This is a genomic window from Acinetobacter sp. CIP 102129, assembly GCF_000368305.1.
GTDB classification, from domain to species: Bacteria; Pseudomonadota; Gammaproteobacteria; order Pseudomonadales; family Moraxellaceae; genus Acinetobacter; species Acinetobacter parvus.
The window spans coordinates 641,737-757,079 of the sequence record NZ_KB849341.1 but is presented as its reverse complement, the minus strand read 5'-3'; the positions used below and the strand labels follow the sequence as shown (position 1 = coordinate 757,079).

Genomic DNA, 115,343 nt, shown 5'->3' with positions numbered 1-115,343 from the left:
AAAAATATTTAGGATTATGGGAGCAAAATATTGATGGAACAGCTTATAATGGAACAATTGACATTATAAAAGCAAATCCATCGAGCTACTTGGCTAAGGATATTTTTAGAACGGAAGCGAATGTTAAATCAGGGCAAAACTATATTTTCCCATTATATGCGACATTAACTTTTAAATTCTCTGATGCGACAGTTACGCCAAAAGAAGTCGATATTGGAATTATGATTGATGAATATGGAGATATTCGTACAGATATCAAGAAAGACGCAACAGCAACAGATATGTCAGGAAACTGTGCCAAGACACAAAATGTTAATGATAATGGTACAATAACTGATGAATATGGTGAAACTCAATATCGTATTGGAACAACAGGGGCCACATTGTTTTCCACCAATGACAAATCTATTACTGTACGTATGATTTTATCAAATCCAAAATTTGCATCTGTAGATGGTGCAATGTTTGGACTGAATATTGGTTCTGATTATTCTGGGGCAAAAATTAATATCCATAATTTGTTGGCGGGGCAGATTACTGGTATTAATTTAACAGACTTTTCCAATAATACAGTGGGTTGGTCTAATGACTATGCTTCTTACCAGTTGGTATATAATAGTACATACGATAAATTGTCGACAGAAGATAAAAATAAATATGTTGCCCCAACAGAAGAGGAACGTGAACTTGCAAAACGTTATTCAGGTACAGTGAGTATTAAAATTGCAGATCAAAATATTCCTGCATGTAAGGCAATTAAGATAAAATCTTAATCTATTGTAAAATAAAGAAAGACCGCAAAGAGGTCTTTCTTTATTTTAACCCGTATGATCTAAACGCGTGCCTAGTGTTTCTAAATGACTTGGAAATATTCCTTGTTGACGATCTGAAAAATAATGTCTCAAGGTGTGTTCTACGCTCGGAAAGGCAAGTTCAGTCCAGGGAATTTCATGTTCTTCAAACAGGCGACATTCAAGACTTTCTTCACCAGCACCAAATAAGCCCTGTTTCAAGTGTGCTTTAAAAAGGACATAAATCTGTCCAATACGGGGAATATTGTACATACAATAAAGTTGCTCAATATCAACCTCTGCCTCTGCTTCTTCGCGGGTTTCACGCGCCGCACCCTGTTCCATGGTTTCAAACAGTTCCATATAACCCGCTGGTAAGGTCCATAAACCATAGCGAGGTTCAATTGCTCGGCGACACAGTAATACTTTATCTTCCCATATCGCTAATGCACCACAGATCACTTTGGGATTTTCATAATGAATATTGCCGCAATTTGTGCAAACCAAACGTGATTTATGATCACCTAGTGGAATTTTTGCTTCAGTTTGATGTCCACACGCAACGCAAAAGCTCATAATTATCATCAGTCAAACAGATAACTCAGCATAACTGAATTTTAATCAGTTCGCATCATATCTATACCGACAACTCAAATTTCAGCTATGATGATTTATGAGCAACGTCAAAAGAAGAGATGAGTGATATGGAACAGCCATCGTTAATACAACTTCTAGAACAACGGCTGCGTTTTTCCAAACGAATTCAGCAGGCTGATGCAGCAGTCTTAATTGCAATTACGCAAGAGGTACACCCTAGAGTTTTATTAACACGCCGTTCTATGCAACTGTCACAACATGCAGGAGAGGTGTCTTTTCCTGGTGGCAAGCGTGATCCGAGTGATACCAGCAATATTGTGGTCGCATTGCGTGAAGCACAAGAAGAAACCGCATTGAATCCATTTGATGTCAAATTATTGGGTGATTTACCTGTCTTGCGTGCACGAAGTGGCTTATCTGTTAAACCGATTGTAGGTTTGATTCCCGCACAGGTGGAATTGATTGCACAACCCACCGAAATTGATCGTATTTTCTTTGCGCCATTGCAGCATTTAATAGAAGCGCCGCCTTTGCCTTATGAGGTTCGTTTGGCACGTCAATCACTTTATTTTCCAAGTATGCAGGTGGAAAGTGAAATTGTGTGGGGTTTAACGGCTCGAATGCTGATTTCTTTATTTCAGTATGGCTTGGGGTATCAAAAGCATTGGCCATTCTTGGTGAATCCACCACATTTTGGATTATCCAAGTTTTAAAGCGTATGTGTAGAAGTAGAGTTTTAAACATGATGTATAAATTTCAGGGATTGAGTCCTAAAGCATTATATGAGCCTTGGGATGGCTGGGTTGCGCCAACAGCAACAGTGATTGGCCAGGTTGAGCTGGGCCGTCAGGTCAGCATCTGGTTTGGGGCTGTGGTTCGTGCGGATAATTGTGTGATTCGAATTGGTAATTTTTCCAATATTCAGGAAAATGCAGTTTTGCATACCGATGCAGGCATTGAAATGCATATTGGTGAATATGTAACGGTTGGACATCAGGCAATGTTACATGGCTGTACGATTGGAGATAATTCTTTAATTGGTATCAATGCTGTGGTTCTGAATCATGCCGTGATTGGCAAAAATTGTATTATTGGAGCTAATGCCCTGATACCCGAGGGTAAGGTGATTCCAGACAATTCGGTAGTGATGGGATCACCTGGCAAGGTGGTGAAGACACTGGATGAACAGGGTGCTGCTCGATTAAAGCTAAGTGCATTACATTATGCAGAACATTATAAGAATTTTCTGGAACTGGAAGAATTTAGCTTTTAATGATTTGCTAGTTAAATCTCAATCTTGCCAAGTAGACACTTGGCTTTTTTGTATCTATAAAAAGTGAATAACTCGCTTGGCACGTTAGAGTGGAGTATGATACTCAGCGTTTTTTCTCTTTCTGGTACTCAGGGTTTTTGCATGAAATTGCTTGCACTGGAAACTGCCAATGAGCAGTGTTCTGTTTCATTGGTGGATGATATCCAAGAACTGTTTTTCCAACTGGATGAACAAACCAAGGCGCAAACGCAAACCATTTTGCCATTAACTGAACAGGCCTTGTTGCAAACCAAGACTCAACTTGCTGATTTAACTGCAATCGCCTTTAGTCGTGGCCCAGGTTCATTTAGTGGGGTACGCATCAATGCTGCCGTTGCACAGGCATTGGCCTGGTCGCATGACTTACCTGTAATCCCTGTATCCAGTTTGCAGGCCTTGGCTCAGGCAGCTTATCGTTTAACGGGTTTGCAGCAGGTTAGCGCTGTGTTGGATGCAAGAATGCAGGAAGTGTATATTGCCAACTTTCGTCTGGATCAATATGGCATTATGCAGGCCATAGATGAAGAAAGATTATTAAATTATGAACAGGCAGCCGAATATTGCCAGTTTACTGCGATCGGCTCGGGTTCAGGATTGATTAAGCCAGAGCAAATAGACTCATCCGAGGCTTCTACGCTCAAGATCATGGCGACTGCACAGGACATTGCAACCATAGCGCGTGTATATGCGGCACAACAACAATGGGTTGATGCTGAACATGCATTGCCTGTGTATTCGCGTGATGATGCGTGGAAGAAAATTCCAGAACAAGGCAAAGCAAATTAATACGAATTAAGGTTGAGTATGGATCTTTTATTGCTATTTAAAGCGGCGATTATGGGCTTGGTAGAGGGGATTACTGAATTTCTACCCATCTCAAGTACAGGACATTTAATTTTAGCAGGCCAACTGCTGGATTTCTGGACAGTTGAAAAGCGCGATATGTTCGCGGTTGCTGTGCAGATTGGTGCAATTGCCGCTGTGATCTATGAGTATTGGGGCAAGTTGTGGGGGGCTTTGATTGGTGCGTTCACAGGGCAGGAACAGGGCCGCCGTTTAAGCCTTAACCTGATTATTGCTTCAATTCCAATTGTGATCATTGGGTTGAGCTTTGGTGATGTGGTCAAAGCCTATTTATTTAATGCAATTACCGTTGCAATCGCATTGATTGTGGGTGGTTTTATTATTTTATGGGCGGAACGCCGCCCGCATCAAATTGTAACTCAGGAAGTGGATGATCTAAGCTTTAAGCAGGCAACCTTAATTGGTTTGATTCAGTGTCTTGCCTTGATTCCAGGCACTTCCCGTTCTGGTTCAACCATTATTGGTTCATTGTTCCTCGGCGTTTCACGTAAGGCTGCGGCTGAATTTTCATTCTTCCTGGGCATTCCTGTACTGATGGGCGCAGGTCTGCTAGATATGTACAAGATGCGTCATGAGTTGCATAGCAATGATATGGCAGTCTTGGCTGTTGGAATTATCGTAGCCTTTATTTCAGCGTTGATTGTGATCCGTGCCCTGATTCGTTATGTCTCCAAGCATGATTTTACCGCATTTGCCTACTACCGCATTGTATTTGGACTGTTCATCCTGGCAACTTGGTGGACAGGTTGGGTGCATTGGTAATGCAGATGATCTGTTGGTATCAAGCTGAATATCAACACCAATTTCAGCAACTGCAAACACGTTTGGCTGAATTGCATGTTCAGCTTGATGGGCAAGTGGTTGAGAAAATTAATGCACGTTTTTTACGCCTGAATCCAGACATGGCACTGGTGCTGGATGAGGATGGTTTAAGTCTTGCCGCCAACGGCATGAAAATGCAGCCTGACTGGTGTGCTGAAATACCACGATTAAAGCGAGCCAGTTTAAAATCTGAGATGATTGCCAGAGCGTGTCAGCTTGGAGAGAAGCCAACACTGGTTGATGCGACCGCAGGTCTGGGACATGACAGTTTGCTGATGGCCTATCTAGGGGCGGATGTCTGTCTGGTTGAACGGCATCCGATCCTGTTTGTGTTGTTGGAATATACCAAGGCACAGGCTGAAAAGGATCCATTTTTACAGACTTTTGTGTCACGGATTCAGTTGGTTTTTGCAGACTCCAATGTATATTTACAGCAATTAGCCCAGCAGAATCAGCAGGTGGATGTGGTGTATCTGGACCCGATGTTTCCACAGCGTGACCAGAACCAGCAGGCGATAAAAAAGCAGGCGCAGGTTAAGAAACAAATGCAGTTATTGCACCTGTTGTTGCCTGAAAATGGCGAGATGGATTTGGGTGATCAATTACTCGATTTTGCAAGGAAAATTGCCAAACGTGTGGTGGTCAAGCGTCCACGTCATGCCATTTATCTGGCAGATCAAACACCTGATCATCAATGGCTGGGAGATGCCTGCCGTTTTGATGCATATTTTGCCAAAGTTTAAGTTCAAATCCTCATCGGATTCAGTTGATTGTTTGGCTTGCGTCAATGCACAGTAAAGATTTGTGATATAGTGCAAAAGCATGATTGCTAAAAAATTCTTGTCACGCTTACACTAGAGCTGTGCATCACACTTTTTGAAAAAGTAGATTTTCAGTTTAGTCTTGAAAAGAGAAATACCCAAAGAATTTTATGATAGACCTCAAGCCCTCCATTAATATCTGGCACGATTTTAAAAGTAACCAAATTGCTGGAATGTGGCTGTTTCTGGGGTCACGCCGTTCCTTGCAGATTGTGCATCCCTCCATCACCCAACTGATTCTGTGGGGAATTCTGGGTGGATGTACCAACTCGCTTTATGGCTGGCTGGTTGCTGGGCAAATGGGGGACTTTAATCCACAGGGGTTGATTGGATATGCACTGTGGCCATTTATTGCCTTAATTGTCGGTATTTTCCTTTCCCAGCGCATGAACCAGCCTCGCCTGATGCTGGTGCCTGCATTGCTGTGGTTGGTGCTTGATACCAATATCCTCTTGTTACAATGCCTGATTCAGTATCTTGGATCAAACGGTTACCTGAACTTTATCCCTGACAGTATTTATAATGGTTTTTTACCCCCATTTTTTGTTGGCTTGTTTGTCTGGCAGAGTCTGGCAGTCATCTGGGTTTTTTCCCGTGCATTAAAATGGCCGTGGTGGGAGCGTGTGCTGGTGATTGTGGCAACCATTGCCACAATGGTGGTATGGCAATTATCTGTTAAGGACCAGCCAGTCTGGAAAGTGGAGCAAACACCGCCAAGTTTCAGTGAAGAGGCATTTTATGCGCAGGGCCATTTGCTTGAGACGGCACTGGAACAGATACAATATGGCGATATCGCCCAAAGCCACTGGTATTTTATGGGCGTGGCGGGAGATAGTTATGCTGATGTGTTCAAGTCGGAAATTGAACGGATAAAAGAGCAGTTTGATACCCGTTTTGGAACCTTTGGCCGTTCGCTGATGTTGATCAATAACCCTGCCACACGTCTGGAGGTGCCAATTGCCTCTAAAACCAGTATGGAACTGGCTTTGCGCCGTATTGGCCAGCAAATGAACCGTGATAGTGATGTGCTATTCCTGTATATGACTTCACACGGCGAACGGAATCATTTTGAAATTGAAAATGCGCCGCTAGAGCTTGGGCAGGTTGACCCGAAATGGCTGCGTGAAACACTGGATAAGTCTGGAATTCGCTGGCGTGTGATCGTGATTTCGGCCTGTTATTCGGGCAGCTTTATTCCTGCCTTGCAGTCACCTGAAACATTGATCATTACCGCATCAGCAGCAGATAAAACCTCATTTGGCTGTAATAGTGAGGCCGACTATACCTATTTTGGTCGGGCATTTTTTGATCTGGCAATGCGTGAGCAGTCTTCAATCAAGCAGGCATTTGAGCAGGCCAGACAAACAGTGACCAAATGGGAAACTGCGCAGGGCTTTGAACCATCAGAACCGCAATGGTCAATTGGGCGTAATATGGAATTAATGCTGCCACAACTGGAGCCTTATTTGTTCCCTACACAAAATATGACAACAACAGATACTACAAAAACACAGGATAACAAACATGCAACTACTGCAAAAAAATCGTTGTTTTGAGGGTGAGCAACGGATTTACCAGATTGATTCCCAGCATCTCAAAGGGCTGAGCAAGGTTGGGGTTTATCTGCCACCAGCCGCTTTAGAGGGTAAGCCATGTTCAGTATTATTCTATCTTGCTGGCTTGACCTGTACTGAAGAGACCTTTGCAATCAAGGCACATGCACAACGTATGGCTGCACGTTTAAGCCTGATTTTAATTACACCAGATACCTCACCGCGTGGAGAGGATGTGGCGCAAGGAGATCATTGGGACATTGGGCAGGGTGCAGGTTTCTACATGAATGCGATACAGCAACCGTGGGCTGAACATTATCAAATGGAATCCTATATTGTTGATGAGTTGTATGCGCACATATTGCAGGAGTTTCCAGTGATTGAAAATCAAGTTGGAATCTTTGGTCATTCAATGGGTGGGCATGGTGCATTGACGCTGGCATTTAAATATCCTGAGCAATTTAAGTCGGTTTCAGCCTTTGCGCCCATTTGTGCACCAAGTCTCTGCCCTTGGGGAGAAAAGGCATTTAGCCAATATTTAGGTACTGATCAACAACAGTGGTTAGCACACGATGCGACTGCTTTGGTCCAGCAAAAGGGTGGAGTTTTTGAGGAAATCCTGATTGATCAGGGACTGGATGACCAGTTCTATGCGCAGTTGAATCCTGAGAAATTTAAGCAGGCCTGTCTCGATGCTGGTCAGCCTCTCACCCTACGCCTGCACAAAGGTTATGATCATGGCTATTACTTTATTCAAAGTTTTATTGATGACCACCTACAGTTTCATGCCATTCAGTTAGAAAAGGCATTAAGCTAAATACTGGAAGTTCATATGAGCTTCTTTAAATGATGTTGCCATTCAACTAAAAATTCTTGTTGAGCCATACGGTTTAAATGAGCAAGTACCACCTGCTCCAAATGGGCAACATCTTCCTGCTGGTTTTTAATTGTAAATGAAAATAGTTCTCATGAAACGGGCTGTTGCAAGTTTGCAATGCCAGCAGGCTAACTACAGACGGAAGTGTTATGAATTTGCTATAATTTACCCATCATTTTCTCAGTATTCGTCAGGTTATCCATGTCCAAGCCCTATTTAATTGCACCGTCAATTTTATCTGCTGATTTTGCACGTTTGGGTGAAGAGGTGGAAAAAGTGTTGGCGGCAGGCGCAGATGTTGTGCATTTTGATGTGATGGATAACCACTATGTACCGAACCTGACCTTTGGTGCGGGTATATGCAAGGCACTGAAAAACTATGGTATCAAGGCACCGATTGACGTGCATTTGATGGTTTCGCCTGTGGACCGTATGATTGGCGATTTTCTGGAGGCAGGTGCCGACATTATTACCTTTCACCCAGAAGCATCAGACCATATTGATCGCTCGCTACAATTGATCAAATCGGGTGGAGCAAAAGCTGGCTTGGTATTTAACCCAGCCACGCCGTTGCACTATCTGGATTATGTGCTTGATAAAGTGGATCAAATCCTGTTGATGAGTGTAAACCCTGGCTTTGGTGGACAGAAATTCATTCCAATGACTTTGGAAAAATTACGTCAGGCACGTCAGATTATTGATGCCAGCGGTCGTGATATTCGTCTGGAAGTGGACGGTGGGGTTGGTCCAGCAAATATTGCTGAGATTGCAGCAGCGGGTGCGGATATGTTTGTGGCTGGCTCAGCGATTTTTGGTCAACCAGATTATAAAACAGTGATTGATCAGATGCGGGCGGAGTTGGCAAAAGTGAATCAGGTAGAGATTTAAGATGTGGATAACTTTGTTTATAACTGGGTGGATAACCGTGTTGATAAGCAAGTGGATAAACTGTTGTTAAAATAAACAAAGTGATTTCAGTTGTTTATATTCACAGCAAAATAATGGAAAAAGGACAAATATCTGTCCTTTTTTATGCGCCAACTTATTTATTTTGCTTTATTTTTATCCATTTTTTATTTGTTTGGAAATTAAATGATAAATCAGCAGGTTTCTTTAAACTGACTCTAAATGATCAGAATTGAAACATGAAGCTGATTGTGTATAAGTATGAAAGAAATTATGCTAAGTATATTGACTTAGTTTGATCATTGAAACAGGGAATCTAACGTGCAACTGCGCCAAAAATACAAACATCTGTGGTTTGTATTCCTGATGATATTCTTCATCGGGGGGAGTGGTGTGGCTGTTGCAGCAGTTCAGGCAATTCAATCTCCTCAAAAATCTTATGCAACCGCTCAAACAATGCCTTGCCATGAGCAACCTATGCTGGATCAACCTCATCATATGTCTGGGTCGCATGTTGATACGACCAGTTTGACAAAATGTCATGATGGAAAAAATGCATAGTGATCAGCATTGTCAGGACTGCAATAGTCCCTCACATTGTCAGGCAGTCAATCTTGCACTTGATCAGCAGGCACCCAGTTTATCCTCCTCACCTTTTTTAGAGCCTAATTCCTATCAACATACCGATTATCAGGCTCGACATCTTGCTGGCTATTGGCAGGAAATTTTACGCCCTCCTAGAACCTGATCTATTAAATTCCGTTGAAATTCCTCTCTTTTAAAGAGGGGCTAGCCGATATTTAACAGATTGGGATTATTTTATGTCTTCAAAATTATATGCTGGCGTTGTTGCCAGTTTGAGCCTATTGCTTGCCCCTGATAGTTGGGCTGCAATCAAGGAATATCACCTGAATATCAGTCAGGGCATGGTCAACTTAACAGGGAAACCTGTTAAACGAATGACAGTTAATGGCAAGTTTATTGCTCCGCTTCTGGAGTTTGAAGAGGGTGACGAGGCGGTCATCCATGTGCATAACCAACTCAAGGATCAGGACACCTCCCTGCATTGGCATGGGCTGTTGTTACCTGGATTGATGGATGGTGTACCTGGTTTTAATGGCTTTCAGGGTATTCAGCCAAAGGGTGATTTTACCTATCGTTTCAAGGTGCGCCAAAACGGAACTTACTGGTATCACGCCCATAGTAAAGGGCAGGAACAGGACGGTTTATATGGTCCGCTGGTGATTTATCCAAAAGGAAAACAGCCTGTTGCCACACATGAAAAAGCTGAACGTGATTATGTGGTGATGCTGTCGGATTTTCATGAATCCGATAGTGCCCAGATCATGGCAAACCTGAAAAAGTCCGCCGAGTATTATCAGAATCAGCGTGAAACAGTAGGCGATGTCTGGAAACAGGTCAAACAGCAAGGTTTAAAGGCAAGCTGGCAAGACCGTGCAATGTGGAACCAGATGCGGATGCTTAAAACCGATTTGTCTGATGTTACGGGTTATAGCTTTTTAGTCAATGGTCAGACACCAGAGCAGAACTGGACAGGTACATTTAAAACAGGTGAGAAAGTCCGCCTGCGTTTTATCAATGCTTCAGCCATGTCTTTTTTTGATGTACGTATTCCAGATTTAAAAATGACGGTGCTGAGTGCTGATGGTCAGCCTGTGCAACCTGTACCAGTGGATGAATTTCGGATTGGTGCGGCAGAAACCTATGATGTGATAGTGGAGCCAATGCGGGCATATTATCAACTTCAGGCAGAGTCCATAGACCGTGCTGGTTTTGCGATTGCATCACTGCAAAAGGAAATGTTTCCAAAACAGCAAAAGCTTGAAATGCCGAAAGCCCGTCCGCGTGCACTATTGACCATGGATGATATGGGACATGGACAAATGGATATGGGCAAAATGGATCATGGCTCACATCAGCAAATGAACATGCAACATCATTCACATGACCAGATGCAGATGTCAGCATCGGCAATGTCTGAGCATAGCCAGCATCAAACTATGGCATCTTTTGAAAAAGATCAGCCTGATACTGTACAGGGCTGGGCCAATGCCTCCACACCAGCAGGACATAAAGCGTTGCAGTATGCCGATCTGAAATCATTAACGCCCCAACTTGATACCCGTGCTGCTGAAAGAGAGTTGGTGATCCGTTTAGGGGGCACCATGGAGCGCTATATCTGGACGATTGATGGCAAGAAGTTCAGTGACAAGGACTTTGAGCCCTTAACGGTGCGCTTTGGTGAGCGTATCCGCCTGAAATTTGTCAATAACAGCATGATGGCGCATCCGATGCATCTGCATGGCATGTTTATGCAACTGGAAAATGGCCAGTCTGCACAGGACATACCAAACAAGCACACTATAATTGTACCACCAGGCAAAACAGTGACTGCGATGCTGACTGCGGATGAGGTGGGTGAATGGGCAATTCATTGCCACCTGCTATACCACATGAGTGCAGGCATGATGAGCAAGCTGATCGTAGCAAATGTTGATGGCTCGAAAGCGCCGATTAAAAATAACGTACCTGTCCAGTCAGCTCAGGGAGAAAGCCATGCACATCATTAAGCTAACCCCTGAAATGAAACCCCATGTAACCTTATTGCTGATGGGTGGAATGATGTGCTGCCTGAGTGCCGTGACTTATGCAGATGAAGAACATAATCACATGACAGATGAACAACCCGTTATGCAAATGGATGCATCATCAGCGATGCAGCATCATCAACATCAAAGTGTTCCTGTAAGGGCAGAGCTTGACCATACACCGCATAATCATCACCGTGAACATGGTGGGCAGATGTATCAGGCCACCAGTCTGGAGAATGCGTGGACAGTGGATGATCATGGTCAGGGCAGTGCCAGCAGTAAACTGAAAACTTGGATAGGCACAGATGAAAACAAGATTTTCATCAAGGCGCATGTGGAAAAGGCAGAATCCCAGCAGACAAAAACCGATGCAATGGCTTTATATAGCCGTAGTATTGCTGACTTTTGGGATGTACAGGTGGGTGCTCGCCATCAATATCAACCTGAACAGCAACAGGATAAAAGCCAGTGGAGCGCCGTAGTCGGCGTACATGGTTTGGCTCCCTATTTCTTTGAAACCGAAGCTTATCTCTATGCAGGGCAGGATCAGCGCTGGCAGTTCAGTCTGGAAACCAGCCGTGATGTACTGTTTACCCAGAAATTGATTGCACAGCCTTATTTCAATGCGGATCTGGTTTTAAATGATCAATCAAGATATGCACAAAAATCAGGTGTGTCCAAACTGCAAACAGGCGTGCAGATTCGCTATGAAATCAATAAAAAAATCATGCCATTTATTGACCTTGCTTATGCCTATCATAAAGGTAAAAAGCAAACTGCATGGCAAATGGCTTCAGGGTATGAGCAAGGCGGGCTATATGCTGTGGGGCTTACGTTAAAGTTCTGATACTCTGTCTAAAATGTCATTTCGCTGAGATACTGTTGGTTTATACTGGCAGTATCTTTTTTGAGTCATTCATGGTGCATAAATGGCTTTAGAACAACAAGAGCAGCAAATAACACAACATGCAAATCAAAGGACGCATTCAGGCGAAAAGTCTCAGGCTTCTTTCCAGTCTCAACCAGGATTTATTACAGTAAATGGCAGCATGAATGTCAGTTTTTACTATATTCCCCATATGAGCAGTGTTGTGGAAGCAACACGTGTACGCAAGGCATTAGTTCCATTTGTGGATTTATTGGTTGAGCATAGTATTGACCTGGATGCACGTCATTTAACCCTCTACCATCATCTAGCGATTGATGAGGTTACCGCCGCCTTGCAACGCTTGAGTCTGGGGGCTGAACTACAACAAACCTTGTCACATTATGAGCCTGTGGAAATCAGTACATTTAATAAGCAGGAAAAGACAGATTCATCCAGTCAGAACAAGACCTTTACAGAAAACCAGCTCAATCCTATTCAGCAATTTTTGTATGCCGCTTTAGAAAAACTTAGGCAATGGATCAAGGTATTACAAGGTAAAAAGGATCAATAATATGCCAAGATGGATGTATGGCTTGCTGGGACTGGCTTTGGCATGGCTGGTCTGGACCAATCTGCTTAAACCCGCTCCAAATGTGAGTCAAATTACGACCCAGCAAGGTGTACAGGTGATGGCACTGGAAAACTATGAGGGTTCATTTCGTGTATTGGGACGGGAAGACTACAATCTAGGCCGTGAAGCAGAATTTTCCCCTATGGACATTGCTGTAGGCTGGGGGAAAATGGCAAATCCACAGGTGTATAAGCAAATTGACATTTCCCAGAGTAACCGTTGGTATCACTGGCGTGTTGATCATGAACCAACGATTTCGTTTAGGGAAATTGAAACACACAGTGCCAACATGCATTTGGTTCCAGCAGATGCCTATGTCGCATCGCAAATGAAGAAAATTAAAAAGGATGATTTGGTCTACCTCAAGGGTGCATTAATCGAAATTCAGGCACCCGATGGATGGCGCTGGAAAAGTTCCTTGTCCCGTGAGGATACAGGTAATGGTGCCTGTGAATTGATGCGTGTGGACAGCATCATTTGGCAATAGAATATATAGAATAACAGTCTATGCTTTTCAAAAGCTTAGGTAATATAGGTACATAACAATTCACATAACTGCCCATTTTAAAGTAAACTCCTGAAGCTGGGAGGACGACCTCTCCGTAAAGGAATCACGTTGGGACGACCCAACCATTAAACAAGATGAATGTAAAAATGGCATGGGCAATTTTAATTCTGGCAGGCATTTTTGAAATCATTTGGGCATACTCAATGAAAATGTCTGAGGGCTTCACCCGTCTCACCCCAAGTGTGGTCACGATTGTTTTTATGATTTTAAGTGTGGTTTTGCTCTCCATATCAATGCGTACACTTCCTTTGGGAACAGCCTATACCGTATGGACAGGCATTGGCGCGATGGGTTCCTTTATTTTGGGCATTATGGTGCTGAATGAACCCATGACCGCAATGCGTATGATCGCAGCCGTCTTGATTGTGTCGGGTTTGGTGTTGATGAAGCTTTCATCGAATTAAGAAAAATTCCCCCTCTTTATCAAAGAGGGGCTACGATTGAAGTAGCGTAAAGGAGATTTTTGATGCAACTGGTTTATATGTATATGGAATCTCCTGTAGGCGCATTAAAACTGGTTGCTCATGATCAGGCTTTGGTTGCCGTGATGTGGGACAATGAAGACCATAAACGGGTACGCTTGGCGGAACTGATTGAGAATATCCAGCATCCGATGCTGCTAAAAGTGAAACAACAACTAGAACAATACTTTGCAGGACAACGCCAGCAGTTTAATCTGCCACTGGATTTTCAGGGCACGGATTTTCAGCAACAGGTATGGCGAGCTTTATTGACCATTCCTTACGGAGAAACACGCAGTTATAAAGATATTGCGCTCCAGATTGGCAATGAAAAGGCAGTGCGTGCGGTCGGTGCCGCCAATGGTAGAAATCCAATTTCAATTATTGCACCATGCCATCGCGTGATTGGTTCTGGTGGGGCTTTGGTGGGTTTTGCAGGTGGTCTGGATAAGAAGCAGATTTTATTGAGTTTGGAACAGGGTCAAATTCAATAAACTGTATCGCTGATACTCGATTTTAATTGCCTTTTGGAATAAGCTTAAGTCTTTCATAACAAGTTGAATGGGTATTTAAAAATGGCTGTTGGTGACGTAACGATGCCACTCATGCATGTGGTGCAGGGTGTAAAAATTGGCTCAACTGAGGCGTATGTACGTTATCCAAACCGACGCGATCTGGTCATTTTTGAATTTGCCGAGGGTTCAAATGTTGCGGGTGTGTTTACCCAAAGCGCATTTGCCGCTGCACCTGTTCTACTCAGTAAAAAGCATCTCGCTGAAAGTACTTCACAACAGCAGCCACGCTATCTGATTATTAATACAGGCAATGCCAATGCCGCCACAGGTAAAATCGGTTATAAAAATGCGGAGGCAACCTGTGCCCAACTGGCTGAACTGACAGGTGTGAAAAGCAGTCAAATCCTGCCATTTTCAACAGGTGTAATTGGTGAGCAACTTCCAATCGAACGTTTGCTGCAAGGCATTCAGCCTGCATTGAATGACTTAAATGCGGATCGCTGGGCTGATGCCGCATCAGGCATTATGACCACAGACACTACACCAAAAGGTGCATCTGAACAGTTTGAGCTGGATGGTGTGAGCTATACCATGACAGGGATTAGTAAAGGTGCAGGCATGATTCGCCCGAACATGGCGACTATGCTGAGTTTTGTGGCGACCGATGCGCCGATTAGCCGTGAATTGGTGCAAAGCCTACTTCAAACCACAGTTGAACATTCATTTAACCGCATTACCATTGATGGTGATACCTCCACCAATGACTCCTGTATTTTTGTCGCAACTGGATTAGCAGGCGGCGCGGAAATTGCCACTCAGGATGATCCACGTTACCAACAGGTGCTGGATGTGCTTGCCCGTATTATGAATCGTCTGGCGCAGTTGATTGTCCGTGATGGTGAGGGTGCGACCAAGTTCATTACCGTTCAGGTTGAGGGTGGGGCAAATACTCAGGAATGTTGTGATGTTGCCTATAGTGTGGCTGAGTCACCATTGATCAAAACCGCATTATTTGCCTCCGATCCAAACTGGGGCCGTATTGTGATGGCAATTGGTAAGGCAGGTGTACCGAATCTGGACAGCAGCAAGGTACAGGTCTGGCTGGGTGATGTACAAATCTGCTTAGATGGTGGTGCCAACCCTGACTATACTGAAGAAGCTGGCGCTGCTGTGATGGCTGAGAAAGAAATTACCATCCGTATAGACCTTGGTCGTGGTACAGCCAAAGACACCGTGTATACGTGTGATTTTTCTTACGACTATGTAAAAATTAATGCCGATTATCGCTCGTAAATATGCGGTATAATAAAGCTCCACAGTGGGGCTTTTTTTATATCATCCATTTGTGGACAATATGCTTGATCCTGAAAGATCAGCATAGACCCACGTTATAAGTTTGCAGTAATGCAGGCGCGCAGGATAGAGAAGACGTTTTATGAATGATACGAATTTAATTGCGAACGAAGCCAAAAATATTGTGCAGGCGCATTTAGATCGTTTGGGTGAACCAAAAGACAACAGTCTTAGCCCAGAAGTGAAACAACAGAAGTTTGCCCAGATTGCAGCAGAGCTTAAAAAACGCAATGCTGTGTTGGTGGCACACTATTACTGTGATCCTGAAGTGCAAGAGCTTGCCGAACTGACAGGTGGCTGTGTTTCTGACTCATTAGAAATGGCGCGCTTTGGTCGTGATCATCCTGCAACAACCCTTGTGGTGGCAGGCGTAAAGTTTATGGGCGAAACCTCTAAAATTTTATCACCAGAAAAAACAGTGTTGATGCCAACTTTAGAAGCAACTTGTTCACTTGATTTGGGTTGTCCTGTAGATGAGTTTTCAGCGTTCTGTGATCAGCATCCTGATCATACCGTGGTGGTGTATGCCAATACCTCGGCGGCTGTAAAAGCACGTGCCGATTGGGTGGTGACTTCAAGCTGCGCGGTTGAGATCATTGAGCATTTAGATAGCTTGGGCGAAAAAATTATTTGGGCACCTGATCAACATTTAGGTCGCTATATTCAAAAGAAAACAGGCGCTGAAATGTTGTTGTGGGATGGTGCATGTATCGTGCATGAAGAATTTCGTGCCCGTGGTATTGCGCAAATGAAAGCGCTCTATCCAGATGCAGCGGTATTGGTTCATCCTGAATCACCTGAATCGGTGGTGGAAATTGCCGATGCTGTTGGGAGTACCTCGCAATTGATCAAGGCTGCGCAGACACTTCCACATAAACAAATGATCGTGGCAACTGACCGTGGCATTTTCTATAAAATGCAGCAGGCCGCACCTGATAAGGAATTATTTGAAGCACCGACCGCAGGCGAGGGTGCAACCTGCCGTTCATGTGCACATTGTCCGTGGATGGCAATGAACGAACTGGATGGGATTTTGCATGTGTTACAGCATGGTGATCAGGAAATACACGTTGATCCAGCCCTGGCTGAACGTGCCAAATTACCTTTAGATCGAATGTTGAACTTTAGCGCTTCGCTAAAGCGTTAAAATGCTTGTTAAATATACATTTGATAAGGAAAAATCATTTTTTTTAAAACTAGGTGTTGACGCGATGCAACGTCAAGCCTAGAATGCACACCGTACCGCACGATGTGCGATACAATAAAAGCTGAGAAATCGGAGCATAGCACAGCCTGGTAGTGCACCTGGTTTGGGACCAGGGGGTCGTAGGTTCGAATCCTACTGCTCCGACCATTTAAAAGATGTTGAAAAACATTATTTTAATATCGGCGAAGTATCGCTTGATAATATTATCATCGTTATGCGCCTGTAGCTCAGTTGGATAGAGCATCCGCCTTCTAAGCGGATGGTCACAGGTTCGAATCCTGTCAGGCGCGCCATTTGGCAGCTTGGTATATAGAATCAAAAATATGTTATGGTGGATGTAGCTCAGTTGGTAGAGCCCTGGATTGTGATTCCAGTTGTCGCGGGTTCGAATCCCGTCATTCACCCCACATTCGGAGCATAGCACAGCCTGGTAGTGCACCTGGTTTGGGACCAGGGGGTCGTAGGTTCGAATCCTACTGCTCCGACCATCATCCTAGAGATGAGATAAAATACCGCTAATAAAGCGGTTTTTTTACGTCTGAATTTTATTATAGCTGAATACGTAATTTATCATTACACCTAAAACCATAGGAAATCAGGTTTTACAGATGTTTCCATGTACTAATATTTTTAGAATTTAGCTATACATCGCAGAGCATGACAAGTTTGGTGTAGTGGAAAGTTTGGGAGAGGTGTCGTGAAGTTTGAGTTTATGAGTTATTCGGTGATTGCCATGAGGCTTCAAGCAGACTAAGAAAAATGGCAGAAAACTCAATAGGAATTGATGGTGATATTTTGCTTGAATCCGACCAAAATTAAAAAATAGGCATGGGGTTCAGTGGATGCTTACAATACACTTGTGTTTATTAAACAAGAAAACCGCCACTAATGGCGGTTTTCTTATCAATGACAACTCATGTGTCGCGTGGTGTAGATTAAACTTACCAGCTTAACGCACCACCAGTCTGATAATCCGTTACCCGCGTTTCAAAGAAATTCTTCTCTTTACGCAAGTCCATCATTTCAGACATCCACTGGAACGGGTTATTCACACCAGCAAACTGTTCAGGTAAACCTAACTGAGCTAAACGACGGTTACAGATGAATTTTAAATATTCTTCCATCATTGCAGCATTCATACCCAATACACCACGTGGCATAGTGTCACGTGCATATTCGATCTCAAGCATTGTTCCTTCAAGAATCATTTGAATGATTTCTTCTTGGAATTCAGCAGTCCACAAGCTTGGGTTTTCAATCTTGATTTGGTTAATCATGTCGATACCAAAGTTCAAGTGCATAGATTCATCACGTAAAATATATTGGAATTGCTCAGCAACACCATTCATTTTATTACGACGACCCATAGACAAGATTTGACTGAAACCACAGTAGAAGAAGATCCCTTCAAGCACGCAGTAGAATGCGATCAGGTTACGCAATAAACGCTGGTCGTTTTCAGGTGTGCCTGTGTGGAAATTAGGATCAGTCAATGACTGTGTATATTTCAAGCCCCATGATGCTTTACGTGCAACACTTGGAATCTCACGATACATGTTGAAGACTTCACCTTCGTCCATACCTAAAGATTCGATACAGTATTGGTAGGCATGGGTATGAATCGCTTCTTCAAATGCTTGACGCAAAATGTATTGGCGGCATTCAGGATTTGTAATATGACGATAAATCGCCAAAACTAAGTTGTTCGCAACCAATGAATCTGCTGTTGAGAAGAAACCTAAAGAACGCATAACAATCGTACGCTCATCTTCGGTCAAGCCATTTTCAGACTTCCAAAGTGCGATATCGTGGTTCATGTTCACTTCTTGAGGCATCCAGTGGTTGGCACACCCGTCCAAGTATTTCTGCCAAGCCCACTCATATTTGAATGGCACAAGCTGGTTTAAATCCGCACGGCAGTTGATCATGGCCTTGTCATCAACCTGTACACGCTGTGCGCCCATTTCCAGTTCTTCCAGACCTGGCGCAACGTCAAGATGTTCTAGGGCTTCAGATGCTCTAGCCAGCGAATCGGTTGGATTTGTTGATCTGATGGTACTGGTTCCAGTGGGTTGTGCAACTGCCACGCGCGGCGATGATGGCTCTGCATCAGGTACCACTTGCGTATCAACCGTTTTTTGCGATTCGAGGGACGCAGACTTGTGTTCAGGTGTAGTCGGTTTTTGCGAATCATCTTCGAAATCGTCCCAACTTAGGATAGACATATTTAATCTCACTATAATCTTAATTTATTTACATTGCAGTTTTAAAAAATGAAAATGGCGCATAAGAAACACAGCAAAACAAAAAGGGTAATAATCAATCCCATCATCGCTAAACGTTTGAGATTGATAGTTGCAGGAAGTGAGTTTGGCGTTAATAATTTGCCTGTTTCATCATAAATGGCAATCGCTCTTGCCCCGCTACTTAGCCCTAGCTCTTGTAATGCTCGTATTTCTACTTGTGTTAAACCAAATTCCATTCGCTCCATTGCTTGAATAAACATATAAGGAGCTAAATACTTAAAACCGCCACCACCACGTTTGAGTAACTGCGTTAATGTAGTTTCAGCGATACTAAAATCACCTAATAACGAACGTGGATGTGAAAACTGTGCACATTCAGTTAGATATTCTGTAGAAGATGGATAATGAAGTACTATCCGATCGACATAAATCTGTACTAAAACAGCAGGAGCATTAGCATATCGTTCTAAATCAGTTTGAAGCATAGTTCTACTTCCCAATAAAGCACTTTATTGACCTTGCTTTTGCTGCTGTTTCCGAATGGCTAAAAATGCATACACCATTGGTACATAAAAGAAAATAAAGGCAAAGATTAAAACACCTAGTCCTAACATGTAGTTATGGCTAATATTCAACATAATCTTTGCCTCTTTCCTTTAAATCTTAAATAAACCCTACTTTATTTAAGAAGGGTTTTTCCAGGATCTAATTACTGACAAGCTTCACAATCTGGATTGTCAATTGAACACGCCAATGGTACTGGCGCTGCTTGAGCAAAATCTTCATCAACAGCTGCTGCCGCCTCTGGTGCAGGAGTTGCTACAGGTGCTGCCGTAACAGTTGCAGGTTTTACTGCGTTCAATGCACCTGTGTTAATGGTCGATTTCTCTGCAGAAGTCGCACCCAATGCACGTAGGTAATAAGTCGTTTTCAGACCACGTAACCATGCCATTTTATAGGTGATGTCGAGTTTCTTACCGTTTGCACCTGCAATATACAAGTTCAACGATTGCGCCTGATCAATCCATTTTTGACGGCGTGATGCAGCATCAACGATCCAACGTGTATCTACTTCAAACGCAGTTGCGAAGATTGCTTTCAATTCTTCAGGAATACGGGCAATCTTTTGTACTGAACCTTCGAAGTGTTTCAGGTCATTCACCATCACAGTATCCCACAGACCACGTTCTTTTAATGCACGAACAAGGTAAGGGTTGATTACTGTGAATTCACCTGAAAGGTTAGATTTCACATACAAGTTTTGGAATGTCGGCTCAATCGACTGAGACACACCACAAATGTTTGAAATGGTTGCCGTTGGTGCAATCGCCATTACATTTGAGTTACGCATACCATCTTTTTGAACTTTGGCACGTAAAGTGTTCCAGTCCAGACGTTGGGTACGGTCAACCTCAAACATACGCTCAGGACGAGTTTTACCAACAAGGTCTAAAGAATCAATTGGCAAGATGCCCTGATCCCACAATGAACCTTTAAATGTTGAGTAAGCACCACGCTCAAGCGCAAGATCGCTTGATGTTTGAATTGCGTAGTAACTGATCACTTCCATAGATTCATCGGCAAAGTCAACCGCTTCATCTGAACCGTAGGCGATGCCCATTTCATAAAGTGCATCCTGGAAGCCCATGATACCCATACCGACAGGGCGATGCTTTAAATTCGAGTTTTTCGCTTGTGGTACAGCGTAGTAGTTAATGTCGATTACGTTATCGAGCATGCGTACCGCAGTTTTAATCGTGCGAGCTAATTTCTCACGATCTAACACTCCACCTTGAACGTGTTGTACAAGGTTAATCGAACCCAAGTTACAAACAGCGATTTCATCTTGGCTTGTGTTCAATGTAATTTCAGTACACAAGTTTGATGAGTGCACCACGCCAACATGTTGTTGTGGTGAACGTAAGTTACATACGTCTTTGAATGTGATCCACGGATGGCCTGTTTCAAATAACATCGAAAGCATTTTGCGCCATAAGTCTTTGGCACGTACTTTCTTATGCAGCAAGTTCTGTTCTTTTGCTACTGCTTCGTAGTGTGTGTAGCGCTCAGCAAATTCAGCACCAGTCAGGTCATGCAGGTCTGGCACTTCAGATGGTGTGAACAGTGTCCATTCAGCATCTTCAAACACACGTTGCATGAACAGGTCAGGCACCCAGTTCGCTGTGTTCATGTCGTGAGTACGACGGCGGTCATCCCCTGTGTTTTTACGCAGCTCAAGGAATTCTTCAATGTCTAAGTGCCAGGTTTCTAAGTACGCACAAACCGCACCTTTACGCTTGCCACCCTGATTCACAGCAACAGCGGTATCATTCGCCACTTTCAGGAATGGAACAACACCCTGAGACTTACCATTTGTACCCTTGATATAAGAGTTCAAGGCACGTACAGGTGTCCAGTCATTGCCTAAACCGCCTGCCCATTTAGACAGCATGGCGTTGTCACGCATCGCACCATAAATGTCATATAGGTCATCACCAATTGTTGTTAAATAACAGCTGGATAATTGTGGGCGTAATGTGCCAGAGTTAAATAGCGTTGGCGTAGAGGCCATGTAATCGAAGCTAGATAATAAGTTATAGAACTCGATTGCACGCTCTTCTTTATTTTCTTCATTGAGTGCGAGACCCATTGACACACGCATAAAGAATAATTGTGGTAATTCAAAACGTACGCCATTTGAATGAATGAAGTAACGATCGAATAAAGTTTGTAGACCTAAATAGGTAAACTGGTTTGAACGTTCTGGCTGAATCGCTGCTGACAATTTAGCAAGGTCAAAATTAAGAAGATCAGGAGATAAAAGATCAAGCTCGATCCCTTTCTTCAAGAAAGGTTCTAAAGCATCGCTTTCCAGCGTATCGGTTGCTAAACCTAAAAACTCAAGACCTGTGCTCACCAGTTCATTACACAATAAACGCGCAGTCACATAGGTGTAGTTTGGTTCCTGTTCAATACGGGTACGGGTTGCCATCATCATGGTGGTAGCAATGTCGCTTTCCTTTACGCCGTTATAGAGGTTCTTAACGGTTTCATCGACAATGGCCTGAACATCAATCCCTTCAAGACCCGCACTTGCAGTTTCAATGGTGGCTGTAAGCGCACTCAGGTCCAATGGCTGGAGCTGACCATTGGCATCAGTAATCTGTAGGGTAGGATGATGGTTCGCACCTGCCTGCTGACGGGCGGTGGCACGCTGTTCACGGTAAATCACGTACGCACGTGCAACCTTTTGCTCGCCTGTGCGCATCAACGCCAATTCAACCTGATCCTGAATCTCTTCAATATGAATTGTGCCGCCTGACGGTAAACGGCGGTTAAAGGTATTCAGCACCATTTCTGTGAGTTGCTCAATACGGTCATGGATACGACTTGAGTCGGCTCCCTGCTGACCTTCAACAGCTAAAAAGGCTTTTCCAATCGCAACAGAAATCTTCTCGGCATTAAATGTCGCGATTTCTCCAGTGCGCTTAATAACCTGAATTTGGCCAGGTGCGGAAGTGATGATGCTCATGTCAGCATAGCTCCATTATCATCTATTTTTATGTTCATAGACCGTTTGAACCGTGCACAAAATATGCCACGATGTTTGAGGGATAAACACAATACTTAGTGGTTAAAGTTTATTTTCAACACAAGATACGGGATTTTTAACAGCAGATCAATCTTGACATTTTACTAAAGTTTTTTTCGTGTTTTAACTGCTGTATTCACAGGCACATAGCATAGCAAAGGACTTTAAAAAGACGTATAGATAACTTTGTGGATAACTCAAAAAACAGACACTTAAATTATTTCGGAAGCGCAAAGAAACAAATTGTTTAATACTGGTACAAAATTTATACTCAATATCTATGTTGTTTATAACAAGCATGCAATTCTGAAAAAGACATTAAAATTCATCATATTAATAAAAATATAACAAAACTGGGTGGACGTGTATCAGTTTGGTGAACGACCACTTGTTTACAATGTAAACGTGTGTATATTGCAAATCATAAACCAATGTATCTGTAAAATTATTAGGGGCAAATAAATGAGCCAAGAAGAAAAGTTACCAAAGATTTTGATCGTTGAAGATGACGAACGTTTAGCACGCTTAACCCAGGAGTATTTAATCCGTAACGGTTTGGAAGTTGGGGTTGAAACTGATGGTAATCGTGCCATTCGTCGTATTACCAGTGAGCAGCCTGATTTAGTGGTATTGGATGTGATGTTGCCTGGGGCGGATGGTCTAACCGTTTGTCGTGAAGTGCGTCCACACTATCATCAACCGATCCTGATGCTGACCGCACGTACTGAAGATATGGATCAGGTTCTGGGCCTGGAAATGGGTGCAGATGACTATGTTGCAAAACCTGTGCAGCCGCGCGTGTTGTTGGCGCGTATTCGTGCGTTATTACGCCGTACCGACAAAGTGACTGAAGATGAAGTCGCACAGCGCATTGAATTTGATGGTCTGGTGATTGATAATGGTGGCCGTTCTGTGACTTTAAATGGTGAGTTGGTTGATTTCACTAGCGCGGAATATGACCTGTTGTGGCTGCTGGCTTCAAACGCGGGCCGTATCCTTTCCCGTGAAGATATCTTTGAGCGTTTGCGTGGCATTGAATACGATGGTCAGGACCGTTCAATTGACGTGCGTATCTCCCGTATCCGTCCAAAAATTGGTGATGATCCAGAAAATCCAAAGCGTATCAAGACCGTTCGTAGCAAGGGTTATTTGTTCGTCAAGGAAACCCATGGTATGTAATTCCATTCATCATTGAAACTTGGGTAGGGGCGAACTGTGTTCGCCTAATATTCATTTTGATATTGAGTCAGCGCATTAATTCACTCGGGCTATTTTCTTTATGGTAAGTCGAGTACTGAAAAACAGCATATTCTTGCGTATTTATGCTGGACTGGTGGTTTTGGTCGTTGTGGTGGCGGTATTCTGTTATTTGCTGGTGCAGATCATCAACTACCAACGGGCGCAGGAATATCGTGAATCCCTGACAGATGGTATTTCCTATGTCATCAGTGAGGACGTGGCTCGCCAACCAGAAAAACAGCAAAAGCTGGACTGGATTTCAGATGCTTCGGATTTGCTGGAGCTTCCGATCTACTATGTTGATGCGGCGCGGGTGGAACTTTCCCGTACCGAGCGAAAGCGGATTGCCGAACAAAAGTCTGTGGTTCGTTATGATGCCAATAATGGCATCGGTTATGTGATTATTGGACTGAAAGACGATCCCAAGCATTTTCTCTACATTAAGGTGCATAAAATTAGGGAGCGGCAGATGAGAGCGCTGCCGATTTTTGTGCTGGACTACCTGAGCTTTTATCCAGGTCAAGAGCGCGAATATCTGGAAAAAATTAAAAAGCACTTCTATTATCCCATTGAAATTGCCGATATCCGAGACATTAACCTCGACCCTGAGCAGATTGGCCGTTTGCGTCAGGACCAGAGCGTGCTGCTGTATAAAGACAGTGTCAGCATGCGTAGCACCACCACCATCTCGATTGTATCTCCAATGCCTAACCACCCTGCACAGGTATTGGTTCTAGGCCCAGTGCCCATGTTCAATTGGATGCCTTTTCAGCTTTCAGCAGGTATTACCTTATTTAGCTTATTCTTATTAAGTCTAGGTGTTTACGGTTTAATTCTACCGCTTGAGCGGAAAATTCGTCTGGTTCGTCATGCCCTGAATAAAATGAAATCGGGTGACCTGTCATTACGTGTTCCGATTGAAGGCACAGATGAAATGGCAAATTTGGCATCAAGTTATAACAATATGTCAGACCATATCCAGCGCCTGATTGAGGCACAGCGGGAATTGATGCGCGCGGTTTCGCATGAGCTGAGAACGCCTGTGGCCCGTATCCGTTTTGGTATGGAGATGCTGGCGGAAGAGGATGATTACAGTTACCGTATTCAGCAGGTGGAGATGATTGACAAGGATATTGAGGCGCTCAATACCCTGATTGATGAGATCATGACCTATGCCAAACTGGAGCAGGGCACACCATCGCTTGATTTTGAAGACCTTGTGTTGGTCGAGGTGCTGGATCAGGTGGTAATGGAGACTGAGGCACTCAAAACCCAGAAAGAAATTGAACTGATTGCGCCGCCTTTGACATTGCGTGTTGATGCCGAGCGCCGTTACCTGCACCGTGTGGTACAGAACCTTGTGGGCAATGCAGTGCGCTACTGTGACAACAAGGTGCGTATCAGTGGTGGTGTGCGTGCTGATGGCAAGGCTTATGTGTGTGTGGAGGATGATGGTCTAGGGATTCCAGAGCAGGAGCGCTCTCGCATTTTTGAGGCGTTTGCGCGTCTGGACGATAGCCGTACCCGTGCATCGGGTGGCTATGGTTTAGGCCTTCCGATCGTAAGTCGTATCGCCTACTGGTTTGGTGGTGAGATTCAGGTTGACCAAAGCCCAAACTTGGGTGGGGCGCGTTTTGTCATGACCTGGCCAGCCAAACGTTATAAACAAAGCGGTAAAAATAAAATCTAGATTTCGGGCATTAGGATTTTATAAGAAACCAAAGCCATTATGGCTTTGGTAAAGTGTATGGCTTAAAACTTGGATAGATTGACTTACTCTTTATTCATGCACAGATGGATCAGGTTCAATCAATGGCTGTCCTGAGCGCAAACCATTGAGCGCATCCGTATTAAAGTCAATCAACAGTGAATTGTTCTTAATATCAATTTTATAGCTTTTGATGAGTGCCTGATCTCCATTGAGGGTTTCTACCTTGTAACTATCGGCAATATTGAGAATACTTTCTAGATTGGTTGTGGTCGCCGCAAAATCCTCTCTAAATACTTCGTATATGTCTCTTAAATCAAAAATCGCGTTGTCAGCATCTGGATGTTTTCGAACATAACTTTCTATATGGCGCATCAGTAGTTGTGAAAAAAAGAAATAATCCGAGTCGTGGGTGTATTCTAGATGCATATTTTTCTCCTTGTTTGCTTCTTTTAGAATACCCATCTATTGCGTCGGCTGTGTATAAAGATAATTAAAGTATTTTGCTGAATTGCAACATATTATGTCGAAATGACCACCCAATTTCGGCCCTGTCTTTTTGCCTGATAAAGTGCATCATCCGCTTGATTGAATAAATGCTTCATCGCTTGATGGTTCTTAGGCATGCAAATACACAGGCCAATGCTGAGCTGGATGAAAAATGCCGTTGTTGATCAATTGAAATAGCGGTTTGGCTCTTGTGTTGGCGAATCTGTTCAGCACAGGCGTAGGCAGCCTTAAGGCTGGTGTCTGCCATAAAAATGGTGAGCTCCTCGCCACCCAAACGTCCGAGCAGGTTATTCGGTCTAAGCTGTACCTGAATGGTTTGGGGTTTAAACGCTTTAAGTCGTTGCCTGAACGCTGCAAAGGCGGGTACGCTTAGCCAACAATCGCACCGATAAAGCTGGTGGGGCGTCATGTTTGTGGAGGACGCTTCAGTAACTCTAGCAAAACCGAGTTGGCAGGTTTAAATGAAGCCAGAAAAGTTAAGTGTGGTGTGGCACTATTATATAAAATTTGTTTAAATTTTCACCATAAATTTGTATCAATGCAATGATTTAGTTCATGCTGCCATGTTTTTGGGCATAGGGAATGGAATTCGAATGTTTTTAGAGTACAGATAAAGAAAAAAATGATTGATATGTAATACTTGATTTGATAATTCGATTTTTAAGGGTGAATTAGCAGTGATCTGGTAGAGAAGTGTAAATTTATGGACAAAATCATCCGAAAGACTAAAGCGCATCAACTAGCATGCGAAATTAGAAATCAGGTACAATTGGCGGGATTAATTTTGTGTTTGGTGTATTTGAAGGCCAATACATACATTCTTTGTTAAAAATAGGCCTGCCAGGAGTTATCCCCGCATGAGTGCCATTACTCCATACGATTGGGCGATTATCGCTTTCGTGATCGGCGTTACATTTCTTTGCGTTTTTATGCTTACAGTTCCCTTACTCCTCGGGGGTAAAGCATGGGGGCGTGCGAAGCAAGAGCAGTTTGAATCAGGTGTAGTTGGTGCGGGTGGTGCTCGTATCCGCTTGTCAGCCAAATTCTATTTAGTTGCAATTTTCTTCGTTGTCTTTGACTTGGAAGCTCTTTACCTCTACGCATGGTCGACATCAGTTCGTGAAGTAGGTTGGTTTGGATTTACCACGGTCGTTATTTTTGTTGTGGATCTTTTGATCGCTTTGGTTTATGCAATTTCTGTAGGCGCGCTGAATTGGGCACCTGTAGATCGTCGTAAATCTGCTGGTGTGACAACAAAAATTGGTTCACCGAATATGAATATTGCTGACATTACTCGATTCAATAATATTGAAGAGCTTGTTGTCGATCCTACTGGTCATATTCCAGCACAGTCTTCTGGTCGTGTTAAGTCTAAAACACCGACTACATCATTACTTAAACAGGAGTAAGTCGGGATGAAATATACTTTAACCCGTGCGAATCCAGATGCCGATCAGTATCCATTACACGATCGTCAAATCGTAACTGATCCTCTTGAGGAAGAAGTGAATAAAAGTGTGATGATGACACGTCTTGAAGATGTGTTGCATACCGCAGTGAACTGGGGGCGTAAAAACTCTTTATGGCCTTTTAACTTCGGTACTTCATGCTGCTACGTTGAATATGCGACGACTTTAACTGGTGTACATGACTTGTCTCGTTTTGGTGCTGAGGTTATTCGTGCTTCACCGCGTCAAGCAGATTTAATGATTGTTGCAGGAACCTGTTTTGTCAAAATGGCACCTGTAATTCAACGTTTGTATGAACAAATGCTTGAGCCTAAATGGGTCATCTCTATGGGGGCCTGTGCGAACTCAGGTGGTATGTACGACATCTATTCTGTAGTACAAGGTGTCGATAAAATTATTCCTGTTGATGTGTACATCCCAGGTTGCCCACCTCGTCCAGAAGCATTGATCCAAGCATTGATGTTACTTCAAGACCAAATTCAACTAGAGCGCCGGCCACTTTCAGCGGTGATTGGTGATGATCTTCAGCCTGTGTATAAGCCAAAGATGATGCCAGAACGCGATCGTAAAAATGCGGAACGTATTGCGGTGAAAAACTTACGCTCTATGGATGAAATTAAATAATTTGAACGATGAATTGTGATATGTCTGATATAGATGTGATCATCGGGAAAATTGCCAGAATTTGTATTAAATAGGAAGCCAAGCCAATGGCTGAAACTGACATTGCTATGCCAGAGTCAACGCAAGTTGATTCACGCCCAGCATTTGCAATCGTAGAAGACCTCAAAACCAAATTTGGTGAGAACTTCTATGTGCAGGCGACTTTTGAAGAGTTTCCAACAGTCTGGGTTGAGCGCGCACGCGTGCAAGAAGTCCTTATGTTCCTCCGTAAAGTGGAACGTCCTTATGTGATGTTGTTTGACTTATCTGCAGTTGATGAGCGTTTACGTGTTCATCGTGATGGTTTACCAGCCTCAGACTTTACTGTGTTTTATCACTTGTTATCGCTTGAGCGTAATAGTGATATTCGTATTAAAGTTGCATTAAATGAAAGTGATTTAAGCATCCCAACCGCAACCAATATTTGGCCAAATGCCAACTGGTACGAGCGTGAAGCTTACGATATGTTTGGTATCGATTTCGCAGGGCATCCGATGCTCCGTCGTATCTTGTTACCAACTTATTGGGAAGGTCATCCATTACGTAAAGAATATTCTGCGCGTGCGACAGAATATACGCCGTATATGCAGAATCAAGCGAAACAGGATTTTGAACAAGAACACCTACGCTTTGTGCCTGAAGACTGGGGTCTAAAACGCGGCAATGCTGATGAAGACTTCATGTTCTTGAACTTAGGTCCTAACCATCCATCTGCACACGGTGCGTTCCGTGTCGTATTGCAGTTGGACGGTGAAGAAGTGAAAGACTGTGTACCTGATATTGGTTATCACCACCGTGGTGTGGAAAAGATGGCTGAACGTCAGACATGGCATTCATTTATTCCTTATACCGATCGTGTTGACTACTTAGGTGGTTGTGCGCAAAACATGCCTTATGTGATGGCGGTTGAGCAGCTTGCTGGTATTAAAGTACCTGAGCGTGCGCAAGTGATTCGTGTGATGTTAAACGAATTATTCCGTATCAATAACCACTTGTTATTTTGTGGTACAGCGATTCAGGATGCGGGTGGTATGACCCCTGTATTCTATATGTTCGCAGACCGTCAAAAAGTCTATGACATCGTTGAAGCGATCACGGGTTACCGTATGCATCCAGCATGGTTCCGTATTGGTGGTACGGCACATGACCTTCCAAACAACTGGCAAAAACTTGTTAAAGAATTGCTGGAGTGGATGCCAAAACGTTTGAACGAGTACTACACTGCCGCACTTAAAAACTCAGTATTTATTGGTCGTACCCGCAATGTTGCGCAATACGATGCTAAATCTGCGTTGGCGTGGGGTGTGACGGGTACTGGTTTACGTGCGACGGGTATTGACTTTGATGTTCGAAAATATCGTCCATACAGTGGTTATGAAAACTTCGACTTTGATATTCCAGTGGAATATGAAGGCGATGCATATGCACGTGTCTTGGTTCACTTCCGTGAAATTACTGAGTCGTTGAAAATTATTCAACAGTGCTTGGACAACATGCCATCTGGTCCTTATAAAGCGGATCATCCACTGGCTGTCCCACCACCAAAAGATAAGACATTACAAGATATTGAAACCTTGATTACGCACTTCTTGAGCGTATCTTGGGGTCCTGTCATGCCTGCAGGTGAGTCATCATTTATGACTGAAGTAGTGAAAGGTGCGAGTACTTATTACTTGACTTCAGACAAGTCAACCATGAGTTACCGTACTCGTATTCGTACACCGACTTTCACGCATTTACAGCAAATGCCTTCTGTGATTAATGGCAGTTTGGTTTCTGACTTGATCATTTATTTGGCGACCATTGACGTGGTTATGGCTGACGTGGATCGCTAGAGGTAAACGATTATGATGATTTTGACTGATAAAAAACCTCGTGTGAATGTTGAAGGGATTTTGACCGCTGAAGAAATCCATGACATTGAACATCATATTGATCACTATCCATATCCACGTGCGGCATCATTGGATGCATTAAAATGCGTACAACGTCGTAATGGCTGGGTAGATGACGCTCAAATGAATGCGATTGCGCAATTGTTGACAATCAGTGTGGCGGATTTAGAGGGTGTAGCAACGTTCTATAACCGTATTTATCGCCAACCTGTAGGTCGTCATGTGATTTTGTTATGTGACTCGATTGCATGCTTCTTGATGGGTGCAGAAACTTTAGCAGAAGCATTTCAGCGAGAGTTAGGCATCCAGTATGGACAAACCACTCCAGATGGTCGTTTCACCTTGCTCCCAATTTGCTGTTTAGGCAATTGTGATAAAGGCCCAACGTTAATGATTGATGAAGATACTCACGGTTTAGTGGATGTGTCATCAGTTAAACAGTTATTGGAGAAGTATGTATGAATACTGAACCAAAACCAATTTATGGCGACGGTAATCCAGAAACTCATCCACTCACTTGGCGTTTGAGTAAGCAAGATGCTGTACGCAATGCTGATGAATACGAAGCTTTAGAAGGTTATGCAGGCTTCAAAAAAGCGCTCAGCATGCCACCAAAAGATGTACTTGACGTGATTAAAGCTGCGACGGTTAAAGGTCGTGGTGGTGCAGGTTTCCCAGCTGGAATTAAATGGTCGTTGATGGCGCCAAATGATGGTGGTCCACGCTATTTAATTTGTAATGCTGATGAAATGGAACCAGGTACCTTTAAAGACCGTTTGTTGATGGAAAAACTTCCACATCAATTGATCGAAGGTATGTTGATCGCAGGTTATACCCTTGAAGCAACGCATGGTTATATCTTCATTCGTGGTGAATACATCGAAGCAGCTCAATACTTAAATGAAGCATTAGAGCAAGTTCGTGCCAAAGGTTACTTGGGTGAAAACATCCTCGGTACTGGTTGGAACTTTGAGATGTATGTTCACACGGGTGCAGGGCGTTATATCTGTGGTGAAGAAACTGCATTAATCAACTCGCTTGAAGGCCGTCGTGCCAATCCGCGTACCAAGCCACCATTTCCACAGGTGGCAGGGGCATGGGGTCGTCCAACGATTGTCAACAACGTTGAAACCTACAACAACCTGCCTGCAATTATGCTGCGTGGTCCTGAATGGTACATCAACCTGTCAGCGCACAAGTCCAAAGACCCAGGCACCAAGATTTATGGTGCGTCAGGCAAGGTCAAGTTCCCAGGTCTTTGGGAATTGCCATTTGGTACAACTGCGCGTGAAGTGATTGAAGACCATGCAGGTGGTATGCGTGACGGTCTAACACTGAAAGCATGGTTACCGGGTGGCGCATCAACAGATTTCTTGGCGGCTGAACATATTGACTTGCCAATGGACGCTGAAAGCATCATGAAAGCAGGTTCACGTTTAGGAACATGTTTGTTGATGGTGGTTGATGAAACCCAATGTATGGTCTCTGCAACGCGTAACTTAGAAGAGTTCTTTGCACGTGAATCATGTGGTTTCTGTACACCGTGCCGTGATGGTTTACCTTGGGCAGTCAAAGCGCTGAAAGCACTCGAAACAGGTACAGGTAAGAAAGAAGATATCGATCATTTACAAGAACTGACGCGTAAATTATGGATCGGTAAAACTTTCTGTGCTCACGCACCGGGTGCGATGGAGCCGCTTATGGGCGCATTAAAATATTTCCGCCATGAGTTTGAAGCAAAGGTTAAAACCCATGCTGCTGCTCTTGACGTAGAACAAGCTTAAGGAATTCGACTATGGCTACAATTCATGTCGATGGAAAATCGTATGAAGTCAATGGCTCTGAAAACTTGCTGCAAGCATGTCTCAGCCTTGGTATCGACATCCCGTATTTTTGTTGGCACCCATCCTTAGGTTCTGTTGGTTCTTGTCGTCAATGTGCTGTTACGCAATATAATAATGCGGAAGATACACGTGGGCGCTTAGTCATGTCTTGTATGACACCAGCTGCTGACAATACCTTTATTTCCATTGAAGACAAAGAAGCAACGGATTTTCGTGCATCAATCGTTGAATTCTTGATGACCAATCACCCACATGACTGTCCAGTCTGTGAAGAAGGTGGTCACTGTCATTTACAAGATATGACGGTAATGACGCAACACGATCGTCGTCGCTATCGCTTCACGAAGCGTACCCATCATAACCAAGAGTTGGGTTCGTTTATTGCACATGAAATGAACCGCTGTATCGCGTGCTATCGTTGTGTGCGTTACTATAAAGATTATGCGGGTGGTACAGACTTTGGTGTCTATGCCAATGCATCACGTGTTTATTTCGGTCGTCCAGAATCAGGAACTTTAGAGTCTGAATTTTCTGGTAACTTGACTGAAGTCTGTCCGACTGGTGTATTTACTGATAAGACGCATTCAGCACGTTATAACCGTAAGTGGGATATGCAATATGCACCAAGCATATGCCAAGGCTGTTCTTCAGGCTGTAACATCTCACCGGGTGAGCGTTATGGCGAAATCCGTCGTGTTGAAAACCGTTTCAATGGTTCAGTCAATCAATACTTCTTGTGTGATAAAGGTCGTTTCGGTACAGGTTATGTGAATCGTGCAGATCGTCCACGTCAACCACAGTTCCGTAATGGTGACACTGTTACAACCGTGAGTGTGGATCAAGCACTTGATCAAGTCATTGCTCAACTAAAAGGCAAAAAAGTATTAGGTATTGGTTCACCACGCGCAAGCTTGGAATCAAACTATGTGCTACGTCAATTGGTTGGACAAGACAACTATTCAACTGGATTGTCTCAAAAAGAGCAAAATCTGGTTGAATTGGCTGCTTCAATCATGCAAACACAGGGTATTTACAACCCGAATATGCGTGAAATTGAAAGTTACGATGCGGTGTTGATCTTGGGTGAAGACTTAACTCAAACTGCGCCACGTATGGCTTTATCGGTTCGCCAAGCAGCGAAAAATAAAGCCAAAGAAATGGCTGCTGCTACGCGTACACCAGACTGGTTAGCTGAACCTGTACAACGTATTGGTCAAGAAGCAAAATCTCCAATCTATATTCTTGCTGCAACGCAAACACGTTTAGCGGATGTAGCGACGGGTGAAGTAGTTGCATCGCCAAATGACATTGCTCGTTTAGGTTTCGCGATTGCTGCTGCGCTTAAAGGTGAAGCGCTGACTGGTTTGGCTGATGATGCAAAAGCGTTTGCACAAACCATTGCAGATACCTTGAAAGCAGCGAAAAAGCCTTTGATTATTTCTGGTACGAGTTTACAAGATCCTGCGATCATCGAAGCTGCGGCTCAAGTCGCTTTAAATCTAGGCGAAAATGCAGGTTTATCATTGACTGTTCCTGAAGTGAACTCAATGGGCTTAGCATTATTCGGTGGCTTAAGTTTAGAGCAAGCTTTTGCCCAGGATTATGATGCCGTAGTTGTGGTTGAAAATGATCTAACTCGTCGTTTGCCAGTCGCTCAAGTAAAAGCTGCGCTTGATAAAGCTCAAACTGTGATCGTATTAGATCACAGCGAAACTGAGACTGTGAAGCTTGCAGATATCGTTCTTTCAGCAGCAAGCTTTGCTGAGGGTGATGGCACTGTCGTGAGTCAAGAAGGTCGTGCGCAACGTTTCTATCAAGTGTATGACCCAAGCTACTACAAGCCTGAATATGCGATCAAAGAATCATGGCGTTGGTTACATGCTGTTGAGACAGGTCTTAAAGGTAAAGCAGTCGATTGGACATTGCTTGATAATGTAATTGATGACATCGTGAAGAATGTACCAGTACTTGAAGCGATTCAAGATGTTGCACCAGATGCAAGCTATCGTGTTCATGGTTTGAAAATTGCACGTGAGCCACGTCGTTACTCAGGTCGTACCGCAATGCGTGCGGGAATCTCTGTACACGAACCGAAGCAACCTGTTGATTTAGACTCAGCATTAACATTCTCTATGGAAGGTTATGTGGGTAATCAGACAGCATCGTCTTTAGTACCTTTCGCATGGGCTGCGGGTTGGAACTCGCCACAAGCGTGGAATAAGTACCAAGATGAAGTCGGTGGTCACTTAAAAGGTGGTGATTCGGGTGTGCGTTTATTCGATCGCTTAGCAAAACGTCCTGCACGTAGCTATGTTGCACCGACTGCCGTGGTTGTGAATCCTGAAAGCTTCCGTCTTGTGCCAATGCACCATATCTTTGGTTCTGGTGAATTCACCATTAAAACACCAGCAATGGAATCACGTATTCCTGAAGCGATGTTTGCCGTGGGTGAACATGATGCGACGCGCTTAAATGTTCAAAATGGTCAACGTATTACCGTGAAAGCAGGTGAAACGAGCATCAGCTTACCTGTACAAGTCATCGAATATTTACCAACAGGTTATATTGGTTATCCAATTGGTCTAGCGCCAACCGTTTCATTGGCAGAGCCTGTGTCTGTGGCAGTAGGAGTGTAATTCATGAATCAAGAAATTATACGTCAAACGCCACTTTGGGCTGAGAACTGGCCAATCGCTTATTCAGTGATTCAAGCAGTTGTGATCCTGTTGGTGGTGGTTTTGGTTGCTGCGTTAATGTCATTTATTGAGCGTCGTCTCTTGGCATTATGGCAAGACCGTTATGGTCCAAACCGTGTTGGTCCGGGTGGTATGTTCCAGATCGTTGCCGACATGCTCAAGATCATGTTCAAAGAAGACTGGACACCAAAGTTTGCCGACAAGCTGACTTTTCGTTTAGCACCAGCAGTTGCCATGGCAACTGCGGTACTTTCGTTTATGGTCATCCCAGTAAGTCCTACACTGGGCGTTGCGGATATGAGTATCGGTCTATTGTTTTTTATGGCAATGGCAGGTATCGCAGTTTATGCCGTGTTATTTGGTGGTTGGGCGTCTAACAACAAATACTCATTACTCGGTGGTCTTCGTTCTGCTGCTCAAACTATTTCTTATGAAGTGTTCTTGGGCATCTCATTGATGGGTGTGGTTGCGATTGCAGGCTCATTCAATCTACGTGAAATCGTTGAAGCTCAACGTGATGTTTGGTTTGTTATTCCACAGTTTTTAGGTTTCTTAATCTTTGTGGTTGCAGGCGTTGCGGTGACGCATCGTCACCCGTTTGACCAACCAGAAGCTGAGCAAGAATTGGCTGAGGGTTATCACGTTGAATATGGTGGTATGAAGTGGGGGATGTTCTTCGTTGCGGAATATGTGAACGTGGTTTTAATCTCTGCACTGATCGTAACGTTATTCTTCGGCGGTTGGCTTGCACCATTTAACTTGGAAATTCCATTTGTTCCACCCGTTTTTTGGTTCGTGATTAAAACAGCATTCTTTGTAATGATGTTTGTATTGGCGCGTGGTTCTTTAATGCGTCCACGTTATGACCAAGTGATGAATTTTGGTTGGAAAGTTTGTTTGCCATTGGCGTTGGTCAACTTGTTAGTGACTGGTGCTGTGATTCTGATGAATCAGGCCTAGGACAGCAGGGAGTACAAAATGTATAAAATTCTAGCTGGATTTGGATCGATTGTCCGTTCGTTGTGGATGGTGTTTAGCCATGTAACACGTAAACGCGACACGATTTTATATCCAGAAGTACCAGCTGAACAAATTGTGCCTCCACGCTTTCGTGGTCGTATTATCTTGACGCGCGATCCAGATGGTGAAGAGCGTTGTGTGGCATGTAACCTTTGTGCGGTTGCATGTCCTGTTGGCTGTATTTCATTACAAAAAGCGGAAAAAGAGGATGGACGTTGGTATCCAGAATTTTTCCGTATTAACTTTTCACGCTGCATTTTCTGCGGTATGTGTGAAGAAGCTTGTCCTACAACTGCAATTCAGATGACTCCAGATTTTGAACTTGCTGAATATGTACGCCAAGACTTGGTTTATGAAAAAGAAAATTTATTGATTTCTGGCCCTGGCAAATATCCTGACTATAACTTCTACCGTGTCACTGGTATGGCAGTAAATGGTAAGGAAAAAGGTCAAGCACAAAAAGAAAGTGCACCAGTTGATGTACGGAGCTTATTACCATGATGTGGCCATTTTATTTGATGGCACTTGTGGCCATCGTATCGACAATTCGTGTTGTGACAAATGCGAATCCCGTACATGCTCTTTTAAGTTTAATCGTTTCTTTACTTGCTGTTGCTGGTATTTTCATGATCGTGGGTGCGCCTTTTGCGGCTGCCCTTGAAATCATTGTTTATGCTGGTGCAATCATGGTGTTGTTCGTCTTTGTGGTCATGATGTTGAACCTTGGACAAGATACCATTGAACAAGAACGTAAATGGTTAACCTCTGATGCATGGGCATATCCTGCATTAATGAGTTTCTTATTGGGCTTGGTTCTGGTTTGGATGTTGGGTGGAGAATACACCACGATTTCTGCACCATTAGGTACAGAAATTGTAGGTCCTAAAGCAGTCGGTCAAGCATTATTTACTCACTATCTATTATTGGTAGAAGTTGCCGCGATGTTATTGCTTGCAGCCTTAGTTGCTGCATATCACCTTGGCAAACGTGAACCAAGTGCAGAAGAGGATAAAGAATAATGGGACACATCCCTTTAGAACATGGTTTGATTGTTGCGACCATCCTTTTTGCACTCGGTTTTTACGGTGTAATGGTGCGACGCAACCTATTATTTATGCTAATGAGCCTTGAAGTCATGATGAATGCTGCTGCATTGGCATTTGTTTTGGCAGGTAGTGTTTGGGCTCAACCAGATGGACAAGTGATGTTCATTTTGATCCTAACGCTTGCTGCAGCAGAGGCGTGTATTGGTCTTGCGATCGTCCTTCAGTTTTATCATCGCTTCCATCACTTGGATGTGGATGCTGCTAGTGAGATGCGCGGATGAGTACATTATATTTAACCGTTTTATTCCCGCTCATTGGTTTTATCCTGTTAGCGGCAGGGCGTAACAAACTCTCTGAAAATGTGGCTGCCATTATTGGTGTCGGTTCAGTTGGTTTATCTGCGTTATTTGCTTTAATCGCGGGTCTTGCATTTACCAGCAGTGGCCAAACTGTTTTTGTTCAACACTTATGGACATGGTTCAGTGTTGGCGGTTTTGAGCCAGGCATCAGCTTGCACCTTGATGGCTTGTCATTATTGATGACAGGTATGATTACAGGTGTTGGTTTTCTGATTCATATCTTTGCATCATGGTATATGCGTGGTGAAGAAGATTACGCACGTTTCTTCTCTTATTTCAACTTATTCGTTGCCAGCATGTTGTTGTTGGTACTCGGCGATAACTTGGCGTTATTGTTCTTAGGTTGGGAAGGCGTAGGTCTGTGTTCATACCTCTTGATTGGTTTCTACTACTCAAACCCTGCAAATGGTTGGGCAGCAATCAAAGCATTCACCGTAACACGTGTGGGTGATGTTTTCTTACTCATCGCATTGTTCTTGCTCTATCAACAGTTTGGTACGTTAAATACACAGTACATTGTTGAACATGCAGCGACTGTGATGACGCAAAGCTCATCATTGTCGATTTGGACAGCATTGATGTTGTTCTTGGGTGCGGCAGGTAAATCAGCACAAATTCCATTACAAACTTGGTTAGCGGATGCGATGGCGGGTCCTACACCAGTATCTGCATTGATCCACGCTGCAACAATGGTGACAGCGGGTGTGTACTTATGCTGCCGTATGTTCTCTGTGATGGAAATGGCACCAGAAGTAATGCAGTTCATCTCGATTACAGGTGCAGTAACCTTACTTGTAGCTGGTTTTGCCGCATTGGTGCAAACCGATATCAAACGTATCTTGGCTTACTCAACCATGAGTCAGCTCGGTTATATGTTTATGGCGGTGGGTGCTGAGGCGTATCAAGCTGGTTTATTCCATATGCTTGCTCACGCATTCTTCAAGGCGTTATTGTTCCTTTCTTCGGGTGCCGTAATTCTTGCATGTCATCACGAACAAAACATTTTCAAAATGGGTGGATTACGTAAAAAGATTCCATTTGTATTCTGGTGTTTCGTCATCGGTGGTGGCGCATTAGCTGCACTTCCAATCGTAACCGTTGGCTTCTTCTCTAAAGATGCCATCTTGGGTGCGGTTTATGCACAGTCTACGATTGCAAACCTTCCACTTTATAATACGTTGTATTGGGTGGGTGTAGCGGGGGCTTTCTTAACGTCTATCTATACGTTCCGTCTAATCTGGGTGGTATTCTTTGGCGAAGAAAAAACCCATGCACATGCCATTCATGGTGTGACTTACTGGGCACCGCTTGCAATTCTTGCAACCTTATCAACAGGTGTTGGTTATTTCTTACAAGCACCGGTTGCCAAGTTATTAACTGCGGCAAGCATTCGAAATAAGGAAATTCCACCCGCTTTACACGATGCTGTGGTACATGCAGAACATTTAGCAAGTGGTGTTGCCCTTGTTGGTTTAGTTGTTGGTATTTTCTTATTTGCCTTTGCGTATGGTGCGGTTAAATCATTTGCTCAAACATCTTTGGGTTCTGGTTTAGCACATATTTGCCGTACCGCATTTGGTTTTGATGCTTTGTATGACATCGTTTTTGTAAAACCATATTTATTGATTGCGAAAATCTTAGGTCGTGATCCAATTGATGGTTTATGGTTAGTGCTACCTGCACTTGTGAAAGGTGGGAATAGCTTTACAAGTTCGCGTCAAACAGGTTCATTGCGTGAATACGCATCAAGTATGTCACTCGGTGTAGTGGTGTTATTGATGATCTTGATCGTGATTCAGGTTGTGGGGAAATAAAATGGAAAATAATTTAATTTTACCCGCACTGATTTTAGTTCCTTTCATTGCTGGTTTTATTTGTTGGTTGGTTGATAAATTTGACCAACACTTACCGCGCTGGATTGCCTTGATTGGTATGCTCATTACCTTTGGTTTGGGTATTGCACTATGGCAAACTGGTACATATAGCTATGAGTTGGGCGGTAAAGTCCCAACCTGGGCAGCTGAATTCCAGCTTCCATGGATTCAGACTTTAGGGATTAGTATTCACTTGGCTGTGGATGGCTTATCTTTACTCATGGTTTTACTGACTGCATTACTAGGTGTGATTGCTGTTGGTTGTTCATGGGGTGAAATTCAAAAGAATGTTGGTTTCTTCCACTTAAACCTCCTTTGGAGTTTGGGTGGGGTCATTGGTGTATTTCTTGCAATTGACCTGTTCCTGTTCTTCTTCTTCTGGGAGATGATGTTGGTGCCAGTCTACTTCCTGATTGCACTATGGGGACATTCAGGTTCGAATGGTCGTTCACGTGTTTACGCTGCAACCAAGTTCTTCCTGTATACGCAAATTGCTGGCTTGATCATGTTGATCGGTATCTTAGGCCTAGTGGTCTATGGATACATGATGACAGGTATGATTGGTTTCGATTACAACTATTTATTGGCTGTTGCGAACCACTTGCCGCCTGAAGTTGCCTATGCATTCATGCTGTGTTTCTTCATTGGTTTTGCGGTGAAATTACCAGTATTCCCATTACACGGTTGGTTACCTGATGCACATGCACAAGCACCAACAGCGGGTTCTGTGGACTTGGCGGGTATTTTGATTAAAACCGCAGCGTATGGTCTGCTTCGTTTTGTGATTCCATTCTTCCCAGCAGCATCAGCACAGTTTGCTGATATTGCAATCATTTTGGGTCTGATTGGTATTTTCTACGGTGCATTCTTAGCCTACCAACAAACAGACATGAAACGTCTGCTTGCGTATACGTCTATTTCACACATGGGTTTCATTTTACTTGCAATTTATGCAGGTAATATTCTGACTTTCCAAGGTCTGATGATCATGATGTTGGCACATGGCTTGTCATCTGCTGCATTGTTCATTATGTCTGGTCAGGTCTATGAACGTTTACATACCCGTGATTTACGTTTAATGGGTGGTCTTCGTGGCCAACTGCAATACTTGCCATTCTTCCTGATGTTCTTTGTTGCAGCGCTTGTCGGTGTACCAGGTCTAGGTAACTTTATTGGTGAATTCCTGATTCTTATGGGTTCATTTAAAGCTTTTCCAGCCTTTACCATCATTGCTGCAGTAAGTTTAGTATTTGCAGGTCTTTACGGTCTGATTCTGATTCACAAAGCACTTTTCGGCGAACCAAATGCTGAACAAAAGCAACACTATCCGAGCCCACTGAAAGATTTGTCATTACGTGAAGTGAGCATTTTGATGATCTGTGTGATCGGTTTACTTTGGTTAGGACTTTACCCACAAACATTCTTGGATGTATCGCATTCAAGCATGCAATGGTTAGTCAATAGTTATATGCCAGTACAAGAAGTTGTCGAAACTGTTCAACAGACTGCGACTCAACTTGAACAAGTGGAGATGCGATAAACCATGAACTTCACACTTTCTTTTTCTGAGCTTATGCCACTTGCCCCAGTGATGATTGTGGCATTGACTGCAGTTGTTGTGATGTTATTGATTGCGATTAAACGTAATCATAATCTGATTGCAACAACGACAGTTGTGGGTCTAAACCTTTCTGTAATTCTAATTGCATATACCATGTTTAGCGGGCACTTTGTCCCTGCGAACGTGATGGGCATGTTTATGGTTGATCCATTTACCATGCTCTACCAATTCCTGATTTTGATTGCTGCTTTGGCTTGTAGCACACTTTCACATGCGTACATTGAAACGTATAAAGATAATCGTGAAGAACTTTATATCTTGTTACTTTGTTCTGTAGCAGGTGCAATGCTATTGGTTGCAAGTTCTCATTACGCTGCTTTCTTTATTAGCTTAGAGTTAATGTCAATTCCTGTGTATGGTATGTTGGCTTACACGCATCAACGTAGCCAATCTTTAGAAGCGGGAATTAAGTATCTTGTACTTTCAGCAACTGCATCTGCGATGTTGTTGATGGGTATGGCATATATCTATGCATATACAGGTTCATTGTCATTCTATGATTCTGTTCAGGCTTTGATGACTGCGATCAAGCAACCAATGGTGCTATTAGGTTTAGGTCTCATTATCTTTGCTGTTGCATTTAAGCTTTCACTTGCACCATTCCATAAATGGACGCCTGATGTGTATGCAGGTGCACCAGCACCTATGGCGACATTCTTAGCTACAGCTGCCAAAGTTGCAACGATTGGTTTATTTGTACGTTACTTATTAAGTTCTGGTGCAATCTTAGTTGAATCAATAGTGACTGTTTTGACAGTCATTGCTGTGTTATCAATTTTGGTCGGTAACTTACTTGCAGTACGTCAAGTTAACTTAAAACGCATCCTTGGTTATTCATCAATTGCACACTTTGGTTACTTGTTGATTGCTTTGATTACTATGACGTATGCAAGTTTAGGCAGTGTAACGGTTTATGTGATTACTTATGTATTTACAACAATCGGTGCATTTGGTGCAGTTGCGTTAATGTCTAGTCCATATAACAATGTTGATGAAGCACAAAGTCTTGCAGACTACCGTGGTTTGTTCTGGCGTCGTCCGATCTTGACTGCAACATTGACCGTGATGATGTTGTCATTAGCAGGGATTCCATTAACTGCAGGTTTTATTGGGAAATTCCTTGTGATAATGGCTGCTGTAACAACTCAACATTGGTTCTTGGCTGCAATGGTCGTTGTAGGAAGTGGTATAGGCTTATACTACTACTTACGTGTGATGGTGGTGATGTATATGACACCGCCAGATGTTCCACGTATTGATGCTGATGCACATTGGGGAACTAAAGTTGGTGGTATCATGGTACTCGGTGCCGCATTACTTGTACTACTTCTGGGCATCTATCCAGACCCAATGATCAATTTAGCATTGAAGTCAGAAATTCTTTCTCCATTGCATTTCATGTTGTCTCAACAACAATAATGATTTGATTTGTACAAAAAAGCCTCCAAAAATTGGGGGCTTTTTTAATGAAGAGTAAAAAAACACTCTATAATACTCAAAGATTAATATTAGTTAGGTACTTACTCGTGTCTATTCAGGAAATTCGCCATCCGTTGATTCGCCATAAACTTGGTTTATTACGCCGTTCAGACATCAGCACAAAGAATTTCCGTGAATTGGCGCAAGAAGTCACGATGTTACTCACTTATGAAGCAACTAAGGACCTTCCTGTTGTCGATCATGAAATTGATGGTTGGGCAGGTAAAGTTTCGACTCAACGTATCGCAGGTAAGAAGATTACCATTGTACCGATTCTACGTGCTGGAATTGGTATGCTTGAAGGCGTACTGAGCTTGATTCCAAGTGCCAAAGTGAGTGTCTTGGGTTTAGAGCGTGATGAGGCGACTTTAGAAGTTCGTACTTACTATAAAAAATTAGTACCTGATGTTGCGAATCGCTTAGCGATGATTATTGATCCAATGCTGGCTACGGGTAATTCACTTATTGCCGCAATTGATGTGCTTAAAGCAAGTGGTTGTAAAGATATACGTGTTATGGTTTTGGTTGCTGCACCTGAAGGTGTTGCAAAAGTAGAAGCTGCGCACCCTGATGTACGTATCTATACGGCATCGATTGATCAAGGTTTGAATGAGGATGGCTATATCGTTCCAGGTCTTGGTGATGCGGGTGATAAGATTTTTGGTAGTGTTCAAAAAGATTAATTTTTGAAAATATGCTTAAAAAAGAGACTTAATCCAACCGTACTGTTTTCAGGGGAGGATTTAAAGTCTCTTTTTTTATATACTGAAATACAGTACTTGCAAAATTAGGTGAATGTCATGAAAAAAGAATTTTATCAGGGAAAAGTTAAACAATATAATCCAGACAAAGGGTTTGGTTTTATTGCAACTGCTGAAGGCGAGATCTTTTTTCATATTTCAGATTTTCCTGCATCGGAAGGTGAGCCGAAAAGAAATGAAAAAGTTAAGTTTTTAGTGCAGGAAAATGAGGGAAAGTTTAAAGCAGTACAAATTGAACGAGTAGATCCGAATCCTGCAAAAACTAAAAAAAATAAAATATTGGCTCATAATGAATCGATTACAACAGAATTGTTATCAAACTTTCGGCGTTAATCATCTATATACAATATGGAGATAATTTTCTTGATCTCCATATTGATCTATTAGGCTTTGCAAATGAGAAAAGAAAATATGTTTGTTGAAGGTAAAATTAAAAAATATAATTCAGAAAAAGGGTTTGGCTTTATAGCGATTGAAGGGCAGGCAGATATCTTCTTTCATATTACCGATTTTCCCAAAGCAGCAGGCGAACCCAAGGTTGGTGAAAGACTTAAATTCCTGATGGTTGAGGATAAAGGGAAGTTTAAGGCTGTAAATATTGTGCGGCTGGATTTAAAGCGTTCAGATTTGGTGAATCACACTATTCAAAAAGAAATCACTCAGAGCGTGGTGGTTCCGAATAATCCTCCATTAAATAAAAAGGGGATTACTTTTACGATTGTGGGTCTGGTCATTATTGCAGTTCTAATGGGGTTGGTATTTCAAAAGTATCAGTCTTATCAACAGTCACAAAGGTTAAAAGCAGCGCAGTTGATTGAAGAGCAAAAGAGGATTGTGGAGGCTCAGCGTCAGGCTTTGGGTTATTTACCAGAAATCAAACGTTCAGAAAAGACAGAAAACGCTTTAAAAGCATCAGCAACGCCAGCCGTGATTCATACCCAACAGTCTACTATTTCCCAAACCCAGTTTAGTTGTGATGGACGTACCCACTGTTCACAAATGAATTCTTATGAAGAAGCATTATTCTTTCTAAGAAATTGTCCAAATACACAAATGGATGGAAACAATGATGGTGAACCATGTGAACGACAATTTGGAAGATAAAGGTCGGGCTTAAACCTGATCTTCACAAAACTGTAAAAATGCCTTTAAACCAGGTCCCTGGTACTTCTGACGATGTACCAGCATAAACAGGGGACGGGTGAGTTCCCAGAAAGGTGTATCGAGAATGACCAATTGACCCTTTTCCTGAAGCGGTTCAATCGCAAGCCGTGATACACAAGTCATCCCCAGACCATTGGCAACAATTTTCAGGATGGCTTCATTGTGACCTAGGGTAAGGCGAATGTTGGCATCAGGTAGGTCTTTTAATATAGCGTTGTCAAAGACTTCACGTGTGCCTGAACCCTCTTCACGTAAAATCCATTCCACATCATTAAAGTCTGCTGGAGTGAGGGGATGGTTTAACTGGGTTAAGGGATGTTGTGGAGCGCAACACACCGCGAGTTCATCATCACGCCAATGGATGCACTGTAACTGGGGCAAATGGCATGAGCCCTCAATCAGAGCCAGATCAAGCTGAAACTGGTTTACCGCCTCAATCATTTGACGGGTATTGCCCACCTGTAACTGTAAATGTGCCTGTGGATGACGTTGTAAAAAATCTGCCATAAGGTCAGGCATCAGGTAATCACTGATGGTCAGGGTTGCGCCCAAACGTAGATCGATACTTTGTAATTCACCCTTGGCGGCCTGTTCAAACGATTCACAACGACCTAAAATTTCCAGGGCCTGCGGCAACAAAAAACGGCCCAGATCATTCAATTGTAAGCGTTTACCCAAGCGGTCAAATAACGGTGCGCCAAGACCATCTTCCAAATCAGCTAAAGCCATGCTTGCCGCACTTTGGGTCAGTCGGACAGCATCACTTGCTCTGGTTACAGTTCCCTCTTGAGCGACTGCCACGAAAACAGCCAATTGGCGTAATGTCATGCGCATGTTAAAAGCCTTACCGTTTGAGTTTAAAAGTATTCATGAATTATCTGATCATGCTAACATGAGCTCACTGTTTCGTGCCACGTTCAAATCATGTCAATTGAAAAATTTAGCGTAGAAAAGGTTTTATCTGTACATCGCTGGGCCCACAATCTGTTTAGCTTCACCATGACCCGACCAGCACATTTTAAATTTACTGCAGGTCAGTTTGCCCGTATTGGTTTAATGGTTGGTGATGAACTGGTGGTGCGTGCTTACTCAGTGGTGTCTTCGCCATTTGATGAAACGCTGGAATTCTTTTCAATTGTCGTTCCCGATGGGGCTTTTACCTCAAACCTGCAACATTTAAAGGTGGGTGATGAGCTGTATCTTGAAAAAATATCTTATGGCTATTTAACGCTGGCACGTTATCAGCAGCCTTTACCACAGGATTTATGGCTGTTGGCAACGGGAACGGGTTTGGCACCATTTTTATCAATGCTGCAAGACTTTGAGACCTGGAATAAATATCAACAAATCAATTTGGTCTACAGTGTTCGTACCGCATCCGAACTGGCCTATGTTGACCGTATTCAGGAAATCGCCAAGCTATTTGGTGAGGGGCATTCAGGCTTTAGATTTATTCCAATTATCACCCGTGATCCAGATGCGGCTTTACATGACCGTTTACCAGTTCTGATTGCAAATGGTGAGCTGGAAAAGGCGGCAGGATCAGAATTGAGTCCAGCAAGCAGCCATGTAATGTTGTGTGGCAATCCACAAATGGTGGAAGATACCAAGGAAGCCTTAAAACAGCGTGGCTTGACCATGAACCGCCGTGGTGAGGGGAATATTGCGGTGGAGAATTATTGGTAATATTGGGTGGACTGGATATGTTTTAGTGTACGAACATATCCATAAATTCACGGATTTCCTGAATCGCGGTATCAACATCGGTGGTGAGCCATGTGGGTTCAAACAGTCCTGCATAGTGTTCCAGACGTTCCTGTGGAACAACAAGGCGAACAGGGCATTCTTCCTCAAGCAAACGCCACGGCAGGATCGGAACCTCATTGTCCAGAAAAGCCTGAACATTGCGGATATCCACAATCATCGCATTGATGCATTCAGGAAAAGGCATCACTGAAAGTTCTTCGGTACGGCGGCGGAAATATTCAAGATCGCCCCATTTCAGGGTATAGCTGGGTTTGTTGAACTCAATCAGTCCAATCAAATGCTCATCTCGTGTGTAATGTAGAAAACACTGATGGGTTACATCCGTATCTAGATCAAGTGAGACACTTTGCTGTTGGTAGGACATAAAGCAGAACATTTAGGAATTGAGGGCGCGTAGTATAGCCTATTTTTAGCGTTTTCTAAACCGCGTATATTTTAAACAATAAATAAGGAAGAAACAGTAGAGTTTTGCAACAGCAACAACGATAGTGCCAAGCTTTTTCACACAATGCAACATAAGCAGTTGCTAAGATAAAAGCCTGAGAAATAAAAATTATGAGGGCTAGCTATCATGCATGATTTTAGTAAGCCACAGCCTCATGTGGCAAGTCAGAAGGAAGTTGCAAAGAAAAGGAAATTACCCATTTACATATTGGTCATTGTGGGGATTTTCCTGATAGCACTTCTTATTTATATGGTTGCGGATCATTCAGCGAACCCAACTGCACAGGGAATGCTGTCTCATATGCAGTCGGTACTTTTGGATGTTTAGATCGTTTGTTTTTAGACCAAACCCTGTTGAATTGAAAAAGCTCATTGATATGAATCAATGAGCTTTTTTGCAAAATTATGCGGACTTTTTGTTGTATTAGTGCAGTCGTTTGTTGATTGTAAAATAGACAGAAATTAAGGTTGAGACATCCATAAGTTATGTTCTTGGTTATAGAGCGATCATGGGTGGTTTGATTAATTTTAAAACACAACATAAGGATAACAACACATGAATGAATACTTTACTGATCCCTCCCACAGAGGAGGATTCGACGCAATGTATTATTGGGACCAGTTTCACCCAATTTTAGCGGCAATTGTTATCTTACTTTTAGGTTGGATTATTGCATTGATTGTTGCTGCTGGCGTGAAAAAGTTACTCCAGAAACTGAACACCAATCATAGATTGTCTTCTGCCACTGGTCATAAACCAAATATTGAAAACCTGCTTTCCAAACTGGTTTTCTGGTTTGTGATTATCCTTGCCGTTGTCGGGGCATTGAATGTGCTGAACATCAGTGGCGTAAGTGATCCATTCAGTAATATGGTTAGTCGGGTTCTGGCCTTTATTCCAAACCTGCTGGCAGCCGTTGCAGTCGGTTTTATTGGCTGGATTTTGGCAGGGCTGGTCAAGGCAGGACTAACCAATGTGCTTGCCAGAACGGAAATGGATGAGAAGCTCAGCAATGAGGTAGGTGTAGGCTCACTCAGTAGTAATATTGGTGAAATCTTCTACTGGCTGGTCTTGTTGCTGTTCTTGCCAATTGTGCTGTCTATTCTAGGCCTGACAGGCCTGTTGATTCCTGTACAGAATATGGTGAATGAGGCGGTTGCGTATTTACCGAACCTACTTATAGCAGGTGTCATCATTTTTGTGGGCTACATTCTGGCAAAAATTGTGCGTGGCATTGTCGAAGGGTTGAGTAACAGCCTTGGCTTACAGACACAGGCAGAAAAAATAGGTTTGTTTAAGAACTCCAATGTATCCAAATTTCTGGGTTCGTTTGTTTTTGCCATCATTATTATCACCGCCTTGATTGTGGCATTTGAGGCACTGGGTATAGAGGCAATTTCCCAACCTGCCACAGCAATGCTCAATCAAATCATGTATGCAATTCCACAAATTATTGCTGCTGGTCTGATCTTGATTGTGGCCTATGTAGTTTCCCGTTTTGTTGGACGTTTGGTGGCCGAACTGGTTTCAGGAGCGGGTGTTGATGAAATTCCAATGAAGCTGGATGTGCAACGCTTCCTTGGACAAACCCGTGTTTCAGATATCATCGGTTGCCTGATAGTATTCTTTACCATGCTGTTTGCTGTTTCAGAGGCTGCTGACCGACTTGGTTTGGAACAGATCAGTGTGCTGATTGCAATGTTTATCCAGTTTGGTGCCAGTATCCTGCTTGGTGCGGTAATTCTGGTTGTTGGCTTCTGGCTGGCCAATGTGGTTGCCAATGTGATTCAACGTGGTGAATACAATAGCTCACGCTGGTTGGGCAATCTGGTTCGTATTTTAATTATGGGCTTGGTGATTGCGATGGGCTTAAGGGCAATGGGTATTGCTGACTCTATTGTGAACCTCGCATTTGGCTTAACCCTCGGTTCAGTTGCTGTCGCGTTTGCTCTGGCTTTTGGTCTAGGTGGTCGTCAACCTGCGGAACGTTTGCTCAGTGATCTGTTGGATAAAGCAAAAACTGAGGCAAAACATCCAAATCCGTTGCGTCAAAATGAGATGACGCCAAATAATCCAGTGAGTACAGCAACTCCTGCACCAGCCAATCCAGTGAATCCGATAGCGCCAACACCAATCAATCCAGAGAATCCAAAACCACCGATTCCTCCATATTCGGATGAATAGTAAAAATAATCTTTGATTTTTTTGGTCAATTCGACCACTCTAGGCAGGGTGGTCGTTTTGTTTATCAATAAATAAAAAGTCTATAGGAGGATAAAATGAAGAGGCCAAATCGTGTATTCGCACCCATTATTATTGCAGGCATCACTGTAGGCTTTTTGGCCAGTGCGTATAAGTTTGTGGTTGCCAAGTCGGGTTCAGTGAAAGAGAAACCGATTGAAAATACTCAGCAGGCACTTTCCTCAGAGGCAGCAAACTCTTCAGATGAACGAAGTTAAAATATTTCAAGGGTAGTGCAAAACACTATTCTGTACTGCAAAACAGCTAGACAAACTGGGCTGCGGCTTGGGCAGATGACCATGCCCACTGGAAATTATATCCCCCTAGATGACCTGTCACATCGAGCACTTCACCAATAAAATACAAGCCTTTCTGTTTCTTGCTTTCCATTGTTTTTGAGGATACTTCGCTGGTATCCACTCCTCCAAGCGTGACCTCGGCAGTACGATAACCCTCCGTTCCCGATGGCTTCACTGTAAATGCATGCAGTTGCGCTGCAATCTGTTCAAGTTGAAGATCGCTGATATTTCCAATCGCTGTCTCACTTAGCTCCGCCCAAATCAGTTGCTGTAGTTCCAGCACGATACTTTTTGCAGTGAATTCATTTAACAGGGTACGCAGTAATACCTTAGGCTGTGCTTTTTTCTTTTCCTTAAAAAATTGCACGAAATCCTGACCTGGAAAGAAATCAATATTGAAGCTTTCCCCTACATGCCAGTAGTTTGAAAGCTGCAATGAGCTTGGGCCACTTAAACCACGATGGGTAAATAGCAGGGCCTCGGTAAATTGATGGCGATCATTCACCAGTGTTGCATCTAAAGCATTACCACTTAAACGTGTCGTGACTTCCTTAAAATGGTCTGAAAAGGTAAAGGGGACCAGACCTGCACGGGTAGGGAAAACATGATGGCCAAACTGCTGTGCAAGTTCATAGCCAAATCCTGAACCACCCAGGGTTGGAATGGATAAGCCACCTGTTGCTACAACCAATGATTCACAATGATAAGTTCCTTGGCTGGTTTCAATGACAAAACCTGAATCAGTCTGGGATTTTACCTGCTGAACTTCGCAGTGGGTTTGAATCTGAACGCGTTTCGCTTTATTGCATTCTGCAAGTAAAAGTTCAAGGATTTCTTTTGCGCCTTTGATTGTAAAGAGCTGACCGTGTTTACGCTCTTCATATTCAATACCATATTCACAGACCAAGCCAATAAAGTCCCAGTTGGTGTAACGGCTCAGGGCCGAAATGACGAAATGTGGATTTTCGGAGATATAGTTGGAGGGCTCAACATCCAGATTGGTAAAGTTGCATTTACCTCCCCCTGACATCAGAATTTTTTTACCGATCTTATTGGCCTTTTCCAGTACCACAACCGAACGCCCACGTTTGCCTGCTTCAGCAGCCAACATCAGGCCTGATGCACCCGCACCTAAAACAACAATATCAACCTGATGAACCATGAGTATTACTCGGTAGACGAAAAGCGGGCAATTATAAAAGATTTAAACAGCTTTTAGTATGTTTTGAGTTTCCCTTGCAACCCACCTGTATGAATGACCAGGATTCGAGTGTGGGCAGAGAAATGATGGTGCTGGATTAAATCAAGAAGTCCCATCATCATTTTAGCGGTATACACCTGTTCCAGAGGAATATGATGTTGTTGTTCAAATTGCTGCATAAATTGCAGCAGTTTAGGTGTGATTTTGGCATAACCACCACAACAATAGGCATCAGTTAAAGACCAATTGCTTTTATCAGTCCATTGTTGAATGTCATGTTTGAGAAAATCACCTTTTAATGCAGAAAAGCCTAAAACATGCTGTTGCTCTGAGCTGCTTTCAATAATGCCTGCAAGGGTTCCACCTGTACCCACGGCACAACAAATTACGTCATAATTTTCTAAATCATCAGGGGAGAGGATTTCCTGTGTCCCTTGAATGGCAAGGGCATTGCTTCCGCCCTCTGGAATAATAAAGGCTTGAGGGTATTGTTGCTGCAACTGTTGTAGATACTCAGCTTGATGGCGTAAACGATATTTAGTCCGACTGACAAAATTTAACTGCATACCCAAATCCTGCGCTGTTTGAAGCGTTGGGTTGAATTGTTGTGAAGCCAGTTCTTCACCACGAATCATGCCAATACTTTGAAAACCAAAATGCTGTGCTGCAAAGGCTGTTGCGGCAATATGATTGGAAAATGCACCACCAAAAGTGAGGACTTGAGAAAAACCTTGCTGTTGTGCTGCCAAAAGGTTGTATTTCAGTTTAAAAAACTTGTTGCCCGAAATCTGGGGATGAATCAGATCAAGGCGTTTGATGGTCAGTTGAACAGGCTGGGGAAGCTGCAATGTTTGATAAGGAATGGGAAAGGCAATGTGATCAAACATTTTTTGCGAACGAGAAATGAATTTGACCACATTGTAAATGTATTTGATTGAGAATGTCAGTAGAGGTTTTTTCTCATCTCAGATCTAAATCTTAAGACACTTTATCACCCGCTTTAGCCCCAGATTCAGGTGAAATCACCCAAACACCTTCACCATTACCCGCCGCAAGTACCATGCCGTTAGAAATACCAAAACGCATTTTACGCGGTGCAAGGTTAGCCACCATCACCACTAATTTGCCTTTTAAATCTTCTGGCTGATAAAACTCACGAATACCACTAAACACATTACGTGGCTCAGCTTCACCTACATTTAAAGTGAGTTGAAGTAATTTATCAGAACCTTCAACGGTTGCTGCTTCTAAAACTTCTGCCACACGAAGATCAATTTTCATAAAATCTTCGATACCAATAATTTCAGCTTCACCCACTTTTGGCTCAGGCTTTTTCTCGGCTTTCTTCTCTTTTTTCTTTTCCACTTTTGGCGCTTCTGCCGCAGCAGCCAAAGAATCTTTAGACGCATCTACCATTGATGCAACTGCTTTAGGATCCACACGCTGCATAAGCGGTTGGAATTGAGCAATTTCATGTGCCACTAAAATCTGCTTGCGAGATTCAAAATCAAAGCTTTCAAGCTGCAAGAATGCCTGAACTTGAGCCGCAAGTGTAGGAAGCACTGGAGCCAAGTAAATCGCAAGTTGACGGAATAAGTTAATACCGACTGAGCAAACATCATGAACTTGTTGTTCTTGACCTTCTTGTTTTGCAAGTGCCCACGGTTTTTTCTCATCAATATATTGGTTGGCTTTGTCTGCAAGTGCCATGATTTCACGAACTGCCGCAGAAAATTCGCGTGCTTCATAGGCTTGTGCAATCGAATCGCCAGCATCAATAAAGCTTTGAACCAATTCAGGCTCAGCACAAGTATTTGAAAGCGTATTATTGAAATTGCTATTAATGAATTTTGCACAACGGCTAGCAATATTCACCACTTTACCAACCAGGTCCGAATTTACTTTCTGAACAAAATCATCCAGATTCAAGTCTGAATCTTCAACTTTGTCAGAAAGCTTAGACGCAAAGTAATAGCGTAAATATTCAGGGTTTAAATGCTGTAAATAAGTTTCGGCTTTGATGAATGTACCACGAGACTTCGACATCTTCTGACCATTCACGGTCAGGAAACCATTGACGAATAAACCTGATGGGGTACGGTAGTTTGCACCCTCAAGCATGGCAGGCCAAAATAGCGCATGGAAATAAACAATGTCTTTACCAATGAAATGGTAGACTTCATTTTGTGAATCTTTTTTCCAGAAATCATCAAAACTTAAATCTGGACGTTTGGTTTTGATATAGTTTTCAAAACTCGACATATAACCAATCGGTGCATCGACCCAAACATAAAAATATTTGTTTGGTGCATCTGGAATTTCAAAACCGAAATAAGGTGCATCACGGGAAATATCCCAGTCAGATAAACCTGCATCGAACCATTCATCCAGCTTATTGGCAATCGAAACAGGTAAACGACCTTGATCACGCGTCCATTTTTGCAAATATTCAGCAAAATTAGGAAGCTTAAAGAAGTAGTGATCTGATGATTTTTCTACAGGCGTTGCGCCGCTCAAGGTTGAGCGTGGATTCAATAATTCAGTTGCATTGTAAGTTGTACCGCACACTTCGCAAGCATCGCCGTATTGATCTTCGGCTTTACATTTCGGGCATGTGCCTTTAATGAAACGGTCAGACAAGAACATGCCTTTTTCAGGATCGAATAATTGTGTGACAGGGCGAACAGCGATATTGCCTGCTTCACGGTTTTTAATATAAATCTCAGATGCACGTGCTTTGTTTGCATCGCTATGAGTTGAATCATAATGATCGAAATGCACACCAAAACCATCAAAATCACGAATGTGTTCTTTCTGAACATTGGCAATTTGCGCTTCAGGGCTGATGCCATTCGCTTCAGCACGTAACATGATCGCTGTACCGTGAGCATCATCCGCACAAACGTAAGTCACGTCATGACCCATTGCACGCATTGCACGAACCCAAATATCTGCCTGGATATAACCGAGTAAGTGTCCCATATGGATTGGACCATTGGCATAAGGGAGGGCATTGGTGACTAAAATTTTACGCACGGATACTGTTCTCTCATTCGTATTTACAAGGTGGATGATTTTACATGACTTAAGAGCGACTTGCACAAAGGAATCGGTGAAATCTTTTTAATCGGATTAGACTGCCTGTGTTAGTTTTAAACTTCATCAAAACTTCACTTTGGCTTCAATCAAAATATGTCTGTTTGAATGAAAATAAACACGGCATCAAATCGCTGGAGAGAAAAATGCGATCTTGGAATTTAGTCTGTGCATCGTTATTGGCATGTTTTATATGAAATCTTCAAAAAAGAGTTTCAAGCCTAAAATTGACTTGATTCATTGATAGGATTTTTATATCCAAAAATTCAAAAAGTTATCGATCAGCAATGATTTGAAGCTTACTGTATTCCAATTGTTTCAATTTGCAGCAATTTCGCCACGCTTTGCCAGAACGTTGTATAAGTATAGCCAGAAAACAATTGTAGCTTTCACGACATAACAAGAGGAATAACACCATGAGTAATGACAAAATTGATCAGTTAAAAGATTTTGCCGCGAAAGACTTGGCACAGACCAAGGCAGACTTCCAGCAGGCAAAAGATAAGGTCAGTGAGGTGGGCAAAGACATTAAACAAAAAGGTCAGGAAACTGTCGAAGATGTTAAAAACTTTACATCAAAAGACCATGAGCAAACCAAAATTGACTTGCAGCAGGCAAAAGACAGAGCGAGTGAATTGAAACAAAAAGGGGAACAAACTCTGGATGACTTAAAGAGCAATGCAAGTGAAAAGTATGATGAAACTAAGGCAGCTTTATCAAGCAAGGCGGATGAACTAAAAGATAAATTAGCCGATACTCAACAAGCAGCAAAAGAGAAGTTTGATCACTTTAAGGAAGAGGCCAGCCATAAACTTGATGATGCAAAGGCTAAAGCTGCTGAGTTAAAAGATGAGGCTGCTGCAAAACTTGATGAACTGAAAGCTCAGGCGAGTACTAAGCTGGATGATTTAAAGAAAGCGGCAACCGATGCTGTAAATAAACTCAAAGGTTAATCGTTGCCACAGTTCTAAATCATGGACGTTCATATTGAGAGAAGAAAATACGCTATAAAAAATGAGCAATTATCTTCGTAGATGTGAGCGTCTATTTTGCAATACTGCTAAACTAGCCAAACTCAGTGATATGTTGATCTGTTTTTGGAGTAAACAAAATGTCGTGGCTTTCTTCCTTAAAATCTGTTTTTTCACCAGCGCAAGAAGTCAAGGAAGATGATATCCAAACCGTTCTACAAAACTATAACCTCCCCTATTCAGAGAATCGCTTAAAAGACCGTATTAGTCAGGTCAACGTACAAGAGCATGTTTTACAACTGACCATCAATACCTTTCCACAAGAAAAAGACCATTTACAACAGATTCACGATGAGCTTGCCGAAGCCTTGGAAAAGTGTGGGATTCAGGAACTCAATCTTCATATCATCCAGCAAAAACATGCAGCACATGGCGAAGCTGCGCATAGCTGCTCACCCAAGCCTAAAGCGGAAAATAGCAATTTACCGCCAGTCATGGATGCCTCACCTAAAGCTGAAACTGATCCGAATAATCCACCAATTCAAAAAGCTGCGCCGCAGCAACGCGATGTGGCAGCCCATCCACGTATCCAGAATGTGATTCTGGTATCGTCGGGTAAAGGTGGGGTGGGTAAATCCACCACTACGGTCAACCTTGCGCTTGCCTTGCAGCAATTGGGTTTAAAAGTTGGGGTCTTGGATGCAGACATTTATGGCCCAAGTATTCCAACCATGCTGGGTAATGCGGGTAGAACCCCCCTGATTGAAAATGAACACTTTGTTCCACTGGATGCTTACGGCATGGCGGTACTTTCGATTGGGCACCTGATTGGGGCGAACAATACCCCAGTGGCTTGGCGAGGACCAAAAGCAACAGGTGCACTGATGCAATTGTTTAATCAAACCTTGTGGCCTGATCTGGATGTGTTGGTGATTGATATGCCACCAGGCACTGGAGACATTCAACTGACTTTGGCACAGCGTATTCCAGTCACAGGTGCCGTCATTGTGACCACACCGCAAAATGTTGCGCTCATGGATGCGGTAAAAGGCATTGAATTATTTAATAAAGTGAACATCCCTGTATTGGGTGTGATTGAAAATATGTCCACCCATATCTGCTCTAACTGTGGTCATGAAGAGCAGATTTTTGGTACAGGAGGTGGTGATCAGTTATCTGGGCAATACCATATTCCATTGCTTGGACGCTTGCCTCTGGATGCTAAAATTCGTGAGCATGCAGATAACGGTAAGCCGAGCGTGATTGCACAGGATACCGCGGCGGAAAGCTATATCAATATTGCCCAAGCTGTAATACAACACATGGAAAAGCTGCCTAAACGCCAAAGAGATGACAAACGAATCTTCTAAAGTAAAAGACCTCTAAATTTAGAGGTCTTTTTTTATAAACCAGAGCTGTTTTACAAACATGATTTAAGCAATACGTTATATTTAACCTATTTAAAATTACCAATTTTTATGCAGTGACTTTAGAGTAAAGTGGACTTGAAATTATAAAAATATAAATAAAACATGTGCTTAAATAATCTGCCGTCATAAGTGCTTACAGTTAAAATTTTGCTATGGATGAGCAATTGGATTAATGTAAAAACATCTTTTAGTGAGGTCATTCAATGATTTCATGGTTTTTTATTGGTTTAGTCATCACCATTTTGCTTACTCCTGGCCCAACCAACACCCTGCTTGCATCTTCAGGTATTCAGGTGGGGTTGCGTAAATCATTATTACTCATTCCAGCAGAGGCAATTGGTTATATCATTGCAATCAGTGCATGGGGAATGCTGATCGGCAAAGTTTCTACTACACTACCTTTATTACCCACTTTTCTTAAATTATTGAGCGCAGGCTATATTGTTTTTCTGGCTGTAAAATTATGGCGTACTGCCGATCAGAAAGTGGCGTTAAACCAACCGACCATTCGCCCGCGTGAGTTATTGTGTGCGACTTTACTCAATCCTAAAGCGTTATTATTTGCCTCAGCTATTTTTCCAGCAGTGGCATGGAACAGCCAGCAAATCTACATGGCGCATATGGGTACATTTGTTGCACTGATTCTCCCGATTGCATTGTTCTGGATTTCTGTTGGTGCAGCGCTCGCCACCAATAAAGTAAAATGGCTGTCGCAATCCAAATTACAACGTACCGCATCAGTTGTCTTGGTCAGCTTCTCAATTCCAATTAGCTACTCAGCACTGATCAATTTATAATATTCCAAGCGCTATCAATGATTGCAGAATAGGGCTGTTATTTCCATTGATGTCATTTTGCGTTAAAGTATCTGCCAATCATTCACTTCGTCTTTGGATAAAAAGTCATGGCAATAAAATCTGATCGTTGGATTCGTGAAATGAGCGAAAAACACGGCATGATTGAACCTTATGCAGAGAATCAAGTTCGTTTCGATGCAAACGGAGAAAAACTGATTTCTTATGGGGTGTCTAGCTATGGCTATGACGTTCGTTGCGCACGTGAATTTAAGGTATTTACCAATGTTCACTCGGCGATAGTCGACCCAAAAAACTTTGATGACAGAAGTTTTATTGATATTGAGTCGGATGTCTGCATTATTCCACCCAACTCATTTGCACTTGCCCGTACCATTGAATATTTCCGTATCCCACGAAATGTCCTAACGGTATGTTTAGGTAAATCGACTTATGCCCGTTGCGGTATTATCGTGAATGTCACGCCGTTAGAGCCTGAGTGGGAAGGGCATGTAACCCTTGAGTTTTCCAATACCACCAACTTGCCAGCACGTATTTATGCCGGTGAGGGTGTTGCACAAATGCTGTTCTTTGAAAGCGATGAAGTGTGTGAAACCTCTTATAAAGACCGTGGTGGGAAATATCAGGGGCAAACAGGCGTGACTTTGCCGAAAACATGATTTGTAAATTACATTTTGCAACAATCATAAAGTTTTTTGCTTGTTGCAATACAAACCTTATATTTAAAGAATAAAAATATAATATTCAGACATATATTTAAAAGAAATTATTTAAGAACAATAATTCATTCATCGGAAAATAAAACGTTTACCTAATATATTTTGCATTTGTGTAAATATTCGGCATAATGAAGAATAGAGTTGTCTGCCAAAAAACGCCTGAAAATTAAGTGTGCGTGTCCACACACTGGTCAGTTCGAGATGGTGGGCATTAGGCAAAAGTTGCAATAAAAATAAACATAGATGGATGTTTTAAACAAGGAGGTCGTTATGCGACGGTTTAAGTCTCTTCATTTGGCAATGCTGACATTGGGTAGTGTATGCCTAAATTCTGCCTATGCGTCCTCCGAAGGTTTGCAGAGTCTGAGTGATAGTGAGATGTCTGCTACAACAGGGCAGGCATTGATGAGCCTATCCTATATTTCTCCAAATGATACGAATAGTAACACTAGTTATAACGGTAATATGGGTTTTTATCGGTTAGCTTTAGATGCACAGCTTGAGCTTAATGCGAATATAAAGAAGCTGCAGCTTGGTTGTGGAGGGGTTAATGGTGCTGGAGCTTGTGATATTGATATTGATTATTTGAGTTTGAGTGGTGGCACTGTAGATAGTACTCGAGATGAGCGAGCTTCTACTTCTGCCATCATTACAAACCCTTTTTTAGAGTTTGCTATAAAAAATCCAGATTCAGCATCTACTCGTGAAATCCAAGGATTTCGATTAAGTGTAAAATCACTAGATGGACTATTGACCTTTGGCTTAGAAAATGGAGATGCCGCTACAGGAATCAATTCTTTGAGTGGTTATATGGTGACAAAACCTACAACGGGTACAGTGACTACTAATCCTTTTTATGGTATTACCCAAGCAGAAACAAATACTGCTATTACAGGTCGAGCTACAGTCATTGGAAATGGGTTCACTGCACCATTTACATCTAACTCGTATAATTTGAATTTGGGTGCAGGATCGGGTAGCTTAACAATGGGACAACAAACGATCACTGGTAAGCGAATTTCTTCTGTGAACTTATTGGCAGATGCAACGGTAAGCGGAATTCCTATTAGTGGTACAATGAATGCAACTGCCTCCCTGCTGGGTATACCTGTCGCAATCGCTGGTGATGTCAATGGAACAGTAAATAATTTAAGTGTAAAGGCAACTATTAATCAAAGTCTAGGTTACTTTCACGCAGCACAATTAAATGGTTCTGCGGGCTATTTAGGTGTGCAGGGGGTAAATATTATGTGGCCAGACGCAGCATCAGTAGCACAAACAGGTTGGTGGCTAGAACTTACAGACCCAATTGATATTGGGCAGATTACACCTTCGGGCAATGTTGAAATTGCGATGCCAACTATTGTAGAGGCCTTGGGTAAAGTGAGTGAATATTTAAACCAAGATGGTAACGCTGTGGAGTGTGGTTTTTTAGCAACTAGCTGTTTGGCTGGTACGCTAAATGTTGGTCCTGTCGATTTAGCAGGTGCAACGCCAGCGTCAATGACATTAACGAATATTGTATTACAGAAGCAAACTTTTGCGCCTAACTGTTATGGCACATTAAAGTTTTGCTAAGATTGAGATTTGATCATATTCTAGCCTTAAGTTAGGCGGGAAATTCTGATTTGTCCCTTGTAAGGTGAAAAGGAATAGATCACCTAGAAAAAACAAGGATTATGAAAGAAAAAATAAATATGGTGCAAAGCATCGTGTAAACAGGAAAGTCAAGATGACTACACTTAATTATACGGTAAGGTTTAAAAAAACCGTTTTAGCAAGCTTGGTTGGTTTTTGTTCAAGCCAATTTAGCTTTGCATTTGAGGAATTGTCTGATGCTAGTTTGAGTAATACAACTGGTGAAGGCATTGCAATTTTACCACAAAATACTTACATGGTTTTTCGTGGAGCTGGTCCGAATGAGACTATAACTCAAATTTTGACTGACAGAAGTAAAGATACGGGATATATCAACTATATGCCTGTGGGACCTCTGAGCTTAGCTGCCGCTGACACTAGTGGGAACGGTACGATTGGTGCGGAAGACCATGCAGTAGGTAAAGCAGATTTGTTTTTATACGGTTTAGCTCTATCTAAATCGGATGGTAATGCAAATACTCGTATTGCAACATCAGAGTCTGCAGCTACGATCTCTAGTTGGGGAACGGTGGCTAATCCTTGGGTGCTTAAAGCTCAAACAAATAATAACGTTCCGAATTTTAATAAATCGGACAATTCTGTTTATCCTGTAACTTATTTGTCCTTAGAGGCGCCGTTATACCAACCAGATATAGATGGTACTGAAGGCTCAGATGCTTATAATTTGAAATTAGGTGTATGGGCAGATGCTTTTGTTAGAAATCCTAATGTAAGTAGTACTATTACTGATGGTTCTCAATTTCAATATGGCTCTACAAGTGGAATGATTGGAACAATTGACCCTAGTCGAGCAAACCGACTGCGATTGCAAGGCGTTATCAATGGATTTAGTGTAAATGGTAGTCAGTTAAGTTTTTTTCAGACATTAAACGGTGCGACAGCAACAGATGGAATGAGTCCTTTTTATAATAATACATTGGGGATGTCTGGCTTAATACGTTTGAATACAGGAAACAGTCAAAATACTTCAATAATTACTGAAAACGTAACGAATTCGAGTCAAACTTATGCCAATGGTGGTACTAATGATGGATGGCAAGTGGTTCATGCTGGAGCAAACTCGACATTAAGCACATCAACGACAGGCGACTGTAATAATACATCTAGTACATCTGCATTAGGTGTTGGTGCTGGATGTCGATATTATGTTGAAAAGAGAACTCGTACTGATTCCATTACATCTAATAAGACGCGAAGTAATTTTAATGATACTAGTAAGGTGCTGAGATTAAGTACTAGAGAGACTTCAGACTCTCCAAACCGAGCAAATAATTTATACACGCCAGCCCTAGATTCTACAAATCCTATTGCACCAAATTTTTCAGATAATGAAGGGTTATATTTATATTACCCAAATATTAATTTAGTTTTAGGTAATCTTTATCAACCTGTTATATTAGGCTCAGATGAAAAAAACTTTAGCATAGAGTTAACCCGTGTTACAAATAAGCCTGCAATATATAAAAAGATTTATACAGATTATTTTAATACAAATAATGGTTATGAAGGTTCGACTTGTAATGTTTATCAGTGCGATAACGCAACACATAGTAGCATTAGTATTGGTACCGCTTATAGTCCTGATGGTGGAAAGACATTATTAGCTGATAAAAGTGAAGGAGCTGTTGGTGTTTCATTTGGTCGGGTTATTTCAACAGCAACTCAGGTTTCTGGTGCAACAGCTGGTTCAATGGTTAATTTAGCAAACACGGTATCAGGGACTCGCTCAACAACAATGACGGAAGTGCGTTATAAACAACGACAACAGAATGTTGAGTCTTGGAGACAGGAGTATAGTTGTGGAGCTCTTTGGGGAAGCTGTTCTGCTACCCCAGGATACTTATATCAATGGGAATACAATCAAGGTAGCGGGAATTGGGTGATTATTGATCCACGAGTCAAGCCAAATGATGCGGCAACTTGTTCAGGTGGAATCGCTGGATGTACTAAAACTTCTGGTACTACGCCAATGTATGGAACTATAGCAAATCGGAATTGGGCTAATTCTTCTGCTTGGCTAACTGCCAAGAATGAGACACTTGATGGATTTATTGGTGCAGGAAATGGAACAACTGGTTATGTTATGCCTTCTACGAATCAGGCGCCAGCTTTGGCAAATATAGGTCCATTAAATAACCTCGGTTCTGCTGTGATTGATGGTGTATTGATTCAACATCTCAAGCTAACAACGAAAGGTTTATAAGGAGACTGTGATGATAAAACATATTACCATTACTCTTTTATCTCTTGTTACTAGTGTGGCTTATGCTGATCTTGAATCTTTAGATAATCTTGAGCTTCAATCTATTCAAGGTCAGGCTGGCACTGATATCTCTCTATTGATGTCACTTAATCATACAAATACTTATCAGTTTGATGATGGTATTGGTGGAGTTTGTGATAAATCCGCTGCCAATAATACAGGATTAGGTTATTGTCATTTCGCTTTATCAATTAATAAGCGTTTTGTAAAAAATGGCTTGGCAGTTAGTGATCCAACGCAGGCTAATCCAGCGAATCGATTATGGTTAGTTTTCAAAGGTATACAAGGAACTATTAATTTACAGAAAATGGGCTTAGATGGAGTTGATCTAGTTTATAAAACAGATGGAACAAATAGTTTTGATAAAATAAAACCTGCGATGCAATTTAGCTTTGATGCGAGTTTACCTATTTTAATTCGTAATTTAGGTTTTAATGCTTTATCCATTGAGCAAGATAATTTTACAAGTTACATAGATGCGACTGGAAAAGTAGTTGAAAATGTAACTGGCTCAACTCCTGCACAAGATTATGGTTATTTAAAAGCAACTACTTATACTTCAGCGACTGCTCCGAACTCAACTTATGATGTTGGTAAGGAAACTGGTTTTATGGGGTTGAAAATGAATGGTAATTTAGCATTGCAAGGTAATATTAAGATGTTTAGTTGTGATAGTAGTCATCCCCGTTGTTAATCTGAATATGAAACAAATTTCAAAGGATTGAAGAGATGAAGAAAAATAAGAAGATGACAGGTTTTGTAATGACGACTTTGGCAGTAAGTCTAATGTTAGCGAGCCATAGTGCATTCGCTTTACAAAGTTTAGATGACCGTGCTTTGAGAAGTGTAAATGGTCAAGATGGTATTTCTATTAATACCAGTTTTGATGAGGTAAATGTCAAGCAATTATATTGGGAAGATAATGCAGGACGTGGAAGTGCAGGGGCAACCAACGATCAATTGAGAGCAGTTGCTGAGGGCTTCAAGATTACTCAAAGTAACTCTAGTTCACTAACACCAGGTACAAGTTATAAGATTAATGGTGGAAGTCATGCTGATGGTAAAGTCGGTTTAGATTTGAGCATTTCCACGAATCCCTCATTAATCACAATTGATAATTTTAAGGTGTGTGATACTGAAGCAAGTCAAAATTGTAATGCCCCAATTGGGAATATGGCTATTCAAACGAGTTCAGTGATTGATATCGATTTCAAAACTCGCGATGGATTATTTAGTAAAACAGGACAGTCTACGCTTAAACTAGGAATCAATAATGCCAATGTATATTTAGGGCAAACTGATGTTAATGATGAGTTAAACCAGTTAATTCTAAAAAATCTTAACTCGCAGATTCAAATCCCAAGTGCAACACATTTGTAATTAGTTGAAAAAGTTAGGTGTATTCATAGAATCATTAGACTTTTTCAACTCGCAATTGGAAAGCACACAATGAAGAAATACACCCAACTTTCTCAAGATGAAAGATACGAAATTTATGCTACTTTGAAAAGTAAAAGTTCAATCGCTACCCTTGCTCGGGAGTTAGGACGTTCACGATCAACCATCTACCGTGAATTAAAAAGAAATACTGGGCAACGTGGATATAGAGCTCAACAGGCAGCTAAATTTGCAAGTCAAAGACGGTACCGTCCTTCATCATCAATGACAGCATTTGCCTTCGCTTATATTGATTATTTGATTGGTTTGGACTGGTCACCCGAACAAATTTCAGGTGCTTTAACACAACGCGGTTGGCTGGATGTACCTTCACATGAGTGGATTTACCAGTACATTTATCAAGATAAATCAAAAGGTGGTAAACTTCATCTACACTTAAGGCATCAGAAGAAATATCGAAAACGCGGTTACAAAAACACGGATCGTAGGGGTCAAATCATTGATAAAACAAGTATTCACTGCCGAGACCAGGTCATTGATCAACGACAACGTTTAGGAGATTTCGAAGGTGACACGGTGATTGGTAAACATCATAAAGGTGCTTTATTGACTCTCGTTGATCGAAAGAGCCTGTATGTACATATTGTTCATTTAGGGCCAACGAGAGCATCCTCTCAAACGATTACTTGTGCACTAGATCGTTTACAAATGAGCCATGCTTATAGTGTGACATTTGATAATGGCAAAGAATTTTCCGAACACAAAAGAATTACTGATGCTGGCATAGAGACGTATTTTGCTGATCCTTACAAGTCTATTCAGCGAGCTAGAAATGAAAATACGAATGGTTTAATCCGTCAATATCTGCCAAAATCATCATCGTTTGATGACGTGTCAAAGGAACAAATAGAGCAGATAGAATTTGCACTCAACCATCGTCCTAGAAAAACCCTAGGTTGGTATACACCGAGTGAAGTTATGGCTGGTTTTTATACTGTTGCACTTGCCGCTTGAATCCGCCACTTTAATTTTCTTGGTAAGGGCGTCATGTTTATTGATGCTGTAGAAGGCTTTAAATTACAAACTAATGCGGATGGTGTTAGTAAAGCTGGGTTAGCAACCGCACCTAGTTCGACACATGGCTATGTTGATTTTATCCGTGCACCAGATGCGGCAGCTAGTAGTCTTATTGCAGGTAGTTATACCGACCTCACTAATGCGGGGTTAAATCTTGAGTTTATGCTCAATAAAAATGTTAGTAAAACAGATCCATATGCAATTAATCAATTGACAAAAAGTCCACAAGGCGCAGCTGGTTTAATTCGTGTCGGTGCCAGTGGTCGTATGGTTAATGGCTATTTACAGTTGCGCGGTATAAGTAGTGAGGGGAAAGGTAACCCCGTATATGGTACAAGTTATGGTCATCCAGATGGCACGAACATTCTAGGTGAGGCTAAAAGTGGTAGTAACGTCATTGGCAATACTGGCATTGGTTTTAGAATGGGGGCGGACTTTACTATAGATAATGATTCAATGTTGGGTAGTGATGGAAAAGCAACCACTCTAGAAATTGGTGGAGCTGGACTAAATACTTATGGCTTTGAGTTTGGTAATTTAACTGGATTACAACAGGGAACACGTGGTTCTTTTAATAGCGGTGATGTTTATATAAATCTTGCAGACACCAAGTCAGTTTTTTTACCAGCAAACTATGCTTTCCAAACGAGCCGGTTTGGTGACAACAGTACACTGACAACAGATGCTGATTATATTCAGAATATCCATACGGGAGCAAGTACAGCAAACCCTTATAGTTTACTTGTCGCTGTTCGCGGAGCTGAATTCCAAGCATTATCAAAACGTGGACGTTTTACCAATAGTGCAAGAACCAATGATGCTTTTGGACAAAGCGTTCCTAATATTGCTGAGCATAATAATAATCAATGGGGGCTGGCATTGCCTTTTTATGGTTTAAACGCAAATATGGCAATGTTTGGAACGACTGTTGATGCGAGTAAAGTTTATTATTATCAGCAGGGTAATACTCAAGGTATTGCAGTTGGTACAGGACAGACTCCACGTTTGGGCTTCTCACTGGCAATGAACACATATGGTATTGATCGAGATCCAGTGAATAATACGAAACTGGGGAATAAAACAACCTCTATTTTAGTTATCGATGGTGCTACAGATTATTACATGGGACTACGTAACATTGATATGCTCCTAAAAGGAACGGGTAGTATTGGTGTTGAAAAAGGAAGCATGAATGTTAGTCTTGAAGATATGTTAATTGTGATGGCTGCTGAAGTTGCTGCAGGATATTTACCTGGCGCAACTTATCAAAGCTGTATCACTAATCCTATATTGGCTTGTAGTAATAAAAGTTTTGCTCCTAATAATAATTTTGCAAATGAAGATGATGTTCTATTTGGTTTGAACCTGCGTTTAGGTGGAAATATGAATCTTTCACTGATTCCAAACAGTGAATATAAAGCTGATGGCACAGGAAACCGTCTTAATATTGTGGGAGATTTTCAGCTAACAGGTGATAAAAATACCATACAAATTAGTGACCCAATTGATAAGTCAACTGTTGGCTTGGATAACATTACTGGTAAAGTTGCATTTGATAATGCAATTGTGATCGAACCTAAAGCTGGTCAGAATGGTGCTGAAGGGGTGGTTAGTTTTAATACAGATCTTACTTTTAACCCTCAACGTACTACTGAAGGCGTTTTAAGAATTCGTGATATAAATTTATATCCACCAGAAACTGGAAAAGGAGCACGTTTGGGTGAAATGGCAATTACGGGCGGTCGTTTGAGTAGCCAATTTAGTATTATGCCCCGTAATTAAGGGCTCATCTCATCTGAAAAGGATTGAGGAATATAAAAATTGTGTTACTTTGGTGTGAGTATTTTTTAAACACTTGTCTACGGATTAGGGCAATGAATAAGAAACTAGGATATGTGTCATTGTTGTTATTAAGCCCATTTACAATGGCAATGCAACCAATGGATGACCAAAGCTTGTCATTAGCAACAGGACAAGATGGGTTAAGTATTACGATAAATACAGATCTTGAATTTAAACAGATTGCTATGATTGATAAAGATGGTTTGTCTTATACAGGGCATACCGATCCAGATAATTACACTAATAAAGCAGGTCTAGTTGTTGCAGGTGTTGCGGGAACAGCTGCGCAGAATGTTAAGGTATCTGGTTTATCTGCTGGATCTTCAACACAACTAGGATTAAAGGCTGTGATTGATACGGATCGTGGTACTGGTTTAAATGGTGCATTTGCAAATATTGCTTTATCTTTTGATGGTGTAGATGGAATTCGTATTTCCCCATTTTCAATTTATGCAGCGCCAAGTACAGCGCTTTCAACATTAATTGCAGATGTTTATACAACTAACTCAATGTTTGGGTCAGGTAATATTCCGAAAACAAATGTTAAAGAAATTTTACGCTCAAATAGTAATATCGATATCGCTTTTGATCCAAATAATAAGCCAAACTTTAACATCCAATTAGGAGCAGCTCCCCAAAATCGGATGGTATTATTTGGTGGCGGAATTAATTCTATTTGTGGCGCTGGAACGGGTTGTAATATGATACTCGTATCAGACTATGCAACTGCAGGAGATGCGTCAACAGCGCCAGTCGGTGCCAGTTTTGATTTGCAGTTAACAGGCCATGAGGGTAATGCTTTTGCATTAAATGGTTTTTATGCCGGTATTGAAAATACGGGTTTAGTTTTTGGCAATACTGGTGAAAGCAGCAAATTTGATTTGAAGTTGAATAATGTAACTTTAGGTACTGCGGGGCAGAGTGCGACGGGAACATTCCATGCATTACCGAATGCATCCATTGGAAATGTTGGTATAACAGGCGCTTCAGTGACCAATCTAAGAGTTAATGTTGGTGGAATGTAGCTCAATTGCATAAAGTTTACCTGTAAAAAAAGAGCGGTATGGATCCGCTCTTTTTTATAGGCAGAGGTTTAATTGGTATGATTTAGGCAGACCAAAATCTGTTCCAATTGTTTCATTCGCTTTACTTGTCCCCAAAGTTCTTGTGCCTCAGGGTATGCCTTGGTCATCATACCTAACCATTGTTTATAACGACCAATCATGCCAATTTCAGTTTTAAATTGACCACTTAAAAAACGATGTTGTAATTCAACCAAATCTTGCCAACTTAATAAAGCATAATCAACATTTTGGCGGATACACTGGGTTAAATCTGGGGTGGTCACAGCACCACGACCAATCATAAGATCTGTACAGTGAGATTGGGTCAGACATGCCTTAGCATCAGTATTGTTCCAAATTTCACCATTGGCAATCACATTGATTTTTAATGCTTCAGTGATCGGTTGGATTTTTTCCCAATATGCGGGCGGAGTATAACCATCGGCTTTGGTTCTTGCATGTACGGTTAACCAACTAGCACCTGCATCTTCAATGGCATGAGCATTTTCCATCGTATGATTTTCATCCAGATAACCTAAACGCATTTTGGCTGAAACAGGGATGTGAGAAGGTACAGCGTCACGTACTGCTTTTACTAATAAATGAACAGTTTCAGGTTCATCGAGTAGCACTGAACCACCACGATGGCGGTTGACCGTTTTGGCTGGACAACCAAAATTAAGATCAATTGCTGGCGCGCCAAGTTCAACAACTTTAGCTGCATTCGCTGCCAGCATATCGGGATTATTTCCTAGAAACTGAACGTGGACAGGTGTACCCGCAGCAGTTTTGCCATCCGTTCGTAGTTCAGGACAAAAGTTATAATAAATATGGTCTGGTAGAATACTGTCAGTAATACGAATAAACTCGGTCACGCACCAATCAAAGCTGCCCACATGAGTGAGAACATCACGCATGATTGGATCAGTTAGACCTTCCATTGGGGCAAGTACAAGTTTCACGGTGGTTACCTAGTTAAGCGAAAACAGCGTTATACGCATTTTTTAGTGAGATGTCTAGGCTATGATAATGTGTTCTAAATAAGCTGATGTTGAGTGTTTACTGAAAAATTAATCCATAAATTGTCATCATCAAAGTTTTGCACATAGAGATTAATTTTTTGCTGAGGATACATATTTGTTGACCCTAGAATAAATTTGCAATCTTTGTAACTAACTAGACCAAAAAAGATTTCATTAAATTTAACAATAACCCCTTGAGGGTAAAAACAAACAATTTCAGAGTCAACATTTTGATTGATCTGAAATTTAGTCTTTAATTCATTCCATGCATTTAAATATTGAGATGTAGATTTATTCCAAAAATTTAAAAATTCTTCCTTTGTTGAAACAGATAATTCTTCTAAATTTTCTGAAAAGCTTCCCTCTGGGAGAAAAAAATTGGATTGTTCATTTATAAAAGAGGTATTTAAAATTATCGATGACGTGATACAAACTGCTCGTAAGCAGTAATATTCCTGATCTAGTTCATATAGTACTATTGTTCCATCTATATCTGTATTTTTATAATAAGTATTATACATACATGATGAGTCCATTTAAAAAAGTTTCTATCAACGTCCTAAGATCATTTCGAGTACAAATTTACTGCCAATAAAACCAATCGCGAGCAAGATAAAACCTGTAATTGTAAAACGAATCGCTTTGCGTCCACGCCAACCAAATTTGTAATGTCCAATCAACAAAGCACCATATAAAAACCACGAAATAATGCTAAACGCAGTTTTATGCGCAAGGTGTTGGGCAAAGAAATTATCAATGGTAAAGAAGCCAAATAATAAGGCGGCAGTGAGTAGAGCAAATCCTGTAATAATTAAATCAAAGAGTAATGATTCCATCACTTGGAAGGGAGGGAGTAAGTTGACCCAAATCCGTTTTTTTTGCTTCTTTTTTAGTTCTCTGTCTTGGAACCACAGGAGAACGGCATGAATAGTTGCCATTAAAAGTACAGCATAAGCTGAAAGTGATAAGATAATATGTAGATCTAATCCAAGACTATGCAACTCAATAAATTGATTTGGCTTGCTATATACAAATCCTAGAATTAAACCAAATGCAGCAACGGGCGTACCGATCAGATTTAAAGGTAAAACGGGGCGAATCAGGCTAAGGATTAAACTCAAGGTGAGCATAAGCCCTGAGGTGAACGAGATAAGGTTAAATACATCATAGTTGATGCCCATTGGTGTCATCATGTCTTGATAGAGAACTACACCGTGTAATAACAGTCCTAAACCAACGAGAAGACCGTAACACCAAAGATTTGGTGTACGTTTTGACATTAGACGAATAAACAAATACCAAAAAGAACTGGTATAAGCCACAAGTGCCAAAATTGTGTAAACCAAGGGGAGACTGATCATGTCAAACCTTTTTTAGGGGGATGAATAATATTCACCATATAAGATATAAATTCGCTGCGAACTACAGTATCCTATAGCATCTTATGCATAAATTTTCTATTTTAAGAAAGATTTTTTTGCAACTAGCCATTTTAAGCGGATTTCGCAATGTTTGATACCTTAACAGAACGACTCACACAGAGTTTAAGAAATGTTACTGGCTCAGGGCAGCTGACCGAAGACAATATTAAAGATACCCTACGTGAAGTACGTATGGCACTTCTTGAAGCCGATGTGGCGTTACCTGTAACTCGTGAATTTATCGCGAAGGTGAAGGAAGAAGCACTCGGTCAAGAGGTCATGACACAGCTTTCTCCTGGTCAGGCATTTGTAAAAATTGTCTATGATGAACTCACCAAGATGATGGGTGAGGCAAATGAAACTTTAGATTTAAGTGCTAAGCCTCCTGTCGTTGTACTCCTTGCAGGTTTGCAAGGTGCGGGTAAAACCACAACCGCAGCAAAATTGGCACGCTTCTTAAAAGAACGCCAAAAGAAAAAAGTAATGACGGTTTCTGCTGACGTGTATCGTCCAGCAGCGATCAAGCAGTTAGAAACCGTATCGAATGAAGTCGGTGTTGGTTTTATTCCATCACAAGCATCTGAAAGACCAATTGATATTGTAAATCGCGCGATTGAACAAGCTAAAATCCAGTTTGCTGATGTTTTAATTGTCGATACCGCAGGACGTCTGCATGTCGATGAAGACATGATGGATGAGATTAAAGAATTACATGCTGCGGTGAAACCGACCGAAACTTTATTCGTTGTCGATGCAATGACAGGTCAGGATGCGGCTAACACAGCAAAAGCGTTTAACGATGCTCTGGCTTTAACGGGCGTGATTCTTACCAAAACGGATGGTGATGCACGTGGTGGTGCTGCACTTTCTGTTCGTGCGATTACAGGTAAACCGATCAAGTTCTTAGGTATCGGTGAAAAACTAGATGCACTTGAGCCATTCCATCCAGATCGTGTTGCACAACGTATCTTGGGTATGGGTGACGTACTTTCTTTGGTCGAAGAAGTTGAACGCAAAATCGACAAAGAAAAAGCCGAAAAAATGGCGAAAAAACTGCAAAAAGGCGGAACTTTCAATTTTGAAGATATGCTGATGCAGTTTGAGCAAATGAGCAAGATGGGCGGTATGATGGGCTTTCTGGACAAGCTACCAGGTATGAGCAATTCGGGCATTCAGGATGCGATTGCACAAGCAAACCCTGAAAAGCAGGTCAAGCGTATGGAAGCCATTATCCAGTCTATGACGGTTAAAGAGCGCCGTAATCCAGACCTAATCAATGCCAGCCGTAAAAAGCGTATTGCCGCAGGTTGCGGTATGGATGTTGCCGAAGTGAATAAACTGATGAAGCAACAGGCGCAAATGGCAAAAATGATGAAGAAGTTTGCCAATCCATCGGGTATGAGCAAAATGTTGAAATCACTTGGCAATATGCAGAAACAGTTTGGTGGTGGCAATATGGGACCATTATTTGGCAACAATGAGCCAAAGAAATAATCGTTTTCAGTTTTGAAAAGGCGCTTAAGGCGCCTTTTTATTTTTTAGTTTAAATCAATAAATGTATCAATTTAATACAAAAAATCAACATTAGATAAAATCCCAACATAAGAGTATTGGTGCTAAATATTTGTTTTATATTGAAAAATATTGTTAATTATGTCGCATTTTTCTAAAAATAAAGTGTTTATCATACATTGTGAACATGCCGATCCAGACCAGCATTGGTGTGGCTGGCTGGAAGAATAACTTAAAAATCTGAATATGGCTTAAGCGGCATATATTACAGACGTTTCAAAGCCTACTTAAAGTGGAACTGAGCTGAACATAGTGTTTTAAACCCTTTAGCAATAAATCAGGTTCAACCTGCGGCTGGTAATGTCCCAAAAATTTGGCAAACAAGTTGGCATCACCGCCTGTTAAGATCAGGTGTTTAGGAGAGTGATGCATAATCTGGTCAATGGTGCTGATCAGGCCCAGCAGAATCCCATGATGGACAGCATCAACTGTGTTGTGTCCAGGCTTTAGATTATCAAAAGCGGAATCAGGAATTTTAATACCTTTGGTATTTTGAATGAGTGAATCTCGTTGCAAATACAGGTTTGGCAAAATATAGCCACCTAAATGTTGTAACCCCTCAACCAGATCAATGGTTAATGCTGTACCACAGCCGATCACACAAAAACTTTCGTTCGGTTTTGCCACCGCCAAGACCTGTAACCAGCGATCAATCCCAAGTTGGCTTGGCACATCATAGCCGCATTGCAAGCCAGCATATTCTGCATGAACCTTTGCAAAGATAATCGGAATATCTAGAACAGCCAGAATCATTTGAATACGCAGGTTGTTTTCTGCATCCAGCACTGAGGAAATACCCACCCGACTGAACTGTTGATGGCGAAAATGCTGGATCAAACCTAGGAGTAAATCTGCGGGGGACTGTAGATGAAGTTCAGCCGCGTGCTCAAGCACTTGGTCATTTTCAGTGACCCAGTATTTTAGCCGTGTATTGCCAATATCAAGCCATAAACTTTTCATAAGATAACGATTTCTCAAATTTCAGCCAGACGTAGGCGACCTTGATAAAACTGCTGTGCTTGATCAGTTTTAATGATGACAGCACCATCATTCGAGATACCCTGAAAACGTCCCTGAAGCTTGCCTTGGGCATGTTCAAATTCCACCTGCTGATTTAGCCAAATGGCATGATGGTTAAAACGTTCAGCCAGATTGTAGCTGCCATGTTCAAACCATTGTGCTGCCTGCTGGATGGCAGTATACAGTTCGGCAATCAAGTTCAGACGCTCGATTTGATGCAAACCCAGCCTATGCAATGAGGTGATGGGCTGGTCTGCATTCTCAACAGGTGGCGTATTCAGATTGATGCCAACCCCAACAATGGCTTGATTCACGGAGAGTGACTCTACCAAAATCCCACCCCATTTGCCTTGGGGGCTATACAAGTCATTTGGCCATTTAACCTGTAGGTTTAAGCCTTGCAAGCTTGGTATTTGTAGAATATTCAATGCAACTTCAAGAGCGAGGCGACCATCCAGTGCTGTCTTGCTTTGAATCAGTGTGCTTAAATAAACGTTTCCTTCAGGAGAGACCCATTGTCGCTGGTGCTGACCACGACCCTGAGTCTGCTGTGCGCTGCATACCAATCCTGTGCTAATGCCTTTTTGTGCAATTTCACGCATATCATCATTGGTCGATGTGGTGGTGGTTTTTAATAAAACCACTTCGGGAAACTGATTTTTTGCGTTGAGTAATTGCTGTAACTGGCAGATTGCGAAATCATCCATCATTTTTACAAGTAGAGTGGTCATGTGTTTATGGAGTTAATCATATATTTGCTGATTGGCGCAATTGCTGGATTTACTGCAGGTTTGTTTGGGGTGGGTGGTGGCCTAATTATTGTGCCAATTTTATATATCGTCTTTACTCAAATGAATTATGACGCGAATGTGATTATGCATGTTGCCGTGGGGACATCCCTAGCCACCATTATTGTGACCTCAATCAGCTCAGTGATGGCACATCATAAAAAAGGTGCGGTGTTGTGGCAGGTGTTCCGTAATTTGGCGCCAGGATTGGTGCTGGGCTCATTTATGGGGGCTGGAATTGCCGATCTTATGTCAGGCCAGCATTTGCAACTAGTGATCGGTGTTTTTGCGGTATGGATGGCGTATAAGATGTTTAGAGGCGCACATGTGCTTGTTGATGCAAATCGTCATTTGCCATCACCACCCTTGCAGTTTGTTGCAGGTGGGGGAATTGGGGTGGCTTCTGCCATTTTTGGGATTGGCGGCGGCAGTTTAACCGTACCTTACCTGAACCGTCATGGTGTAGTGATGCAAAAAGCGGTGGCAACTTCGGCAGCCTGTGGCCTCCCAATCGCCGTGGCTGGGGCGTTAGGCTTTATGTGGTTTGGTGCCAAAGAGCAGATTGATGTTCCAAATACCATTGGCTATGTGCATATCTATGCTTTTCTTGGGATCAGCGTGATGAGTTTTATCACGGCTAAATTTGGTGCCAAAGTCGCACATCGCCTATCTCCCGCAATGTTGAAAAAATGCTTTGCAGGTTTACTGGTAGTGGTTGGCTGTTATTTCATTTATAAAGGGCTGATGTAGGCCCTTTAATTCACCAGTCCATAATGCACTTCAACGTTTGCAATCAGGGTTTCAACCAGAAGCAATACATCATCCTGTTGCCGTGCATCGACAAAGAACAGTGGGTAGTTCAGTTCTCTCGCTTTCAGCCAATCCCGATAGATGGACAGGGTGCGTTCTGGCTTACGGTCAATATGGGTAACGGCAATCACAATATTGTTGCCAAAAGGCTGGAATGCCTGCACATACTGCTCTAGGTCAATTAGTGGATTTTCTGCGGTGTGGTCAATCATGACAATGGTTCCAATCGCACCCTTACAAATCACCGCCCAGATAAAATCAAAACGGTCCTGTCCTGGCGTGCCGTATAAACCGACCTTGATTCCATCTTCCAGTGTCAGCTCACCATAATCAATGCCCACCGTGGTGAGTAGCTTTTCATGGGATTCGGTATCGGTATTCAATGCCTCGGTGCTCAGCACCTCAATTTCTGATAACGTTTGGATGGCGGTCGACTTCCCTGAACCCATGGTTCCGCCAAAGACAATTTTATATTGATGTAAAATCATAAGTTTGTCCCTAATCAAAAGCCTAAACGGTTACGCAAGCGGCCAAACAGCTTTTGCATAAAATGTTGTTCAGTCTCATTTTTCTGGATTTGAGGGCTATATTTTGCTTCCCGATCCTTGATGAGTTTTCCGAAATTTGTACCCAAACAGGCAGCAACGAAATGTCTTACCTTTTGTTCAGAAAGATTTAGTTGGGCTGCAACGGTCTCAATCTTTGCACCTTGGGCAAAACAGGCTGACATTCGCAAAATGTCCTGACGATCAATCCTGTTTTTTGGCTGTGGCCAAATTTCTAAATAGAAACTTGATGCAGAGGGGGGGCAAAGTTCATTAAAATCTTTTGATGCCCAAAGTAAATTCCACAACCATTGTTTTAAATCTTGTTGTGGTGTCTCTGTGATCCAATGCTGATCTTTCTGAGTTGCATAGGTATAGTTCAGGCTTGGATCGCTTTGTGTTGTGGTGAATTCAGGGTTTTGCCATAGCCATTCACCACGTGGGTCGGCAATGGCCAATAAGCCATTATTATCAAATAACTGAATTTTTCCATTTCTCGGATTCTGGATTTCCTGTAGAACTTCCCTGATCTGTCTGCGGTGAAAGGTCTGGCCTACAGGTGGGGTGGCTGGTGCTTCTGTCGTCTCTGGAGTTGGTTGTGAACGTTCATTGAAATAATGGCTTAACCAGTGATGTAGTGAGTTGATATGGTTAAGTGGAAGATAGAGGGTATCATTTTCAATGGAACTATTTTTATCGACATCGTTGGCAATCTGAAGCACATTGATATTGCTGTTTTTAATCAGGCTTTTAATGTTGGGTGAATCGGAAAAGATATGATTGATCATTAAGATATCAAGCTGTGGTTCTGCAATGTTGCTCCAGTTCACCTTGACATGATTGGGAACCGCTGTCTGAATCTGTTCTTTTAATTCATTCAATGTCCTGATACTTAACCCAAAAATTGCGATATTGACGGCCTGATGAACACCCATGATGCTACTCATATAGAATTACTGAACACTTCAGTAAAATAAAAAAATTTTTTAGTTTAATAAAAATATTATTTTATGTGACTTATATCAATAAAAAATCGTTAGAATTTTAACTTTCAGATATATGGTTGTCTGGCAAAAAAGCAGATAAATGGCTGATATAAAAATAGAAAAGATAGGTTTTATCTGTATATTTGGGATCAAATCAGGTTTTTTTAGAAAGATTGGCTTAAAAAGCAATAAAATTGTTAGACAATGATGTAGAATTTATACAGCGAGATCAGTTAAAACAAAAAAGCGCAAACAGCATTGAACAATGCGTATAACAAAGATAGCGAGGGGCTCATGAATCTCGAAGAGGCTGATAGTCTTTCTGAACAGATTGCAAAATACATTAGTGAACAAATTATTAGCGGCGAGCTGGTTGAAGGCGAACGTATTCAGGAGCTGCGCATTGCGAAAGAGTTGGATGTCAGCCGTGGCTCTGTCCGTGAAGCATTGTTGTTGCTGGAACGTACCTATTTAATTGAAATTTTTCCACGCCGTGGCGCAATTGTCTCTGAAATGTCGGCCCAGCAGGTCAAGGCACTGTTTGACACCAATGTGATGGTGTTGGGCCATATTGTGCAGCGGATTAGTGAGACCTGGCGGGTCAATGAGGCAGAACAGCTACAGGCCTTGTTAGACCAACTGATGGAGTTTGTCCGTGCTGGGGATATTGAGAAGTTTTATGATGCTATCTTTAAATATCTGGCTGAACAGCATGAGATGGTGGCGAATCCCTACATGATGCAGTTCTACAAGGAACTGTTGCCATCGTTACGCCGTAGCTATTTTTTAACCTTAAACACCTCTCGCCGTGAGCTACAGGAATCGTTTACCCTGTTTAAGCTGGTGATTGATGCTATTTTGATCCGAAAATCACAACAAGCCGCTTTATTTATGGAAGATTTTTGTCGACACTTGCGCAACCTTGTGTTGGAATCTCTGACACGTATGAAACAGATTGAATTGGCTTGGGCAAGACGCTCACGCCGCTAATTTTTTAGGTCAAAACACGGCGTTATGCGTTTAAGCAGTTTAAAACTTTCAGGCTTTAAATCTTTTGCCGATAGTACCACTTTAAATTTTAAGGCCAACCGTACTGCGGTCGTTGGCCCAAACGGTTGCGGAAAATCGAATGTGATTGATGCCATTCGCTGGGTGATGGGCGAATCTAATGCACGTCAGTTGCGTGGTGGTAGCATGCAGGATGTGATTTTTACAGGAACATCCAAGCGTAAACCTGTCGGTCTTGCCAGTGTAGAGCTTCGTTTTGACAATACCTATGGCAAGTTGGGTGGCGCTTATAATGCCTACAACGAGCTTGCGGTGCGTCGTCAGGTTACGCGTGAAGGTAAGTCTGAATATTTCCTCAATGGCACACGCTGCCGCCGCCGTGATATTACCGATATTTTTCTGGGTACAGGTTTAGGGCCACGTTCTTATGCGGTGATTGAGCAGGGCATGATTAACCGTCTGGTTGATGCTAAACCAGAAGAAATGCGGATATTTATTGAAGAAGCCGCTGGGGTTTCCCGTTATCAGGCACGTCGTCGTGAGACTTTGCAGCATTTAGAACATACTGAGCAAAACTTAGCTCGTTTGGAGGATATAGCGGCAGAGCTGAAATCGCAGCTCAGAACCTTGAAGCGTCAGTCTGAAGCAGCAATTCAATACAAAACTTTAGAAAGCCAAATCCGAATCTTAAAAATCGAAATCCTTTCGTTCCAAGCCAATCAAAGTCAAAAGCTACAACAAGAATATACAGTTGAAATGACCACGTTAGGTGAACAATTTAAGTTGGTTCGTTCAGAGTCACATACGATTGAACATGATCTTGAAGCCACAAGTGCTTTATTCCAGCGTTTGATTCAGCAATCATCACCTTTGCAGCATGAATGGCAACAGGCAGAGAAAAAACTGGCTGAATTGAAAATGACTTTGGAGCAAAAGCAAAGCTTATTTCAACAAAATAGTAGTAGTTTGATTCAGCTTGAACAGCAAAAACTACAAACCAAGGAGCGTTTGCAGTTATCCGAGTTGCAGGTTGAAACCTTAACCACGCAGTTTGATGAGCAAAATGAGCAATTGCTTGAGCTGGAACGGCAGACCCAAGCCGCCGAGCAAAATTTTACCGATGTTCAGGCACAGCAAAAGCAGGCACAACAGCAATTTGAACAACTTAAAACCCAAGTTGAAAAGCAGCAACAACAAAAGCTGCAAATGGCGGCACAGATTGAGCAACTAAGCAAAAATGTACTGCGGATTGAACAGCAAAAGCAGACCTTACAAAAGCAAAGCGGCCAGATTCGTGCTCAGGTTCAGGATGATGAGCAAGCGCAACTGGAACAGTTACAGCAGCAGTTGCAACGAGAGATTGTTGAACTGGAAACAGCGATTGAACAGCTACAGCAAAATCTACAAAGCCAGGAGGATCAGCAACATTTAAACAAGACTGATGCACAGAGTTTAAAAACAGAGATTCAGGTGTTATTGGCTGAACAAAAGAACCTGAATCAATTGGTGGCAAAGCAGAGTCCCAAACAGAACCAAGATATCGTTCGATTAATGCAAAACTTGCGTTTAACTGCTCAAGCTAAAGTGCATGCATGCATTATTGAGAAGTTCTTAGCCAAATGGTTACAAGCACAGTTGATTGGGAATGGGCAAGCCTTCCAAGAAGGTATCGCACGACAGTTAAAGTCATCACAACAGCAGCCTGTTCAAATTGTAGAGCTTACTTGTTTGAGTGAGTGGATCGAGGCGCCACAATCTTCTTTATGGACAAATGTAGCTGTGGCAGAAGATTTAGCCACAGCATTGCGATATCAAGTGCATCTCCAGCAAGCACAATCGATTTTAACGCTGGATGGTTATCATGTCGGTGCGGACTGGGTTATTGCGTTGCACTACGATGAAGAGAGCCAGACTGCACAAGGGATGCTCAGTCATCAAGTGCGCTTAGAGGAAATCGAACAACAACTTGCAGAAATACAGCCACAATTACTTGAGTTAGAAAACCAATTTTCTTTTCAACAACAAACTTTGCAGCAACATCAACAACATTTACAGCAACAGCAACAAAGCCAAAAACAAAAGCAAAAAGAATTACAACAACTCGATGTGCAAATTGCCAAACTGCAAAGTACTGCACAGGCATTTGTATTACAACAGCAGCAATTGGCCGATCAACTGAAACAACTGGATGTGCAGCTTGAAGAAGATGCCATGCAGCGGGATGATCTGGAAATTGACCTGCATGCTTTAGCAATTAAATTGGAAGCAGTGTTACCCAACTATAAAACTTTACAGTTTCAGGTCGAAAATCTCAATGAACAATTGGATGAGCAACAACAACAGCTGACCCAACAGCAGCAGCAACGTGAAAATCTGCGCCGTCAGACCTCTCAAGCCAATCAGCAAATTGAGTTATTGGAAAAAGATATCTCATTCCTGAAAACGCAGTATCGTCAAATCATCGAACAAATTGAGCAGGCCAAGAAATTTGTTGACCCAATTCAACTGGAATTGCCAGATCTTGAATCACAGTTTAAGGCGCAATTTCAACAAACCGAAAAACTGCAAAAAACCTGGAATGAATGGCAGCTGGAACTCAATCAGGTACAGGAAAAGCAGCAGCAACTGACTGAACAACGCCATCAAGCACAGCAAAAAGATGAGCAGGTACGTGAGCAGTTGGAACAAAAGCGCTTGGCTTGGCAGGCAGCAAAATCAGATCGTGAACATTATCTGGAACAGCTGAAAGAACTCAATGCGGAAGCTTTATCTGATCTGACGATAGAAATGAAAGATCATCAGCAAAAACTTGAAAAAGCCCAGCAACAATTTGAGAAAATCGGTGCTGTGAATTTGGCAGCTTCACAAGAATACGAAGAAGTGTCGCAACGTTTTGATGAGTTGAACCATCAGATGCAAGATCTGCGAAATACGGTTGATCAGCTCAAAGATGCGATGAAAAGTATTGATCAGCAAACCCGTAAGTTGTTTATGACCACCTTTGATCAGGTCAATCAAGAGCTGCAACTTTTGTTTCCAAAAGTGTTTAATGGCGGTGAGGCGACCCTCAGCCTTGAGGATGACTGGCAGTCGGGTGTGAAATTAATGGCACGTCCGCCAGGTAAACGTAACAGTTCTCTGGCATTATTGTCAGGTGGTGAAAAGGCCCTAACGGCATTGGCGTTGGTGTTTGCTATCTTTAGGCTGAACCCTGCGCCTTTCTGTGTATTGGATGAAGTTGATGCACCACTGGATGACGCCAACGTACAGCGGTATTGTAATTTGGTAAAAGAGCTTTCTGAACAAGTGCAATTCATTTACATTACACATAATAAATTGGCAATGACAATGGCAACTGATTTACTTGGAGTGACCATGCCAGAGCCAGGCACATCAAAATTAGTGACTGTGGATTTAGAACAGGCAAAAGAATACGGGTTAGTTGCGGAGTCCTAGTATGGAAATGAATACAATAATAGGCATTGTTGTCGCCGTTGTGATTATGCTCGTTGGTTTGATCATGATTTTAAGAAAACCAAAACCAGTTGAGCTTTCACTAGAAGCAGATCTTCATGTTAACCCTGAAAGTCAGCAACCTGTGATTCCTCGTCATGTACGGGATCAGATTTTGCAAAATGATGTGGTTACCGCTGCAACCAACCGTGTTGAACCAAGTTTTAACACGGCACCGATTGAAGCAAAAGCGCCAGTTGAAATAGCTACTGCGGAAAATATTGTAAAAGCGACTGAAACTGATGTTGTGATTGAACCTGAGCCAGTTGTTAAGCTCACTTCGGATGCAAATAAACAAGAGACAGTGCTAGAATCGCAGTCTCAAGACGAAGTTGAAGCGCTTTTAGCAACGCCAGAAAAAGCTCAGGATGAGAAAGCTGAAACACAGCTCAGCTTAAACCCAAATATTGAAACAGTTGAGATTGCTGAGTTTGATGGCGAAAGTAATATTCTGGATGTGCATTTGCATGAACAGCAACGCTATGATGATGAAAGTGCTTTGGCAACAGCAGAGCAAATTATTGCTTTGAATGTTTATCCAAATCCACGTCGTGCTTTGTCTGGTGATAAAGCATTAAAGGTATTGCTGAAATATGGCCTGCGTTTTGGCGAAATGTCATGTTTCCATCGTTATGAAAACACCGATGAGCCAAGCCCATTGATGTTCTCCGTATTACGCGTCACAGATAATGGCCCAGCGGGCTTTGACCTGGAAACATTGTCTGCGGAACAGGTGCAGGGTCTGGCATTTTTCCTTGCATTGCCAAACAGCAAGGCGGTGACAGGCTATGACATGATGACCAGCATTGCAGGCTTAATTGCGCGTGAGATTGATGGTAAAGTTTACGATGAAAACAATCTTGAATTCACGCCGCAGTTGAAAGAGCATTGGCGTCATCATGTGATTGATTATCGTCCAAATCAAGCAACGGTTTAATCAATCTTTTATAATAAATTCAGTAAAGATTATAGGGCGGTTTTCCGCCCTTTTATATGGTGAAATTTAAATGGAACACAACTCAGTTATTGAGCAAATGCGTCAGTTAATTCAACTGATTGCAAAACATAATCATGCTTATTATGTAATGGATCAACCTTGCATTTCTGATAGTGAATATGACCATTTATTTCATCAACTGAAAGCCTTAGAACAACAACATCCAGAATGCATTCAGGCGGATACACCGACCAATAAAGTCGGTGGTCAAGTGTTGTCAAAATTTGAAAGCGTGACCCATGCAGTGCCAATGTTGTCATTGGGCAATGTGTTTAATCAGGAAGATCTGTTTGCCTTTGCCCGTCGTATTGATGAACGTTTACCCAATCAAAAAGTCCAGTATGACGTTGAACTTAAACTCGATGGCTTAGCGATTTCACTGTGGTATGAAAATGGTGTCTTGGTTCGTGGCGTGACCCGTGGTGATGGTGAGACAGGCGAGGATATTACCCAGAATGTTAAAACCATTCGAAATTTGCCGAAAGTATTATCAAGTCAGCATCAAGCCATTCCAGAGCTTCTGGAAGTTCGTGGTGAAGTATTGATGCCAAAGCAAGGCTTTGAAAAACTCAATGCAGATCAGGAAGCCAAAGGCGATAAGACCTTTGCCAATCCACGGAATGCAGCAGCAGGAAGTTTGCGCCAACTCGATCCAAATATCGCAGCTTCACGTCCATTGGCGTTCTATGCTTATGGTATTGCGCAATGTCAGCCCAATCATGGTCTGGAAACCATGCACGACAGCCTGCACTGGTTAACCCGATTTGGTTTTGAAATCGCAGAACGTCAATTTCTCTGTGCCTCGATTGAGGAGGTACAGCAACGCTATGAACAAATCCAACAAGAACGTCCAGATCTTAAAGTTGAAATTGATGGTATGGTGATTAAGGTCGACAGTCTTAAACAGCAACAACAATTGGGCTTTTTAAGTCGTGAACCACGCTGGGCAATCGCTTATAAATTCCCCGCACAAGCGGCACTGACCAAAGTCGAAAATATTGACTGGCAAGTGGGACGTACTGGTACGCTTACTCCTGTCGCGCGTTTAACACCTGTCTTTGTTGGTGGTGTAACGGTATCTAATGTAACCTTACACAATATTGGTGAAATCCATCGTTTAGATGTGCGTATTGGCGATACCGTTAGTGTCTACCGTACTGGCGATGTGATTCCAAAAGTTGAGAAAGTTTGGGTTGAGTTCCGACCTGCCGATACGGAGATCGTCCATCTCCCGACGAATTGTCCAGTCTGTGAATCACCTGTAGTGATGCCAGAAGGTGAGGCCTTGGCACGTTGTTCAGGTGGCCTGTATTGTGCAGCACAACGGATTGAAGCCATTCGTCACTTTGTTTCGCGTAAAGCCTTGGATATTGAGGGCTTGGGTGATCGTTGGGTAGAGTCACTTCTGCATCTCGATTTACTTAAAGATGTGGCTGATATTTACCATTTACATGAACATCGTGACACCTTATTGACCATCGAGAAAATGGGTGAAAAATCCGTTCAGAACTTGATTGATGCCATCGAAGCGAGCAAGAAAACTACCTTGGCACGTTTTATTTATGGCTTAGGTATTCGTGGTGTAGGTGAAACTACAGCACGCATGTTAGCCAATACTTTCCAAACTTTGGATGCGTTGAAAGCTGCCGATGTTGAAGCACTTAAGAAAACGCCTGATGTCGGTGATATTACAGCAGAATGGATTGCTGACTTTTTCCAAGCACCACATAACATTGAAGTACTCGATCGTTTATTGGCAGCAGGAATTCATTGGGATGCACCGACAGCTCCAACACGTCAACCATTGAATGGTGAAAGCTGGGTAGTGACAGGTACACTGGAAAGTATGGGGCGTGATGAGGCGACACAAAAGTTACAAGCTTTGGGTGCACGCGTCAGTGGTAGTGTTTCCAGTAAAACCAAATGTGTGGTGGCTGGTGAAAAAGCAGGAAGCAAGTTGGATAAAGCGCAGAAACTGGACATTCGGGTAATGAATGAACAAGAGTTTCTGGATTTCTTGGCGCAGTACGGAGGTGTTGAATGAGTATTAAAGCATTGAAAACCCATCTGGTCACAAAACCTGAAAAAGAATTGCTTCAAGAAATTGTTAAACTATATCAACAGTTTTCAGTAGTCAGAGATTTTTATGATTCACAGATAAGTGCAGAGGGGGCAAATGACGTACTCTCTAAATATAAAAAAATAATTCAGGATGAATTTTTGCCCAAACATGGATTTGGCGATGCAAGGTTATCTGTCGCACGAAAAGCGGTTATGGACTTTAAAAAACTCAATGGATTAAATATACATCTAGTTGATCTTGCAATCTATTATGTTGAAATTGGAGTAAAATTTACCAACATGTATGGTGATATCAATGAGCCATTTTATAATAGCATGGAGTCAATGTTTGCTCAGGCAATGAAATGGATGAAGCAGCTCAATGTAGAAAGTCAATTTCAACAAAGAGCAGCAAAAATTTGTCACGATACAGATAATATTGGCTGGGGGTTTCATGATGGACTATGTGAAATTTATAGTGATTATTTTGATGATTAATACTTGAAAGTATAAGAAAAAAGCCTATTCAAACCGATGTGGTTGAATAGGCTTTTTATTGTTAAATATATTTTTTCACAATCCCATCATCAAGCAATTGCTGGAAATGTTCACATACACTTTCACGAATATCGTGATATTGAATACCTAGCTCATTCACACTACGTTGTGAATTAAAGTAGATTGGATAACCCATATTCAGTTTTACAAATTGACGGGAATGCCCAAATATGGGTGCAACTAAAGAAAATGCTGTCTTAGGCACAGTAAAATGTGGGAAAGGATATCTGTAGCCAAACTTTTTCGTTAATGCTTGGCCCATTTCTAGTAGGCTTAATGTGCCACCACAAATGATATAGCGACCTTGTGCTTTAGGATTGAGTGCCGCAGCAACATGTGCATCGGCAACGTCACGAACATCAACAATGCCGTTCCACATTGGTGGTACACCAAACAGAGTGGTACCATTGCCAAACTGTTGTAGTACTTCAATACTGCCAGACTGACTTGCATCAGTGAGTGATGGTCCCATCACCAGTGCAGGGTTGATACAGACAAGACTCCAGCGATTTTGTTGCTCTGCCATTTCCCAGGCTTTACGTTCTGCAGCAACTTTCGAGTAGGGGTATGGTTGATGGGTTTCACTGCTGGTATTGTTCCAGTGGCTTTCATCAAACTCATTATTCGCGGTATTTTGAATCTCCACCGCATCGCCATAAGTTGAGGCAATACTTGAGGTCAGCACCACACGTTTGACTGATTCAGTGCGATTGACACTGTCCAGTACATTTTCTGTTCCTTTTACCGCAGGCTCAATGATATCTTTTACTGCATCCTTATAGTTAGTCACAACAAAAGGCGAGGCGGTATGGATCACGATTTCACAGCCTTGCATGGCTTCATCAAAAGAACCAGATTCAAGTAAATCGGCTTTAAAAAACTGAATTTGTCCTGATGATTTATCTGCTAGATCATACAGGTGCTGAATTTTATTTTTCTTAGATGGATCTCGAACCGTAGCATGTACGTTGTAACCCTGATTCAACAGTCGTTCAATAATCCAGCCCGCAATATAACCCGTAGCACCCGTGACCAAGATTGGTTTACTTTTATCCATTTTATTTCCGCATTGTGTTTTTGTGATTGATGTTATTTACCGAATTTTGTGTAAACAAACAACAGCCGAGCAGTCATTTTTTAATGTTTTTTGATCAAAATTGCAGTGGAATAAGAAGCATTGCTAACCGTTACAAAAAACTAAATAAAGGATTTTGATTAAATTCATTGAGTTGTGAAGCTATGCCCAATGTGCAAAGGCTTATTTTAATTAGATAAATTGGGCGAATTAAAACTGTAAATGCGTATGTTTCTCATTTTAATTTTATAAAAATCATAAACTTACACACTTTTGGTTTTGCAATTATTGTGTAAATTGACCATAATGTTGTCATTCGATAGGAGTAAGTATTATGCGTGGCAATCCAGAAGTCATCGACTATTTAAATATGCTCATTGGCGGTGAATTGGCTGCTCGTGATCAATATTTAATCCATTCCCGTATGTATGAAGATTGGGGCTTGAGCAAGATTTACGAGCGTATTGACCATGAAATGCAAGAAGAAGCTTCACATGCTGATTCAATCATTCGCCGTGTTTTATTTTTGGGTGCTCAACCTAATATGAATCGTGAAGACATCAATGTGGGTACAGATGTCGTAAGTTGTTTAAAAGCTGATTTAGCACTTGAATACCATGTGCGTGAAAAACTAGCGACAGGCATTAAGCTTTGTGAAGATAAAGGTGATTACATCAGTCGTGATATGTTGCGTCAGCAGCTTTCGGACACAGAAGAAGATCATACCTATTGGTTAGAAAAACAATTGCGTTTAATTGAATTAATTGGTTTGCAAAATTATATTCAATCGCAAATTTAAGATTTACGAATAAATAAAAAACTCAGCAGATGCTGAGTTTTTTATTTATGAATTATTTTTTAGATTGTGCTTCTTTTAAATCTTTTAATACTTGATCAGCATGCGTTTGCGTATTCACACTCGTGTAGTGATACATAATTGCACCTTGAGGATTAATCAAGAAACTCTCACGTTTAGCAATTTTTGTAACCCCGAAGTTTCTAACAATGCCAAATTTTCCAGCAAGTTCGCCTTTTTCATCTGCCAAAATTGGGAAAGGTAAACCGAGCTTTTGTGAAAATTTCTGATGTGATGCAATATCATCCAAGCTCACACCCAAAACGACTGCATTCGACTTTAAGAATTGAGGATAAAGTGATTTAAATTGATTCGCTTCTTGAGTACATCCAGCGGTGTTATCTTTTGGGTAGAAATATAGCACAACCCATTTGCCTTTGTATTGGCTGAGGGTATGCCATTGACCTTTCTGGTCTTGCAACTTGAAATCAGGCGCGGATTGTCCCACCCATTGCTTTTGAGCGGTATCTTGTTTGGAGAATAATGTGCTTTGTGCTGTGGTTAGGCTTGGTGTACTGAGCAAAACAAGAGAACTGCATAAAATAAGAACTTTGGACGTTATCGTATTCATCATTGTGATCTCAAAGTATCGTTGGAATAATAGCGCATATTTTAGCAAATTGAATCGTGTCAGCTAGAAAAAATAACCAATCTATGCGATGTTTTATACAAAGTAGTTGATCAGTGTAAAGGGATGCATTTGTCTAAAAAGATTCTACTCATTACTGGATGGGGCGGTGGTGCCGAATTATTAAAACCTTTACATGAGGCTTTAGAACAAAACGGACATAGCGTTGAGCGGCTTAATATCTTTAATGCCCTCGATGATGAAGTCTTACAACAGCACGTTGAGCGGGCAGTCAAGTTTGATATGATTGTGGGATGGTCACTGGGTGGTCAACTGGCAACGATATTAGTGAATCAAATCCAGCAACAATACAATGAGCAGAAAGCTTTAATCACTTTAGCATCGAATCCATGTTTTGTGGCTCAAGCAGATTGGATGACTGCCATGCCTGTTGAAAGCTTTATGCAATTTAAACAATCATTTGAACAGGATGCGATTACCACCTTAAAACGTTTTGGCTTATTGGTCTGTCAAGGTACAAGTTCAGCAAAAAAAGACTTTTTAGCCATGCAGAGATTGATTCGTCCACAACCGATTGCATTGCTTAGACAAGGTTTAAAGTTGCTAGAGCAATTAAATCTGGTTGAGATGTATAAAAATTATCAAGGTAGGCAGTTACATGTGTTTGCGGAATATGATGCTTTAGTTCCTTACCAAGTTGTGCGAAAAATTAAAGATTTGGCTGCAAAGAATTTATCTGTTATTTCTGTTGAAAGTGCTTCTCATGGTTTTCCATGTTTTATGGTGGAGCAGACTGTGCAGATAATTGAAGATTTTATTCAGCCGATTGTTTAATCTTGCGGTGGAATGAAAGTTATCGCAATGTATTTTAGATTTTGACAAGTTTAAGATGATGTCTACAGATTTTATATTTGTTAGGGCGGAGTCGTGCTGAGTTTTAATTTAATTTCTGGATAAGCTTTCAGCTAGACTTACTTTGGTTTCGCCCAAATGAGAAGCGAAGCTTCGCAAGAAAGGCATTTGTTAAGCTGATGGTACATCCTTGTACCACAGCTTAACAGGCGGCATCCATGCCGCCCCCATGATCGTAGACATTGCCATGAATTTAGTTGGCTTAGGATGAGGAGTAAATAAAGGATGACAGACCCATTTGATTTAGAACATATATGGCATCCCTATACTTCGATGTTAAATCCACTACCAAGCTTTAAAGTCAAACGTGCTTACGGTGCAACAATTGAATTAGAAGATGGTCGAACTTTGGTTGATGGTATGTCGTCATGGTGGTGTGCGATTCATGGTTACAACCATCCAGAATTAAACAAAGCAGTTGCTGACCAATTGCAAAACATGGCGCATATCATGTTTGGCGGTCTGACCCACCAACCTGCAATTGAATTAGGCAAATTATTATTAAAAATCACGCCACCGAATTTAGATAAAATTTTCTATGCTGACTCAGGTTCGGTGTCTGTTGAAGTCGCTTTAAAAATGGCAGTGCAGTATTGGGCTGCATTGAATCAACCTGAGAAAACCAATTTTATTACTACACGTTCTGGCTATCATGGTGATACTTGGAATGCGATGTCTGTGTGTGATCCTGTCACGGGGATGCATCAAATTTTTGGTAGCAGTTTACCGAATCGAATCTTTGTACCCGCGCCACAAAGTCGCTTCGATGGTGAATGGGATCCACAAGATATTCAAGAGCTCAAACAGCAGATCGAACAGCATCATCAGAGTATTGCCGCATTGATTATCGAGCCAATTGTTCAGGGTGCAGGTGGGATGCGTTTTTATCATCCTGAATATTTACGTCAGGCCAAAGCTTTATGTAAGCAATACAATTTATTGCTGATCTTTGATGAGATTGCGACAGGTTTTGGACGTACAGGTAAAATGTTTGCTTGGGAACATGCGCAAGTTGAGCCAGACATCATGTGTATTGGTAAAGGCTTAACAGGTGGTTATATGACTTTGTCTGCAACATTAACGACTAAACAAGTGGCTGAAACCATTAGTCGTGGCGAAGCAGGCGTATTTATGCATGGCCCAACCTTTATGGCGAATCCATTGGCTTGTGCTGTTGCTTTAAGAAGTACCCAATTATTGGTTGAGCAAGATTGGCAGAGCAATATTCAACGTATTGAAAAGATCCTTGTTGAGCAATTAAGTGATTTAGTAGAACTTGATCATGTTGCAGATGTACGTGTATTAGGTGCGATTGGCGTAGTTGAATTAATCTCTAATGTTGATATGAAAACCTTGCAGCAACAGTTCGTTGAACGGGGTATTTGGGTGCGACCATTTGGAAAATTGGTCTATGTGATGCCGCCGTATGTGATCACAGATGAGGAACTCCATTATTTATTAGCACAGATGAGTGAAGTGGTAAAAAATACGCAAGGAGCGCATAGCAATGTCCTTGCTTGATCATTATGCCGAGCAGCTTGACCAGCTTAAACAGCAAGGTAATTTTCGTCAATTTACTGCAAATCAACAGCAGGGAAAATGGATTACGATCCAAGATCGAAGCATGTTGAATCTGGCATCCAATGATTATTTAGGTTTGGCAACTGATTTGCATTTAAGAGAAGAATTTCTTGATACGCTGAAAATTGAACGGGCGCTCTTTAGTTCATCTTCGTCACGCTTGCTCACGGGTAATTTTGCAGAGTACGAGCAATTTGAAAATAGCCTAAGCAAAGTTTTTGGTCGTGCAGCTTTACTTTTCAATAGCGGTTACCACATGAATATCGGTATTTTGCCAGCCTTGTGTGATAGCAAAACCGTGATTCTGGCGGATAAACTGGTTCATGCCAGTATGATTGATGGCATTCGATTATCGAATGCTCAATATGTGCGTTATCGTCATAATGATTTGCAGCATCTGGAACAATTATTGCAAAAGTATCATCAAGATGAGCAAATTGAAAGCATTATTGTGGTGACTGAAAGTATCTTTAGTATGGATGGTGATGAGACTGATCTAGCAGCATTGGCGCAGTTAAAGCAGCGATTTGCTAAAACCATGTTGTATGTTGATGAAGCACATGCGATCGGTGTCAGGGGGGGGCAAGGTCTGGGCTGTGCTGAACAATATGGCGTATTGGATCAGATTGATTTCTTGGTTGGAACCTTTGGTAAGGCAATTGCTTCTGTGGGCGGCTATATCATTTGTGATTCAATCATGCGTGATTATCTAATCAATAAAATGCGCCCACTGATTTTTAGTACTGCTTTGCCTCCAATCTCGATGGCATGGTCAGATTTTATTTTTAATAAAGTGCTGAACATGCAGCAACAGCGTCAGCACTTGGCTGAGATCAGTCAATATTTACAGCAAGCGGTGATTGCAAAGGGTTTCTCCAGTCCATCCAGCAGTCATATCATTCCAATTATCTTGGGTGAAAGCCAAGCGGCCATTGAAAAAGCACGCTATGTACAACAACAAGGCTTTTATGCCATGCCAGTACGCCCACCAACGGTGCCACAAAATAGCTCACGTCTTCGTATCTCACTCACCGCTTTGGTGCAAAAAAATGAACTGCAACAACTAGTGGAGTGTTTGTGAGCATCGATAAAGCACTGGTTGCCCAACGTTTTGCCAAAGCAGGGCAAAGCTATGTCGAACATGCTGTGGTACAGAAACAGATTAGTGCACAGTTATTTGAATATCTTAAAGTGTATTGTCCGCAGAACTTAGCCTCTGTGCTTGAGATTGGCTGTGGTTCAGGCAATCTAACGCATTTATTTCAGACTCATTTTCAGTTTGAACAGCTATTCTTAAATGATTTATATGCTGATGTTGAACAGCATTTTTCAACGATTCAAAATATAGCTTGGTTGATCGGAGATATTGAACAGCTGACTTTACCACAGTCCTTAGATGCAGTGATTTCTAGTTCAGCATTACAATGGATGACTGATCTACCTAAGTTATTGCACCGAATTCATGATGCTTTAAAACCGAAAGGCTATTTGGGTTTCTCTACATTTGGTGAAAATAATTTAATTGAAATCAAAAAGCTGACTGGGCAAGGCTTAAATTATTATTCCAGTGAAGTACTGAAACAGAAACTTGAAGAAAGTGGCTTTGAGATTGTGTTTATAGAAGAAGAGCAAAAACATCTATATTTTGATCATCCAAAATCTGTATTGCAGCATTTAAAAGCGACGGGGGTGACTGCAACAGCAAAATCGCATCGCTGGACCAAGCAATCGTTACAGCAGTTTTATTCAGATTATCAACAGTTTCATGATGAGCAAGGTTTCCGTCTGACTTATCATCCGATTTATGTGATTGCACGGAGAATAGCATGAGTGCAGCAATTTATTTTGTCAGCGGTATTGATACAGAAATTGGGAAAACTTATGCCACTGGTTATCTCGCCAAACTGTGGACAGAACAAGGGCAACGTGTTATTACCCAGAAGTTAGTACAAACTGGGAATGTAGATAGTTCAGAAGATATTGAAAAGCATCGTGAAATTATGGGTAGTGGCTGGTTTCAGGAAGATCATGAAAAATTGACCATGCCTGAAATTTTTAGCTATCCTGCCTCGCCACATTTAGCTACACGTTTGGATGGGCGTGAGTTAGATTTTGCCAAGATCGAAGCTGCAACTAAAGAGCTTGCTCAGCGTTTTGATGTAGTATTGTTAGAGGGTGCGGGCGGTTTGATGGTGCCTTTAACCACAGAGTTGTTGACTATTGATTATATTGCTGAACATCAATTTCCTGTGATTCTGGTCACTTCTGGACGTTTGGGTAGTATTAATCATACTTTATTGAGTCTGGAAGCTTTAAAACATCGTGGTTTGAGTTTGCATGCTTTGGTATATAACTTAAAGGATGAGTCGAAAGATCCGCTTATTTCGAAAGATACCGCTGATTATTTAAAAGCTTATTTGGCAAAGCATTTTCCAGAAGCAGAATGGATTGAGCTGCAAAAGTTTTAATTCTGACAATGAAATAAAATAACAACTTATTTTGATAAAACAACATTCTATTTTAATCAAATGTTGAAAATATTAATTCATTGATTCTTTTGTAAAAATATAGAATGATGGAGTCCATAAAAGCAAATTCATCAATACACCTGAATACTGGCGAAAAGCTGGATATGGATTAAAAATCAGGATATGAGCATTATATTGAAGCCTCAATTTTTTAAAGCCGCCTTAATTGCGGTCATGATTACAGGGATGCCAGTCAGCCATGCAAAGAGTCCTGCCCAAGCCGACAAGGTACTGCGGGTGGCGTTTCCTGCACCTGATGATGGTTTTGATATGGTGAAAACCTCCAATTTTTATAGTGGTAATATTGCTGATGTAATTTTTGAAAGATTGCTTCAATATGATTACTTGGCAAATCCAGTCAAGCTAGTGCCTGCAACAGCTCAGAGCTTGCCAGTGATCAAAAAAAATGGGCAAGTCTACACCTTTAAAATCAAGTCAGGCATCTACTTTACCGATGATCCTGCATTTAAAGGCAAGCGACGGGAACTGGTCGCTGAGGATTATGTCTATGCGGTCAAGCGTATTCTTGACCCAAAAAATCATGCGCCATCTTTTTCCTTTATTGACAATAAATTGCTTGGTGCAAATGCACTGGTGGAGCAAGCCAACAAGACAGGAAAATTTGATTACGATGCACCGATTGAGGGAGTAAAAGCCCTCGACAAATATACCATTCAATTTACCCTGACCCAGCCTGATTATAATTTCCCCTATATTCTTGCCTATAGCACCTTTGGCGCAACGCCTCGGGAAGTGGTTGAATACTATAAAGATCGTATCGGGATGCACCCTGTTGGCACAGGGCCTTATATGCTGGGTAAATATGTACCGCGCAGTAAAATCGAGCTGGTCGCTAATCCTGATTATCGTGGTTTTATCTGGAATTTTAAATCCACAGGCACGGCTTGGGATAATCAACTGGTCAAGCAAATGAGTGGTAAACACATGCCACAAATTGGCAAAGTGACGGTCAGTATTATTGAAGAAGAACAATCACGCTGGCTGGCATTTCAGTCCAAACAACTTGATTTTGATAGCTTAACGGCTAATGCTATTGCCAAAGCTTTAGATCAAAACAATCAACTGAATGCGGAGATGCAGAAAAAGGGCATTCGCCTGTATGCCAATAAGGAAGCAGAAGTCACCTACACCATGTTTAATATGCGTGATCCTGTGGTCGGTGGCAGTAGTCTGGATAAAATTGCGTTAAGACGAGCGATTGCCATGTCATTGAATATGAATGAATATATTCGTATTCTGCGTAAGGGGCAGGCGGTTAAGGTCGAAATGCTGGTGCCTGCTGGCGTCAATGGTCATAATCCAGATTATCGCAGTAGTATTGGCTATAACCCTGTCTTGGCAAATAAGTTGCTGGATCATTTTGGCTATAAAAAGGCGGCAGATGGTTATCGCACGTTCCCAAATGGCAAGCCTTTAATCCTTAAAATTAATACTGAAAGTAGTTCGTCTTCTGTGATGTATTCAGAACTTTGGAAAAAGGGGCTGGATGCGATTGGGATTCGGGCAGATTTTAAGGTCAGTAATTTTGCTGACAACCTCAAGGCTGCTTTTCAATGTCAATATATGATGTGGGGCGGTGCGTGGCACGCCGATTATCCAGAGGGAGAAAATTTTGCTCAACTGCTTTATGGGGCGAATGTTGGTCGAGGCAATTTATCCTGTTATCAATCCGTAGCCTATGATGCGCTGTATAAAAATGCAATGAAATTACCGCCTGATCAACGTATGCCGTTTTATGAAAAAATGAGCCGACAAATTGAAGCGGACAATCCGTGGGTGCTACAGGATACCCGTAACCGTAACTGGGTCATTCAGCCTGAAATTCAGGGCTTTAAGGCACATCCGATTATGAGTACCAATTGGCAATATCTGGATATTGTTCCAACACAAAAGAAATAATGTGAACACGTATGAAGCAGAATTTTAAAATTTCATTGCAGCAGTATGGGATGGCGGTCTTGCTTGGCACAATCTCGATTGGCATAAGCAATGGCACAATGGCAAAAAGTCCAGCCAATCCAAACAAGGTGCTGCGCTATGCCTTTCCTGTGGCGGAAACAGGTTTTGATCCTGCCGCAGTTCAGGATTTGTATTCAGCGCATGTACTGTATTCCATTTTCGATACCTTATATACCTATGATTATCTGGCTTCACCCGCCAAGCTGGTTCCCAATGCTGCGGCTGCCTTGCCAGAAGTCAGTGCGGATGGCTTGACCTATACTATCCGTCTTAAAAAAGGGATTTATTTTTCTCCAGACCCTGTGTTTAAGGGGAAACCACGAGAACTCACCGCAGCAGATTATGCTTATTCCTTTAAGCGGTTGCTTGATCCGCAACTGCATTCACCCAGTAGCTGGTTATTTGAGGGACGCATCGCAGGAATGGACAGTGCCATCCAGCAAGCGAATAAAACGGGGAAGTTTAATTACGATCAGCCGATTGCAGGCTTGCAAACGCCTGATCGTTATACGCTGGTGATTCGCCTAACTGAACCAAACCATAATTTCCCGATGTTGCTGGCACACCAGCCAACAGGTGCAGTCGCCCGTGAAGTGATTGAACATTATCGGGACAAGGCTGGTTTTGTCATGGGGCATCCGATTGGCACAGGGCCTTATTTATTGTCCCGCTGGACACCTGCTTCACGGATTATTTTAAAAGCCAATCCTGACTATCGTGGCTTTGTCTGGGATTTTAAGGCCAGCAATCCAGACGATCAGAAAATTGTCCAGCAAATGCAAGGCAAGAAAATGCCACAGATTGGTGTGGTGGATATTCAGGTGATTGAGGAAGCACAGTCGGGGTGGTTGTCGTTTCAGAAAGATGGACTGGATTTATTGACCTTAACAGGAGATTTGCCTGCTCAGGCACTCAAAGATAGTAAGTTAAAAGCTGAATTTGAGCAAAAGGGTATTCAGCTTTCCCGAATTTCTGATCCCTCGATTGATTATTTATACTGGAATATGCAAAACCCTATGGTCGGTGGATTGAGTAAGGAAAAAATTGCCTTACGCCGTGCGATGGCCATGGCACATTCACCTGAAAAAGATATTCAGATTTTAATGAAAGGGGATGCCAAGCGTTTACAGTTCCCGATTCCTTACGGCGTGGCAGGGCATGATCCCGATTATAAGGGCAGTGTGCCGTATTCGGTGAAAGCGGCCAATTTATTGCTGGATCGGTATCATTATAAAATTGGCACGGATGGCTGGCGTAGTTTACCGAATGGTAAACCCTTGCTGATAGAGTTTATGCCATCCAGTAATAGCGCACGAAGTATGCAAATGGCTGAATTATTAAAGAAAGATTTAGCCAGTATTAAAGTGAATATGGTGTCCAAACCTGTGCCCTTTGCTGAGGGTTTAAAAGCAGAAAAGCAATGTAAAACCATGTTTAAGGGTTCTGCATGGATTGCGGATTATCCTGATGGTGATAATTTTATGCAGTTGTTTTATGGCAAAAATGTCAATGCCACCAATAATTCCTGTTTTAAGTTAGCTGAGTATGACCGTTTATATGAGCAAACATTAAAATTGTCAGATGGGTCTGAACGAGATCAGCTTTATCGGAAGATGGCACGGTTATTAGAGTTTTATTCGCCTGTACAAATGATTTCCAGTCGTTATCGTAATGTTCTGATTCAGCCCCGTGTGATTGGCTATAAAAAGCATCCGATTTTGCCTGCGGAATGGATGTATATTGATATTGAGGAAAGGAAGAAAAAGTAAAAACATTGGTCTCGAATTGGTTTTGCTATCGTGGAGGCGGCGTGGATGCCGCCCGTTGGGCTGTGCTATCAGGGATGTAGCATCAGCCTAACAAAGGATTTTTGTTTACTTTTCATCCCTGAAAAGTAAGGCCTGCGGCAGGCTAATGATGAAATTGGATGAGAACTCGGCACGACACCGATGTGATAAATATAAAACGACTTATACTGACTTAAGTTTAGATTTTGAAAATTGAGTATGGAAATGAACTGGAGAAAAGCGTGTGGCAAAAAAGACATTAACGAACTTGGGGCTATGCTTTATTGGTCTTTGTGGGATGAATCAAACGGTATGGGCAGAACCAGCACGCGCTACCTTACCTATTTTAAAACTCGCTGATCAACCGCAATGGTGTGATGCCAGTATTCAAAAACTCCAGCAACAAATCACTGAACTCGAAAAAAAACCAGTCAAAGCGGAGTCCAATGCCGCACCTGTTTTAGCAGAATGGGATGCCTTTATGGCGATGTTTGAGGACTTGACTAATCCGATCAGCTTATATCGTAATGTCTATCCTGATGAAAAGTTTCGTCAGGCGGCAGATGACTGTATTGTGAAAATGGAACAGCTACAGACCGATTTATATCAGAATCCAAAACTCTATCAACGCATTAAAAACAGCAAGGCGACTGATCCAATTGATGTGAAATACCGTCAGGATATTTTAACTGACTTTGAAAATACGGGCGTGCAATTACCGCCTGCAAAAAGAATACGCTTAAAGGAAATCCGTAACCTGCAAACCCAACTTTCACAGCAATTTACCCGTAATATCAATGATAATCCTGAAAAACTGGAATTTACCCCAGATGAGTTAAAAGGCTTGCCAGAAAGCTATCTTGCCAATGCCAAGAAAAATGATAAGGGTAACTATTTGCTGGGATTTGATTATCCTGCCTATCAGCCGTTTATGGAACTTTCTGAGAGTGATGCAGCACGTAAACGCTACCAGACTGCTTTTACTCGACGGGGTACAGCAAAGAATCTGGACTTGCTCAAACAGATTATTGACCTCCGTTATGAACAGGCACAGTTATTCGGTGAGCCAAGCTATGCCGATCTCGCCTTAAAAAAACGCATGGCGAAAAATCCAAAAACAGTGAATGATTTCCTGAATAATATTTACCAGATTGTGACGCCACTTGAGCAAAAGGAAATGCAGGAATTAAGGGAATTTAAGGCAAAAACTCTAAATATTCCTTTAGAACAGGCAGAGATTACACGCTGGAACGTGGGTTATTGGACAGAGAAATTACGTAAGGACAAATACCAGATTGATCAGGAAAAATTGCGTGATTATTTCCCAACTTTAGCTGCACAGAAATGGTTGTTTGCGATTTCCTCAAATCTGTATGGCATTGAGTTTAAGCCTGCCAAAGTGGATACATGGCAGGATGAAGTTGAATATTACGATGTGACCGACCAGAAAACAGGACAACTGCTTGGCGGTTTGTATATGGATAAATTCCCGCGTGAGGGTAAATATGGGCATGCTGCGGTATGGGGCGTGTATGGCGGCAGCAGCTTAACAGGGCGTAAACCAATTTCGGTTTTAGTGACCAATTTTAATCGCAAAGGTTTAAACAGCAATGAGCTGGAAACCTTTGTACATGAGTTTGGACATGCCTTGCATGGCATTTTGTCCGATACCCGTTATGTGGGACAGTCAGGTACTTCGGTAGAGCGTGACTTTGTTGAAGCACCATCGCAGATGTATGAAGAATGGGCGAGACGTAAGGAAACCTTGTCTAAAGTCGCGGACTATTGTGATCCAGCCTGTCCACGTATTGATGATGCGCTGATTGAACGTTTAAATGCGGTACATAATTATGGACGTGGCGCACGTTATGCTCGCCAAACCCTGTATGCGCAATATGATATGGCATTGCATGACAAAGACCCTCGCCAGCTGCAACCATTGGATGTCTGGAAAAAAATGGAGTCAGCAACCGCATTGGGCTATGTGGAAAATACTCAGTTCCCAGGGCAGTTCGGGCATTTAATGGGCTATCAGGCGGGCTACTACGGTTATATGTGGTCGGAAGTGTTGGCACTGGATATGTTATCTGCCTTTGGGGATAACCTGAATAATCCAGAAATTGGGCAACGTTATCGTCAAACGGTTTTGTCACAAGGCAGCCAGAAAAAAGCGGCTGAATTGGTGAAAGATTTTCTGGGTAGGGCGCCTGGCAACAAGGCATTTCTGAATGAGATTACAGGACAACGCGTCAAATAAGGATGTACCAAGATGTTTGCTTATGTCGTGCGTAGACTCTGGCAAATGATTCCGACCATGTTAGGGGTCATTTTGCTGATTTTTTTCCTGTTTAACTGGGTTGGTGGCGACCCTGCCTATATTCTGGCAGGCAAAATGTCCAATCCAGAACAGATTGAAAATATCCGTAAACAGTTGGGGGTAGATCAGCCGTACTATATGCAGTTGTGGATTTTTATCAAGCAGATTCTGACTTTTGATTATGGCGCAAGCTGGAGTACAGGCGAATCAGTATCGCAGATTATCCTGACCCGTTTGGGGCCATCGCTGACCTTGCTAGTTCCATTGGTGATTTTACAAACTGTGATCTCGATTGTGCTGGCCTTGGCGGTGGCATCGGTACGTGGTTCACTGACAGACCGTATGGTGATGATGCTATGCACTGTCGGCATGTCGATCAGTATTCTGGTCTATATCATCATCTTCCAATATGTCTTGGCCTATCAGTTGGGCTGGTTTCCTGTGCAGGGCTGGAGCGACAGCTTTAGCGAAAATCTATTCTATTATTCCTTATTACCCATCCTGATTATGCTGGTGGTGAGCATTGCACCAACCTTACGTCTGTATCGTAGTTTTGTGCTGGATGAAATTCATCAGGACTATGTGCGGACGGCCCGTGCTAAAGGTGTGCCTGAAACACGGGTTTTGGGTGTTCATGTGTTGCGTAATGCCTCGATTCCGATTGTCACCGAAGTGATGGCAAGCTTGCCAGCTTTATTAATTGGTGCATTTTTGATTGAGCGTTTCTTTGGGATTCCAGGGATTGGTCGTGAAATTATTATTGCGGTGGAACGTAGTGATTTTCCTGTGATTAAGGCGATTACTGTTTATGTGGCAGCCGTCACCATGATTTTTAATTTGATTGCTGATCTGATCTACAAAGCCATCGACCCTCGTGTGCAGTTGAAATAGGAGGGAATCATGCTCAGTACAATTTTTAAAAATAAAGCTGCTGTTGATCCATCTACAAAATCGAATGGCTTATGGCATCTGGCATTCAACCGACTAAAAACGGATCGGATTGCAGTTGTTTCGTTTGTGATCGTACTGTTTTATTTCATTTTGCTGGCTTTATCCATGACAGGCGTGATTGCTTCTAATTGGAATAAAGAAGTGGCAGTCAGTTATGCACCACCGACATTTTTAGGTGCTGATACTGCATCAGATCAAATTAAGGCAATTACAGAAAGCACAGTAACTTTGCCTGAAAATCCTGTTGATCCACTCAAAGACGTGATTCAACAACTCAATGCTGAAATTCAGGCCAAACAGCAAGGTGGGGCTGCAATTGATAATTATGGTGTGGTTGATCCTTTAGCTGAAGATATGCAGCAGATTGATCAACAGCTCGGTGGACATTTACTCGATCAAAAGCAAGAGCTTAAAACCACTTTGCCTTTTGGGGCGGATAAGTGGGGACAAGATGTGTTGTTAAAAACCATTAAGGGCGCTGAAACCTCAATTCTGGTCGGTTTGTTATCAGCTTTATTGGCAGTGGTGATTGGTACTTTTCTTGGCGCGATTGCAGGTTATTTTGGCGGTTGGATTGACGATGTCTTGAACTGGTTCTATAACATTTTCACTTCGATTCCTTATCTGTTATTAGTACTCGCAATCGCTGCAGTACTCCAACAAAAAGGAATTTTGTCGATTGTTTTAATCTTAGGCTTAACGGGTTGGACTGGAGTATTTCGTTTGGTTCGGGCTGAATATATGAAGCACACATCCCGTGAATATGTCCTTGCCGCAAAAGCCATTGGTGTGAGCCATAGTCGTCGTATGTTTGTGCATATTTTCCCAAATGTCAGTCATATTGCCTTGGTACAGATTTCGATTCTGGTGGTGTCATTCATTAAATCAGAAGTGATCCTTAGCTTTCTGGGTTTTGGGGTGCCTGTCGGTGTGGTGTCATGGGGCAGTATGCTCAATGAAGCGCAAAGTGAATTGATTTTGGGGAAATGGTGGCAACTGGCTGCGGCTTCCATTGCGATGGCGGTTTTGGTCACGGCATTTTCAATGTTTACCGATGCATTGCGTGATGCACTTGATCCCAAACTAAAATAGCGGAGCAATAAGATGCAAAATAATCATGAAACGCCATTATTGGAAGTCGAAAATCTGCATATCAGTTTTAAGGGTGAAAATAAGCAGTGGATTGAAACGGTCAAGGGCATTTCATTTACCATTCCCAAAAATAAAACGGTGGCTTTGGTGGGTGAGTCGGGCAGTGGTAAATCCGTGACTTCACTGGCGATTATGGGCCTGCTACCGAAAGGACAAAGCCAAATTGCTAATCAAAGCAAGATCAGCTTTGAGGGAAAGGATTTACTCAATTTATCTGCAAAGGAAATCCGCCAAACTTGCGGCAAAGACATTGCCATGATTTTTCAGGAACCAATGTCTTCATTGAATCCTGTATTTACAGTCGGTGACCAGATTGCCGAAGTGCTCAGGATTCATTTAGGTATGGGACGCAAGCAGGCTAGAGTACGAGTGCTTGAGTTACTTCGAGAAGTCGGTATCCCTGCACCTGAAACAAAAATAGATGCGTATCCAAGTCAGCTTTCTGGTGGTCAGCAGCAAAGGGTTATGATTGCCATGGCAATTGCTTGTGAACCAAAGCTATTGATTGCAGATGAACCAACCACGGCATTAGATGTCACTATTCAAAAGCAGATCATTGATCTATTAGAATCTTTGAGACAACGCCATCAAATGTCGATGCTATTCATCACCCATGATTTAGCACTGGTTGGTGAAATTGCTGATGAAGTGATCGTCATGCGTCATGGTGAAATCCGCGAATGTGGCGCCGTTGAACAAGTACTGGAACAGCCGAAAGATGTGTATACCCGTGCCTTATTGCACTGTAGACCTCAACTTTCAACCCGACCATATCGTTTACCCGTGACCAGCGATTTTATGAAACAGGACGAAAATGGACAATTGGTCGAAGCAACCAATTTGTCCGAATTGAATCTGAAACAGCGGTCGCGAGGACTGACAGGTGAAGAACCGATTATTCTGGATGTCAAAGACCTGAAAAAATCATTTTATAGCCGTAAAGGATTATGGGGCAAAGATGAGTTTCAGGCGGTTAAGGGTGTTTCATTCCAGTTGGCGAAAGGTAAAACTTTAGGGCTGGTTGGAGAGTCGGGTTCTGGGAAAACCACCATTGGTCTATTATTAATGCGTTTGCATGAGGCGACAGGTGGGCAGGCTTTGATTGGTGGTAAAGATATTCTTGCCATGACTGAGAAAGAATTTTCACAGTATCAGCGTAAAATTCAAATTATTTTCCAGAATCCATACGCTTCACTCAATCCACGCTTTACCGTCGGGCAGATTTTATTGGAGCCGATGCGTATTCATGGCATTGGACAGAATGATGCTGAACGCAAGAAAATTGCACTCGAGCTATTGGAAAGGGTGAGCTTGCCAATACAAGCTTATGACCGTTATCCACATGAATTTTCTGGTGGACAACGCCAGCGAATCGCGATTGCCCGTTGCCTCACCTTAAAGCCAGAAATTCTGATTTGCGATGAATCAGTCTCCGCGCTGGATGTGTCGGTACAAGCGCAGGTGCTGAATTTACTGCAAGATTTACAGGATGAATTTGGTCTGAGTTATATCTTTATTTCGCATGATTTATCCGTAGTGAAATATATTTCAGATCAAGTCATGGTCATGAATCATGGTGAATTAGTTGAAATTGCTAACTCGGACGAACTGTATTTACATCCACAACATGAATATACCAAGAAACTGCTGAATGCCATTCCGCAGGGGGTAAGCCATCATCATTAAAATTCAAGAATAAAAAACGCTCTAATCAGAGCATTTTTTTATTTCAAGGCAAAGGATTAAAACTTCTTAAAGCCTTTATTAAAACCAATGGTTTTACGACCGTTATTATTTTCACTGCTACGTGGACGCTGCTGTGGTTCTTGCTCATCATCACGACGCTGTTGACGTAGATAGCCACCACGGCGTGCAGCCAATGGCTTCTCCGCCATTTTTTCAGTACGGCGTTTTGCCATACCAAACAGACCAGTACCCTGACGTGGTTTTAATTCCACTGATTTCGCTAAATTGTCGATATCAGTTTTATCTAATTCCATCCAGCGGCCTGTACGTAATTCACGTGGCAAAATGACAGTGCCATAACGGGTACGTAACAAGCGACTCACTTTTAAGCTTTGTGATTCAAAGATACGACGTACTTCGCGATTACGACCTTCTTTAACCACAACTTGATACCAACGGTTGATACCTTCACCGCCAATTTCAGAGAATGATTCGAATTTGGCTGGACCATCTTCAAGCTCAACACCTTTAAGCATGTTATTGCGAATTTGTGGCGTGACTTCACCCATCACACGTACCGCATATTCACGTTCAACTTCGTTGGATGGGTGCATTAAACGGTTAGCAAGTTCACCATCATTCGTGAATAATAATAAACCAGTACTGTTAATATCCAGACGCCCTACCATTACCCAACGGTCATTTGCAATTTGAGGCAAATGATCAAATACGGTAGGACGCTTTTCAGGGTCATTGCGCGAGCAAATCTCACCTTCAGGCTTGTAGTAAATCAGCACACGACGACGAATTTCATCTTCAATCTGGAACTGCACCTTACGGCCGTCAATACGCAGTTCATCGGTTGGTTCGATACGCTCACCCACCTGGGCAATACGACCATTGATGCTGACACGGCCAGCAGCAATCACCTCTTCCATATAACGACGTGAGCCTAACCCGACTCTCGCCAACACCTTTTGTAATTTTTCACTCATGACAGCACAACCTTAGACATAATGATCAACAGTTCACCTCTCAAGACTTCGGTGCATGTGCATCGAGAGCCATGAATGCTTCCTTGGCGTTCTGTAGGGGAGGCAATTGATTTAATGACACTAAACCAAAAGCATTTAAAAATTGGGGCGTTGTAATCAACAACGCAGGTCTTCCAGGCAAATCCCTGAAACCAGCTTCTTTAATCCAGTTCCAGTCAAATAAATTTCTTAAAATCTGGCTATTATTCGATACACCACGAATCTGTTCAATATCCGCACGCGTGACAGGCTGATGATAGGCAATCACGGCGACTGTTTCAAGCAGCGATGGCGATAGCTTGGTTGGACGTTCTGGCCACACCTGGGCAATAATATTACGGTACTTTGCCCGCACCTGAAAACGAAAGCCCTGTGCCGTTTCAATCAGTTCAATGGAACGGCCATGCTGTAACATCGCAAGCTGTTGTAAAAACGTGCGTAATTGCTGCTTGGAGTATTGGTTCTGAAAGGCTTCTTTTAACCGTGCAAGTGAAACGGCTGAGTCACTGGCAAATATAATTGCTTCAATCTGCAATAAAACGTCGTGATGAATGTCTTCAAGTGACATTCCCTCATTGGCATTGAACTGGTCTAAACTCATGCGGCAATCCCCTGAACAGTCAGAGGCGCTTCAATACCTGTATGGATGATTTGAATTTTTTGCTGGCGCGTGAGTTCCAGCATTGCCATAAAAGTCACCACCATCCCCATACGACCCTGCTTGGGATTGAGCAGTTCAATAAAACTTAAGTTTTCACCAGATGCAAGCTGGCTTTCAATATAGGCCATACGCTCTTCAAGCAATACAGGTTCTTGTGCAACCACATGGGTGATGGGTTCAGGACGGTTAAAGATACAGAATAATGCGTCACGCAGGGCATCGACATCATAACCCTCATAAATTGGGGCAATATGACCAATACTGACATTGGTACTAAAGGTATCCCGCTCAAAAATTGGCATTTGCCCCAGACGTTCAGCCGCCTGTTTAATGCGTAAATAGGTTTCCAGACGGTCAATTAGTTCCTGTTTTGGGTCTTTCTCAAACTGATCCGCAACTTTTGCTTTAGGAAGTAATAAACGTGATTTTAAGTCGGCAAGTAGTGCTGCCATCACCATATAATCCGCAGTCAACTCAATATTCAGCGACTTCATATTGTCCATATAGGAAAGATATTGGGTCGCGATTGGGGAGATGTCGAGCTGCAATAAATCAAAGCCATTTTTTTGAATCAGGTAAATCAGAAAATCCAGTGGACCTTCGAATTGTTCGAGTAGGATTTCAAACGCAGCAGGCGGTATGTACAAATCTTCGGGTATAGTCTCCTGCCACTCGTCAAGCACGCGAATGGATGGAGTAGACTCCAGAACTGAGGGGAGAGTTTGATTCATTACCGTTATAAGCCACGCGAATTTTCAAAAGCATGAAAGATATAATTTTGTGTGCAAGGGCGACACAATGCTAACAAGAGCTTGGCTATTCTAATCGAAATAGCAAATTTAATAAATTACTCACTTACAAAAACCTTAAAGTTCTCAGGGTATTTTTTATTGTGATGCAATTTCACATTGAACAGAGCTAAAGCTATGTTTAAATGGGTTTCCAAAAAGGCTTTAATTAAACGATAACAGCCAATGAGAAATTATTTAAAAACACAACAGAATCAGTTTGGGCAAATGACTGGTTCTTCGCTTGATGAAAATGTGACTGCTTTTACTGTTCAGGGCGATATATTGGGACGATATGTCAAGCTGGTCGATGGAGCTGATGGCATAACAGATCAGGCGGCAGGGTAGTTATGGGAAGCGGTATCGACAGAACCTGATGAACGATGCTGGACCTATCTGCCATATTCCGCACCGCAGAGCCAGCAAAGCCTAAAAGATTCATTACAAAATTTGGTGGTGTTTCAATACGAGGGATTGTTTCGTCAGGATCGTATAGTAAAAGGGCACAATCGAAATACGGCATGGTTCTCGATGATTGATGATGAGTGGCCAGAATTAAAAAATGCTTATCAGCAATGGCTGAGTCCTGATAATTTTGATAAACACGGTTTTCAGAAACAGAAGTTGTCTGATTTTTTGATTGAATAAGGGGTAGTGCTTATTCAAAAGCACTGACATCACCAACACCACGACGGATAATTTCAGGATTTTCTCCAGATAAATCCACGATACTGGTGGTGGACAAGGTACCAAAGCCGCTGTCAATAAACACATCAATACGTTTACCTAGTTGGTTTTCAATATCATAAGGATCATCAAGCGGATCTTTTTGATCAGGCAAGATCAATGTACTGGTGAGTAACGGTTCACCCAGTTCTTTTAATAAAGCTTGTGCAACAGGATTACTTGGAATGCGTAAACCAATGGTTTTTTTCTTCGGGTGCATTAAACGCTTTGGCACTTCGCTAGTTGCAGGCAAGATAAAGGTGGTGACAGCAGGGGTATTATTTTTTAACAGCCGATACATGGCATTGTCCACTTTGGCATAGGTCGCAATATCAGATAGATCACAACACATAATCGCATATTGATGTTTTGGACCTAGACCGCGAATCTGGGCAATCCGCTCCATCGCACTTTTATTCCCAATCTGACAGCCAATCGCATAAGCTGCATCAGTTGGATAAACCACCACATCACCCGCGCGAATACGTTCAACGGCTTGTGTGATTAAGCGAGCCTGTGGATTTTCAGGATGAATATGTAAATGTAACATTATTATTGTAACTCCCTGATCTTTATGGCTAGATTAAGTATGAAACTTGTTCTACTAAAGATGCAAGTCTTAGATGTGTTAATTTTGTCATTCAATCAAGTAATTCACGTTTAAATTCATTTAGTTGTAATGGTAAGCCATGACGGGTACAAACACAGATATAGTGAATAAAAAGTGCAGCATCTCGTGGTAAAGTGGCTTCACCCGAAAAATAACGTTGTACTTGAGCAAAAACATGATCTTTAAATTGTGTCCCATTGCCGCTATCACCCGTTAAGTTATCTAAAGAGACACGAAACTTTCGACCAAAGGCTGTTGCAAATAACCATTCAATGGCTTGAGGCTTAATTTCAACTTGTTCAAATAAAGCTTGCTGTTCTGCAGTACGACCATCGGGTGCATACCAATAACCTAAATCAGGTAAAAGGCGACGTTTTTCACCTGAAATACTCCAATGACTAATTTCATGTAAGGCGCTGTTAAAGAAACCATGTGCAAATTGGATTTTTGCAGGCTGTTGATTTATCGCTGGGAAATATTCTGGTTCAAAATCACCTTTAACAAGCATGACATTATGGTGGGAAAACCAGTGATTAAAGTGTAAAATAAGCCAATCAACCTGTTCTGGTTCTGTTGTTAACGTTTGCCAAGATGAGCGTTGCACTTGATCTGGTGTTAACATAGGAGCAGTGATTGAATGGGGGCTAACAAGTGATGAAGTTGTTACTTCAAGTTGCGGCTGCAACAGATACATTGCTGTGTTACCACGAGTTCTGTCTAAAGAAGTGCAAAATTGTATCTTAATCTTTGACAGAGTACCGATGAATTTGTAGAATTGCCGCCTTAATTATGTCAGCAAATACTTTTCCAAGCCAAATCGAGCCATTTAAATGGGCTGAACAGGGCTATACATGGTCAGGAACACTGCCATTGTCTCGCTTTGCTCGTATTGCTCGAGAAGCTGTTGGTTCAATTGATGATCAATTGATCAACATAGACTGTAAGCTATCAATGGATGCCTATCATCGTATTGTATGGTTAGATGGATATATTGATACTAAAGTTCCAAGGGAATGCCAACGTTGTTTGGGATCTGTTGAAATTGAATTAGTGTCAGAATTTCATTTAGCTTTAATTGATGATGAGTCACTGATAGAGCGATTGGATGAGGATGCTGATTTCATCGTTTTAGGTGAAAGTGAATCGTCGAAAAAAGGGAGTATTGATACACCTGCTTCGATTGATTTATTCGCATTGCTAGAAGATGAATTGTTATTGTTGATGCCTTTGTCTCCCAAACATGGTGTTTGTGAGCATAAACATCAACCTGCCGTTCAGGACGTTGTCGAAGAAAAGCGGGATAACCCGTTTGATGTTTTGGCAAGTTTGAAAGGCAAACTTAACTCATAACACAATTTGTGTTATCATGTTGAGTTAAGACAACTGAATTTGTTCTGATCCATTTTTCGATCTTTGTAAGGAGCCATCATGGCCGTTCAGCAAAACCGTAAAAGTCGCTCTCGCCGTGACATGCGCCGTTCACATGACGCTTTAACCGAGAATGCATTATCTGTAGACCAAACTACTGGTGAAACTCATCGTCGTCACCACGTGACTAAAGACGGTATTTACCGTGGTCGTCAATTATTCGCTAAAGCAGCTGATGCTGAATAATTGAGTTATATGCATTAAGCGTTAGCTTAAAGTATAGAAAAATGGGAGCGAAAGCTCCCTTTTTTGTTGTTTTTCGCAATTAAAAAACGATTTAATCAATGGTAAATTGCCGCATCGGGAAAGAGTCTGTTGTCATTCTCATGTAGAATCATGAGTGTTGATAAAACTGGCGATAGACCATTTTAAGGATTTTTATATGTCGACTAAGCGACTTGAGCAGGCTGCTCAAGCAACAAAAACAGCATTTGTTTTTCCTGGTCAGGGTTCACAAAAAGTAGGGATGCTGGCTGAACTCGCAGAGCAGTTTAGTGTCGTTAAAGATACATTCACAGAAGCTTCAGAAGCAGTTGACTTTGACCTTTGGCAGATTGCCCAAAGTGGTGAGGGGCTGGATCAAACGGAAAATACCCAGCCTGTATTGCTCACTGCCAGCATTGCCTTATGGCGTGTCTGGCTGGAACTGGGTGGTGTTGCACCAAAATTCCTTGCTGGACATTCTTTGGGAGAATATAGTGCGCTTGTTGCAGCAGAAGCCATGACCCTTGCCGATGCGGTGAAACTGGTCAATTTACGCGGTAAATTGATGCAGAGTGCAGTTCCTCAAGGTGAGGGGGCAATGGCGGCAATTCTTGGTTTAACCGATGACAAAGTGATCGAGCTTTGCCAAAAAGCGAATGCATCTGCGGTAGGCCAAGGTTCAGTTGAAGCGGCGAATTATAATGCGCAAGGTCAGGTGGTGATTGCAGGCAGTACAGCTTTGGTTCAGCAAGTCATGGCTGAAGCAAAAGAGCAATCAGGTAAAGCGATTGCATTGCCTGTTTCTGTACCATCACATTGTACCTTGATGAAACCAGCAGCAGAAAAGTTTGCTGAAGCTTTGGAACAAACTGCCATTGAGCTACCCCGCATTCCTGTAATACAAAATGTCAACGCGGAAATCGCAACGGATGTTGCCCAGTTACGTCAGGCGCTCACTGCCCAGTTGTACCAGTCAGTGCAATGGACACGTAGCATGCAATATCTACAGGATCAAGGTATCCAGTATGTGGTTGAATGTGGGCCAGGTACGGTGCTCAGCAATCTTGCTAAGCGATTACCGAACATAGAAAAAGCATTTGCAATTGATAGCAAAGCACGTATGGAAGATGCCCTAAGCGCGATCTTGGTGGCAGAAGGAAAAATTGCATGACACAACAACGAAAGATTGCGTTGGTGACAGGAGCAAGCCGAGGAATTGGCGCAGCAATTGCACAGCAACTCATTCAAGACGGTTTTTTTGTGGTTGGAACTGCGACCTCTGAATCAGGCGCACAAAAACTGACAGAAAGCTTTGCTGAAAACGGAACAGGTGCTGTGCTTGATGTCCGTAACGGTGAGGCCATTGATGCGCTGGTTTCAGACATCGAGCAAAAATATGGTTCAGTGTTGGTATTGGTCAACAATGCAGGCATTACCAAAGATAATTTGCTACTTCGTATGTCTGAAGATGATTGGGATGACATTCTCAACATTCACCTAAAAGCTGTATATCGCTTGTCTAAGCGCGTATTGAAAGGTATGACCAAGGCACGTTTTGGTCGCATTATTAATATTAGTTCAGTGGTTGCACACTTTGCCAACTCTGGACAAGCCAACTACTCGGCAGCAAAAGCAGGCATTGAGGCATTCAGCCGTAGCCTAGCCAAGGAGATGGGCAGTCGCCAGATTACGGTCAACAGTGTGGCACCTGGTTTTATTGCAACAGAAATGACTGATCAGTTAAGCGAAGATGTTCGTAAAAAGATGAGTGATCAAGTAGCTTTAAATCGTCTGGGTGAACCACAAGATATTGCGAATGCCGTGAGTTTCCTTGCCAGCGACAAGGCTAGTTACATTACTGGTACAGTTTTACACGTAAATGGTGGTTTATACATGGCCTAACTGGCGATGTATAAACTTTTAAAAATTTTTATATTCAATTAAACTAGTGGCAAATTAAAACGCCACAAGCAATGAGGAGAATTCCTGTGAGCGATATCGAACAACGCATCAAACAAGCTGTAGCTGAACAATTAGGTATGCGTGCCGAAGAGATTAAAAACGAAGCATCTTTCATGGATGACTTAGGTGCTGACTCTTTAGATTTGGTTGAACTTGTAATGTCTTTCGAAAATGATTTTGACATCACCATTCCAGATGAAGATTCTAATGAAATTACAACAGTTCAATCTGCAATTGATTATGTAACCAAGAAACTTGGTTAATCATTCTGCATGATCGAAAGCCACCGCAAGGTGGCTTTTTTATGAGCCTAACTTTTCGCTGGATAGAATATACACATATTTTTACAAGAAAAATAAAGTTTGAATATGAAAAAAACGATTTAAGTGTATAAAATTTATGCGATTTAAAATAACGAATTAAATCATAAAAAATAAAGGGAAATTTTATGGATATAGCAAAACGTATTAAAGAAATCATCATTGAGCAATTTAATGTAGATGAGCAGGAGGTTAAGCCTCATGCAACTTTTACAGATGATTTAGGAGCCGATTCATTGGGTGTGGTTGAGTTCATTATGGCACTTGAAGGAGAATTTGGTATTCAAATTCCTTATGAAGAGGCCGAAAAAATTACCACAGTTCAGGCCGCAATTGACTATATGGCGAATATTGTGGGAGAAAATGTCTAAATTGCATCATGCTTTAAGTTGATCGAAAGTCACCATAAGGTGGCTTTTTTGCGATCAACTTAAAAATATACATAGATTTACAAGACCACTTTAAATTGAAACCTGAAAGCGAAAAATTTTCGGTATAACTAGAAATAGGTCTATTTTGACCATGCATAAATAATGATAGAGGAAATAACGATGGGTCTTTTTGATTTTGTTAAAGGTATTGGTAAGAAAAATACGGCTCCAGCAGAACCCCAACCTGCGCCAGCAACACCCGCTGAACCCTCAGCGCAGGAAATTGCCAACAAACTATTAGGCTTGATTAAAAGTTTAGGCTTAGGTGTTGAAGGCTTGTCTGTTAGCTATAATGGTACGACTGATCTGGCAACAATTAAGGGGCGGGTGAAGAGTCAGGCTGATAAGGAAAAGATTGTCCTTGCGGTTGGAAATGTTGACCATGTGGCACAGGTCGATGACCAGATGACTGTTGAAGTACCTGAACCTGAAAGTAAATTCTATACCGTGAAGTCTGGGGACAATTTATCCAAGATTTCAAAAGAATATTATGGCGATCCAAACCAATACAATAAAATTTTTGAAGCGAATAGACCATTACTCAAAAATGCGGATGATATTTTTCCTGGACAAGTTTTACGTATCCCTGAATAAATTGTAATGTGACAGAAGAGGCGCGTATTGCGCCTTTTTTATTTAAAAATAAAAGATAAAATCTATAAAATTGAAATTACTAAAACATTAAAAAAATGAATTCATTTACTTATGCTTTATGTCAAAAGCCCGTTTTAAGTGTGGCAATGTGGATGACAGATCTTTGTGTATTTCCTCCATTATTTTCAAATCTGCCGATTGATTTAACTCATACAGGAGCATTAGCAACTACTGAATTTAAGGTAAATGTACCAAAGTCTTACCACTTAAGCCTAACTGTTGAATTTGAATCAGCACAAAAGCGAGTTGATGATCTTGTTGTTGGAAATACTTTTAACCAATATTGTGATGGGACTATAAAATATAACAACATCCCTGTAGAGAAGAGAAAAGAATTAGGTCAACCAATAACCTTGCAGGTTATTGTAAGAAAATCATAAAATTGTTTTTAATCAGCAATTTCAGTCTTTATGCTCAACAGGACATGATGGTAAAAATAAAAGTTACAGAAGTATTGGCTGGATTCCTTTATCTCAAGATCTTTATGTGATTGAAGTTGTTAATTTACAACCACATAATCAATTAAAAAATGTCAAAACAACATTAAGCTTAAATGCAAGTAATGGTGGTAAATAATCTTAAGATAATAATTGTTTAGGCAGCTTATCCATTAATTGTAAAAAAGGTTTTGGACTTTGTAATGCTCTAGATAGGATTAAAGATCCTTGAATACGTATCACAGTATCTTGTGCTCGCTCGAAAGCTTGTTCTTCTGATATTCCCGCATCTTGTAAAACGACAGAGATACTTTCAATCAGTCTTGTAAATACGGGTTGAATTTGAGGCAAAAAGATTTGGTGCGCTTCACTTAAGGTTAAAACTGCCAAAATACACGCTACATGGCCATTTTCATAAACTTGCTTTAATGAATAGGTCAGAGCTTCTAAACGTTCAATAGGTGATGCGTTGCTTTGTAGGTGAATAAAAATATGATCTTCGCGCCATTGTTCTAAATAGCTCAAAACATCTTGTGCCATTTGTTGTTTTCCATTTGGAAAGTGATGATACAAACTGGCTTTACCTAGACCTGTTCGTTCAGAAATTTTGGATAAAGAAGCACCTTCATAGCCATATTCTCTGAAAATACTTAATAAAGATCGAATTAAAGTCGGTTTATCCATAAAATTACTCATACCACTTGATTTTGTACCGATCGTTCGGTACATTAAAATTATATAACCACAAAAGAAGATGACAATGAAACTTTATAATACTGTAATCTCAGGAAATTGTTACAAAATCAGATTATTACTTTCATTTCTGAATTTAGACTACGAAAAAGTCTCTATAAATTTAGCTGACCAAGAGCAAAAGACAGAACATTTTCTAAAACTGAATCCTTTAGGGCAGATTCCTGTGCTAGAAGATCAGGGGAGGCATATCCATGATTCTCAAGCAATCTTGTGCTATCTCGCTAGAACATATGATGCTCATCAGCTTTGGTTTCCTCAAGAAACAATTGCAATGACACATGTTTTAGAGTGGTTATTTTTTGCCAATCAAAGAATTGCTTCTACTTTATCGGCAGCACGAGCATTTCATCTGATTAAAAAACCAAATATTGATATCGAAAATGCGACTGTAATGTCACATGCATCATTAGCAATTGTAAATCAACATTTGAAAACAAGAAATTGGTTGGTTGGTGAATCAGCCACGATTGCAGATATTGCTTGTTATCCTTACATCGCTTTAGCGCATCAAGGAAAAATAGAATTAGCCCCATATCCATATGTTCAGGCTTGGTTAACAAGTTTTCAACAATTGCCTCGTTTTATTGAATTAGATGAATAATAGGTTAGGCATGAAAAAAGTATTGATTACTGGAGCAAGTCAAGGAATAGGGCAAGCGATTGCTCAAAAATTCTTGGATGAGAATTATGAGGTACATAATATTTCTCGACATACTCCACAATATTCACATCTTCATTTGCATCATTGGCAAGCGGATATGTTGCAATATGATCAAATTGAAAAGGTGATTCAGCAGATTGGGCAGTTTGATGTGCTGATTAATAATGCAGGCTATATGAATACATTTACAGCCGCTTCATATACGTGGGAAGAAATGCAAAAAATTATGAATATAAATCTGATTCATACGATGCAGTTGAGTATCGATGTGGCGGAGAATATTTTTAAAAATCAGAAATTTGGACGCATTATTAGTATGGCATCCATTGCTGGGCAAATTGGGCATCCTGATATCTGGTATGGCATTTCAAAAGCGGGGCTAATTAATGGGATGCGTAGTTTGGCTCGTAGTCATGCCCAGCATAATATTCAAACCTTTAGTCTCGCACCTGGCCCTGTTGAAACACGGATGATGCAAAAGATTCCTATTGAAAGACAAAAGCGGTTAAAAGAAGCGACTTTAAATCAGCAATTTTGCCAAACACAAGAAATTGCAGAAACAGTTTTTTGGCTGGCGCAAGCAGCTCCAAATTGTTTAAGTGGTGAGGTATTTGATTTGAATAATGGTGTGAATTGTCGTTAGATCATGTTGAATAAATGAATAGAAATATATGTATTTCTATTCATTATTATTTAAGTTTTAAAACCGCTTTGGAATCTTTTGCCCATTGAGTACAGGGGTCTCAGCTTGTTTTAATACACCAAATAACCACGTTTCAGCATATTGGACAGCAATTTTAAGGGAATCTCCCAAAGCCAAACGACCTGCAATAAAGCTCGCCAATGAACAACCTGAACCATGATATTGTCCCTCTAAACGAGGACAAATACTTTCAGCAATCATTTTGCAGTCAGCATAAAGTACATTACGAATATGATCAGGCGTATCTTCATGTCCACCTTTCACTAGTACAGCTTTTGCGCCCATCTTAAATAATTTTTGAGTGGCTTGTTCAATATCATCCATGCCCGTTAAAGCCCTTAACTCAACGGTATTTGGTGTGATCACTGTTGCCAAAGGGATTAACTCAACAAAGGCTTTGACCAATGTTGCCTGATCACCCAAAGAACCGCCACTATTGGCGACAAGTACAGGATCAAGCACATATAAATAATCAGGATGTTCATGTAGAAACTCAGCCAGAGCAGCAATATTGTCAGTTGTACCGAGCATCCCAGATTTAACACATTTAATTGGTAAATCACCCACCACAGCATTGGCTTGTGCAAGCAATAATTCTTTTGAGGTGGCTTCAAAGCCAAACACTTGTTGCGAGTTTTGAATGGTAAGGGCAGTACAGGCAATCGCTGCATGCGCACCACTCTGCCCAATCGCTTCAATATCTGCCTGTAAACCTGCACCACCCGATGGGTCTAAACCTGAAAAACAAAGTACGGTTGGACGCACTGCAATTTCCTTTTATGTTGTCATTTAGGCTAGTATAGGGGAGTTTTGAGCAACTCTCGATACTGTGTTGTAAGGCTTTAAGAGATTGCACGAATGACGATCAAAAATATTCTGATAGATTTGGATGGAACATTAACTGACCCGAAAGCGGAGATTCATCGTTCAATTCGTTATGCTTTAAAAAAACTGGGTCAACTCTTAGCAGATGAGGTTGATCTGGACTGGACCTTTGGACCACCTCTGTTTTAGGTGTGATGATAAATTAAGTATTCAGCTATATTTAATAAAGTAATACTGCAACATACTTTACAAGTTGGGTTGCGTAAAAATAATGCATTAATTTTAGATATTTTGTTATGTTCTCATAGCATGAAAAAAGCCAGTTTATTTTTAAACTGGCTTTTAGGAATCGTGATGTTTTCTGCTTATGCAATTTGTACAGGAATACAGTTTGCTGTGTGGTTCACTGTATTGTCTGGGTTTGCATAGACCAAACGAGGTTTGTGCAGGTTTGCCTCGACTTCGGTGAAATCACCAAAAGTTGCAATAATCACTAAGTCACCAACATCAGCCTGATGGGCTGCACCACCATTTACTGAAATAATGCCTGAATCATCTTCACCACGAATTGCGTAGGTTGTGAAGCGTTTGCCGTTGGTTACGTTCCATACGTGGATTTCTTCGTATTCACGAATCCCTGCTAAGTCCATTAACACACCATCAATTGCACAGGAACCTTCATAATGAAGTTCCGCATGTGTCACAACCGCGCGGTGAATTTTACATTTTAATAAACGAGATAGCATGGCTAGCGTCTCCTGAGTAAGACCTAAGACGGATATCTTATGGTTGACTTGTCACGTTTCCGCAGGCTATAGGCGGTTTGATGCGCATTTTGCGCCTAAAACTGCAATATGGCAAGCGTGATTGATCAACAATTTCAGTTTAAGTTTAAGCGGGTTTGTATGCATTAATTTGATTCATGGCCTGTGGAACCTGTCCACTCACAAGCATTTTGACTTGTGATAAGGCATGGGCTATTGCGGCATCCATTAAATCTTGTTCACTGCTGGGAGCTTTGCCAAGCACATGACCAGAAACACGTTCTTTTGAACCAGGATGTCCAATTCCAATGCGTAAACGATGGAAATTGGGACCCATATGGGGAACGATATCACGGAGACCATTATGTCCGCCGTGTCCGCCACCTGTTTTCAAGCGAATCACGCCAGGGTCCATATCCAGTTCATCATGGGCAATTAAGATTGACTCAGGTGCAACTTGATAGAATTTGGCGAAAGGGGCAACACTTTGACCAGAACGGTTCATAAAGGTGGTAGGGAGGAGCAAACGTACATCATGGCCCTCAACTTGGCCACGACCACTATATCCATGAAACTTGGGATCAGCTTTTAAATTGATGCCATAACGGTCTGCAAGCTGTTCAACAAACCAGAAACCTGCATTATGGCGGGTTTGGGCATATTCCTTTCCAGGATTGCCCAAACCAACAATTAGCGAAATACTTGACACTAATTTAAGCCTTTAACACTTATGCGCGTTTGAAGTCAGCGTGCATTGGAGTGTTTTTAGCTGGGTGACGTTGCAATGCCTGGATTTTAACATTTTCAACTTTGTCACCGATTTTGATTTCGATTACTTCTTCAAAGAAAGCATTGCTTTCTAAAGCTTTAACGATTTCACGAAGCTCTAAAGTAACAGTTACAGGCTCAGCACTACCACCGTAGATAATCGCTGGAATTTGCGCTGCGTGACGAAGGCGGCGGCTCGCACCTTTCCCTTGTTGAGCAGCTTCACGTGCTTGAGCATTTAATACGAAGTTTGCCATGGGCATATCCTCATTGAGATTTAAGAAACTAAACTTGCGACCAGTTTAGTGATAGAAAACCCCGCCATAAGGCAGGGCTTGAAAAAAGCTGGGGTATTATAGATAACTATCGAACATTGCGCTAATAGATTCTTCGTTATTAATACGACGAATTGTTTCAGCAACCATGCTGGCAACGGAAACCTGGCGAACTTTACCTAAGGTTAATGCTTCATCTGAAAGAGGAATGGTGTCAGTTACCACAAGTTCATCAATCACAGAGTTGCGCAGGTTATCAAGTGCCTTGCCAGATAGAACAGGATGGGTTGCATAAGCAATCACACGGCGGGCACCAAACTGTTTCAGTGCATCAGCCGCCTTGCAAAGCGTACCAGCGGTATCCACCATATCATCGACAATGACACAGTCACGGTCTTTGACGTCACCGATCAAATGCATCACTTGAGATTCATTGGCTTTTTGACGGCGTTTGTCAATGATAGCCAGGTCGATGTCACCCAATTGCTTTGCAACAGCACGGGCACGAACAACGCCACCCACGTCAGGTGAAACCACCATGAGGTTGTCATGTTGTTGCTGACGCAGGTCAGCCAATAACGCTGGTGTACCGTAGATGTTGTCCACTGGAATATCGAAGAAACCCTGAATCTGGTCTGCATGCAGGTCAATCATAACCACACGGTCAATTCCCACAGTGGTCAGCATGTCTGCAACAACCTTGGCGGTAATTGGCACACGAGCAGAACGTGGACGACGGTCTTGGCGTGCATAACCGAAGTAAGGGATGACAGCGGTGATGCGACCAGCACTTGCGCGACGCAAAGCATCTGCCATTACCAGGATTTCCATCAGGTTATCATTGGTTGGGGCACACGTGGACTGAACGATGAATACGTCTTTACCACGTACATTTTCAGTGATTTCAACTGAAATTTCACCATCAGAGAACTTGCTTACAGCAGCGGCACCCAGAGGGATATGCAAATGGCTTACGACTTTTTGTGCGAACTGTGGATGAGCACTTCCACTAAAAACGACGAGATTGGGCATGAAGCACCTGAGCGAGGATTACGTGAAGCAACGCTTCACCCGAGCGCAAGTGAAAAATCTATGATTTTTCTAAAGAGGATTACGTGAAGCAACGCTTTGCCAAAATATAAAGGAAAAATTTATAATTCTTCAAAATGAAATCAAGTGAAACAACGCTTGATTCAAGTATGGAAAATCTATAACTCTTCCTCATAAAGGTTAAGCGAAACAACACCTCACCCAAGCGCAAAGAGGAAACTAAAAATTTCCCCAACGGGTAGTTTAAAGAATAATCTATTATATGGCAGGGGCGGCTGGATTCGAACCAACGGATGGCGGGATCAAAACCCGCTGCCTTACCACTTGGCGACGCCCCTAA

Annotated in this window: 108 protein-coding genes, 5 tRNA genes and 7 pseudogenes (1 of these 120 running past the window's edge); 86 read left to right on the top strand and 34 right to left on the bottom strand. The window is 41.9% G+C overall.

Annotated elements, in window-relative coordinates; translation table 11 throughout:
• Positions 1 to 773: the final stretch of a putative pilus system protein FilF gene (locus tag F973_RS11680; RefSeq protein ID WP_004761939.1), read on the top strand. The gene continues 1,201 nt to the left of window position 1, outside the view; 773 of the gene's 1,974 nt are visible here — the last part of the coding sequence; the start codon falls outside the window, past its left edge; it ends in the stop codon at positions 771 to 773.
• A 45-nt stretch (positions 774 to 818) separates the two neighbouring features.
• Here the strand turns inward: F973_RS11680 and F973_RS11675 are convergent, their stop codons facing one another.
• Positions 819 to 1,367 carry an NUDIX hydrolase gene (locus F973_RS11675; RefSeq protein ID WP_034432638.1) on the bottom strand — a complete coding sequence of 183 codons (549 nt, stop codon included), beginning with the start codon at positions 1,365 to 1,367 and terminating at the stop codon, positions 819 to 821.
• 128 nt (positions 1,368 to 1,495) lie between these two features.
• Here F973_RS11675 and F973_RS11670 point away from each other — a divergent pair, with 128 nt between their 5' ends.
• The 7 genes from F973_RS11670 to fghA all read left to right on the top strand — a co-directional run bounded on the left by F973_RS11670 (position 1,496) and on the right by fghA (position 7,577).
• On the top strand, positions 1,496 to 2,101 hold the full coding sequence (locus F973_RS11670) for a CoA pyrophosphatase (protein ID WP_004761935.1): 606 nt from the start codon (positions 1,496 to 1,498) through the stop codon (positions 2,099 to 2,101).
• 32 nt (positions 2,102 to 2,133) lie between these two features.
• On the top strand, positions 2,134 to 2,661 hold the full coding sequence (locus tag F973_RS11665) for a gamma carbonic anhydrase family protein (RefSeq protein ID WP_171062356.1): 528 nt from the start codon (positions 2,134 to 2,136) through the stop codon (positions 2,659 to 2,661).
• A gap of 141 nt (positions 2,662 to 2,802) precedes the next feature.
• A complete protein-coding gene (tsaB, locus tag F973_RS11660) occupies positions 2,803 to 3,486 on the top strand; it encodes a tRNA (adenosine(37)-N6)-threonylcarbamoyltransferase complex dimerization subunit type 1 TsaB (RefSeq protein ID WP_004761932.1) in 684 nt (227 codons plus the stop codon).
• An 18-nt stretch (positions 3,487 to 3,504) separates the two neighbouring features.
• Positions 3,505 to 4,326 (top strand): undecaprenyl-diphosphate phosphatase, encoded by an 822-nt coding sequence (locus F973_RS11655; RefSeq protein ID WP_004761931.1) that lies wholly within the window; start codon positions 3,505 to 3,507, stop codon positions 4,324 to 4,326.
• A complete protein-coding gene (locus tag F973_RS11650) occupies positions 4,326 to 5,129 on the top strand; it encodes a class I SAM-dependent methyltransferase (RefSeq protein ID WP_004682988.1) in 804 nt (267 codons plus the stop codon). The genes F973_RS11655 and F973_RS11650 overlap by 1 nt, the downstream gene beginning before the upstream one ends.
• 188 nt (positions 5,130 to 5,317) lie before the next feature.
• Positions 5,318 to 6,763, top strand: a complete 1,446-nt coding sequence (locus F973_RS11645; RefSeq protein ID WP_004761930.1) for a C13 family peptidase — start codon at positions 5,318 to 5,320, stop codon at positions 6,761 to 6,763.
• Positions 6,732 to 7,577 (top strand): S-formylglutathione hydrolase, encoded by an 846-nt coding sequence (fghA, locus tag F973_RS11640; protein ID WP_004761928.1) that lies wholly within the window; start codon positions 6,732 to 6,734, stop codon positions 7,575 to 7,577. Before F973_RS11645 ends, fghA begins: the two co-directional genes overlap by 32 nt.
• Positions 7,578 to 7,588: 11 nt before the next feature.
• Here fghA and F973_RS15700 read toward each other — a convergent pair.
• Positions 7,589 to 7,690 (bottom strand): annotated as a pseudogene (locus F973_RS15700) (hypothetical protein); the annotation flags it as partial.
• A gap of 148 nt (positions 7,691 to 7,838) precedes the next feature.
• Between F973_RS15700 and rpe the strand changes: the two are divergent.
• The 14 genes and pseudogenes from rpe (at position 7,839) to F973_RS11570 (ending at position 17,246) form a co-directional block, all read left to right on the top strand.
• Entirely contained in the window at positions 7,839 to 8,525 is a 687-nt protein-coding gene (gene rpe / locus F973_RS11635) for a ribulose-phosphate 3-epimerase (protein WP_004682983.1), read from the top strand.
• 339 nt (positions 8,526 to 8,864) lie between these two features.
• Positions 8,865 to 9,291 (top strand): annotated as a pseudogene (locus tag F973_RS11630) (hypothetical protein).
• 73 nt (positions 9,292 to 9,364) lie between these two features.
• On the top strand, positions 9,365 to 11,134 hold the full coding sequence (locus tag F973_RS11625; RefSeq protein WP_004761926.1) for a copper resistance system multicopper oxidase: 1,770 nt from the start codon (positions 9,365 to 9,367) through the stop codon (positions 11,132 to 11,134).
• Complete coding sequence (locus F973_RS11620) at positions 11,121 to 12,002, top strand: copper resistance protein B (protein WP_004761924.1); 882 nt, start codon at positions 11,121 to 11,123, stop codon at positions 12,000 to 12,002. Before F973_RS11625 ends, F973_RS11620 begins: the two co-directional genes overlap by 14 nt.
• Before the next feature lie 82 nt (positions 12,003 to 12,084).
• Positions 12,085 to 12,594 (top strand): hypothetical protein, encoded by a 510-nt coding sequence (locus tag F973_RS11615; RefSeq protein ID WP_004761922.1) that lies wholly within the window; start codon positions 12,085 to 12,087, stop codon positions 12,592 to 12,594.
• Between the two features lies 1 nt (position 12,595).
• The gene (locus tag F973_RS11610; RefSeq protein WP_004675120.1) at positions 12,596 to 13,141 is read left to right on the top strand and encodes a hypothetical protein; all 546 of its coding nucleotides are present in this window, start codon (positions 12,596 to 12,598) and stop codon (positions 13,139 to 13,141) included.
• A gap of 167 nt (positions 13,142 to 13,308) precedes the next feature.
• On the top strand, positions 13,309 to 13,626 hold the full coding sequence (locus tag F973_RS11605; protein ID WP_004761921.1) for a DMT family transporter: 318 nt from the start codon (positions 13,309 to 13,311) through the stop codon (positions 13,624 to 13,626).
• A gap of 62 nt (positions 13,627 to 13,688) precedes the next feature.
• On the top strand, positions 13,689 to 14,177 hold the full coding sequence (locus F973_RS11600; protein WP_004761920.1) for a methylated-DNA--[protein]-cysteine S-methyltransferase: 489 nt from the start codon (positions 13,689 to 13,691) through the stop codon (positions 14,175 to 14,177).
• An 81-nt stretch (positions 14,178 to 14,258) separates the two neighbouring features.
• Positions 14,259 to 15,491, top strand: coding sequence for a bifunctional glutamate N-acetyltransferase/amino-acid acetyltransferase ArgJ (gene argJ / locus F973_RS11595; RefSeq protein ID WP_004761919.1), 1,233 nt, complete (start codon positions 14,259 to 14,261; stop codon positions 15,489 to 15,491).
• Between the two features lie 142 nt (positions 15,492 to 15,633).
• Complete coding sequence (gene nadA / locus F973_RS11590) at positions 15,634 to 16,698, top strand: quinolinate synthase NadA (protein ID WP_004761918.1); 1,065 nt, start codon at positions 15,634 to 15,636, stop codon at positions 16,696 to 16,698.
• 130 nt (positions 16,699 to 16,828) lie between these two features.
• Positions 16,829 to 16,905 (top strand) — tRNA-Pro (locus tag F973_RS11585).
• 69 nt (positions 16,906 to 16,974) lie between these two features.
• Positions 16,975 to 17,051: transfer RNA gene (locus F973_RS11580), tRNA-Arg, on the top strand.
• A 38-nt stretch (positions 17,052 to 17,089) separates the two neighbouring features.
• A tRNA-His gene (locus F973_RS11575) sits at positions 17,090 to 17,165 on the top strand.
• Positions 17,166 to 17,169: 4 nt separating this feature from the next.
• Positions 17,170 to 17,246 (top strand) — tRNA-Pro (locus F973_RS11570).
• Between the two features lie 453 nt (positions 17,247 to 17,699).
• Here the strand turns inward: F973_RS11570 and F973_RS11565 are convergent.
• The 4 genes from F973_RS11565 to F973_RS11555 all read right to left on the bottom strand — a co-directional run bounded on the left by F973_RS11565 (position 17,700) and on the right by F973_RS11555 (position 22,536).
• Positions 17,700 to 18,983, bottom strand: a complete 1,284-nt coding sequence (locus F973_RS11565) for a ribonucleotide-diphosphate reductase subunit beta (protein ID WP_004761917.1) — start codon at positions 18,981 to 18,983, stop codon at positions 17,700 to 17,702.
• Between the two features lie 41 nt (positions 18,984 to 19,024).
• Positions 19,025 to 19,489 carry a hypothetical protein gene (locus tag F973_RS11560; RefSeq protein WP_004682967.1) on the bottom strand — a complete coding sequence of 155 codons (465 nt, stop codon included), beginning with the start codon at positions 19,487 to 19,489 and terminating at the stop codon, positions 19,025 to 19,027.
• 24 nt (positions 19,490 to 19,513) lie between these two features.
• Positions 19,514 to 19,642, bottom strand: a complete 129-nt coding sequence (locus F973_RS14810) for a hypothetical protein (protein ID WP_004682965.1) — start codon at positions 19,640 to 19,642, stop codon at positions 19,514 to 19,516.
• Between the two features lie 71 nt (positions 19,643 to 19,713).
• Positions 19,714 to 22,536 carry a ribonucleoside-diphosphate reductase subunit alpha gene (locus F973_RS11555; RefSeq protein ID WP_004761916.1) on the bottom strand — a complete coding sequence of 941 codons (2,823 nt, stop codon included), beginning with the start codon at positions 22,534 to 22,536 and terminating at the stop codon, positions 19,714 to 19,716.
• 522 nt (positions 22,537 to 23,058) lie between these two features.
• Between F973_RS11555 and bfmR the strand changes: the two genes are divergently transcribed.
• Together bfmR and bfmS are read left to right on the top strand one after the other, a co-directional pair.
• Positions 23,059 to 23,775, top strand: coding sequence for a response regulator transcription factor BfmR (gene bfmR, locus F973_RS11550; protein WP_004761915.1), 717 nt, complete (start codon positions 23,059 to 23,061; stop codon positions 23,773 to 23,775).
• Between the two features lie 100 nt (positions 23,776 to 23,875).
• Positions 23,876 to 25,525 carry a sensor histidine kinase BfmS gene (gene bfmS, locus F973_RS11545; protein WP_004761914.1) on the top strand — a complete coding sequence of 550 codons (1,650 nt, stop codon included), beginning with the start codon at positions 23,876 to 23,878 and terminating at the stop codon, positions 25,523 to 25,525.
• 90 nt (positions 25,526 to 25,615) lie between these two features.
• Here bfmS and F973_RS11540 read toward each other — a convergent pair whose 3' ends face one another.
• Positions 25,616 to 25,972 carry a hypothetical protein gene (locus F973_RS11540; protein WP_004761912.1) on the bottom strand — a complete coding sequence of 119 codons (357 nt, stop codon included), beginning with the start codon at positions 25,970 to 25,972 and terminating at the stop codon, positions 25,616 to 25,618.
• Between the two features lie 92 nt (positions 25,973 to 26,064).
• Positions 26,065 to 26,372: pseudogene (locus F973_RS15500) on the bottom strand (GGDEF domain-containing protein); the annotation flags it as partial.
• A gap of 538 nt (positions 26,373 to 26,910) precedes the next feature.
• Between F973_RS15500 and ndhC the strand changes: the two are divergent.
• The 16 genes from ndhC (at position 26,911) to F973_RS11455 (ending at position 43,884) form a co-directional block, all read left to right on the top strand.
• On the top strand, positions 26,911 to 27,462 hold the full coding sequence (ndhC, locus tag F973_RS11530; protein WP_004675096.1) for an NADH-quinone oxidoreductase subunit A: 552 nt from the start codon (positions 26,911 to 26,913) through the stop codon (positions 27,460 to 27,462).
• 6 nt (positions 27,463 to 27,468) lie between these two features.
• Positions 27,469 to 28,146 carry a NuoB/complex I 20 kDa subunit family protein gene (locus F973_RS11525; RefSeq protein ID WP_004675095.1) on the top strand — a complete coding sequence of 226 codons (678 nt, stop codon included), beginning with the start codon at positions 27,469 to 27,471 and terminating at the stop codon, positions 28,144 to 28,146.
• A gap of 86 nt (positions 28,147 to 28,232) precedes the next feature.
• Complete coding sequence (nuoC, locus tag F973_RS11520) at positions 28,233 to 30,020, top strand: NADH-quinone oxidoreductase subunit C/D (protein ID WP_004761911.1); 1,788 nt, start codon at positions 28,233 to 28,235, stop codon at positions 30,018 to 30,020.
• Positions 30,021 to 30,032: 12 nt separating this feature from the next.
• A complete protein-coding gene (gene nuoE / locus F973_RS11515; RefSeq protein WP_004682954.1) occupies positions 30,033 to 30,542 on the top strand; it encodes an NADH-quinone oxidoreductase subunit NuoE in 510 nt (169 codons plus the stop codon).
• A complete protein-coding gene (gene nuoF / locus F973_RS11510; protein WP_004682953.1) occupies positions 30,539 to 31,864 on the top strand; it encodes an NADH-quinone oxidoreductase subunit NuoF in 1,326 nt (441 codons plus the stop codon). Before nuoE ends, nuoF begins: the two co-directional genes overlap by 4 nt.
• An 11-nt stretch (positions 31,865 to 31,875) precedes the next feature.
• The gene (nuoG, locus tag F973_RS11505) at positions 31,876 to 34,560 is read left to right on the top strand and encodes an NADH-quinone oxidoreductase subunit NuoG (protein WP_004761909.1); all 2,685 of its coding nucleotides are present in this window, start codon (positions 31,876 to 31,878) and stop codon (positions 34,558 to 34,560) included.
• A 3-nt stretch (positions 34,561 to 34,563) separates the two neighbouring features.
• Positions 34,564 to 35,580 carry an NADH-quinone oxidoreductase subunit NuoH gene (gene nuoH / locus F973_RS11500; RefSeq protein WP_004761907.1) on the top strand — a complete coding sequence of 339 codons (1,017 nt, stop codon included), beginning with the start codon at positions 34,564 to 34,566 and terminating at the stop codon, positions 35,578 to 35,580.
• Positions 35,581 to 35,598: 18 nt separating this feature from the next.
• On the top strand, positions 35,599 to 36,141 hold the full coding sequence (gene nuoI, locus F973_RS11495; protein ID WP_004663751.1) for an NADH-quinone oxidoreductase subunit NuoI: 543 nt from the start codon (positions 35,599 to 35,601) through the stop codon (positions 36,139 to 36,141).
• On the top strand, positions 36,141 to 36,659 hold the full coding sequence (gene nuoJ, locus F973_RS11490; protein ID WP_171062062.1) for an NADH-quinone oxidoreductase subunit J: 519 nt from the start codon (positions 36,141 to 36,143) through the stop codon (positions 36,657 to 36,659). The genes nuoI and nuoJ overlap by 1 nt, the downstream gene beginning before the upstream one ends.
• Complete coding sequence (gene nuoK, locus F973_RS11485) at positions 36,659 to 36,967, top strand: NADH-quinone oxidoreductase subunit NuoK (RefSeq protein ID WP_004638057.1); 309 nt, start codon at positions 36,659 to 36,661, stop codon at positions 36,965 to 36,967. Before nuoJ ends, nuoK begins: the two co-directional genes overlap by 1 nt.
• Complete coding sequence (gene nuoL, locus F973_RS11480; RefSeq protein WP_004761905.1) at positions 36,964 to 38,859, top strand: NADH-quinone oxidoreductase subunit L; 1,896 nt, start codon at positions 36,964 to 36,966, stop codon at positions 38,857 to 38,859. The genes nuoK and nuoL overlap by 4 nt, the downstream gene beginning before the upstream one ends.
• A gap of 1 nt (position 38,860) precedes the next feature.
• Positions 38,861 to 40,459, top strand: coding sequence for an NADH-quinone oxidoreductase subunit M (gene nuoM / locus F973_RS11475; RefSeq protein WP_004761903.1), 1,599 nt, complete (start codon positions 38,861 to 38,863; stop codon positions 40,457 to 40,459).
• A gap of 3 nt (positions 40,460 to 40,462) precedes the next feature.
• The gene (nuoN, locus tag F973_RS11470; protein ID WP_004761902.1) at positions 40,463 to 41,959 is read left to right on the top strand and encodes an NADH-quinone oxidoreductase subunit NuoN; all 1,497 of its coding nucleotides are present in this window, start codon (positions 40,463 to 40,465) and stop codon (positions 41,957 to 41,959) included.
• Positions 41,960 to 42,066: 107 nt separating this feature from the next.
• Positions 42,067 to 42,702 carry a uracil phosphoribosyltransferase gene (upp, locus tag F973_RS11465; RefSeq protein WP_004663741.1) on the top strand — a complete coding sequence of 212 codons (636 nt, stop codon included), beginning with the start codon at positions 42,067 to 42,069 and terminating at the stop codon, positions 42,700 to 42,702.
• A gap of 117 nt (positions 42,703 to 42,819) precedes the next feature.
• Positions 42,820 to 43,113 (top strand): cold shock domain-containing protein, encoded by a 294-nt coding sequence (locus F973_RS11460; RefSeq protein ID WP_004761900.1) that lies wholly within the window; start codon positions 42,820 to 42,822, stop codon positions 43,111 to 43,113.
• A 78-nt stretch (positions 43,114 to 43,191) separates the two neighbouring features.
• Positions 43,192 to 43,884, top strand: a complete 693-nt coding sequence (locus F973_RS11455; RefSeq protein WP_034432633.1) for a cold shock domain-containing protein — start codon at positions 43,192 to 43,194, stop codon at positions 43,882 to 43,884.
• Between the two features lie 9 nt (positions 43,885 to 43,893).
• Here the strand turns inward: F973_RS11455 and gigC are convergent, their stop codons facing one another.
• Complete coding sequence (gene gigC / locus F973_RS11450; RefSeq protein WP_004761897.1) at positions 43,894 to 44,778, bottom strand: LysR family transcriptional regulator GigC; 885 nt, start codon at positions 44,776 to 44,778, stop codon at positions 43,894 to 43,896.
• Between the two features lie 90 nt (positions 44,779 to 44,868).
• Between gigC and F973_RS11445 the strand changes: the two genes are divergently transcribed.
• Positions 44,869 to 45,630, top strand: coding sequence for a ferredoxin--NADP reductase (locus F973_RS11445; RefSeq protein WP_004761896.1), 762 nt, complete (start codon positions 44,869 to 44,871; stop codon positions 45,628 to 45,630).
• A 22-nt stretch (positions 45,631 to 45,652) separates the two neighbouring features.
• Here the strand turns inward: F973_RS11445 and F973_RS11440 are convergent, their stop codons facing one another.
• Positions 45,653 to 46,075 carry a hypothetical protein gene (locus F973_RS11440; RefSeq protein ID WP_004675075.1) on the bottom strand — a complete coding sequence of 141 codons (423 nt, stop codon included), beginning with the start codon at positions 46,073 to 46,075 and terminating at the stop codon, positions 45,653 to 45,655.
• 207 nt (positions 46,076 to 46,282) lie between these two features.
• Between F973_RS11440 and F973_RS11435 the strand changes: the two genes are divergently transcribed.
• The 3 genes from F973_RS11435 (at position 46,283) to F973_RS11425 (ending at position 48,615) form a co-directional block, all read left to right on the top strand.
• A complete protein-coding gene (locus tag F973_RS11435; RefSeq protein WP_004761894.1) occupies positions 46,283 to 46,483 on the top strand; it encodes a cell envelope integrity protein TolA in 201 nt (66 codons plus the stop codon).
• Positions 46,484 to 46,711: 228 nt separating this feature from the next.
• Positions 46,712 to 48,340 (top strand): mechanosensitive ion channel, encoded by a 1,629-nt coding sequence (locus F973_RS11430; RefSeq protein WP_004675072.1) that lies wholly within the window; start codon positions 46,712 to 46,714, stop codon positions 48,338 to 48,340.
• Positions 48,341 to 48,435: 95 nt separating this feature from the next.
• Positions 48,436 to 48,615 carry a hypothetical protein gene (locus tag F973_RS11425; protein ID WP_004675071.1) on the top strand — a complete coding sequence of 60 codons (180 nt, stop codon included), beginning with the start codon at positions 48,436 to 48,438 and terminating at the stop codon, positions 48,613 to 48,615.
• A gap of 46 nt (positions 48,616 to 48,661) precedes the next feature.
• On the opposite strand, the gene F973_RS11420 is transcribed toward F973_RS11425, so the two are convergent.
• The 3 genes from F973_RS11420 to metG all read right to left on the bottom strand — a co-directional run bounded on the left by F973_RS11420 (position 48,662) and on the right by metG (position 52,933).
• The gene (locus F973_RS11420; RefSeq protein ID WP_004761893.1) at positions 48,662 to 49,858 is read right to left on the bottom strand and encodes a BaiN/RdsA family NAD(P)/FAD-dependent oxidoreductase; all 1,197 of its coding nucleotides are present in this window, start codon (positions 49,856 to 49,858) and stop codon (positions 48,662 to 48,664) included.
• Between the two features lie 53 nt (positions 49,859 to 49,911).
• Entirely contained in the window at positions 49,912 to 50,784 is an 873-nt protein-coding gene (locus F973_RS11415; RefSeq protein WP_004761892.1) for a 1-aminocyclopropane-1-carboxylate deaminase/D-cysteine desulfhydrase, read from the bottom strand.
• Positions 50,785 to 50,875: 91 nt separating this feature from the next.
• The gene (gene metG, locus F973_RS11410) at positions 50,876 to 52,933 is read right to left on the bottom strand and encodes a methionine--tRNA ligase (RefSeq protein ID WP_004761890.1); all 2,058 of its coding nucleotides are present in this window, start codon (positions 52,931 to 52,933) and stop codon (positions 50,876 to 50,878) included.
• Between the two features lie 476 nt (positions 52,934 to 53,409).
• Between metG and F973_RS11405 the strand changes: the two genes are divergently transcribed.
• From F973_RS11405 to F973_RS11355, 11 genes and pseudogenes are all read left to right on the top strand, one after another.
• Positions 53,410 to 53,946 carry a hypothetical protein gene (locus tag F973_RS11405; RefSeq protein ID WP_004761888.1) on the top strand — a complete coding sequence of 179 codons (537 nt, stop codon included), beginning with the start codon at positions 53,410 to 53,412 and terminating at the stop codon, positions 53,944 to 53,946.
• 158 nt (positions 53,947 to 54,104) lie between these two features.
• Entirely contained in the window at positions 54,105 to 55,334 is a 1,230-nt protein-coding gene (gene apbC, locus F973_RS11400; RefSeq protein ID WP_004761887.1) for an iron-sulfur cluster carrier protein ApbC, read from the top strand.
• A gap of 263 nt (positions 55,335 to 55,597) precedes the next feature.
• Positions 55,598 to 56,191, top strand: coding sequence for a LysE family translocator (locus F973_RS11395; protein ID WP_004682930.1), 594 nt, complete (start codon positions 55,598 to 55,600; stop codon positions 56,189 to 56,191).
• Between the two features lie 107 nt (positions 56,192 to 56,298).
• Positions 56,299 to 56,868, top strand: a complete 570-nt coding sequence (gene dcd / locus F973_RS11390) for a dCTP deaminase (RefSeq protein ID WP_004675063.1) — start codon at positions 56,299 to 56,301, stop codon at positions 56,866 to 56,868.
• 330 nt (positions 56,869 to 57,198) lie between these two features.
• Positions 57,199 to 58,506 carry a hypothetical protein gene (locus F973_RS11385; RefSeq protein WP_004761886.1) on the top strand — a complete coding sequence of 436 codons (1,308 nt, stop codon included), beginning with the start codon at positions 57,199 to 57,201 and terminating at the stop codon, positions 58,504 to 58,506.
• Positions 58,507 to 58,660: 154 nt separating this feature from the next.
• On the top strand, positions 58,661 to 60,790 hold the full coding sequence (locus F973_RS11380; protein ID WP_004761885.1) for a hypothetical protein: 2,130 nt from the start codon (positions 58,661 to 58,663) through the stop codon (positions 60,788 to 60,790).
• A gap of 10 nt (positions 60,791 to 60,800) precedes the next feature.
• Positions 60,801 to 61,544, top strand: coding sequence for a hypothetical protein (locus F973_RS11375; RefSeq protein ID WP_004761884.1), 744 nt, complete (start codon positions 60,801 to 60,803; stop codon positions 61,542 to 61,544).
• 35 nt (positions 61,545 to 61,579) lie between these two features.
• Positions 61,580 to 62,194 (top strand): annotated as a pseudogene (locus F973_RS11370) (DUF6160 family protein); the annotation flags it as partial.
• A 105-nt stretch (positions 62,195 to 62,299) separates the two neighbouring features.
• On the top strand, positions 62,300 to 63,262 hold the full coding sequence (locus tag F973_RS11365; protein ID WP_004682288.1) for an IS30 family transposase: 963 nt from the start codon (positions 62,300 to 62,302) through the stop codon (positions 63,260 to 63,262).
• A gap of 6 nt (positions 63,263 to 63,268) precedes the next feature.
• Positions 63,269 to 65,107 (top strand): annotated as a pseudogene (locus F973_RS11360) (heme utilization protein); the annotation flags it as partial.
• Between the two features lie 92 nt (positions 65,108 to 65,199).
• Positions 65,200 to 66,192 (top strand): DUF6160 family protein, encoded by a 993-nt coding sequence (locus tag F973_RS11355; protein WP_004761879.1) that lies wholly within the window; start codon positions 65,200 to 65,202, stop codon positions 66,190 to 66,192.
• A 68-nt stretch (positions 66,193 to 66,260) separates the two neighbouring features.
• On the opposite strand, the gene F973_RS11350 is transcribed toward F973_RS11355, so the two are convergent.
• From F973_RS11350 to F973_RS11340, 3 genes are all read right to left on the bottom strand, one after another.
• Positions 66,261 to 67,193, bottom strand: a complete 933-nt coding sequence (locus F973_RS11350) for a tRNA dihydrouridine synthase (protein ID WP_004761877.1) — start codon at positions 67,191 to 67,193, stop codon at positions 66,261 to 66,263.
• 74 nt (positions 67,194 to 67,267) lie between these two features.
• Complete coding sequence (locus F973_RS11345) at positions 67,268 to 67,774, bottom strand: hypothetical protein (protein ID WP_004761876.1); 507 nt, start codon at positions 67,772 to 67,774, stop codon at positions 67,268 to 67,270.
• Positions 67,775 to 67,804: 30 nt separating this feature from the next.
• Complete coding sequence (locus F973_RS11340) at positions 67,805 to 68,614, bottom strand: cytochrome C assembly family protein (protein ID WP_004761875.1); 810 nt, start codon at positions 68,612 to 68,614, stop codon at positions 67,805 to 67,807.
• A gap of 147 nt (positions 68,615 to 68,761) precedes the next feature.
• Here F973_RS11340 and ffh point away from each other — a divergent pair, with 147 nt between their 5' ends.
• A complete protein-coding gene (gene ffh, locus F973_RS11335; RefSeq protein WP_004761873.1) occupies positions 68,762 to 70,168 on the top strand; it encodes a signal recognition particle protein in 1,407 nt (468 codons plus the stop codon).
• A gap of 294 nt (positions 70,169 to 70,462) precedes the next feature.
• Here ffh and F973_RS11330 read toward each other — a convergent pair whose 3' ends face one another.
• Both F973_RS11330 and F973_RS11325 read right to left on the bottom strand, forming a co-directional pair.
• Positions 70,463 to 71,206 carry a pantothenate kinase gene (locus F973_RS11330; RefSeq protein WP_004761872.1) on the bottom strand — a complete coding sequence of 248 codons (744 nt, stop codon included), beginning with the start codon at positions 71,204 to 71,206 and terminating at the stop codon, positions 70,463 to 70,465.
• Between the two features lie 14 nt (positions 71,207 to 71,220).
• Positions 71,221 to 71,997 (bottom strand): biotin--[acetyl-CoA-carboxylase] ligase, encoded by a 777-nt coding sequence (locus F973_RS11325; RefSeq protein ID WP_004761869.1) that lies wholly within the window; start codon positions 71,995 to 71,997, stop codon positions 71,221 to 71,223.
• A gap of 6 nt (positions 71,998 to 72,003) precedes the next feature.
• Here F973_RS11325 and F973_RS11320 point away from each other — a divergent pair, with 6 nt between their 5' ends.
• Positions 72,004 to 72,804, top strand: coding sequence for a sulfite exporter TauE/SafE family protein (locus F973_RS11320; protein WP_004761868.1), 801 nt, complete (start codon positions 72,004 to 72,006; stop codon positions 72,802 to 72,804).
• 5 nt (positions 72,805 to 72,809) lie between these two features.
• On the opposite strand, the gene F973_RS11315 is transcribed toward F973_RS11320, so the two are convergent.
• Together F973_RS11315 and F973_RS11310 are read right to left on the bottom strand one after the other, a co-directional pair.
• Positions 72,810 to 73,352 carry a GTP-binding protein gene (locus tag F973_RS11315; RefSeq protein ID WP_004761867.1) on the bottom strand — a complete coding sequence of 181 codons (543 nt, stop codon included), beginning with the start codon at positions 73,350 to 73,352 and terminating at the stop codon, positions 72,810 to 72,812.
• 14 nt (positions 73,353 to 73,366) lie between these two features.
• On the bottom strand, positions 73,367 to 74,344 hold the full coding sequence (locus tag F973_RS11310; RefSeq protein WP_004761866.1) for a hypothetical protein: 978 nt from the start codon (positions 74,342 to 74,344) through the stop codon (positions 73,367 to 73,369).
• Positions 74,345 to 74,689: 345 nt separating this feature from the next.
• Here F973_RS11310 and F973_RS11305 point away from each other — a divergent pair, with 345 nt between their 5' ends.
• The 5 genes from F973_RS11305 (at position 74,690) to F973_RS11285 (ending at position 82,472) form a co-directional block, all read left to right on the top strand.
• The gene (locus F973_RS11305; protein WP_004675034.1) at positions 74,690 to 75,385 is read left to right on the top strand and encodes a GntR family transcriptional regulator; all 696 of its coding nucleotides are present in this window, start codon (positions 74,690 to 74,692) and stop codon (positions 75,383 to 75,385) included.
• A gap of 24 nt (positions 75,386 to 75,409) precedes the next feature.
• The gene (smc, locus tag F973_RS11300; protein ID WP_004761864.1) at positions 75,410 to 78,859 is read left to right on the top strand and encodes a chromosome segregation protein SMC; all 3,450 of its coding nucleotides are present in this window, start codon (positions 75,410 to 75,412) and stop codon (positions 78,857 to 78,859) included.
• A 1-nt stretch (position 78,860) separates the two neighbouring features.
• Complete coding sequence (locus F973_RS11295) at positions 78,861 to 79,853, top strand: cell division protein ZipA C-terminal FtsZ-binding domain-containing protein (protein ID WP_004682897.1); 993 nt, start codon at positions 78,861 to 78,863, stop codon at positions 79,851 to 79,853.
• Positions 79,854 to 79,923: 70 nt separating this feature from the next.
• On the top strand, positions 79,924 to 81,957 hold the full coding sequence (gene ligA, locus F973_RS11290; protein ID WP_004761863.1) for an NAD-dependent DNA ligase LigA: 2,034 nt from the start codon (positions 79,924 to 79,926) through the stop codon (positions 81,955 to 81,957).
• Positions 81,954 to 82,472 (top strand): DUF6155 family protein, encoded by a 519-nt coding sequence (locus tag F973_RS11285; RefSeq protein WP_004761862.1) that lies wholly within the window; start codon positions 81,954 to 81,956, stop codon positions 82,470 to 82,472. Before ligA ends, F973_RS11285 begins: the two co-directional genes overlap by 4 nt.
• Before the next feature lie 61 nt (positions 82,473 to 82,533).
• Here the strand turns inward: F973_RS11285 and F973_RS11280 are convergent, their stop codons facing one another.
• Entirely contained in the window at positions 82,534 to 83,589 is a 1,056-nt protein-coding gene (locus F973_RS11280) for an SDR family oxidoreductase (protein ID WP_004682893.1), read from the bottom strand.
• Between the two features lie 352 nt (positions 83,590 to 83,941).
• Here F973_RS11280 and ftn point away from each other — a divergent pair, with 352 nt between their 5' ends.
• Positions 83,942 to 84,406, top strand: coding sequence for a heteropolymeric bacterioferritin subunit Ftn (ftn, locus tag F973_RS11275; RefSeq protein ID WP_004663600.1), 465 nt, complete (start codon positions 83,942 to 83,944; stop codon positions 84,404 to 84,406).
• 52 nt (positions 84,407 to 84,458) lie between these two features.
• Here ftn and F973_RS11270 read toward each other — a convergent pair whose 3' ends face one another.
• On the bottom strand, positions 84,459 to 85,037 hold the full coding sequence (locus tag F973_RS11270; RefSeq protein ID WP_004761860.1) for a peroxiredoxin: 579 nt from the start codon (positions 85,035 to 85,037) through the stop codon (positions 84,459 to 84,461).
• 120 nt (positions 85,038 to 85,157) lie between these two features.
• Between F973_RS11270 and F973_RS11265 the strand changes: the two genes are divergently transcribed.
• The 11 genes from F973_RS11265 to F973_RS11215 all read left to right on the top strand — a co-directional run bounded on the left by F973_RS11265 (position 85,158) and on the right by F973_RS11215 (position 99,946).
• Entirely contained in the window at positions 85,158 to 85,886 is a 729-nt protein-coding gene (locus F973_RS11265; protein WP_004761859.1) for an alpha/beta hydrolase family protein, read from the top strand.
• 303 nt (positions 85,887 to 86,189) lie between these two features.
• The gene (bioA, locus tag F973_RS11260) at positions 86,190 to 87,485 is read left to right on the top strand and encodes an adenosylmethionine--8-amino-7-oxononanoate transaminase (RefSeq protein ID WP_004761857.1); all 1,296 of its coding nucleotides are present in this window, start codon (positions 86,190 to 86,192) and stop codon (positions 87,483 to 87,485) included.
• Complete coding sequence (locus tag F973_RS11255) at positions 87,472 to 88,626, top strand: 8-amino-7-oxononanoate synthase (protein ID WP_004761855.1); 1,155 nt, start codon at positions 87,472 to 87,474, stop codon at positions 88,624 to 88,626. Before bioA ends, F973_RS11255 begins: the two co-directional genes overlap by 14 nt.
• A complete protein-coding gene (gene bioC / locus F973_RS11250) occupies positions 88,623 to 89,375 on the top strand; it encodes a malonyl-ACP O-methyltransferase BioC (RefSeq protein ID WP_004682887.1) in 753 nt (250 codons plus the stop codon). Before F973_RS11255 ends, bioC begins: the two co-directional genes overlap by 4 nt.
• On the top strand, positions 89,372 to 90,013 hold the full coding sequence (gene bioD, locus F973_RS11245) for a dethiobiotin synthase (protein WP_004761853.1): 642 nt from the start codon (positions 89,372 to 89,374) through the stop codon (positions 90,011 to 90,013). Before bioC ends, bioD begins: the two co-directional genes overlap by 4 nt.
• A gap of 234 nt (positions 90,014 to 90,247) precedes the next feature.
• Positions 90,248 to 91,993, top strand: coding sequence for an ABC transporter substrate-binding protein (locus F973_RS11240; RefSeq protein WP_416201898.1), 1,746 nt, complete (start codon positions 90,248 to 90,250; stop codon positions 91,991 to 91,993).
• A gap of 11 nt (positions 91,994 to 92,004) precedes the next feature.
• Positions 92,005 to 93,822, top strand: a complete 1,818-nt coding sequence (locus tag F973_RS11235) for an ABC transporter substrate-binding protein (RefSeq protein ID WP_004761849.1) — start codon at positions 92,005 to 92,007, stop codon at positions 93,820 to 93,822.
• Between the two features lie 316 nt (positions 93,823 to 94,138).
• Complete coding sequence (locus F973_RS11230; RefSeq protein WP_228127467.1) at positions 94,139 to 96,097, top strand: M3 family metallopeptidase; 1,959 nt, start codon at positions 94,139 to 94,141, stop codon at positions 96,095 to 96,097.
• A gap of 12 nt (positions 96,098 to 96,109) precedes the next feature.
• Positions 96,110 to 97,048, top strand: coding sequence for an ABC transporter permease (locus tag F973_RS11225; protein WP_004761845.1), 939 nt, complete (start codon positions 96,110 to 96,112; stop codon positions 97,046 to 97,048).
• A gap of 9 nt (positions 97,049 to 97,057) precedes the next feature.
• Positions 97,058 to 98,200 (top strand): ABC transporter permease, encoded by a 1,143-nt coding sequence (locus tag F973_RS11220; protein ID WP_004761844.1) that lies wholly within the window; start codon positions 97,058 to 97,060, stop codon positions 98,198 to 98,200.
• Between the two features lie 12 nt (positions 98,201 to 98,212).
• Complete coding sequence (locus tag F973_RS11215; RefSeq protein WP_004761841.1) at positions 98,213 to 99,946, top strand: ABC transporter ATP-binding protein; 1,734 nt, start codon at positions 98,213 to 98,215, stop codon at positions 99,944 to 99,946.
• 56 nt (positions 99,947 to 100,002) lie between these two features.
• Here the strand turns inward: F973_RS11215 and rluB are convergent, their stop codons facing one another.
• Genes rluB through F973_RS11200 form a run of 3 tightly spaced genes read right to left on the bottom strand, consistent with a single transcriptional unit; the run spans position 100,003 to position 102,372 of the window.
• Positions 100,003 to 100,941 (bottom strand): 23S rRNA pseudouridine(2605) synthase RluB, encoded by a 939-nt coding sequence (rluB, locus tag F973_RS11210; RefSeq protein WP_004761840.1) that lies wholly within the window; start codon positions 100,939 to 100,941, stop codon positions 100,003 to 100,005.
• A 40-nt stretch (positions 100,942 to 100,981) separates the two neighbouring features.
• Positions 100,982 to 101,581, bottom strand: a complete 600-nt coding sequence (gene scpB, locus F973_RS11205; protein ID WP_004682874.1) for an SMC-Scp complex subunit ScpB — start codon at positions 101,579 to 101,581, stop codon at positions 100,982 to 100,984.
• A complete protein-coding gene (locus F973_RS11200; RefSeq protein WP_004761838.1) occupies positions 101,578 to 102,372 on the bottom strand; it encodes a segregation and condensation protein A in 795 nt (264 codons plus the stop codon). Before F973_RS11200 ends, scpB begins: the two co-directional genes overlap by 4 nt.
• 243 nt (positions 102,373 to 102,615) lie before the next feature.
• Here F973_RS11200 and F973_RS15120 point away from each other — a divergent pair.
• Positions 102,616 to 103,077: pseudogene (locus F973_RS15120) on the top strand (hypothetical protein).
• 10 nt (positions 103,078 to 103,087) lie between these two features.
• Here the strand turns inward: F973_RS15120 and F973_RS11190 are convergent.
• The gene (locus F973_RS11190) at positions 103,088 to 103,705 is read right to left on the bottom strand and encodes an L-threonylcarbamoyladenylate synthase (protein ID WP_004761835.1); all 618 of its coding nucleotides are present in this window, start codon (positions 103,703 to 103,705) and stop codon (positions 103,088 to 103,090) included.
• 91 nt (positions 103,706 to 103,796) lie between these two features.
• Positions 103,797 to 104,459: an elongation factor P hydroxylase gene (locus tag F973_RS11185; RefSeq protein WP_004757339.1), complete on the bottom strand. Its 663-nt coding sequence runs from the start codon at positions 104,457 to 104,459 to the stop codon at positions 103,797 to 103,799.
• Between the two features lie 95 nt (positions 104,460 to 104,554).
• Here F973_RS11185 and F973_RS11180 point away from each other — a divergent pair, with 95 nt between their 5' ends.
• The 8 genes from F973_RS11180 to F973_RS15490 all read left to right on the top strand — a co-directional run bounded on the left by F973_RS11180 (position 104,555) and on the right by F973_RS15490 (position 109,144).
• Complete coding sequence (locus tag F973_RS11180) at positions 104,555 to 105,115, top strand: YceD family protein (protein WP_004761834.1); 561 nt, start codon at positions 104,555 to 104,557, stop codon at positions 105,113 to 105,115.
• Positions 105,116 to 105,193: 78 nt separating this feature from the next.
• Entirely contained in the window at positions 105,194 to 105,379 is a 186-nt protein-coding gene (rpmF, locus tag F973_RS11175) for a 50S ribosomal protein L32 (protein ID WP_004638135.1), read from the top strand.
• Positions 105,380 to 105,575: 196 nt separating this feature from the next.
• A complete protein-coding gene (gene fabD / locus F973_RS11170; protein WP_004757343.1) occupies positions 105,576 to 106,568 on the top strand; it encodes an ACP S-malonyltransferase in 993 nt (330 codons plus the stop codon).
• Positions 106,565 to 107,299 (top strand): 3-oxoacyl-ACP reductase FabG, encoded by a 735-nt coding sequence (gene fabG, locus F973_RS11165; RefSeq protein ID WP_004757345.1) that lies wholly within the window; start codon positions 106,565 to 106,567, stop codon positions 107,297 to 107,299. Before fabD ends, fabG begins: the two co-directional genes overlap by 4 nt.
• An 86-nt stretch (positions 107,300 to 107,385) precedes the next feature.
• Positions 107,386 to 107,622, top strand: coding sequence for an acyl carrier protein (gene acpP / locus F973_RS11160; RefSeq protein ID WP_004655272.1), 237 nt, complete (start codon positions 107,386 to 107,388; stop codon positions 107,620 to 107,622).
• 185 nt (positions 107,623 to 107,807) lie between these two features.
• Positions 107,808 to 108,050 (top strand): acyl carrier protein, encoded by a 243-nt coding sequence (gene acpP, locus F973_RS11155; RefSeq protein WP_004761831.1) that lies wholly within the window; start codon positions 107,808 to 107,810, stop codon positions 108,048 to 108,050.
• A 180-nt stretch (positions 108,051 to 108,230) separates the two neighbouring features.
• The gene (gene lysM / locus F973_RS11150) at positions 108,231 to 108,704 is read left to right on the top strand and encodes a peptidoglycan-binding protein LysM (RefSeq protein WP_004761830.1); all 474 of its coding nucleotides are present in this window, start codon (positions 108,231 to 108,233) and stop codon (positions 108,702 to 108,704) included.
• A 95-nt stretch (positions 108,705 to 108,799) separates the two neighbouring features.
• Positions 108,800 to 109,144: a hypothetical protein gene (locus tag F973_RS15490; RefSeq protein ID WP_004676492.1), complete on the top strand. Its 345-nt coding sequence runs from the start codon at positions 108,800 to 108,802 to the stop codon at positions 109,142 to 109,144.
• A gap of 198 nt (positions 109,145 to 109,342) precedes the next feature.
• Here F973_RS15490 and F973_RS11140 read toward each other — a convergent pair whose 3' ends face one another.
• Positions 109,343 to 109,885: a TetR/AcrR family transcriptional regulator gene (locus F973_RS11140; RefSeq protein WP_004676494.1), complete on the bottom strand. Its 543-nt coding sequence runs from the start codon at positions 109,883 to 109,885 to the stop codon at positions 109,343 to 109,345.
• 76 nt (positions 109,886 to 109,961) lie between these two features.
• Here F973_RS11140 and F973_RS11135 point away from each other — a divergent pair, with 76 nt between their 5' ends.
• Positions 109,962 to 110,558 carry a glutathione S-transferase family protein gene (locus tag F973_RS11135; protein WP_004676497.1) on the top strand — a complete coding sequence of 199 codons (597 nt, stop codon included), beginning with the start codon at positions 109,962 to 109,964 and terminating at the stop codon, positions 110,556 to 110,558.
• 10 nt (positions 110,559 to 110,568) lie between these two features.
• Positions 110,569 to 111,261: an SDR family oxidoreductase gene (locus F973_RS11130; RefSeq protein WP_004676499.1), complete on the top strand. Its 693-nt coding sequence runs from the start codon at positions 110,569 to 110,571 to the stop codon at positions 111,259 to 111,261.
• A gap of 57 nt (positions 111,262 to 111,318) precedes the next feature.
• On the opposite strand, the gene F973_RS11125 is transcribed toward F973_RS11130, so the two are convergent.
• Positions 111,319 to 112,086 carry a hydroxymethylpyrimidine/phosphomethylpyrimidine kinase gene (locus tag F973_RS11125; RefSeq protein ID WP_004761829.1) on the bottom strand — a complete coding sequence of 256 codons (768 nt, stop codon included), beginning with the start codon at positions 112,084 to 112,086 and terminating at the stop codon, positions 111,319 to 111,321.
• A gap of 93 nt (positions 112,087 to 112,179) precedes the next feature.
• On the opposite strand from F973_RS11125, the pseudogene F973_RS15300 reads away from it, so the two are divergent.
• Positions 112,180 to 112,329, top strand: a pseudogene (locus tag F973_RS15300) (hypothetical protein); the annotation flags it as partial.
• A gap of 182 nt (positions 112,330 to 112,511) precedes the next feature.
• On the opposite strand, the gene panD reads toward F973_RS15300, so the two are convergent.
• The 5 genes from panD to F973_RS11100 all read right to left on the bottom strand — a co-directional run bounded on the left by panD (position 112,512) and on the right by F973_RS11100 (position 115,341).
• Positions 112,512 to 112,892, bottom strand: a complete 381-nt coding sequence (panD, locus tag F973_RS11120; RefSeq protein WP_004655255.1) for an aspartate 1-decarboxylase — start codon at positions 112,890 to 112,892, stop codon at positions 112,512 to 112,514.
• Positions 112,893 to 113,037: 145 nt separating this feature from the next.
• Positions 113,038 to 113,619, bottom strand: a complete 582-nt coding sequence (gene pth / locus F973_RS11115; RefSeq protein WP_004676505.1) for an aminoacyl-tRNA hydrolase — start codon at positions 113,617 to 113,619, stop codon at positions 113,038 to 113,040.
• Between the two features lie 19 nt (positions 113,620 to 113,638).
• On the bottom strand, positions 113,639 to 113,935 hold the full coding sequence (rplY, locus tag F973_RS11110) for a 50S ribosomal protein L25 (protein ID WP_004676507.1): 297 nt from the start codon (positions 113,933 to 113,935) through the stop codon (positions 113,639 to 113,641).
• A 96-nt stretch (positions 113,936 to 114,031) separates the two neighbouring features.
• A complete protein-coding gene (locus tag F973_RS11105; RefSeq protein WP_004676510.1) occupies positions 114,032 to 114,985 on the bottom strand; it encodes a ribose-phosphate pyrophosphokinase in 954 nt (317 codons plus the stop codon).
• A 281-nt stretch (positions 114,986 to 115,266) separates the two neighbouring features.
• Positions 115,267 to 115,341 (bottom strand) — tRNA-Gln (locus F973_RS11100).
• Positions 115,342 to 115,343 lie beyond the last annotated feature (2 nt).

Excerpts from the sequence above, each read along its gene's own strand:
- F973_RS11375 (WP_004761884.1), top strand. The coding sequence starts at position 60,801 with ATGATAAAACATATTACCATTACTCTTTTATCTCTTGTTACTAGTGTG.
- F973_RS11130 (WP_004676499.1), top strand. The coding sequence starts at position 110,569 with ATGAAAAAAGTATTGATTACTGGAGCAAGTCAAGGAATAGGGCAAGCG.
- F973_RS11230 (WP_228127467.1), top strand. The coding sequence starts at position 94,139 with ATGAATCAAACGGTATGGGCAGAACCAGCACGCGCTACCTTACCTATT.
- F973_RS11345 (WP_004761876.1), bottom strand. The coding sequence starts at position 67,774 with ATGTATAATACTTATTATAAAAATACAGATATAGATGGAACAATAGTA.
- F973_RS11105 (WP_004676510.1), bottom strand. The coding sequence starts at position 114,985 with ATGCCCAATCTCGTCGTTTTTAGTGGAAGTGCTCATCCACAGTTCGCA.
- F973_RS11560 (WP_004682967.1), bottom strand. The coding sequence starts at position 19,489 with ATGCTTCAAACTGATTTAGAACGATATGCTAATGCTCCTGCTGTTTTA.
- F973_RS11270 (WP_004761860.1), bottom strand. The coding sequence starts at position 85,037 with ATGATGAATACGATAACGTCCAAAGTTCTTATTTTATGCAGTTCTCTT.
- F973_RS11565 (WP_004761917.1), bottom strand. The coding sequence starts at position 18,983 with ATGTCTATCCTAAGTTGGGACGATTTCGAAGATGATTCGCAAAAACCG.
- scpB (WP_004682874.1), bottom strand. The coding sequence starts at position 101,581 with ATGAGTTTAGACCAGTTCAATGCCAATGAGGGAATGTCACTTGAAGAC.
- F973_RS11460 (WP_004761900.1), top strand. The coding sequence starts at position 42,820 with ATGAAAAAAGAATTTTATCAGGGAAAAGTTAAACAATATAATCCAGAC.
- F973_RS11655 (WP_004761931.1), top strand. The coding sequence starts at position 3,505 with ATGGATCTTTTATTGCTATTTAAAGCGGCGATTATGGGCTTGGTAGAG.
- ligA (WP_004761863.1), top strand. The coding sequence starts at position 79,924 with ATGGAACACAACTCAGTTATTGAGCAAATGCGTCAGTTAATTCAACTG.
- F973_RS11600 (WP_004761920.1), top strand. The coding sequence starts at position 13,689 with ATGCAACTGGTTTATATGTATATGGAATCTCCTGTAGGCGCATTAAAA.
- F973_RS11555 (WP_004761916.1), bottom strand. The coding sequence starts at position 22,536 with ATGAGCATCATCACTTCCGCACCTGGCCAAATTCAGGTTATTAAGCGC.
- F973_RS11295 (WP_004682897.1), top strand. The coding sequence starts at position 78,861 with ATGGAAATGAATACAATAATAGGCATTGTTGTCGCCGTTGTGATTATG.
- acpP (WP_004761831.1), top strand. The coding sequence starts at position 107,808 with ATGGATATAGCAAAACGTATTAAAGAAATCATCATTGAGCAATTTAAT.
- ndhC (WP_004675096.1), top strand. The coding sequence starts at position 26,911 with ATGAGTGCCATTACTCCATACGATTGGGCGATTATCGCTTTCGTGATC.
- F973_RS11440 (WP_004675075.1), bottom strand. The coding sequence starts at position 46,075 with ATGTCCTACCAACAGCAAAGTGTCTCACTTGATCTAGATACGGATGTA.
- F973_RS11540 (WP_004761912.1), bottom strand. The coding sequence starts at position 25,972 with ATGCATCTAGAATACACCCACGACTCGGATTATTTCTTTTTTTCACAA.
- nuoE (WP_004682954.1), top strand. The coding sequence starts at position 30,033 with ATGATGATTTTGACTGATAAAAAACCTCGTGTGAATGTTGAAGGGATT.
- F973_RS11395 (WP_004682930.1), top strand. The coding sequence starts at position 55,598 with ATGATTTCATGGTTTTTTATTGGTTTAGTCATCACCATTTTGCTTACT.
- nuoJ (WP_171062062.1), top strand. The coding sequence starts at position 36,141 with ATGTGGCCATTTTATTTGATGGCACTTGTGGCCATCGTATCGACAATT.
- F973_RS11380 (WP_004761885.1), top strand. The coding sequence starts at position 58,661 with ATGACTACACTTAATTATACGGTAAGGTTTAAAAAAACCGTTTTAGCA.
- F973_RS11610 (WP_004675120.1), top strand. The coding sequence starts at position 12,596 with ATGCCAAGATGGATGTATGGCTTGCTGGGACTGGCTTTGGCATGGCTG.
- F973_RS11675 (WP_034432638.1), bottom strand. The coding sequence starts at position 1,367 with ATGAGCTTTTGCGTTGCGTGTGGACATCAAACTGAAGCAAAAATTCCA.
- F973_RS11200 (WP_004761838.1), bottom strand. The coding sequence starts at position 102,372 with ATGAATCAAACTCTCCCCTCAGTTCTGGAGTCTACTCCATCCATTCGC.
- F973_RS11220 (WP_004761844.1), top strand. The coding sequence starts at position 97,058 with ATGCTCAGTACAATTTTTAAAAATAAAGCTGCTGTTGATCCATCTACA.
- bioA (WP_004761857.1), top strand. The coding sequence starts at position 86,190 with ATGACAGACCCATTTGATTTAGAACATATATGGCATCCCTATACTTCG.
- F973_RS11190 (WP_004761835.1), bottom strand. The coding sequence starts at position 103,705 with ATGTTACATTTACATATTCATCCTGAAAATCCACAGGCTCGCTTAATC.
- ftn (WP_004663600.1), top strand. The coding sequence starts at position 83,942 with ATGCGTGGCAATCCAGAAGTCATCGACTATTTAAATATGCTCATTGGC.
- nuoN (WP_004761902.1), top strand. The coding sequence starts at position 40,463 with ATGAACTTCACACTTTCTTTTTCTGAGCTTATGCCACTTGCCCCAGTG.
- F973_RS11215 (WP_004761841.1), top strand. The coding sequence starts at position 98,213 with ATGCAAAATAATCATGAAACGCCATTATTGGAAGTCGAAAATCTGCAT.
- apbC (WP_004761887.1), top strand. The coding sequence starts at position 54,105 with ATGTCGTGGCTTTCTTCCTTAAAATCTGTTTTTTCACCAGCGCAAGAA.
- lysM (WP_004761830.1), top strand. The coding sequence starts at position 108,231 with ATGGGTCTTTTTGATTTTGTTAAAGGTATTGGTAAGAAAAATACGGCT.
- F973_RS11525 (WP_004675095.1), top strand. The coding sequence starts at position 27,469 with ATGAAATATACTTTAACCCGTGCGAATCCAGATGCCGATCAGTATCCA.
- F973_RS11265 (WP_004761859.1), top strand. The coding sequence starts at position 85,158 with ATGCATTTGTCTAAAAAGATTCTACTCATTACTGGATGGGGCGGTGGT.
- F973_RS11235 (WP_004761849.1), top strand. The coding sequence starts at position 92,005 with ATGAAGCAGAATTTTAAAATTTCATTGCAGCAGTATGGGATGGCGGTC.
- panD (WP_004655255.1), bottom strand. The coding sequence starts at position 112,892 with ATGCTATCTCGTTTATTAAAATGTAAAATTCACCGCGCGGTTGTGACA.
- nuoI (WP_004663751.1), top strand. The coding sequence starts at position 35,599 with ATGTATAAAATTCTAGCTGGATTTGGATCGATTGTCCGTTCGTTGTGG.
- F973_RS11325 (WP_004761869.1), bottom strand. The coding sequence starts at position 71,997 with ATGACCACTCTACTTGTAAAAATGATGGATGATTTCGCAATCTGCCAG.
- F973_RS11665 (WP_171062356.1), top strand. The coding sequence starts at position 2,134 with ATGTATAAATTTCAGGGATTGAGTCCTAAAGCATTATATGAGCCTTGG.
- fghA (WP_004761928.1), top strand. The coding sequence starts at position 6,732 with ATGCAACTACTGCAAAAAAATCGTTGTTTTGAGGGTGAGCAACGGATT.
- rpe (WP_004682983.1), top strand. The coding sequence starts at position 7,839 with ATGTCCAAGCCCTATTTAATTGCACCGTCAATTTTATCTGCTGATTTT.
- ffh (WP_004761873.1), top strand. The coding sequence starts at position 68,762 with ATGTTTGATACCTTAACAGAACGACTCACACAGAGTTTAAGAAATGTT.
- smc (WP_004761864.1), top strand. The coding sequence starts at position 75,410 with ATGCGTTTAAGCAGTTTAAAACTTTCAGGCTTTAAATCTTTTGCCGAT.
- gigC (WP_004761897.1), bottom strand. The coding sequence starts at position 44,778 with ATGCGCATGACATTACGCCAATTGGCTGTTTTCGTGGCAGTCGCTCAA.
- F973_RS11650 (WP_004682988.1), top strand. The coding sequence starts at position 4,326 with ATGCAGATGATCTGTTGGTATCAAGCTGAATATCAACACCAATTTCAG.
- F973_RS11435 (WP_004761894.1), top strand. The coding sequence starts at position 46,283 with ATGCATGATTTTAGTAAGCCACAGCCTCATGTGGCAAGTCAGAAGGAA.
- F973_RS11615 (WP_004761922.1), top strand. The coding sequence starts at position 12,085 with ATGGCTTTAGAACAACAAGAGCAGCAAATAACACAACATGCAAATCAA.
- dcd (WP_004675063.1), top strand. The coding sequence starts at position 56,299 with ATGGCAATAAAATCTGATCGTTGGATTCGTGAAATGAGCGAAAAACAC.
- rplY (WP_004676507.1), bottom strand. The coding sequence starts at position 113,935 with ATGGCAAACTTCGTATTAAATGCTCAAGCACGTGAAGCTGCTCAACAA.
- F973_RS11305 (WP_004675034.1), top strand. The coding sequence starts at position 74,690 with ATGAATCTCGAAGAGGCTGATAGTCTTTCTGAACAGATTGCAAAATAC.
- nuoC (WP_004761911.1), top strand. The coding sequence starts at position 28,233 with ATGGCTGAAACTGACATTGCTATGCCAGAGTCAACGCAAGTTGATTCA.
- F973_RS11445 (WP_004761896.1), top strand. The coding sequence starts at position 44,869 with ATGTCAATTGAAAAATTTAGCGTAGAAAAGGTTTTATCTGTACATCGC.
- F973_RS11240 (WP_416201898.1), top strand. The coding sequence starts at position 90,248 with ATGATTACAGGGATGCCAGTCAGCCATGCAAAGAGTCCTGCCCAAGCC.
- F973_RS14810 (WP_004682965.1), bottom strand. The coding sequence starts at position 19,642 with ATGTTGAATATTAGCCATAACTACATGTTAGGACTAGGTGTTTTAATC.
- F973_RS11310 (WP_004761866.1), bottom strand. The coding sequence starts at position 74,344 with ATGGGTGTTCATCAGGCCGTCAATATCGCAATTTTTGGGTTAAGTATC.
- rpmF (WP_004638135.1), top strand. The coding sequence starts at position 105,194 with ATGGCCGTTCAGCAAAACCGTAAAAGTCGCTCTCGCCGTGACATGCGC.
- nuoM (WP_004761903.1), top strand. The coding sequence starts at position 38,861 with ATGGAAAATAATTTAATTTTACCCGCACTGATTTTAGTTCCTTTCATT.
- F973_RS11140 (WP_004676494.1), bottom strand. The coding sequence starts at position 109,885 with ATGGATAAACCGACTTTAATTCGATCTTTATTAAGTATTTTCAGAGAA.
- nuoK (WP_004638057.1), top strand. The coding sequence starts at position 36,659 with ATGGGACACATCCCTTTAGAACATGGTTTGATTGTTGCGACCATCCTT.
- F973_RS11385 (WP_004761886.1), top strand. The coding sequence starts at position 57,199 with ATGCGACGGTTTAAGTCTCTTCATTTGGCAATGCTGACATTGGGTAGT.
- nuoG (WP_004761909.1), top strand. The coding sequence starts at position 31,876 with ATGGCTACAATTCATGTCGATGGAAAATCGTATGAAGTCAATGGCTCT.
- F973_RS11315 (WP_004761867.1), bottom strand. The coding sequence starts at position 73,352 with ATGATTTTACATCAATATAAAATTGTCTTTGGCGGAACCATGGGTTCA.
- bfmS (WP_004761914.1), top strand. The coding sequence starts at position 23,876 with ATGGTAAGTCGAGTACTGAAAAACAGCATATTCTTGCGTATTTATGCT.
- F973_RS11425 (WP_004675071.1), top strand. The coding sequence starts at position 48,436 with ATGAAGAGGCCAAATCGTGTATTCGCACCCATTATTATTGCAGGCATC.
- nuoF (WP_004682953.1), top strand. The coding sequence starts at position 30,539 with ATGAATACTGAACCAAAACCAATTTATGGCGACGGTAATCCAGAAACT.
- F973_RS11415 (WP_004761892.1), bottom strand. The coding sequence starts at position 50,784 with ATGTTTGATCACATTGCCTTTCCCATTCCTTATCAAACATTGCAGCTT.
- F973_RS11355 (WP_004761879.1), top strand. The coding sequence starts at position 65,200 with ATGAATAAGAAACTAGGATATGTGTCATTGTTGTTATTAAGCCCATTT.
- F973_RS11430 (WP_004675072.1), top strand. The coding sequence starts at position 46,712 with ATGAATGAATACTTTACTGATCCCTCCCACAGAGGAGGATTCGACGCA.
- F973_RS15490 (WP_004676492.1), top strand. The coding sequence starts at position 108,800 with ATGAATTCATTTACTTATGCTTTATGTCAAAAGCCCGTTTTAAGTGTG.
- F973_RS11285 (WP_004761862.1), top strand. The coding sequence starts at position 81,954 with ATGAGTATTAAAGCATTGAAAACCCATCTGGTCACAAAACCTGAAAAA.
- argJ (WP_004761919.1), top strand. The coding sequence starts at position 14,259 with ATGGCTGTTGGTGACGTAACGATGCCACTCATGCATGTGGTGCAGGGT.
- F973_RS11330 (WP_004761872.1), bottom strand. The coding sequence starts at position 71,206 with ATGAAAAGTTTATGGCTTGATATTGGCAATACACGGCTAAAATACTGG.
- F973_RS11365 (WP_004682288.1), top strand. The coding sequence starts at position 62,300 with ATGAAGAAATACACCCAACTTTCTCAAGATGAAAGATACGAAATTTAT.
- fabG (WP_004757345.1), top strand. The coding sequence starts at position 106,565 with ATGACACAACAACGAAAGATTGCGTTGGTGACAGGAGCAAGCCGAGGA.
- nuoH (WP_004761907.1), top strand. The coding sequence starts at position 34,564 with ATGAATCAAGAAATTATACGTCAAACGCCACTTTGGGCTGAGAACTGG.
- F973_RS11605 (WP_004761921.1), top strand. The coding sequence starts at position 13,309 with ATGGCATGGGCAATTTTAATTCTGGCAGGCATTTTTGAAATCATTTGG.
- rluB (WP_004761840.1), bottom strand. The coding sequence starts at position 100,941 with ATGAGTGAAAAATTACAAAAGGTGTTGGCGAGAGTCGGGTTAGGCTCA.
- bfmR (WP_004761915.1), top strand. The coding sequence starts at position 23,059 with ATGAGCCAAGAAGAAAAGTTACCAAAGATTTTGATCGTTGAAGATGAC.
- F973_RS11620 (WP_004761924.1), top strand. The coding sequence starts at position 11,121 with ATGCACATCATTAAGCTAACCCCTGAAATGAAACCCCATGTAACCTTA.
- F973_RS11280 (WP_004682893.1), bottom strand. The coding sequence starts at position 83,589 with ATGGATAAAAGTAAACCAATCTTGGTCACGGGTGCTACGGGTTATATT.
- F973_RS11320 (WP_004761868.1), top strand. The coding sequence starts at position 72,004 with ATGGAGTTAATCATATATTTGCTGATTGGCGCAATTGCTGGATTTACT.
- F973_RS11455 (WP_034432633.1), top strand. The coding sequence starts at position 43,192 with ATGTTTGTTGAAGGTAAAATTAAAAAATATAATTCAGAAAAAGGGTTT.
- tsaB (WP_004761932.1), top strand. The coding sequence starts at position 2,803 with ATGAAATTGCTTGCACTGGAAACTGCCAATGAGCAGTGTTCTGTTTCA.
- F973_RS11340 (WP_004761875.1), bottom strand. The coding sequence starts at position 68,614 with ATGATCAGTCTCCCCTTGGTTTACACAATTTTGGCACTTGTGGCTTAT.
- nadA (WP_004761918.1), top strand. The coding sequence starts at position 15,634 with ATGAATGATACGAATTTAATTGCGAACGAAGCCAAAAATATTGTGCAG.
- fabD (WP_004757343.1), top strand. The coding sequence starts at position 105,576 with ATGTCGACTAAGCGACTTGAGCAGGCTGCTCAAGCAACAAAAACAGCA.
- F973_RS11135 (WP_004676497.1), top strand. The coding sequence starts at position 109,962 with ATGAAACTTTATAATACTGTAATCTCAGGAAATTGTTACAAAATCAGA.
- F973_RS11405 (WP_004761888.1), top strand. The coding sequence starts at position 53,410 with ATGAGTAATGACAAAATTGATCAGTTAAAAGATTTTGCCGCGAAAGAC.
- F973_RS11180 (WP_004761834.1), top strand. The coding sequence starts at position 104,555 with ATGTCAGCAAATACTTTTCCAAGCCAAATCGAGCCATTTAAATGGGCT.
- F973_RS11670 (WP_004761935.1), top strand. The coding sequence starts at position 1,496 with ATGGAACAGCCATCGTTAATACAACTTCTAGAACAACGGCTGCGTTTT.
- nuoL (WP_004761905.1), top strand. The coding sequence starts at position 36,964 with ATGAGTACATTATATTTAACCGTTTTATTCCCGCTCATTGGTTTTATC.
- F973_RS11255 (WP_004761855.1), top strand. The coding sequence starts at position 87,472 with ATGTCCTTGCTTGATCATTATGCCGAGCAGCTTGACCAGCTTAAACAG.
- F973_RS11645 (WP_004761930.1), top strand. The coding sequence starts at position 5,318 with ATGATAGACCTCAAGCCCTCCATTAATATCTGGCACGATTTTAAAAGT.
- F973_RS11625 (WP_004761926.1), top strand. The coding sequence starts at position 9,365 with ATGTCTTCAAAATTATATGCTGGCGTTGTTGCCAGTTTGAGCCTATTG.
- bioD (WP_004761853.1), top strand. The coding sequence starts at position 89,372 with ATGAGTGCAGCAATTTATTTTGTCAGCGGTATTGATACAGAAATTGGG.
- F973_RS11225 (WP_004761845.1), top strand. The coding sequence starts at position 96,110 with ATGTTTGCTTATGTCGTGCGTAGACTCTGGCAAATGATTCCGACCATG.
- F973_RS11185 (WP_004757339.1), bottom strand. The coding sequence starts at position 104,459 with ATGTATCTGTTGCAGCCGCAACTTGAAGTAACAACTTCATCACTTGTT.
- F973_RS11420 (WP_004761893.1), bottom strand. The coding sequence starts at position 49,858 with ATGGTTCATCAGGTTGATATTGTTGTTTTAGGTGCGGGTGCATCAGGC.